Below are 115,343 nucleotides of genomic sequence, written 5' to 3' on the forward strand. Positions count from 1 at the left end.
ATGCTGGCATCAACGACAAGCTTAAACCCAAGTATATTTCAACCGGTACCGATCTGCTGAAGGAAATATACGATACCGGAATTTTAAAACTGAACCCGCAATACCAGGTAAATTCAGAAAACTATCCCATTACCGTTTTAGACAAAAACGTGGCTACGGCCAAAAATACCAACGAACTGTTTACCAAAGAAAAGGCCCTGGCTTATTGCGACAAGATCCTGGGCAAACATACCGATCTGGATAAGGCTTTTTTGCTGGATATGCTGCAAAACCGGCTGCAAACCAATTTAAGCTATGATAATAACCTTACTTCGCGGCTCATTAATGAGGCTATTGAGGGCTTGTCTATCACCCGTGGAATGGTGCAGAAAGGGGAGGTGATTGTTTATAAAGGTTCGGTTATTAATGATGATGTTTACCAAAAGCTGGAATCATACAAACAAGCCTTTGAAGATAATGCCCGTACCAATGGTAATCGTAAGCTGGTGCTGCTGGGGCAGTTTTTCCTGGTGGGTATAGCCATATCCTTACTGATGATATTCCTGCACCTTTTCCGTAAGGATATTTATGCCGATAACCGCCTGGTAAGTTTGATATTACTGGTTATGACGGCCATGCTGGCCACTTTATCGCTGGCTATTAAACTACAGTTCCCTACCAACCTGTATTATATACCGTATTGTATTGTGCCCATCATTATCCGTATTTTGTTTGATACGCGTTTGGCGCTTAACATACATTTGCTGGTTGTATTGATTGCCGGCTTTTTTGTACCCAACAGCTTTGAGTTTACTTATTATGAGATCACGGCGGGGATGGTATCTATATATAGCATCAAAAACCTCATCAGGCGCGAGCAATTCCTGATCTCGGCGGTCATCATCATCTTCACTTATTTTGTGGCCTTTTTGGGGATCACCTTTATCCGCGAAGGTACTTTCCTGGATATCGACTGGATGGATTTTCTACCATTTGTAGTGAGCGTGCTGCTTACGCTGCTGGCTTATCCGCTCATTTATATTTTTGAAAAGATATTTGCCATCACCTCGGATATTACGCTCATTGAGCTCACCAATACCAACGCGCCTTTACTGCGCGAACTGGCCTTTAACGCTCCGGGTACATTCCAGCATTCATTGCAAGTGGCAAACCTTGCTGAGAACGCTATATACACCATTGGCGGCAATGCCTTGCTGGTAAGGGCAGGGGCGCTGTACCATGATATTGGTAAAATGGAAAATCCGCTGTTTTTTATCGAGAACCAAAGCTCGGGCTTTAACCCGCATGATAAGCTGCCTTATGAAGAGAGTGCCCAGATCATCATCAGGCACGTAAGCAAGGGGATTGAAATGGCGCGTAAGGCCAACCTGCCCGAGGTGATCATTGATTTTATACGTACCCACCATGGTAATACCCGGGTCGACTATTTTTACCAGTCGTCACTGAAGAATTTCCCAGAAAAATTCATCAATGAGAACATTTTCAGGTACCCGGGACCCATCCCTTTCACCAAAGAGGCGGGTGTTTTAATGCTGGCCGACTCCGTAGAGGCCGCTTCGAGGTCACTGAAAGAGCCGGATGAAGAGTCGATCAGTATTTTGGTAGACAGGATAGTGAAATACAAGCTCGATCAGAACCAGCTGAAAGACAGTAATATAACTTTAAAAGATATTGAAACCATCAAAACTATTTTTAAGCGGATGCTGATGAGTATTTATCATGTGCGAATAGATTATTAAAAATCGAACTTTTTTTTTGACGGGAAACTTGAATTACTATATTTGCAATCCCGAAAAACGGGGAACATATTGAAAAGAACACGGTGAGGTGCCTGAGAGGCCGAAAGGATCAGTTTGCTAAACTGACGTACGGGAAACTGTACCGAGGGTTCGAATCCCTCCCTCACCGCTGATTATAAAAAGTCCCGACAATTAATTGTCGGGACTTTTTTCGTTTGGATGGCAATGACTGCATGGGCTGAAGGGCAGTGTTTTTGTAGAGAATGACTGATTTAATTTATAGGAGATGGAATTCTATGTCATCAAAAGCCTATATTTAGTATTTTAACCTATCACAACAATGCCCAATCAAACACCTAACGACCTGGCTCTATTCGTTTTTCACGAGATACAACGATCGAATGTTTTACATAAGCCTTCCGAAACTGTTTTCCGAGAGTTGTTCAATACTTTGTTTTACACAAGTCTCCAAACGGGGAAGCGCAATTTATCAGAGTGACGATCACGCTCATTGATCCAAAATCTATTCCTAAAGATCCACATGGTTTTAACCGATTGGATGCGTGGATGCTTTTTCCGTTTGAAGAAGTGGTAGAGTTTTCTACAAAGAAGCTAGCAAAGCTGGCTAAAGCCGCGGATCCGTGGAGTTCAAGTCTCGCGGTTTATTACGACCAAGATGAAAAACTCTATGTTCATGGTATGATCGATCAGGCCATTCACTACCAAAGTTACCTCAACTACGAGCGGGAAGATAAACCACCACGCCCAGGTGTTATCCAGGTAATGATCACAGGAATCGGCATATTAAGTGTCATGCTTGATTATCACCAGATTGCTGTTTTGAATCAGGATAATTTAGTGACATCTTATGCCAGTGTGTTAACTACAGGGCCGGTAGCCGAATTTTTAAAAAAAGGGGCATCAGTTAGCCTATTCAGCGGATATGATACATTGTTAAAAGAGCTCACAGAAGAAGAAGTTACGTCATTGCATAAAATCAATTATAGATATTATGCACAGTCACTATGTCGCATACTTTTGAAAATAAAAAACTATGCACATGGGGGAGCACTTCTAATCACCAACGATTTTGAAATACGGAAGAACAGTAAACATAAGTTGTTTTACGATCGCATCCCGGTTGCAATTGAACATCTGGTTCTTGCGCAAGCGGATAACAGCGCATTGTTTGATGATGTTATAAAGTCGAAAAGAAATACAAAAGCGATACCTGGAAAGTTATTTGATGACCTGGATTACAATTATCAGGATATTGAAGATGCTTCACAAGAATTAAATGGGGCAGTAAGGTTTGTATCATCACTCACCTGTATAGACGGTCTAGTACTATTATCACCCCGTTTGGAGGTGAAGGGTTTCGGCACTCTGATTAGGGACATAGCACCACCAAAAGAAATACTGGTTTACAAGGATGTCGCTAACCCCAGCCCAAAAAGCCGTGTCAGTGTACAAAGTGCCGGGCATTATGGAACAAGGCACCAATCAATGATAGCGTATTGTAATAGCTACCCGGACAGTGTCGGATTTGTAGTCTCGCAGGATGGCGATATCCGGGCAATCAAATCGGTTAACGGAAAGATATATGTTTGGGAAAATATTAAGGTACATCACTTTTTAAAGACCAGTAAACTGCCTAAGTTGTTAAAAACGAGAACCCGCTGATGTTTCCCCCGCTACCGCAAGCGTCCCGCTTGTGGTAAATGTGCATGGCTTTCAGTTACTCAGCATGAAGACCACAAGCGGGACGCTTGCGGTAGCGGGGGGATAATTTTCGTCCTTCTGCTGACGCACGCGTGTCACGTGTGATCCTCATGCGGAATGAATAGCTAATTGATGAAAGCACACGCGGACGCGGCACGCGTGCGCCAGCAGCCATGGGCTGTATGATTATATTTGATTGGTCTTTTTGTTATACTTGTAACAGATACTTATCACTATTTTCATGACAAAAGATATCTACAATAGATCGATAGAAACTTGTGAAGTACAATTAGAGGGTTTTTGGGTCAAATCGGCACACTTTGGAATTGTTGGCTACCTGATTTTTATGCCATCTGTGATGTTGTTTCTTCATTTAATATATTTCTTTCAAAATAAACCTGATTCCTTTCGAGATGGAGAAATATGGATTATTGTTATCCCACTATTTTTATCAGTTATAGCCTACTGGATCCAAAAAAGACGATTAAAATTTCGTGTTATCAAAACAAAATTAAATCATAGTCAACTAAAAGCGTTACTCATAGAGGTGGCTAAAAAACTCAAATGGGAACCTGTTTCAACCACTAAGGACATTTATGTAGCTAGGACAAATCCCGGGTTTTTCTCTGGAAGCTGGGGAGAACAAATTACTGTTTTATTTTATCAGGATAGTGTTTTTGTAAATAGCATTTGCGATCCAAATAAAAGGCCGTCTGTTGTCTCCTGGGGAAGAAACAGAGAAAATGAGAATACATTAATTGATAAAATTAATGAAGTGGAAAGCAATCTGTAACTCAGGGACCCGCGTGCGCTAGCAGAGGCAAAATGAAATTTAAACAAAAACAGGACGCCCGTTTCATGCAGGCGCCCTGTAACCATATATAGGTATAAAGCCTGGTTTAACCGCAATGACAAGCACCGTCAATACAGGTGCCCGGTTGGTTTACTTCTGCACAATAATGTACACAGGAAGATGGCAAACAGGTAAGCGCCTGGCCGCCTTTTATTTTTTTCATTTCATTTTTTGTCAGGCTTGTGCCGAGATTTTTCAATTTTTTCATCGTTTTTAGTTTTTAAAGGTTAAGAATGACACACAAATTTACCTTAGAGCCTGCTGCGAAAGTTCACAGACTTATAGCAGTTCAGATGCAATAAGGTGGTTAACTAATATACGATAACATTAACCAATAATTACAATGAAGGTTTAACTAAAATTATGCTTTTAACCTTAATTTAGGTCCCCTCAGCGGGGGCAGCTATTATCGGGCAAATGGAAGATGCAGATCATTACATTCCTGCTGCGGAACGGTAAGACCCTCTATATGGGTTTGCAGAGAGAGTATGTGGCATTTCTTCAAGGGTTTTGTCAAAGGAATTGCAGGAACTGGAATAGCGTGAAATTATTTCCCGTATGGTTATGGATCCAAAACTCACTTCAGTCGAATATGAATTGACAGCATATGGTAAAACTTTAGAAAGTGTTTTATTCTCCATAGCAAATTGGGTCGCCGTGCACTGTAAAGATTTATTTCAAAATAAATAAAGGAGGAGATCAATCACCGGAAAAAAGTTACCAGCTGATTTTGGTTTGTCAGCAACCGGTATTGCATTGGGATATCGGTTTGATATAAATTGAAATGGGGAAGCCGGTTCAAAACTCGCTTCCCCATTAAATAGGATACTACTTAGCCCGGTAATTTATCAGCTACTCAAAAGCAATTAAAAGCAACGAATAGGCCTATTACTTCATGGAATTGTTTACTGATTGGCTATCAACAAATTGCTCAAAGCTGGTAATTTTCCCTTCTTTCAATTTCCAGACATGTGCTACCCTTGCCTCAAAATATTTACCTGTGGCTTTGTTGGTACCCGTGTAAGTGCCGTAGGCAACTACCTTATCATCGCCGGCAACATAGTCTTCAGGTGTAAATTTATAATCTATCCATTCGCTGCCTAAGCGGTAAAATACATTTTTGGTAACTTCTTCTAAACCAGTATAAGTGCCTGCATATGGAAAGCCTTTAGCTTCGGTCCAACTAAAGTTCTCTGCAACATATTTAGCTAGGTTTTTGCCGTTTTCTTCAGAAGTTTTACCCTCGTAGGTGCTCCTTACGATTTCTAAATTTGTCATTTTGTTTTTATTTAAAGAACAACCTGACGACAGCGCAATAAACATGGCCAGGCTGAACAGGATGGATAATTTTACCATTTCATTTCACCCGTGTTTACTTTGGCTCCTATTTGCAAGGCGATGTCAAAAGTAAGCGCAGGGTATTTTGCTTTTAACGCGGCGATCAGGGTTTCCGAAGTTTTATTGGTTTTCAAAGTTTCTTCGTAGAACTGGATATAATCTTTTGTATGCTTCACAGCGCTCAGATCGAATTCGCTTTCTGACTTGGCGTGAGCCGGAACTACAATTGTTGGCTGCAACGCCTTAATTTTGTCTAAAACGCTGATCCATTCTTTACGGGCTTCCGTTGTTTGTGCATCAGCCATCCAAAGATGGAAAGTGGTTCCAAATACATTAATACCACCGATCACAGCCTTGATAGACGGTATCCATACAAAAGTTTTAGCCGGAAATTCCTCTAAACCGATGATCTCTAATTTCTGTCCTTCCAGGTCAATGCTGTTTCCTTTTAGAACCTGTGGTAAAACAACGTTTGAAGTGACTTTATTACCCAATTGCCCGCCCCAAACGTCTAATTTCTTCTGAGCTGTCGCTTTAATATGCTCTACGGTTGCCGGTGAAGCATAAGCGGTTACTTCCGGGAAATATTTTTTGAATACTTCCAACCCGAAGTAAAAATCAGGGTCGCCATAAGAAACATAAATAGCGGTTAATTTTTTACCTGAATTTTTGATTTCCTGGGCTACCTTTTCGGCATCTGCCAGGGTAAACTGTGCGTCGATCAAAACCGCATCTGTTTTTCCGGATACGATGACCGAAGCTACACCAAAACTATTTTCTGATGCGTTGTAAACCTGTAGTTTTAGATTGTTTGCTTCAATAGTTTTGAAACTTTGTGCCTGTACGTCCATTTTGAATAAGATTAAGATGATTAAAAATGCTGCTGAAATAGTTGGTTTCATTTTTGTTGTTTTTAATGACGATACAAAGATGCGGTCATCAAAAGCCTGAAAAGGTTGAACAAGTTCAATAAATGAAGTTCAGCCTATTTTTTATGGGCGATCTTATTTCTTATTTTGCTCAAAAACTCGTGACTGATACCAAGGTAAGCAGCTATCTGAAGATTAGAAAGCCGCCTGAAGAGCTGGGGATATCTTTCTATAAACTCCGCATAGCGTTGATCGGCAGTTTTACCTAAATTATCGATCATTCTTCTTTGGAGGGCGACATGGGTCTTTTGCGTCATTACCCGGAACAACTTCTCTATTTTAGGTAAATTAGCATAAGCAAACTCCTTGTTTTTTTTTGAAATTAAAAGCACCTCACTATCTTCAATAGCTTCAATAAAAAGCTGTGACGGTCTTTCATTAGTAAAGCTGTCAATATCCGTGATCCACCAGTTTTCTATAGCAAAATAGAGTATTTGCTCTGCTGCGTTTTTGTCAATATGATAAACCCGGAACATTCCCTTGGTAACAAAGCCTTCAAACCTGCAAACTTCGCCCGCTTTTAGAAGTATTTGTTTTTTACTAACGTTTTTCAATTCAAACAATGTCGTAAAGCCGGAAAGCTCCGCCTCAGTAAGATGGACATGTTGTTCAATATGATCGCATAACAATTGGTACATAGTAATGGTAAATTATTAATTCAATTTTGAAGATTTTCGTATAAATAAGCGCTGTTTTGGGCAATGAGCCGGTTTGCTCCGGCAAGTTACTGATTTGTGCTGATTGAGCAGGTTACCATCTGCTTACCCAAAGGTAACTGCTTACTTTTGTATGGCATAAAGACCTAATTTTGACCAGCGGTTAAATGCTCTAAAACAGATCAAATGAATAGTAAAAAAACAAGAATTGCTTATTGTAATGTTGTTAAAACAGGGAACGGTTTAAAATGAATTTACCCAACAGATAAGAAACTACACTTAATATATTGATCGATGCTGTCATTTATTCCTTTGGTCATATTTTATATACCTTAAAAATGAAAACGATAGAAATAGTTTATGTAGCCATGACATGTGCTCCGGAAAACAGCGAAAAGTTTGGAGATCATCTTCAGTATACAGCAGGGGACGTAAGAAAAATGGAAGGGTGTATTAAATTTGACTGCCTGAATAGTCCGGAAGACACCAATCGCTTTGTAGCTTATTTAGAATTCGGTTGCAGGGTAGGTCTCCAGAGATATAAACGTTCGGATGCTGCCGATAATATCAATAAATGGTTGTTCCCCATGCTTACCAGATCTCCAGTGTACAGGCGTTACCAGGCCGTAGTTATTCAAAGTAGCGATAACCTGTAAAGGTTGCTTAAGCTATGAATATGGAATGGTTTGTTCTTTGTTAATTGTATTTTTCTGCTCAATAGGCCGATCTTATGAACAGAGAAGAGCCGTATTCCAGCCTCATTGTATCCCACGATGATAGCCATTAAGTTTCTCATTTTTTCTATCGTCGTCGGGAGATGTATCCGTTTTCAATTTCAAAACCATCATTTCAGTTCCCGTTATAACATATTCAGTATCCGATTCTGTCAACTCGGTCAGTTAAAATAAAATAGACCTTTAAACTGGTACATTTTTGCATCAAAAGTTTGCAAGATGTACCAGAATTCCATAAAAAAATACTACAAACCAATGCTCTTCATAGGGGTTTCAGCCCTGGTGGTTGTGGGCGTCATGGCTAAGCTAAGCAGCAATCAGGAAGTTATTAAAAATGAAATTAAACAGGAGCTAAAAACAGTTGATTATGCCGCCCGGGCAACATTAGTAAAAGAGATGAATTTCTCAGATGCTTACACCTACCGGGGAACTATTGAAGCAGGAAAAACCATTACCTTAACTGCAGAAACGGACGGTAAAGTTGTTTATTCCGCCATTGAAAAAGGGAATGCCGTGGCTAAAGGAGCAACATTGGTTAAGGTAGACAGATCAACACGTTTTTCTTCTTATCAGATCAGTGAGGATACCTATAACAAAGCTAAAAGTGATTATGCCAAGCTTAAAGAACTTCAGGATTCAGGTAATGCATCCGGAGTAGAAGTAGAGAACGCAAAGCTACAGATGCAGAATGCCGCTTCTCAATTAAACATTAATAAAAAACAGATTGATCAAACCTTAGTATTGGCTCCTGAAAGCGGAACGGTAATCGATAAGAAGATAAACCAGGGTGAGTATGTTACTCCCGGTACAACACTGGGCTCCATCGCCTGTTTAAATGAGGTATTGGTTAATGTATTTGTTCAGGAAAATGAAGTTTCCCGGCTTAAAAAGGGAGCCGCGGTAACTGTGAGGGCTGATGCATATCCTGGAGTAACATTTACCGGCAAGGTATCAGCCATTATACCTGTTGCATCGGCGGCCAAAACATTCCCGGTGGAGATAAAAATTATCAACGACAAGCCGCAGAAACTGTTGGCGGGAATGAATGTGTCTGTATTTTTTGGAGATGAAAAACGATCAACAGTATTAGTAATACCCCGCAGCGCCTTAACCGGTAATAAAAAGCAGGCTGCCGTCTATCTCATCCACCTGTCCCGCCACCCGGTACTTACACCCATCGTTCTTGGAAAAGAATATGATACTTACCTGGGCGTATCCAGCGGACTAAAAGCCGGAGATACCGTGATGACATCAGGCCTGCTGAATGTAGAACCCGGCAAAAAGATCCAATGGTTTACGATCCAAAAGTAAGCCGGTTAAATAATTTTTAAATCATTCCAAATCTATTTTTATGAGCATCACCGGACTGGCTATTAAAAGGCCGATCTTATTCATCGTATTCTTTCTGATCCTGGGTGGTTTGAGTGTCATCAGCTACCAGAATTTAAAATATGAATTGTTGCCCAACCTGGCTACACCAACTATTACTGTGATCACAGCGTACCCCGGCGCTTCACCCGAAGACGTGGAAAACAGCGTCACCAAAAAAATTGAAGATGCGGTTGCAGGCGTAAGTAAAAGCAAAAAGGTCAATTCTTTATCGGCCGATAATCTTTCTGTCGTATCCATTGAATTTATGGCTGATGCCAACCCTGATCAGGCTATGCAGGAAGTACAGCGTACTGTAAATGGTACTTTATCGGATTTTCCGGAGGGTGTTAAAGCACCCGTATTGGAGAAATTCAATGTGAATGACCTGCCGGTGTTAAAGCTTGCAGTAACTGCAGCCATCACACCAACCGAATTATATGATCTTGTTAATAATCGGCTTAAGCCCCGGCTGGCACAGGTAAAAGGTGTTGGCAAAGTGAAGATCCTTGGAGGAACACCCAAAGAGATCAAAGTACTGGCTAAACAGGATAAACTGATCAGCAACGGATTATCCATAACCGATCTTTATGAAACGATCAGGAAGGCGAATGCTGATTACCCCGTAGGAACGATCAAGGATAAGGATGCGCAGTTTGGTGTTAAACTGGGTGGTAAGTTGACAGATACCAACCAGGTAAAAAATTTAAAGATCAAAAACTATCCGGATGGCAGCAGCTTGAGCGTGAAGGATGTCGCGACGGTAAAGATCAGCCATAAGGACGAAGAGATCAGTAGCCGCCTTAACGGCCAGTCATCAATAGCCTTATTTATAAATAAACAATCCGGTGCCAACGCCGCGGAAGTAACAAAAGTTGTAAGGGAAGAATTGCAAAAGATCGAACAGGAATATGCCGGTAAAAAGATCAGATTCAATGTGGCCCAGGACAGCTCTGAATTTACACTAGAGGCAGCTCATCAGGTATATGACGATTTGGGTATCGCCATACTGTTGGTGGCGCTGGTTATGCTGGTGTTTTTGCACAGTATCCGCAACTCGCTGATCATTATGGTATCCATCCCGGCCTCCTTGTTCAGTGCATTTATCATGATGTATGCGTTGGACTATTCGCTTAACCTGATGACCTTACTGGCGATGAGCCTGGTGATCGGTGTACTGGTAGATGACTCCATCGTGGTGCTGGAGAACATTTACCATCATCTGGAAAAGGGAAAAGATAAGTGGGATGCCGCGCTGGACGGCCGTAACGAAATTGGCTTTGCGGCATTATCTATTACACTGGTGGATGTCGTAGTATTCCTGCCTATGACGCTGGTGCCGGGATTGGTGGGTAGTTTGATCAAGGAGTTTTCACTGGTTATTGTTGTGTCAACGTTGTCGAGCCTGATCGTGTCCTTTACCTTGACACCTATGATCGCTTCCCGATTTGCCAAACTGGAGCATTTAAGTACAAAAACAATCTTTGGCAGGGCGGGCCTCTGGTTTGAAGCCAGGATGCATGATCTTACAGATGGATATGGCAGGTTGCTAACCTGGGGGCTTAACCACAGAATCGTGATCGGTTTGATAGCAATCACCATTCTCGGTGGTTCTTTAACGCTCCTTACTTCCAATACGGTTGGAACAGAGTTTCTGCCGACAGCAGACAAAGGTGAACTATCGTTGTTCGTTGACCTGCAGCCAGGCACTAAACTGGCCGAAACTGACTCAACGGTCCGGATCATTGAAAATAAACTAAAAACCGTTCCGGAGATTACCAAAGTGTTTTCTAATACGGGGTATCAAAACGATGGTTTTAATGAAAAATACAGTTCGAACCTGGCAACCATCAATGTGTCGCTAATCCCGTCAACCGAACGGAAGAAAAGCTTGTCGCAACTATCCAGGGATCTGAAGGCATTGTCCATGGAAGTTACGGGTGTTAAAAGCCGGGTTTCACCCATCGGTTTGTTTGGTGCCAATGAAGCGCCGGTACAGCTGCTGATTACCGGAACGAATCGGGATAGCGTAAATACCGCTGCATCGATTATCCTTGACCACATTCGTAGTGTCAATGGATTGGTTAGTCCAAGATTATCTTCTGAATCGGGTAAACCTGAAATGAAGCTGGTAGCGGATCGTGACCAGATGGCCAGACTGGGATTAAACACGGAAGCAGTAGGGGACGCGATGCGGATGGCCGTTTATGGTAATGACCAGCTTAAATTCCGCGATCAGGATAAAGAAACCGATACCAGGATACAATTGGATGTCAGCGACCGCAATAAAACGGATCAGTTAATGAAACTCACGTTCATTAATGCGAATAACCAGTTAGTGTATTTAAGCCAGTTTGCCAAAGTTGTTCAGCAATCCGGTCCTTCAGGTCTTGAGCGAAGGAATAAGCAACCCAGTATCACTTTGCTGGCGCAGGTTTCCGGCAGACCGGTAGGCGATGTGGGCGAAGACCTTAAACAGGAAATAGCAAAGCTGAACCTTAGTAAAGATGTCAAAGTTCTATATGAAGGTGATCTGGAGCTTCAGGATGATTCTTTTACTAACCTGGGCATGGCTTTATTGGTATCCTTTGCTTTGATCTACCTGATCATGGTTACGCTTTATAATAACTGGCTATTCCCCCTTGTGATCTTGTTTTCTATACCGCTGGCAATTTCTGGGGCCTTGCTGGCACTGGCATTGACCGCCAAATCCATGAATGTATTTTCTATTTTCGGTTTGATCATGATGATGGGCTTGGTGGTTAAAAACGGAATCTTGCTGGTAGATAAAACCAACGATCTCTTAAATGATGATACAGGTATTGATCAGGTCAACGAGGCATTGGTAGAAGCAGGTAAAGCCAGGTTCAGACCGATACTAATGACTACACTGGCCATGGTGATCGGTATGTTACCACTGGCATTAGCAAGCGGAGCATCCTCTGCGTTCAGCAGCGGCCTTGCCTGGGTGCTGATCGGCGGATTGAGCAGCAGCATGTTCCTAACACTGGTGGTTGTACCGGTAGTGTACAATACCATGATGAGGCTAAAAACAAGCCTGAGCAATTTGTGGCAAAGGCTGGCCATAAAAAAATCGGCAGGAACAGTGGCATTGGTTTTTATAGGCTTCATGCTCGGGCTGAATAGTGTAAACACAGCACATGCCCAGGCGAAAATATCGCTTTCTTTAAAACAGGCCGTATCTACAGGCTTGAACGCCAATCAACAAATCAAACTGGCGGAGATCGATGCGCAGAAGGCCAAATATGGTTTGAAGGAGGCCCAGTCTTATCAATATCCACAGGTTGGCATCACGGTAGAATACGTTCGGAATTTAAAACCGGCTGTTTTCTTTCTCCCTACATTCGGAATCAACTCGGCTTCACAGATCACTTATGATGACAAAAATCTGCAACCGATAAATGCCTCTGCCAAAAACGCCTATAACGGGAATATCAACGTTAGTATGCCACTTTTTAATGAGGAGGTCGCCGGAAATGTGAAGACAGCGCATTTAAATGAAGGACTCAATAATGCCAATGTGGAGTTGAGTCGCTGGGAACTGGCAGATGAGATCCGGAAGGCCTATTTCAATATTTTAATTGCCCGGCAGAACCTGGTGCTGACCAATGCAGCCCTAAATCGCTCACAGCGTAATTTAAAGGACAGCCGCCTGTTATGTGGTAAAGGTTATGCCAATAAAAGCGATACACTGAATGCCTGGAGTAATGTAGAACTGATGAAGATTAACTGTGGTAAAGCAGGAATAGCCGTAAAACAATCCGGTAATTATCTGAAGTCGCTTTTAAATCTGTCACTGGACAAAGAGCTGGAGCTGACAGATAGCGTTGGTGTAGCATTATTAGGCGAACAGCGGAGTGCCATGAATGATAGTGTGCAACTCGACCATGGCAAACGCCCTGATCTGAAGGTTAATGACTGGAAAAACCAAATTGCCCGGCAGCAGGTTAAAAATGAGCAATCAAAATATTTGCCATCACTGGCCTTTGTAAGCCAGTATTCTTTGCAGGCGCAGTCAGATAATTTCAATTTCAGCCGCTACAATGTACCCAACAGTTTTTACGTGGGTATTCAACTCACTATTCCCATCTTCACGGGTTTTCGTACCGATGCCAGGGTCAAACAAAGTAAGCTCGCTTTAGAGCAGGTGATCACCGAACGCGGCCTAATGGAGAACCGGGCGAATCTGCAAGTTCGTAATAACCGCCTGACCATCATAGAAAACACCAACAAAATAAAAGGTCAGCAGAATATCAGATCTGCGAGAGAACAGGCATTAGTCTTTATACAGACCCGATGGCAAAGGGGCTTTGCTAAATATACCGATGTGGCAGACGCGGAATTGCAGTTAGTTCAGGCAGATAATGACTATACCCAAAGTGTTTTCGAATACCTCACCGCAGTTGCCGGATATTATAAAGCAACAGGCACCATCCTTTAAATCTTTTATAGCAGTTTGAATTTTCATCAATCACCGCTAATACTACCGTATCAATTAATCCCCCTTATGAAAACTAAATTTTGTATTACGCTGATATTTATCGGCGCATTAGCATCCACCGCCCGTGCACAAAGCAACGATGACCCTACTGCCCGGAAACTTTATCTGGACTTTGGCGGTTCAGTCGGCCTTTTTATTCCTTATGATCAGGCAAAAGGCCAAAAAACGCTGACCGGCTCCAATGCCATGACGACTCTTCAGCTCAATTATCATCAGAATTACTTTGCCAAATTGCAATTTGGCCAAACCACGGTCAACTTCAAATCGCAAAGCAACTTTGGAGCTGTAAACTCGCTGATTGATGCCAAGGCCAACAGTACAAATCTGGGTTTAAACATCGGTTACCAGCATAGTTTTGGCCGCTGGCAGCCATTTATCCTGGCAGGAGCTGGAGCATCCTTTATTGATGTTCCGGCTACGTCCTTTAGCCAGTCAACGAATACGGTCAATTACACCACTTTCTCGGGTACTTATTTGTATATCAACGCAGGCGGGGGCGTCAATTACAAAATATCCAAATCGTTTATATTATTCCTGGAAGGCCAGGGATCTACTATTCCTAATCTTCCTAATAAGTCAAGTACTCATTTGAGCGGGATCAGCGCTATGATTGGGATCAAAGCTCCTTTATAATTCACCATTTAAATTTTATAGCCATGTACAAACAAGTAATGATGACTACCCTATTCTCTGTATTTTTTGGCTTAATCTCCCATGCGCAGCGGGCTGCCATCATCGGTAAATGGGAAACCCCGGATAAAGATATTATTGAATTTTATTCTGAAGGGCCCGTATTTACAGCAAGACAGATAAGCGCTGAAATAGAAAAGGACAAAGGCAATAATAATAAGATCATTGCTAAAGAGCTTAAATCAACAACCGCGAAGGTTTTTGAAGGGATCGTGATCGACCCGAAAGACAATAAAACTTATCACGGCCGTTTTACCATCAATGATTCGGGCACACAGTTGAATCTTAAAGTAAAATGGGGTTTTCTCAGCTTTAATGAAACCTGGAAACGGGTAAATTGATCGTTTACCATATTTATAGGTTTATCTCTATTTTAGCATATGCATAAACACAGCTATCGGTTATACCGGATATATGGTTATCCGGGCTTCGGCTTGGTTTTATACCTGATCATGGTGCTGATCAATCCTGCCGACCGGATCTTTAACAGTTGGCGGTATTATGCGTTCGGCGACTTTATCCTGGAATTTGTATTTGCTGTAGCTTATGCAACCACCCTGTTTGAGACTGGTATCCAGTTGACAGCCTGGCTTAATAAATGGTACGCCTGGGAAAACCGGATCAAAAGCAGGTTCGGCATTCAGCTTTCCTTGCATATTATAATCATCTATATTATATTAAGCTCATTTTTTAAATTCAAGTTCCCCAATTATTTTGGTTATGACGAGTTAATGTTTAGACAAACTGTCATTGTTGGTGTAATCTTTTCTTTGTTGATCACCGCTGTTTTTGCAGCTGAGTATTTCTTTTACCGCTGGAATGATGCCAAATTGAAATCGCTGGAAATGGAACAGCTAACTACACAGGCGCAGCTCGATGCATTGAAATTACAGCTTGATCCGCACTTTCTGTTTAACAACCTGAGTATTGTAACCGCGTTAATAGAAGATCAGCCGTCGACTGCAGTTTCCTACATCGCCAAATTGTCGTCCATTTATCGGTATATGCTAACTAACAGGACGCAGAATGTAATAGCTTTAACAGAAGAACTGGAATTTATAAAGGCCTATTTGTTTTTGTATCAGATCAGGTATGGAAGCGGAATTAACGTCAGGATTGATGAAGCCGGGAAAGCTATCCTCTCTGGCCTGCCTCCTTTGACCTTGCAATTGCTGATAGAAAATGCCATCAAGCATAATGTGTTCAGTACGGAATCGCCGCTTAATATTCATATTTACTTTCAGGACAAGCATTTTATGATTGTAGAGAATAATAAAATGCCCAAAAACATTCCTGAACCAGGTACAAATGTGGGGCTTAAAAATATCAGGGAAAGATACCGCCTGATAAACAGACAAGTGCCTGTTATTACCGATGATGATCGTTTTTTCAGGGTGAAAGTTCCTTTAATTGATTTAAATAATTAAACAATATAAACTATGCCCAGTGTTTTAATCATCGAAGATGAGCTTCCGAACATACAAAGGCTTGAAAAAATGCTTCATGTTTTAGACAGGAACATTACAGTATTAGGAAGTCTTCAAACGGTACAGGCCAGCATACAATGGCTGAAAATGCATGAGCAGCCGGATATTATCTTTATGGATATCCGGCTTACAGACGGTTTAAGCTTTGAGATCTTTAACCAGGTGCAAATTACCGCTCCAGTGGTATTCATTACAGCTTATGACGAATATGCGCTAAAAGCCTTTGAAGTCAACGGTGTAGATTATCTGCTGAAACCACTGGAGGCTGATAAACTGGAAAAAAGTATGGCTAAAGCAAAGTCAATTGCCGGATTGGGGAGTAATGAAAATATGTTGAGCCTGATCAGAAGTATGCAGACAAAACAACCGATCTATCGTTCCCGGTTTTTAGTTGCCTATCGGGACAAGTATATACTGGTGATGGCAGATGAGATAGCTTATTTTACTTCAGAAAACAAAGCGACATTCCTGGTTACCCATCAGTCGCAACGGTATATGATAGACCAGACTTTGGAGTTATTGGAAAAAGAAATGGACCCGGAAACCTTTTTCCGGATCAGCCGTCAGTTTATTGTTTCACTCAAATCCATTTATAAGATTCATCAGTCCTTTAACGGGCAGCTAAAACTTGAACTGTCGCCTGCTTTGGATGAGGGTATCCTCATGAGCAGGGAAAAGTCAGGTCAATTGAAAAAATGGCTCGATCAATCATCGTCGTAAGTGAGTATAAATTGCTTTATAGTTCCACGTTTGGTTCGCTCTTTTGTATGTTCAGTTCCCAATTTTGGCACTTCGGTCAGCTAAAAAAAAATCTGACGGTTACCAGTTACATTTTTGTATTTCAACAAATGCAAAATGCACCCGCAAATGATCCGGATTAAACCCATAACCCGCAAAGATGGCTTGACTGCCTTTATCGATTTTCCATGCGATCTATATAAAGATGATCCGAAGTATGTGCCGGAACTTTTTATCGCCCAAAAGGAGCTGTTTACCAAGCACCCTTTCTATGAACACTCATCGGTACAGTGCTTTTTGGCCTATGATGGGGATAAAGTGGTTGGCCGTATCGCTGCTATTCTTAATAACAGGCATAATCATTATAATCATGCAGCCGATGGCTTTTTCGGTTTCTTTGATTGCATTAATGATCAAATAGTTGCTAATCTTCTTTTTGATGCTGTGACCGAATGGCTGGAGTACAGGAATGTAAAGAATATTATCGGGCCGGCTAACTTTTCCTTTAATGAAACATGTGGGCTGCTCGTAGAAGGCTTTGAATTTCCGCCGGTGGTTATGATGCCCTATAATGCCCCGTATTACCAGCGACTGATTGAAAATATCGGTTTTTCCAAAAAACTGGATCTCCTGGCCTTTCGTTTCGGAGAGGATGGCTATGATGACAAGTCGGTCAGGCTGCTTGATCAGTTACAGGAGCGCCAGAAACGTAACCGGATTTCTCTGCGCAGGATCAATATGAAAAATTTTAAGCAGGAAGCTGTCAGTATCCGGGAGGTTTATAACAAAGCATGGGATAAAAATACCGGTTTTGTACCCATGACCGACCACGAGTTTGACCACATAGGTAAGGAAATGAAAATGATCCTTGACCCGGATTTTTGTCAGTTGGCTGAGCAGGACGGTAAAATTGTAGGATTTGCATTGGCAATACCTGATTTTAACCAGGTGCTGAAAAAAGTAAAACGAGGCCGGCTGTTGCCGACCGGCCTGTTCAAGATATTGCTCAATAGAAAGAAAGTTTCCGGTATCAGGATCATTTTGCTGGGTGTCATTGACGGTTATCGTAAAATGGGAATTGAAGCCTGTTTATATGGAACGATCATCAAAGAATACCGACGAAAGAAACTGAAGTATGCAGAAGCCTCGTGGACATTGGAAGATAACCATTTGATCAATAATGCGATTTTAGCCATTAAAGGCGAGCCTTACAAAAAATACAGAATCTACACGAAGAGCATATTGCCCTAATATTCACGAGATTAGATGTTGATGTGTTAATATTATTTGATCTTATCTATCAAACCCTCAAGTGTTTAGACGCCTGCATCCTTGTCACTGCTTTCCATTTTGTAAGTACTGCCTGTAAATGTTTTCTAATACCACGATGGAATTATCCACCAGAATACCGACCACTAAGAACATTGCTATCAACCTCATCAGGTTGAGTGAAAAGCCCAGCAATAACATCGCCATAAACGTAGGGATGATGGAGCATGGTAAAACCAGCATAACAATACCGACTATAATTACGGCTAAAACCAGGTCAGTCATAACCGCCTCGACCGATTTAAGGGTGTAGGTAGATTGATCGGCAGAGACGGTAAAACGGATGCCCTGGCTTTTGTGCCGGCTCTCCATCTCTTTAACCATTCTTTACAAATTGATAGATATCTATATTGTATTGAACGTTATTTGATATAGCTTAAATCCTTGTACTTGAGGATATTCCCACCATAAATAAAAAATGACAATAAATAATTAATTGTATATTTTACAATTAATTAAACTAAATTGGCATCAGAAATTAGTACATTCTTTCGACGAACCAATAATATAAACAACGCCTCTAATTAAGCGACTAACACTAATGAAAGGGTATCCTGAACTTTCAGATGAAGAACTTACGGGTTTAATCCAAAGTGATGAACTCGTAGCTTTTAAAGAAATATATAACCGATATTGGTATAAACTCTATGTTTTTACTAATAAAAGGCTCAGATGCAGGGAGGCTTCAGAAGAAATAGTACAGAACTTTTTTGCTAAATTTTGGCAAAACAGAAGTACTATCAGGATTAACGAATCCTTAAAAGCTTATCTGTTTTCATCCATAAGTTATCTGATCATCAATCACCTCAAGAAGGAAGCCCATAAAAATCAGTATTTGCAATTGTCCTATACTGCTGTTGCAGAGCAACTTGATACTTCAATGGAGGATATGGTGCATTTAAATGATCTGCAAGGCATTATTAATAAAGAGCTGGAAAAGCTTCCGACACGTTGCCGTTCGGTATTTGAGCTTAGTCGTATCGGGAATAAGTCCAATAAGGAAATTGCCCGTCTCTTAAATATATCAGAAAAAACCGTGGAGAACCATATTACCAATGCTATCCGTTGCCTCCGTATTAATTTGAAGAGCTCGCTGTTGCTGGCCATTTTGGTACTCAGAAATCATATATAAGAGCTGTTCGCCGCTCACTTGTTGTCGGTTACCAAGCTATGTTGTATGGGCTCATTTTTGCCTGGGTAATTTTTTTAAAATTTATTTAGGGGGTACGGCTATTTTAATTGACTTCACTTTATATAAACCAAGAGTGAACCATTTTTAATAACCCTTTTTCATGGAAAAAAATATTTCAGTTGAAGTGATTGAAAGATACCTGTCTGGAAATTGCACGCCTGATGAGATCAGGGAGGTATATCAATGGTTCAGGTCATTTGATAATACACCTGAAAGCCTTGTTGCACTTCGCGATGATGAGAAAAATCTTGTTAAGGAGAAACTATTTGCGCAAATTTTAAGCGAAATCAACAATAGCAATGATACAGTACTGTTGGATACTGATGCTGTAAACAGACAGAAGCCCGTCCTAAATATTGACGGGACGCAACAAAGCGGTGATGATAAAACTTGGCGGTTGTGGCCTAAAATTGCTGTGGCAGCCTCCGTTGCTCTGATCATATGCTTTTCGCTTTATTCCTTGTTCTCCATCCGTCATAAAGTTGTATCTGAAATAGCCAAGGTAAAACTACATGATATTCCTCCCGGTGGTAATAATGCCGTACTGACGCTAGCTGATGGCTCTAAAATTATTTTGAATAACGCGAAAAAAGGTTTGTTGACCAGGCAAGGCAATGTGAAGGTGTCTAAAACTACAGAAGGATTGCTTGTTTATAAGGTTAATAGAGAGGGTGCTGTTTCCGGTAATGACAAATTAAATATCATCAACACCCCCAAGGGTGGACAGTATCAGGTGATTTTACCTGATGGAACCAAAGTGTGGTTGAATGCATTATCTTATTTGAAATTCCCAGCCAGTTTTAGCGGCAAAACAAGACAGGTAGAGATTAGTGGGGAGGCCTATTTTGAGGTTGCCAGGAACCCTGCAAAGCCATTTATTGTGAAATCAACCAGGGCTGAAATTACCGTTCTAGGTACGCATTTTAATGTAAATGATTATCCGGATGAAGCGTTCTCCAAAACAACCCTGTTGGAGGGTTCGGTAAAAATAAAAGGTAAACAAGCAGTTGGCACTTTAAAACCTGGCGACCAGGCCTTGTTAAATGAAAGCGATGAAATGAAAATTGCCAAAGATGTGAATATAGAAGAAGCCGTGGCCTGGAAAAACGGAATATTTGAATTTAATAGTGCCGATATCACATCAATCATGCGGCAGGCTGCCAGGTGGTATGATATTAACATTATTTACGCCGGCCCACCCACCCATATCTTATATAGAGGGAGGATATCCCGAAATGTAAACCTTTCTGAAATGCTTACTATGATCAAGTATATGGGGGTAAATTATACGCTTGATGGGAAAAACCTGATTATAAAAGATTAAGATGTAATTACATGTAAGATAAGCAGGCTGAACCAATTAAAACCAATGTAATAAAATTATAACTAACTAATTTTTAACCTAAAATGATGAGCTTATGAAAGAAGAAATACAAATTTAATTCTGCCCTTAAAAGGTACCCCACTTTATAATAGTCAGATTCATTGATCTTAGATTTTATAAAAAAGCCGAAAAGTGTTCGAACCACTTCCCGGCAGTATTTGGGTGCCTAAAACCAATTGACGAATTGACATTATTACTTACCCAAACATTGTAAAAATATGAAATTAAATCATAAGGTAATGCCCACGGCATGGCCTGATTGTACCTCAATAATATTAACCATGAAACTCACTGCTATTTTCCTGATCGCAGCATTTATACAAGTGAGTGCCAAGAGCTTTAGTCAGCAGGTGACCATACGTCAAAAAAATATTTCGATCGAAAAGGTTCTGCAGCTCATTGAAGATCAAAGCAGTTACCATTTTCTTTTCAAAATAAATGATCTGTCATCTTCACGCAATGTAAGCCTGGAACTAACTAATGCTTCTGTTGAACAGGTACTTGATCAATGTTTTAAAAACACACCGTTTACTTATAAAATCATTAACCGTACTATTTTGGTGAAAAAGGCGATGGACCTAACTGGCCTGGGGATCAACAATAGCCTGGTGTTACAAAAGATACAGGGTATCGTCACCGATGAAAAAGGGATCCCGCTCCCCGGGGTAACAATCAAAGTTAAAGGCACCACAACCGGTACTGTTACAGATGTTAACGGTAAATTCCTACTGGAGATTCCCGATGCAAACAGTACGCTGATCATCAGTTTTGTAGGCTTTACTTCGCAGGAGGTTTCCACTCGTGGCCAGGATATATTAACTATTCATTTGAGGGAGGCACCAAAGGATCTGAGCGAAGTAGTAGTGGTGGGGTATGGCACAGAAAAAAAGGTAAATCTTACCGGGGCTGTTAATACAGTTAATATGGAGGATCTTGGGTCAAGACCTTTAACCAGTTCAAGCGCGGCACTACAAGGGCAGGTCCCCGGCGTTTATGCATTGCAGGCATCCGGTAAAGCCGGTGGGGATGGTGCCACTATTAATATAAGAGGTGTCGGAACACTAAACAACAGCGACCCTTTAGTACTTATTGACGGATTGCCCGGAAGTATGGATGATGTCAATCCGGCCGATATACAATCGTTTTCCGTGCTGAAAGATGCGGCTTCTTCAGCTATATATGGCAGCAGGGCGGCAAATGGGGTTATTATTGTTACTACCAAACGGGGGAGTAATAAAAAAGTGAAATTATCATACGATACTTATTGGGGTGTTCAAGATCCTACGGCACTGCCTAAAACCATGAACTCGGTACAATATGCTACATTGTATAATGAAGCAGCCATTAACACCGGCCAACAGGCAAAATACTCTGCTTCAGATATAGCGAAATATGCTAATGGTTCAGATATTTTATATCCCAACACCAACTATTTAAAGGTTTTTTATAATAAAGCCAATATGCAGAACCACCATTTGAATCTTTCCGGGGGAACTGACAACCTTAATTACGCCTTTATGCTCGGATACCTTGATCAGGATGGGATTTTGGTGGGCAATACGTATAACCGTTATACTTTCCGGTCAAATTTAGATGCCTATTTTTTAAAGGATAACAGGCTTAAGCTATCTGCCAATATATTTGGTAGCAGAGGAACCACACAAACATCCAGTAATGAATGGCAAGCTAAATGGTATGCCAACAACGCACCAATATGGCCGTTAAAAAATGCTGCCGGTGAATATGTAGCCGTAAATGGTGAAAATAATTATTACGGGGAAATCATGGCGGGGAGTTTGAGTACTAACCTTAAATCGCAGATCAACACCATATTTGGTGCTAACTATAGAATACTAAATGGTTTGACGGCCGAGCTTTCATACGGGTATAGCTGGACACAGAATCATGGTAAATCTTTTAACCCCAATTTTACTACAGCTAAATTGGGTGGTGGCTACAACGTAAACGTAGCTAATCTTACAGATCAGAATGCACAGGATTCGCAAACCCAGCTTACCGCCCTGCTTCGCTATGTGAAAAATTTTAAAAAACATAATATAAACCTTTTAGCAGGTTACTCGCAGGAGGAGTTTGACTCTAATTGGGTAAGTGCTTACCGGAGTGGCTTTGTTAACAACACACAGCAGGAAATTGCTTTAGGAGATGCTTCAACCCAAACTAATAACAGCAGTGCCAGCGCACTGGGTTTGGAATCATATTTCGGCAGATTAGGGTATTCCTACGCCGACAAATATTTATTTGAGGCTAATGTTCGCCGTGATGGCTCATCACGTTTTGCCAAAGGTAAGCAGTGGGGGGCATTTCCGTCGTTCTCGGCTGGCTGGCGGCTAGGGCAGGAGGATTTTATGAAAGGTGTTTCATGGATCAGTAATCTTAAGATCAGAGGTTCATGGGGTAAACTGGGTAACCAGAACATCAATTCCCGGTATGCTGCCAGTCAGGTACTCTCATCCGGACAAAACTATTCCTTAGGAGGAACATTGGCCCCAGGCGTAGCGGTGACTTCCCTGGCCAATGCAAACACTACCTGGGAAACCACTACACAAACCAACATTGGTATTGATGCATCGCTTTTTAATAATTTCACAATAACAGCTGATTATTTCTGGAAATACACCGATAATATATTATTGCAGGTTCCTATACCGATAACCATGGGAGCCTATGCGCCGCCTTACCAAAACGTTGGAAAAGTAAAGAATCAGGGTATAGAGTTTATGGCTTCATATAAAAAGGTTTTTGATAACCAGATGAAGCTGAATGTTACCATGAACATATCGCACATTACTAATAAAGTGACTGATTTATACGGTACAAGTCCAATCATCAACGGAGTAAAAGCACTGGTTGAAGGAAGCGCAGTTAATGCCTTTTATGGTTACAAAGTAGCGGGTTTGTACCAGATATCTGATTTTACATGGCAAAATAATAGTGATCCGGGTATAACTCCCGCAGGCAGGCAATATGTTTTAAAACCAGGTGTTGTGTCGGTTGATAATTATTCGGCATTGCCCGGAGATTTGAAATTTGCCGACCTTAATGGCGATGGTAAAGTAACGATGGATAAAGATCGTACAGTTATTGGTAAGCAATTTCCGGATATAGCGTATTCGGCACAAGTGAACCTGGCCTGGAAAGGTTTTGATTTTACATTATTCCTTCAGGGTGTCCAGGGTATTAACGGATATCAAAGTCTCGAAATTTTTGAAGAATTCTCAGGGTTTAGCAATACCGGAATTTGGTGGCTGAACAGGTGGACGCCAGATCATACAAACACAAACATCCCACGGCTAACGTTGGATGATGCCAGAAGAACCATAGCATCGTCCTATTATATGGAAAACGCGTCTTATCTGCGGGTTAAAAGCATTGAATTAGGTTATACGCTGCCTGCAAAACTATTGCAACGAATGAAAATAGGCAATTTCAGGATCTATGGAAATGTGCAGAATGCATTTACGTTCACCAAGTTTAAAGGTTATGATCCGGAGCAACCGGTAGGTGAAACCAGGGCCGAAGCTTACCCTCAAACCCGTATTTTCACTATAGGTGCCAACGTGAATTTCTAAACTGATTGTGTTAAAATGGATAATTCAACAGGATTATCATCCATAAAAAAAGATTATGAAAATTAAAAATATCATAGGCGCAGTCCTCCTCTTGATGATGATGTCGGCGTGTAAAAAAAATATATTAGACAAAACGCCATTAGATCAGTTTGATACTCAAACCTTCTTTACCGGGCCTACACAGGCAAAATTGGCTTTAATGGGTATTTATTCTGCCTACAACGATAATTGGTATCAGTACGATTTCATGTCTGACAATAATTATTGTCAGGATAGCTGGCAGGGTTCTCTTGACTTTAGCGCCTGGCAACAAAACTCCAGTAGTTGGCGGGCAACCAATAAATGGACAATAGCTTACCAAACCATTGCACGCGCCAATACTTTTCTGGAAAACATTGGCACAGTAACCATGGATGCGTCATTGAAAAACGCGATGAGGGGGGAGGCTCGTATGCTGCGGGGGGTGATGTATGCCGATCTGGTTCACTTTTATGGCGATGTGCCTTTAGTGCTTAAAACACTTCCTTTATCAGAAGCTGCGGTATCGCGAACAGCTAAGCAAACTGTATTGGATTCGGCCCTGGCTGATTTTGATTACGCAGCCTCGGTTCTTCCAAACAGTTACTCCTCAACGGATGTAGGCCGGGCTACCAAAGGGGCTGCACTATCTTTTAAAACCCGTGCACTGTTATACAATAAAAACTGGGCCGAGGCTGCTGCTGCCGCCAAACAGGTGATTGATTTAGGAGTGTATTCCCTCTTTCCTGATTACGGAGGATTATTTACGGAAGCTAATGAAAACAACAGCGAGGTGATATTTGATATACAATACCTGGAAAACAGCCGTGCACAACCCTGGCCAAGCTTTACCCTTTCATTTGTTGTGTGGCCAACACCTGGAGTTACTGCCGATATTATTGACACTTATTATACACAATCGGGGCTTCCCATAAGTTCTGCCGCATCGGGCTATAACAGTCAACAACCATTTGTAAGCAGAGATCCGCGACTGGCTGCTACATTTGTTTTGCCAGGCTCACAGTTCGGGTCGGTTATTTATATTCCGGCAAGTGATGGACAATTGACCGGTGCGCGACCAAGAAAATATGCCAACATAGGCAGCGACCCTTATAATGCTGGTCTTAATTTTATATTGATGCGCTATGCTGATATTTTGTTGATGCGTGCAGAGGCCTTGATTGAAAGTGGCAGCACTTCTCAGGAAGTTTATGACCTGATAGATCAGGTAAGGCAACGGACTTCGGTAAACATGCCTAAAGTTGAAACTATTGAAGGAACTGGTTTATCGCAGGCTCAATTAAGAGCTGTAGTAAGACATGAGCGTAGGGTTGAGTTTGCCATGGAAGCCACACGGTATTCTGACATGCGGCGTTGGGAAGATGTAAGCACTGTGCATGATGTTTACGGATATGTCATTGCAAAACTGTCAAATCCTGCTTCTGCTGCCACCTGGCAGTTTGAGCGCGAAAAGAAAACCACACGTGTTTTTGATGCCTCAAAAGGATGGCTATGGCCAATACCCCAGGTTGAATTACAGAATAATAAAAATCTGACACAAAACCCGGGCTACTAATCAGTAATAACATATAACTAATAATTGATTGCCGATTCTTTTGGTTGTGAGGGCTTTCTTACAACCAAAAAGATTGGTACAGGAAGAGAACACTCCAAACTTAAATCAAATACAATAAACCTTAAACTTAAAACCAATGAAAAGAAACTTAATTCTTCAGGCAGTATGCTGCTTGATAGCCATTTTAGCGGGCTGTTCAAAAGATGCTTTAAAAAAATCTACCACGGCAGCAGGCGCAGCTTCGAAAAGTCATCTTGCTGTGACAGCAACCGGAACAGATAATACGAACTCTTTTCGGGGTATCAACTGGGCCGATCCTAATGGTAATGAGGGGGATGGAAGAGTTGTTCTGCCCAGTGGTATGACCATATCGCTGACTACAACACAAGCCGCCGCGGTAGGTACCCGTATTTCCAGTGCTGTTAAAGTAAGCGGTGGAACTACTATCAGAATGCCTATAAATCCATGGACTGCCTCAAGCTCTACTTATTGGCCCGTATACCAGGCTGCCATAAATGCTATCGTATCGAATGGATGTAAGGTGATACTTTGTTATTGGCCTGTAGGCGTGCATCATGTACCAGATGTTACGCAATGGACTACCATGTGGCAAACGGTGGACAATGTATATAAAAATAATACTTCGGTGTTATATGAGCCCATTAACGAGCCGGTTGATTATTCCAGTACCGATTTGAATAATTTATATGGTGGTTTTCTGACCACATTTAGCCCCGCTAACGGGAAATGTATCCTGGATGGTACGGGCTACGCCTCTGACGTCACTACCGTTGGAGCCGATACAAGATTGACCAATCAATATCTGGGGCTACACTGTTATTGGTGGTTCTGGGGTTCCTATGATGTTTGGTCAAGTTACTATAGTATCATGTCGGCCAGAACGGGTTCTTACGCAGCCCGTACCGTGGTTACAGAAATTGGTATCGAGACATTCAGGAACATGAGTTTCTGGTGGCAGTGGGATACCGGGGTGTATGTTGATCAGGCATTTTTAACCGGAGCGCTTTCCTATGCCAGGGATAATTCTATGGGCACAATAGCATGGTCGGGTGTTAATGATATTGATACCTACCGTTGGTATAAGGCAAATGACACGTTAGTAGAGGTTAGTCCGGGTACTGCAAATATGTACAGATGGTCATGGAAATTGACCGCATCACCAGTTTGGCTGGGGCCAATTGCTGATGGCCGGTACAAGCTTCAAAACCGAGCATCCGGTCTTAATCTCGATAATTTGGGTAGTACAACTGATGGTGCAACTATAGCGCAATGGGCCGACGGTACAAGCCCTAACCAGAAATGGAACGTCAGCTATACTAATGGGTACTATACGCTAAGCTGTGTAACGGGAAAAGAATGTGTGGACACCGGCGGAAACACGGCCGATGGATCATCGGTAAAACAAAATACAGTAAATACCAATAGTACGCAGCGCTGGTCAATAGTTTCCGCAGGAGGCGGTTATTATAAGATCATTAACCTTGCAACAGGAAAGTGTCTTGATACGGGAGGTTTAACGGCTAATGGATCTGTTATGCAGCAATGGGTGAGCGGTTCGAGCTATAATCAACAATGGAAACTCATCGCACAATAAAATCTTCAGGCATGCAACTGTAGCATGAACCTGGTGACCCTGAAATGTCCGGGGAAACAGAATCTCAGATAAGCATAAGGACCATGGTCCTTATGCTTATCTCTATACCATCATTAAAATGAGAAACGAAAGTCACCAATCGTCCGAATATTCGTTAGTCAGAACGTTGTTTGTAGATAAACCCCTTAACGATAGAGCCTTTTTACACCTGTAGTATCCTTGTATTGCTTAACTAAAAATAAAAATACTATCGGTACTTTACGAATGAATAATGTGAAAAAATTACCGGTGCAATGCTTTCTGCTATTCTTCTTATTATCCAGTGTGCTACAGGCGTTATCACAGCAAAACCATGTAGTAATGGATCAGCTTGCGGGGCGATTAAACGCTTATACAGATAATATGCCTCAGGCTTCTGTTTATTTGAGCACAAGTAAAGATATTTACGAGTCAGTGGAAAATCTTTGGTTTAAGGCCTATCTGCTTAAAGTCAGCCAGCCGAAAAAAAAGCAAGACTCTCTGTAACCGTGCGGTTGCCACACCGCATTTTCATATAGGGTTACTATTCATTTCCATGAAGTGAATAGGCTAAAACAAAACCTGATCAATACTGAAAGGCGGTCGTTTATCCATCCAGATCACCTGAAACATCTTTTGAACAATCAAACAGCAAGCGTTCAAGGCCGGTTTATTTCCAGATAGAACGCAGCCCGGACATACTGAGGTTATCAATAGTTAGTTTGCCAGATGTCGAGAGGGCAAGGTTATTAAGGTCACCACTCGGGAAATAAACGGCCGTCATGGCAGTTAAACCACCGTCGGCAAATAGCTCAACCGATGTTTTATCAACTACGATGGTGATATTTGAGTTTTTAGCAGTAGTTAAACGTGGAGCTGTAAAACGGCCGGCAAAATCCTTTTGAAAGTCAGTTTTCCCTGCTTTTGTACGGTCAATAAAATATTGATCTTTTCCTTCATCATAGCCTATCAGCAATTCTTCTCCATTTTTATTTGACAGCTTAATGCTATAATCCTGTAGCTGCTTTAAACGCAACTTTAAAACATACTGACTTTTAAAACTACTGATCCTTGAAGAAAGGTCAATGGTTTTATCTATCTGTAATTGCTTTAAAGCAATTGTTTTGGTGTAGCTGTTTTTCAGTTCTGCTACCGGTTTGGATGCCAGTAAAACTTTACCCTTGCTTTGTTGCAGTTCAAGCTCACGAGGTATAGTCATGGCATTGCGCCAGGTCTGGGTGGGTACCTGGTTAGCATATTGCCAGTTACTCATCCACCCTAAGAATATTTTGCGGCTACCCGTATTGCTCCAGGTTATGCCGGCGTACTCATCGGGACCGTAATCAAGCCACCTGGTGTTGGAATCAATGGGTATGAATTTATTTCCATCAAAGCTACCTGCAAAATATTGCGTGGCCGAGCCGCCGTTGGGTCCTCCGGGGTTAAGGTTTACCACCAATATCCAGTATGTTTTACCGTTCAGTTTTAAAGGAAACAGGTCCGGGCACTCCCATACGCCGCCATGTGCCCCCACTCTTAAACCAAATTCACTTTCCTTTTTCCAGTTTTTTAAATCAGGAGCCGAGTAAAAAGTGATGTGATCTTTAGTAGCTAAAGTCATTACCCATTTTTTCTGTTTGGCATACCACATTACTTTAGGGTCACGAAAATCCCGGATGCCCGGATTTTTCAGTACCGGGTTGCCGCTGTATTTGGTCCAGGTAGTACCATTATCTAAACTGTAGGCAATGCTTTGGTTCTGAAAAACTTCAGTCCCTGCTTTTTCTCCTTTCGGATCATGGTGGGTAAATATGGCAACCATCGGGATCTTCCCCTTTTTACCAAAGCCCGATGTATTGTTGGAATCGACAACAGCACTGCCCGAAAATATGTAACCCAGGCTATCCGGGTATAAAGCTATCGGCAACTCTGTCCAATGCATCAGGTCCTTACTTATAGCGTGCCCCCAGTGCATAGGTCCCCAAATGATATCCTTGGGATAATACTGAAAAAACAAGTGGTAGGTATGGTTAAAGTAAACCATGCCATTGGGGTCATTTATCCAATGCGCTTTTGGCGAGAAATGTACCTGCGGGCGGTATTGCTCTGTGTACGTTTTTTTTTGTAAATCCTGAGCTCTGCAAACACCAATTATGGTGATAAAGGCTGTCAGCATCAACATGCCGCATTTTGTTTTCATAATTTAAGTTTTTAATAAAATATATTATTATGCAAGGATATTTAAAAACAGTAAATAAATATTTCATAAATAAGGGAACCCCGGTTTACTTTACCAAACCAGGGCCCTTTATTTTTGTTGACAAATTAATACCCTGGGTTTTGTTTATATAAACCATTGGTAAATGTTATTTCAGATTGTGGAATGGGCAGATATTCGTCTCTTCCGGCCGTAAATTTGGCTGTAGCTAAAAATGTTCTTCTCACCTTTTCAACATTGATATAGTCGTTTAAGGTTTTTTCGGCAATTCCCCATCGTACTAAATCAAAAAAACGTGCACCTTCTGTTGCAAACTCCAATCGCCTTTCCCATTGCAAGGCTTTACGGGCATACTCTTGTGTCCAGTTGGCTAAAGTATAGGGTTTAACATTGTAGTTAGACGGAAAGGTGCCATCTATCTTTTTCAATCGGCCGGTACTTGCTGCTGCACGGCTTCTTATCTGATTAATTAGGGGTAAAGCGTTTGCCTGCTGGCCAAGCTCAATATAGGCTTCGGCCTGCATGAGCAACACATCATCGTACCTGATGATGTCATAATTTTTTGCCGAGCCCATGAACGGACCAAGCTTAAAATAGGATGAGCTTGTAGCCAATTGCTGATTACGCATGGTATGGAAATTTCCGTAAACACCCGGATCACGTACCCAGCTGTTGCTAAATAGCTTTGTGTTGTCGTATTTATATGGATGCCCGTCTATTCCAACGGTATGGTCTAACCTGGGGTCAACCGTTACTTTTGTTAAATCGGCAATGCTGCTGTTAAATGAATCAAAGTTGGGCAATCCATTTGCATCGGTGGTGTGTGCGTTCACCAAGTTTTGGCTTGCGGCATGAAAACCGCAGCAGCCATATTGCGGCGCGCCGTGGGGGTAATTTAACCCATCTTCAAAATTCAGACGCCCGGCGGTAGTGCCGTCATTAATAGTAAACTGTATCGCGAATACAGATTCCGGCCCGTTCTCAGTTTCTGGTAAAAAGTCGTCGGCAATATCTGTACTTAATGAATATTTTCCAGAGGAAATAACCGCCTGGGTAAGCGTAACCACTTCTTGTAACCTTGTTTTGTTGATATTGATTACATGGTGTTTTTCGTCCTGTTCGTAAGCCTGGTAAAGCCTTAATTTAGCCAAATAAGCCTGGGCATTTAATTTATTGGCTCTGGCTAACTCTGGTTGGCTAGCTGGCAAGTTATCAATGGCGTATTGAAAGTCGGTCGCAATTTTATTCCAGGAATCCTCATTTGATAAGGTGTTTGAAACTTTCAGGATATCATCTGGAGTTGCGTTTTCGTCAAAAATAGGTACGTTTTTATATAGTAGTTTCATGGTGAAATAACTATGGGCGCGCAAAAATTTCAATTCGGCCAAACGTATTTTCTTATTTGGGTAATCGGCCTCGGAGAGTGAGTTTACAGCCTTTAGTGCCACATTTGCCCTGGAAATAGACTTGAACAGGTTTTTCCAGGTACGTGAAACAAATGAGTCCATTGATGGGGTCACCAGGTTGTAATGCTCCAAAGCGTCAACCTCGCCCACATCGCTGGTACCACCGCCGCCTTTGTAGGCATCATCTGAACGAACGCTACCGTAAGCCCAGTCGCTGTAGATTGGCCCTATCATATCGCCGTTACCAATAGCAGCGTAGGCTGCTGTTACCAAACCCTCAATTGCGGCGGGTGTTTTTAAATCTGATGAAGACAATACGCCTTTGGGTGTATAGTCTAACGCTTTTTTACAGGAGCTGAGGATGATCAGCCCGGATAAAACAGCTGTAAATAATATTTTTGCTTTCATACTGAATAGTTTTTGTCGTTAAAATGATGCGTTGATACCAAAACTGAAAACTTTAGGAATTGGAACCGGGCCGAGGTCAATCCTTTCAGGATCGGGGCTTAAATAGTTTTTACTTTTCAACGTAAATACGTTTTCGGCCATCGCGAATACCCGCAGCTTTGTAAATACCGCCTTAGGTACAATAGTGTATCCAACTTGGACGTTGCGCAATTTGAAGTAAGAGGTATTCACAATAAAGTAGTCAGAAGTACGACCTTCATTATTGTTATCTTTTAGCGTTAGTGCCGGCACCTTTGTATTGGTATGCTGCGGTGTCCAGCCGTCAAACACACCCGGACCTACGTTTTCGCGGCTATGCATCAAATTGTTATACAGGGTATATACATCAAATCCTTTCCTGCCGGCAACACCCGACCCGAATATTGACAGGTCGAATTTTTTGTAGGTCAGATCAATTCTTACGCCATACTCTAAAGCCGGCAATGTAGTCCCTATCCAGGTTTGATCGTTGGCGTCAATTTTCCCGTCATGATTGATATCAACATAACGGATCCTGCCCGGCCCTGCGCCGATTTGCGTTGGGGCAGCATCTACTTCGGCCTGCGATTGGAAAAGACCGTTTGTTTTATAGCCGAATATGTCAAACTGGGAATGCCCTATTATAGTATTATCTATATTCCCTGGATAAGCCGGCCTAACGTTCTCCGGTAAATCTGTGATCTTGTCTCTAAAGTGAGAAAAGTTTAAAGTTACATTGTAATTGAAATCGCCTGATTGCTGGCCGTGGTAGGTTACTAAAAACTCCCAGCCTTTATTGCTTTTTGAGGCACCGTTAACGGTCTTTGATTGGCCCTCGCCCAATGCCGATGCAACAGGAGGCGTAATCAGGATACCGGTGGTTCTCCGGGTAAAATAGTCAAATGATCCTGAGATCTTGTCGTGCAGGATGGTAAAATCGAGTCCCGCGTTTATCTCTTCGGTAGATTCCCATTTAAGGCCTGGGTTTGCAGCCTGGGTTTGTACAAAGCCCGAGGGTAATGAACCCGTATTGGCTCCGGAAAGCGAGTAGGCTGTACCAACATTCATATATTGCTCCCAGAAACCTGGTGTCAATTGATTTTGGGTAGTACCATACCGGGTATCATAAAGCGTGAAGCGCGATTGGTCGCCAATTTCCTGGTTACCAACCCGGCCTACACCAACCCTTAGTTTTAGTTCAGAAAAAATGGTATTGTTTTTCATGAAGCCTTCCTGGTCAATTTTCCAACCAAAAGAAGCAGCCGGGAAAATACCATATTGATTATTTGAACCAAACCTTGAAGAGCCGTCACGGCGTACGGTTACCGAGGCTAAATATTTGCTGGCGTAATTATAATCTAACCGTGCAAACTGCGAAAACAAACTGTTCCCGGTTGACCGACCGGTTACAATGGTATTGCCTGTGCCGGCATCCAGAGTGAAATAATCTTCAGTTTGTATGGCGTAGCCTTGTTTAAGGGTAGTTTGAAAATCGGTAAAGGTTTTAATATACTCGGTACCTGCTAATAGCTTGAAATGATTATTGTTATTTAAATCATAATTATACCTCAAAGTGTTGGAAAAAGTAGTGCTCAGGTAATGGTTTTGATCAAAAAACAAGCTGTTTGTTGTACGGGCAAGGGCGCCTTCCTGAAAGGTTGGTGTTATTACTTTACTCAGGTAGTCTGCATTATCGGCTCCAAAATTCGATTTAAAATACAGGTTTTTAACCGGCTGAATTTCTAAAAAAACGTTCCCAAATGTGTTTACCCGGTTGGCATTATTCCATTTGGCCAGATCCTGCATGTGCAATGGATTGTTCCTGTCAGAATAACCTGCGCCTGACTCGCCGGCATAAGTAACACCATCTTTTTGATATACGGGTATAGTCGGCGCTAACGTGACTGCCAAAAATGTGGTTGCAGCACCACCCAGATCCGTGGTAGTAAGCGTTTCGTTGGAGTTGGTTATTTTTAAATTTACGCCAAATGTGGCTTTGTTATCAAAAGCGCGCACCACACCGTTAATGCTACCTGTAGTACGGTTATATTTGGTAAACCTAACCAGGCCTGTATTTTTGATGTTGCCAAAATTTATTTCGAGCGATGCGTTCTTATTACCAATCGATGCTGTGAAATCATTATTATAAACCATGGCTGTTTTATACAGCACACTTTGCCAGTCGGTATCACCGGCGGGGGTATTAGGATCGCCGCCTACAAATTGTTTGGGTACCACGCTGTTTAAAACCGGGTTGTTATAATTGCCATTCCAGTTAAATGTGTATATATCGCCGTATCCGGCAGCCGGGTCCTGACCATCATTTACCGAAGCCTGCCATAACGCCTTTCCCCTGTCTGCTGAATTCAGCATTTTAAAACGCAATGATTTTTCGGACTGAACAGATGTGCTGTTATTAAACTGGAACTGAACTTTACCCTGCGTATTGCCGCCATTTTTTGTGGTAACAATGATAACGCCATTTGAAGCCCTCGATCCGTAGATCGACTCGGCAGAGGCATCTTTTAGTACCTGTACCGATGCGATGTTTGAGGGTGACAGATTTTGAAACACTTCGGGCCTGGTGGTGGGTATACCATCAATAACATATAAAGGATTGTTATTGCCCAAAGTGTTGGCTCCCCTGATCAGGATTCTACTGGTTGACCCATTAGCCGATCCATCTTTTTCGATATACAAACCGGCAACCCTGCCCTGCAAAGCCTGCATAGTATTACCCGAGCTGTTGTTTTTTACCGGGGCTAAATCAACAACTGCTACCGCGCCCGTCAGGTCTTTCTTTCTTTCGGATGTGTAACCGGTTACAACTACCTCATTGAGTGCATTTGCAGCATCTTTAAATACGATGTTAAGTACTTTAGTATCGGCTGCAATAGTTATCACAATAGGCTGAGTGCCTACGTATGAGAACCTGATTGACTGTCCGGTGGCAACGGAGATACTGAATTTTCCGTTAGCATCTGATAGTACTGATTTTTGGGTTTCAACAACCCCTATGGTAACACCATCCATTGGTCTAGATGAGTTATCCAATACAGTCCCGGTGATAATACGGGATTGCGCGTATCCTTCACTTATTAGCAGTATAAGCAAGGAACAAATAAGTAATAGTTTTCTCATTGATTTTAATTTAAGTTTATGGGTTGGTTAAAATATTTTGTTGATAAAGTCCTGGTATTCTTTGATTTTATAATCCGGGCAACCTCCTTTCTTTGTCGCAATAAATGCTCCCATCGCTATTGCATTTTTCAATAAGGTTTGTGGCTGTTCGCCATGATAATGGTTGGCTATAAAGGCGGCTAAAAACGAATCGCCGCTGCCAATCGTATCTATAACTTTTACTTCGCGGCCGGCTACATGATAGGCCTTATCGCCCTTGTAATACGATGCGCCAAACTCCCCCTTGGTAACAATAATCTCGGGGATGGTAAAATGATCCTGGATAAATTTGATCTGTTCCGATTCCTTCCAGAATGATCCTCGGAATAAGCCCTGCACCATTTCCAGTTCGGCTTGGTTAAATTTTACAATGTCAGCTTTATGAAGCAATTCATCCAACAGATCGCGGCTGATGAACGGCGGCCTCAGATTAATATCAAACACTTTAATAGCATCGCTTTCCAACAGTTCAAACAAAGTATTACGCGATACACTATTCCTTGATGCAAGGCTGCCATACACCAGGTAGGTTGACGGCTTCAATTGCGTAATGATGTGTTTACTATTGTTAATAAAATCCCATGCTACAGGGAAAACGATCTCGTACGATACTTCGTTGCCGTTATTCATTTTGGCAATTACCTGGCTGGTGGGGTGTTCGGTATCTGTTTGCAACAAATGTTTAGGTATTCCCCAGCCATCAAGCAGGTTTTCCAGCTTTTGGCCGCTGGCATCGTTACCTATTTTGCTTACCAGGCTAGCCGGTACGCCTAATTTATTCAGGTGATACGAAACGTTGAGCAAAGCGCCGCCAGGCTGCGGGCCATCGGGCAATACGTCCCAAAGGATCTCGCCGTAGCAAATGGCCGGGGTTGATATGTTTGTTTGCGGGTTTATCATTATTATATGATTAATGCATTACCATATTAGTTTCTATCTGCTCTAAGGAACGGCCTTTGGTTTCGGGCATAAAACGCCAAACAAAAATGAGCTGGCATACCATCATTACACCAAAAAATGAGAACGTAACCGCGCCGCCTAATGACTCGGCCAGGTAGGGGAAGCAAAAAGCGATGATGGCCGCCATTACCCAATGGGTTGAGCTACCCAGTGTTTGACCTTTAGCACGCACCTGGTTGGGGAAAATTTCGGATATAAACACCCAGATGACCGCCCCCTGCGAAAAGGCGAAGAAGGCGATGAACATCATCATATAAACAGGGATTGCAAATCCGCTTAAGTGCCCGGAGTAAAAGGTGAAAGCCACCAGGAATAACGATGCTATTAACCCGAATGAACCAACCAGCATTAATGTGCGCCGGCCTACCTTATCAATAATATTGATGCCCAGCAGGGTGAATATAAAATTGATTAACCCGATGCCAACCGTAGATAACAGCGAAGAGTGCGCGCCAAGCCCTGCCATTTCAAATATGCGGGGCGCGTAGTAGATAATGGCGTTAATACCCGATACCTGGTTAAAAAAGGCGAAGAGCACGGCCAATATTACCGGTGTTTTATACTGACCGGAGAAAAGACTACTGCTTGAAGCGGTATCATGAAGGGTAGAGTCTTTGATAGCCGCCAGCTCCTGCTCGCAGTTAAGCGGGTTTATTACGCGCAAGATCTCCAATGCCCTGTCGGTTTCGCCTTTTTTAAGGATGAGCCAGCGCGGGCTTTCCGGTATAAAGTAAATCAGTACTAAAAACAGTGCGGATGGGAAGGCCTGGACACCCAGCATCCAGCGCCATGACGCTTCGCCGCCCTGGCTAATAAGATAATTAGATAAGTACGAGATAAGAATACCCAATACCACATTGAACTGGAACAAACCTACTAAACGCCCTCTTCTATCGGCGGGCGATACTTCTGAAATATAAATCGGCGCTGTTACTGAGGATATACCTACACCAAGGCCGCCTAATAGTCTGAATACTAAAAACAGGTACCAGTTATCGGCAAGCGCGGTACCTATTGATGATAACAAATAGGCGGCAGCCACAAAATATAAAGTGTTTTTTCGTCCGAAGATATCTGATGGCCTTGCACCGAACAACGAACCAATTACGGTACCAATAAGCGCGATAGATATAGTAAGCCCATGCTCCATTACAGACAGGTGCCAGAATTGCTGGATAGATTTTTCGGCGCCCGATATCACAGCGGTATCAAACCCGAAAAGGAAGCCACCAAGGGCCACGACCATGGACCAGGCCAGGACGGAATGTTTTCTCATAATAATTATAAAAGGTGTTAATTGGATTTACAGTTGCAAAGTAGGACGATATGCAAAGCGGCAGTTATTGATTTTATACCAAAAGAGTATAAAAATTTAGATAATTATAGATTGTTGATTATCAGCTATATAAAACAAATTTCCTGTACTGTTTCACCCGGATGTTTGATTTTGATACACCGTATTTCCAGTTTTGATACATGATGACACAGTGGAAGCCGTCGGATGGAGTCTGTTATTTGCATTATAAAAACTTTTATCGATACTTTTGTATACGTCCTCCCCCAAAAAGGATTGTATTAACCAATAAAACCATACTTAAACGGATACTTAATATTTTATAATGGCTTTGCTTTATCACCTGCGCAACCTGTTATTGCTAACCATATTTATTATACTAATGGTATTTACCGGCTGTAAAAAAGCCGACAAAACATCACAGTATACCATAGGCTTTTCGCAATGTGTAGGCTCAGACTTGTGGCGGCGCAATATGCTGGATGAAATGAAAATGGAACTTTCATTACATCCCGATGCCCGTTTTATCTATGCAGATGCCGATAACAGTAGTAAAAAACAAATTGAACAGGTAAAGCGAATGCTGGATGAAGGCATCGATCTGCTCATCATATCGCCAAACGAGGCGCAACCTTTAACAGGCATCGTAGAGCAGGCGTATAATAAAGGGATCCCGGTTATTGTCATTGATCGTAAAACTTCATCAGACCTTTACACCGCTTATGTGGGCGCCGACAATTACCAGATAGGCAAAATGGCCGGCGAATATATTGGCAGTAATTTAAAGGGCAACAATAATATTGTAGAGGTGATGGGTCTGCCCGGCTCTTCGCCGGCAATTGAAAGACACAGGGGCTTTAGCGATGCCTTAGCCAAATTTAATAATATACACATTAAAACCCAGGTATATGGCGACTGGCTGAAAGGTCATGCCCAAAAACAACTTTATCAGGTACAGTCCGATTTAAACACAGCCGATGCGCTGTTTGCCCATAATGATGTCATGGCAAGCGCATCAAGAGAGGTTTTGAACAACCTGCATTTAAACCACCATGTTAAAGTGCTGGGTGTTGACGCGATGCCCGGAACCGGCGGAGGCCTGCAAATGGTAGCATCAAAAACTATTGATGCCAGTTTGGTATACCCCACCGGTGGTAAAGAGGCTATTACCATCGCATTCAGGATCTTGAATAAGGAGGCTTTTGCCAAAGAAAACATCCTGCAATCGCTGGTTATCGATTCAACCAATGTGCAGCTGATGAAAATGCAATGGAACAAGATCAGCAGCCAGCAAAAGGATATTGAACGGCAGCAGTCATTACTGGAAGAACAGCGGCAGGTTTACAACAGCCAGCAGCTCATTTTAAATATCATTATAATAACACTGGTGCTGGCCATTGTTTTTGGTGGGCTTGCCTTTTACTGGCTGATGGAAAACCGCAAGATTAACAAAAGCCTGGAAGTAAAAAATAACGAAATTTTGTTACAGCGTAACCAATTAATGGAAATGTCGGCCCGGGCTGAGGTTGCCACCGAAGCAAAGCTGAATTTTTTTACCAATATCTCGCACGAGTTCCGTACACCATTAACGCTCATCCTATCACCGGTTGATGATATGATGAAAAACGAGAAGCTGAATATTATAGCTGGCAAAAATTTAAAACTTATCCATAAAAATACATTCAGGCTGTTAAGATTGGTTAACCAGCTGATTGACTACCGCAAAATTGAGTACGATAAACAGCAAATTAACGCGGCACCAAACAACCTGATTGATTTTGTTATAGATATCATGGATAGCTTTCGGCATAATGCCCGGAAACAGAACATTAGCCTGAACTTGATATCGGCGGAAAAAAACATCAGTGTATGGTTTGATGCGAATATGCTGGACAAAGTTTTCTTTAACCTGCTATCCAACTCATTTAAGTTTATTAAAGACAATGGCCGCATCCAGGTAACCTGCTCTCAAAATACCGAAAACGTTGAAATAGTTGTCCAGGACAACGGCATAGGCATGGAGCCGGAAGAAGCTGAACATATTTTCGACCAATTTTACCAGGCCGATAATGGTGATGCAAAGGGTTCGGGCCTGGGACTTTCCTTATCTAAAGAGATCATTTCCCTGCACCATGGCAGCATCAGAGTAAGCAGCAAAAAATGGGAGGGAACCATTTTTACCATTACACTGCCGCTTGGCAATCCGTACAACTACAGTACCGGCCAGGTCGGCAAGCCTGTTAACATTGTAGCTATTGATGAACGCTCCCGTATTTATACGGCTGATCTTGAGCAATATGAAATAAATACCGACACAACTGCCCTTGCCAACCCTAAAGAGCAATCGATCCTTATCATTGAAGATAATACCGATTTGCTTGGTTACCTTGCCGATAAAATGGGTGCTGATTACGAAGTCTTTACAGCGGATAACGGTGTACTGGGTTTGGCGGAAGCATTTGAAAAAGTACCCGACCTTATTATATCAGACGTAATGCTGCCTGGCATGTCGGGCAAGGTCATTACCGAAAACCTTAAAACGGATATCCGTACATCGCACATCCCGGTGATATTGCTTACGGCGCAGGCCAGCGTTGAGCAGCAAATTGATGGTATTGACAGCATGGCCGATGTGTATATGGTTAAACCTTTTAATTATGATCAACTACTGGCAACGGTAAAAAACCTCATCAAAAACAGGGTGATACTTAAAGAACACTTTACCAGCGATGTAAGCCACGGCAAAATACCGGTATCAAAATCGCTTGATAAAAAATTCCTTAATGATTTTGCAGGTATAGTAGAACAAAACCTGGCCAATGAAAACTTTAATGTAGATGATATCTGCAAGAATATCGGCGTTTCGCGGGTGCAATTATACCGTAAAGTAAAAGCGTTATTGGGCTGCAGCATTACCGATTATATTTTGAACCGCCGGTTAAAAAAGGCCCGATACCTATTGACCCATGAAGGATATTCCATCTCCGAAATAACTTACATGGTAGGCTTCGCCAGCCCCAATTACTTTTCAACGGTATTTAAGGCGCAGTACCATTGTACCCCAAGTGAATATAAACGCAAGCAACAACATTCATAAGGGAGTAATTGATTTATTATCTGGCTATTAAGCTGGATACTCCAGAACACTTTACCAGTAAAAGCTTTGGCGGCAACTACATCTGTACACTCCATGAGCCGCCTCCGGATGTAAAATATGCCCTCAGTATCCATAATAAAATAAATAAGGATTATAAGTCATCCCTATCCAGATGGATATATTTTTACCAGGAAAGGAATGAAAAGCCACTGCCCAGCTCTAACATGAAATAAGCATAGTAAATACCTGCAATCGATTGCATTTTTAAAATAAATTTTTAGATTTGTTTAACTGATTGTAACGCGAATTTTACAGGTGTTGTTTTAACACTTAAATTTTAAATCATTCCTAAATTGCCAAATTACACTTACATATCTAATGAAAGCGTACTTCTATTATGGAGTGAGTTCAGGTTGGGCAATGAAGTTTCATATGCCAGCCTGATGCGTATTTTCAGTAACCCGATGTACAGGTACGGGATTAGGTTTCTCGACGATCCAGATTTTGTAAAGGATTGTATCCAGGACGTGTTTTTTGAGCTATGGAACCGCAGAGATAAAATAAGGCAGGCAGAATGTGTTAAATCCTATTTATATAAGGCGCTGAGATTGCGGATATTCAGGGAAAGGTCAAAATGGAAACCATCGGAATTCATTGAGGATAATTATGAATTTATGGTAGAATTTGACGTGGAGTCAAGCATCATCAACGAGGAGGTATCTCAGGAAATTTATCATAGGCTCGAAAAAATTCTGGATAATCTTCCTAAACGTCAAAAAGAAATTTTATACCTGCGGTTTTATGAAGGCATGAGCCCTGAAAAAATCGCCGAAGTGATGGATCTTAACAGACAGTCGGTGTATAACCTGATGCATGAATCAATCATTAGCTTACGAAAGTATTGGGCAAAAAGCCCGGTTTATTACTGCCTTTGATCTCCTTTTTATCAATCCGGAAATTATTTTAAGATTTTTCCAGTAGATTTTTCCTTTTGCTGCATATAGTTAGTGTAAACCAATATTGTAACCTGTTTTATGCCTGAAAATAAATACCATAAAATCGAAGATTTTTTAATGGATAATTCTTTTGTAGAATGGGCTCTGGGTAATTCGGGAGAGGAGGAGGAGTATTGGAAAAACTTTCTTTTACAGCACCCCAATTGTGAAGATATTTTTAAACAGGCTTGTGCTATTATACAGTCATTCCATATCAAATCCGTAAATGATCTTTCTGAAAAGGATATCGATCTAATCGTGGCTCACGTAAATAACCGGATTGCGGGAGGGGGAACAACCCCTTATGTTCAACCGATTAAATCCGGAAGAAATAACCTGTTACGTTTTGCGGCCATTTTAATTATAGCTCTTGCAATTGGCCTTATGGCTGTCAATGTCAGCAAAAAACGGCAAGCCGATAATCAAGTAAATTTGCAAACCAGCAGCCATGTGATTAATAAAAGCGGGGTGCCGATGCTGGTAAAGCTGCCGGATAACAGCTCTGTGATACTTCAACCCGGTGCTCAAATAAATTATCCGAATATTTTCAGCAACAACAAACGTGAGGTAAACCTCAAGGGCGACGCGCTTTTTGAGGTCAGTAAAAATCCGGCAAAACCATTCTATGTGTATTCAGGTGAACTGACTATACGGGTTGTGGGTACCTGTTTTAAGGTTAAGGCCAATGATAGTGATGGGCAATATAGCGTTTTAGTCAGTACGGGCAGGGTAGAGGTATCGGCCCATAACCTTAAAAGCACTGGATCAAAAAACAAGCCTTCGATAGTTTTAACCGCTAACCAACAAGCGGTTTTATATCGTAAAGGTCTAAAGCTGGAGAAAATGGTTTTAAAAAAGCCCATGCTGTTATCAAAAGAATCCGCCAATATTCACTTCAATTTTTCCGCAACCCCATTTTCAAAAGTGGTAACAACTATGGAGGAGGCTTATGGGGTACATATCACCTATGATGAAAAAGTAATGGGCAATTGCCAGCTTACAGCATCCCTAACGGATCAATCTTTAGATGAGCGGTTAAAACTGATCTGCAAGGCTGTTGAAGCTGAGTACAAGATAATTGACGGACAAATTATAATAACCGGTCATGGCTGTGATAATCAACTGATTTTAAACAATTAATCCCCCCTGAAGATATGTGAGAATAAATATAAAAAGTATTTGAAAAAAATCACCGGCAGTGCTGACACACCGCCGATGAGGTCGGTCTCTTCCTGTCATCTGCGACTAACAAATTGAACAGGAAGGTTTTCGTCGAATTTTTATAAAATCCAATTAACCAAACCAAATTTATGAAAAAAAAACGTTCATTAACTGCTATTATGCGTGTAACGGTTATCAACATTGCTTTATGCCTAACCTTAGTCAGCGGGGCTATTGCGAGTAGTAGTAAGGCCCAGGTCCTTGATAAAAAAATAAGCCTTGAAGCAAAGGATGAGGAAATGCGCAAAGTGTTAGTTTCAATTGAAAAAGAAGCCAACATTACGTTTATATACAGTCCGGTGCTGGTACAAACCAACAATAAAGTAACAGTGAAATTCAAAAACGAATCCCTGTTAAACATCCTTTCGATGCTGCTAAAGCCACAAAATATCAAATATGAAGTGTCGGGTAATGTAATCGTGCTTAACAGGATGCTGGCGGCTGGTGACGAGCCGGAAAATCAAACGATGAGGACACCACAGGAAATTCCTGTCACGGGTATTGTCACCGACGAAACCGGGGCACCCATACTGGGCGTAAGTGTAACTGTTAAGGGGAGCAGTGTTGCGGTAAGTACCGATATCAAAGGAGGCTTTAAAATCAAGGTCCCTGATGGAAGTGCTGTATTGGTATTCAGATCCGTTGGTTATTTAACACAGGAAGTAGTGGTCGGCAATAATACGGTTATTGATGTACAACTTAAAACGGATTCAAAATCACTTAACGAAGTTGTCGTAGTCGGTTACGGATCGCAAAAGAAAAGCACGCTTACCGGGGCTATCACCTCATTGAACGCACGCACCATTAACGCCTTACCTGTTGCCAGTGTTGAACAGGCCCTGCAAGGGCGTGTTGCAGGCTTAAATGTAACCAATAACGGCGCACCAGGTACACAGCCTATTGTAACTATCAGGGGTATCAGCTCAATCAATTTTGCATCTGATCCACTGTATGTGATTGATGGTTTCCCTACCGGAAACCTTTCATCTTTCGACTCAAAGGATATTGAATCTGTTGAAGTATTGAAGGATGCAAGTGCTGCTGCTATTTACGGGTCAAGGGCTACCAATGGGGTTATACTGATTACTACAAAGAAAGGTGTCCGCAATGGGAAAGTGCAGGTGAGTCTTGACTCGTACGCGGGTATTCAAAGTCCGTCAAAAACATTAGATCTGCTGAACACAGAACAATACGTTCAGTATGCCACCATGCTTTTAGGGGCCGATAAATTACCGCCGCGTTTATCGCAGGATAATTTTAACAAGCCTATTTACGCAGGAGCAAGCCAAACCTACGCGCAAACGAATACCGACTGGCAGGATGCTTATTTTAAACGCAATGCTTTAATAACATCAAACAATGTGTCCTTAGCTGGTGGTAATGATGTATCACGTTTTTATACTTCTGCAGGATATTTTAAACAGGATGGTATAGCACAAGCCTTGAGTTATGATCGCTATAATTACCGTATCAATTCTGATCATAAAATAAGCAAGGTATTTACTTTTGGTCAAAACCTTTATTCGGCAGTTAGTAATCAACATTATGACGCAACCCAAGGCAACAGGACACAGTTGACCAATGTAGTCAGGATGCTGCCATACATCCCGCTGCATGACCCAACCACAAATGGAGGTTTCCAGGGACCTATCAGCAGCTTTGATGGATCAGACCCTACAAACCCTGTGGAATCAGCCCTGATCGGGTCAAATACCATCAAAACAATTAAAATTCTGGGAACCGCGTTTTTGGATGTCAACTTTACCCCGTGGTTAAAGTTCCGGTCTACTTTTGGTATTGATTACACCAATGGTTATACCCAAAACTATACACCTATTTATAATGATGGGGGCACTTTGAGCGCTACCTCGGCGTCAATTGCCAATCAGCGGGTATCATCAACAACCAAACTCTATACCCAACAGCTTTCTTTTGATAAAAGCTTTGGGGCCCATCACATAGCTGCAACCGCGGTATACGAGCAACAAGGACTTACTTTCACTACCGAAACATCATCCGGTAATCAGGCAACCAACCTGGTTAAAACGCTTAATGGCGCATCAAACATAACAGCCAATAACATTAATGAAAGTAATTTGTTACAATCATTTGTAGGCAGAGTTAATTATGACTTTGCCGGTAAATACCTTTTGAGCGGATCTATTCGTCGTGATGGTTTATCTATCTGGGCACCAGGTCATAAGTATGCCAATTTCCCCTCAGCTTCAATCGGCTGGAAGATTGATCAGGAAGATTTCCTGAAAAATAACCCATCTGTATCCGAATTGAAATTGCGGGCAGGTTATGGTTTAACCGGTATTCCTCCAGGCGGACTTGGTAACTATCCATATCTGTCACCGGTAAACTCAAACCAGGCTTTCTACCCGATAGGAAATATTGCGCCGGGAAGTGCTAACGCTTCGTTTACCAATGGCTTATCAAATCCTAATCTGAGCTGGGAAAAAACCAAGCAACTCAACATTGGTGTAGATCTGGGCTTGTATAACAATACCATAACGGTAGTGGCAGAGTTTTTTAAACGTAAAACCGATAACCTGATCCTTACAGTACCCACTGCACCCAGCCAGGGATTTCAAGGTGTTGGTACGTTAGCTAATATTGGCGCAATGCAAAATACCGGTGGCGAAATACAGTTGGGTTATCATAAAAGGGATGGCGAGTTTAAATGGGATATTACCGGCTTGTTAAGTATTATTCGTAATAAAGTACTCAAGCTTAATACCGCAAATGCATCGATCCCATCTGGCAGCGATGCAGATTTTGGAGGTGGAGATGTGTTTACCAATACCATTGCCGGTAGGCCAGTACAGTCATTTTATGGTTGGATAGCCGATGGGATTTTCAAAAATGCTGCGGAGATTGCCAATAGTCCTACACAGGCTAATGCCGCTCCCGGTGATATCAAATTCAAGGACATCAGCGGCCCGCAAGGTAAACCGGATGGGGTGATCGATTCCTATGATCGTACCTATATCGGCAGTTTCCTGCCTAAGTTCACCTACTCTTTAAACTATACGGCCAATTATAAAAACTTTGACCTGGCTATATTCTTTCAGGGCGTACAGGGCAACAAGATCCTGGATGCCGAGCGCATTATACTGGAAGGCATGCCAAGATTATTCAATGCGGGCACCCAGGTCTTAAATGCCTGGACACCACAAAACCCCAGTAGTACAATGCCCCGTGCCATTGCCGGTGACCCTAACCGTAACGGAAGACTCTCTACCCGGTGGATTGAGGATGGCTCATACCTGAGGCTTAAAAACGTAATGATTGGTTACAGCCTGCCACAATCTGTGCTTAGGTCCTTTGCCAATAATGCCATTAGCCGCCTTAAATTCTATGTGTCTGGCCAGAACCTGCTGACTTTCACAAAGTACAAAGGTTTTGACCCGGAAGTGGGCAATAAAAATCAAAATACCTCAGGTGGTAATTTGACCAACGGTGTCGATTTTGGTCAGTACCCGGTAGCCCGTTCATTTCAATTTGGCATACAGGCCGGTTTTTAACAATTAAGATTTTTAAAGGAAAATATTATGAAAAGCAATAAGACTTTTAAATACCTCATTACTTTAGGGCTTATAATAACAAGCATTTTTTCATGTAAAAAGGATCTGGATATTAGTAATCCAAACGTCGTGACTACAGATAATTACTTCAAGAATTCAAGTGAATTAACAGCAGGCACTTATGCTATTTATTCAACATGGCATGCCATCGGCCTCGTAGCCCGGGAATGGTTTTTTCTGCATGATTTGCGGAGCGATGACGTAGTAAGCGGTGGCAGCCAGTTAGAGGCTCCCCGCAACCAGATACTGATTGGTGTGGTTGATCCCGCTAACCCGGTAATGAATACAGTTTGGAATACCCTTTACACGGTTATTCACCGGGCTAATACGGTTACAGATAATGCGCCAAATGTAACCGACAATACTGCTGTAAGGGATAACCTGGTGGGCGAAGCCAAATTTTTAAGGGGTTGGGCCTATTATGAACTGGCAAGCATGTGGGGTAGTGTGCCTATTTATACAACTACTGCTAAAACCCCAACCGATTATCAGCCTAAATCAAAAGTTGAGGATGTTTTTGCCCAGGCGGTAAAGGATCTGACAGAGGCAGCAGCCGTATTACCGGGTAAATCGGCTACAGACAAGGGCCGTGCAACCGCTTCCGCGGCAAATGCTATGCTGGGCCGTGTTTTAATGCAAACCGGCGATTATGCAGGCGCCAAAGCGGCCTTACTAAAAATACCAACTTCAGGTGCCGATGGTTATTCACTTACCCCAAGGTTTCTTGATAATTTTGAAGAGGAAACAGAATTTAACAATGAATCGATCTTCGAAATGATCTATTCGGATAAAGGCGATAATGGTTTTAACTGGGGGAGTGCTGTTGGAGACGGCGCTTCTGCTGCCCAGACCACCGTACGGAATCAGGAATATAACCCAATAGGCTGGCGTAACCTCATTCCATCAAACAAAATACTTAACGAATTTGAAAACACGGCAACGGGCGCTGCTAAAACAGATCCTCGATATGCCTACAGTTTTTACCAAACAGGTGATACGTTTAACAACGGTGCCTCCACATTAGTTGATGCCGATCAAAATGGGAACTCATCTGTTGTGAATGGCAAAACTATTAAGGTTGGCTTCAGAAAGTTTCAGCTCATTTATAAAGAAGACAAGGCTACCGCGTCCTATCACCCGGGCAGCAACAACCAAAGGATTATAAGGTATGCAGAAGTACTTTTGAATCTTGCTGAGTGCGAAAATGAACTGGGTAACACCAGTGCTGCGGTTGCGTATTTGAACCAGGTACGGGCAAGGCCAAGTGTCGCTATGCCACCTTATCCAACATCACAATTCCCGGTAGGATCAAAGGCCGATGTCGTTAAAGCCATTATGCACGAAAAAACAGCGGAAATGACGAATGAAGAAGTGAGGAACATTGATATTTTAAGATGGAGAAGGAAAAGCTATTTTACTACCGAACCCTTATCATATTACACTCCTGCAAAAGAATTTTTACCTATACCGCAATCTGAAATTGATAACAACCCTAAACTTTAATACGATAACGATACCGATAAAAGATGAGATGTCCTTTGTCGGTATCGTTTTTACGACGGGCGGAAAGCCTGTCCTGGTATTTTTACGGTTTGATCGGGTATATGATAGGCAGCGGAAAGGGCCTTAAAGTAGTTTTGCTTATTATTTAATGGTCAGTATCCGGCAGCTGTTTGATTTCTATATTCCTGAAATCGACAGGTTGCCCCTCGCTTTGCAGGGCGATAAATCCGTTGCTTAATGATTTTCCGTCTTGTTTGTATTTCGGGTCATAACCATGTGCTACGCCGCCGCCAATAGTGGGCCTGGAATATTGCAGCACAGTATCGCCGTTGATGATATGTGTAATTAGTTTATTGCCCTGAACGATCAGTTCCCCCTTTACCCACTGCTCACCGTCATAGGTTTTTGAAGTGGAATTGATACAGTGGTCAGGTGAAACTTTTCCTTTATAGACGACGTCGGTGCCGGGTGAGCACATATTCCCTGTTGGCCTTGATTTCCCGTCACCAAGACCGCCTAATAATTGCATTTCTATCGATATGGGCCAGTCCTGATCCTTGAGCATTGTCCTGGGATCCTGTGAATGAAACATAACGCCACTGTTAAGGAGCGTATAATCCGGCGCACCTTTTTGCTGTTTACCAACAAAGCGATACTCAAAGCGCAGGTGATAATAAGAAAACGGCGTTTTGTAATACAGGTGACCAAACTGATCGTTGAAATCGCCGTACTGGTCATAGCTGATCCTGATCATGCCGTTTTCCACCCGAAAGGTATTTCCGAAATTTTCGCCGACAAGGTGGTGATTGATCTTGACAAACCAATCGGTTATGTCTTTGCCGTTAAACAGTTTCTTCCAGCCTTTGTCGGCATTGGCCAGTTTTTTTGCACCGGTACAGCCCAATAGGAGGAAGCAGAAAAACATAAAAAGATAGGATGTTTTTTTCATAAGTGATAAAGTGTTGTGCATTGGTTTCTATAATCAAAAATAGTATAATTCAGTCCGGAGATTTAGTTATTTGCTTTTAACCATAAAATGGTATTTACCTGATGCCAGTTTATATACCAATTGGTTATTTTCTGATCTGGAAAATTTAACCCCTGCAGATTTTGATACAGGCCTGTTATGCTCAAAGATCTGTTTGGGATTCGACGCCGGAAGATAGAGCAAAGCATGGGTATTTTCAGGGACAACTACATTTAGTTCTAGGTGACCGGCAATCCTCCTCCAGGCTATGTTGATATCTCCGCTTATGGAAGCAAAACTGCCTTTAACCCAGGTTAAATCATTCAGGAAGTCAGGCCTGATGACAAACTTACAGAAACCGGGACCGTCTTCTGCCGGACTGATCCCTACCAGGTTGTTGAATAACCATTCATTGATCTGGCCCGACATAAAATGATTTTGTGAGCCGAAATTACCCACGCCCGCATCCCATTTTTCGGTAAGACTGGTAGCACCCATTTTAATCTGGTAACCGTATCCCGGTCTGTCGTCCTGATTGTTCATGGCATAAACAATATCTGAGCGACCGTTATCAGCCAATGCCCTAAGCAGGAAACGGTAAGCAACTTCGCCTGTTGTAAAACTATTCTGATGGTCGTGAATATCAGCAACCAGCTTATTTAACAGGGTGGGGCGATTCTTTTCTTCAACAAAATTAAAGAAAAGAGCCATGGCGCTGGTGGCTTGTGAACCGGTAGAATAAGTGCCGGTTGCTGGTTTATAGAATTCCTTATTAAAAGCTGTGCGGATCTGTTCTGATGAATTTTTAAACATTTCAGCATCAGTAGCTTTATGCAATTTTTTAGCGATCTGATACATGATCCAGTTGTCGTAGTAATATATGGCCGTCCCGGTATAGGATACGGGTGTGAGTTGCGAACCCCAGGGTTCTTTCGGGCCAATATCATACCAGTCACCTAAGCCCGTATGTATGATATTATTGACTGATTCTTTGGATAAAAACTCAACATATTTCTTCATCCGGTCATAATAACGCTCCAAAAGAGAAACATCACCCGAAAACAGGTATTGTTGCCAGGGTACAATAATAAAGGAGCTTCCCCATTCCGGTGAGTTTCGCATGCCGTTACTTAAATCGGGAGAACCGGCTATAAAATACTCAGGAGCAATATTGGGGACAAACCCATTAGCCAACTGCGCATCGGCCATATCATTCATTGTTTTTCTGAATAATAGGGCCATATCAAAATTATATCTTAATGACGGGCCATTGAGATGATTCTGTTCCAGCCAGCCCATTTTCTCGCGCTGCGGGCAATCGGTCATTAAACTCATCATATTGCTGCGCTGTGCCCAGCGTACCAGTCTGTAAATTTTATTGAACAACGGGTTGGCGCATTCAAAATTACCAACCGGTGCCGAAGATGAGTGTACGATTACATCAGATAACTGAATAACTTTTGGCAAAGGTTCACCTTTTTCCGTTGTGTATAACTCCACCTGTAGGTAACGGGCTCCCTGATAAAAATATTTCGGAAAATAATGTTCATTTCCGGTTCCGGCCAGTGTATATTCCCACCAGGCGGGCCTCACGCCGTCCTGTGTCGCGGAGCGCCTGTCAACCAGCCCATCTACCCCCAATAACTCAGATGGTATCATGCGGACCCGGGATCCTTTTGGCCCGGTAACCCGGAGCCCCGGCATCATGGAGGCATTCTGTCCGAAATCATAGATCCAGACATGATCGTTGATCTTGTTTATTTTAACCGGGGCAATGGTATCAATAGCTTTTACAGGAGGGGCGGCTGCCGAAAGATTTTTTAAAATACCGCCAGGGCCTGAAGTTTCCAAAGCTGGCACCCAGTGTTTACCTGCAATAAAGCCCGCTTTATTCCATCCGGCAGGTTCAAGATTCGCATTAAAGTCTTCACCACCGTATAAATTGGAGTAAGTTATAGGCCCGGGCGATGCTTTCCAGCTTTTATCTGTTATTACCGTTTGCTCAGAACCATCGGCATATTCCAGTTGTAGCTGTGCAATGGCTTTGGCGGGGCCAAAAGTTGTCAGGAACTTTACATACCTTGTTGTATCGGGTTGTATATTATAAACGCTGTTACCTAATAGGATCCCAATGGCGTTAACTCCATTTTTTAATTGCGGGGTAACATCATACGTATCATACAAAACTGTTTTACGGTAATCTGTCCATCCGGGTGTAAGCAGGTAATCGCCAATTTTATGCCCGTTAATGGTAAGCTCATATGCTGAAAGGCCACTGATATGGATGGTTGCCCGGACAAGAGCGGGTTTCACCCGGAAATCTTTCCGCAAAAGCATGGAGGAGTAATTCGGGAAATTCTGATAATCGCTTACCCGGTCTGTAAGGTTTATTTTAGAAAATCCATTACTATCATCATTATCTGAGGCATCAACGGGTTTACCGGCAGCCATGTTTTTTCCGCCTGAAATTACTTCGATCTGCCGTAACGCAAAGGAATAGCCGGTGTCCTTTTTTGCAAGCCGGGTTGCGGTAACGCGGACATATCTGCCTACGGATCCATTTGCAGGCAGGTGAACGGCTGAAAAGCGGGGATTTTTAAAATCCTCCTTTGTAAAATCAACAATAGTGGTTGCTGTTTTAAAAGACGGATCGTCAGAAGCTGATACCTTATACCTTACCGGGAAGGCATAACCTGCCTGATCTGCGTAGAACATGGGATACAGCGTTATTTCAGAAAAAGATGAGGACTTACCCAGATCAACCTGAACCCATTTGGCTGCATCTGCTGATTGGGTATCGGCGGATTTAAAACCCACCGGACTCAATGCATATTTTTCTGCTCCGGGGGCACTTATCCAACTGGCTTTCCAATCCTTCATATTCAGGATACCCATAGTCCAACTAGCAGTTGGGCTCCAGGACGATTGATGGCCAGCCTGATCCCAGATCCTTACCTTCCACCAGCATTTCTGCCCGGATATTAAACTTTCCCCTTTATAGGTAATGTAAGCCATTTGATCGCTCATCACCTTTTTTGAATCCCACAGATCTCCTCCATTTTTGAAATCCGGCGTGCTGGATACCCATATTTGATAGGCCGATTGCGTGACATCTCTGGCACCGGAGCTTTTGGCATGCAAGGTATAACTCAAACCGGGTTGCGGCACATCAACCCCGACCGGGTTTTTCAAAAGTTCGCATCTCGGGTTTTCGGGTGTAACCGGGGTTGGTTGCAATGCATGTAAGTCGTTGTTAACAAAGAGCAAAAGACAAAAAATGATCAAAAACTTATTCATGTCAGAGATTACAGGATTTTCAATGATTCTTGTAAGCGTAACCATAGTCTGCTTGTCATTGAAATATTTCCCCTGACATTTTTGTTACAAGGGAGTAATTTATGCAGCTTCTGGAATTTTCGCGTATAGACGGTTTCCAAACTTAAATCAATCTGATGAAATTACTGTCCTCCTCTGTCTATCTGTTTGCTTTAAATGATAATAAAAAGCTTTTTACGAGACTCATTTTATAGCTGATTGGTGCCGGTTTTAATATTCAAATAAATACGGGCGTATTATTGTGTATTTATTGCCCGAACTCCTGAACCCAAAGCGTATTATACCGCGCGACTCCCAAGTCTGTATATAAACTATCCATCATAGCTTTACAATGGTCCGCGCTTTTTTTCCAGGCGTCCATTACCTGCTGAACAGTATTATAACCGCTGCCAATATTTTCACCAATATACATGCCTATATAACCGGCCTCCTGGGCTCTTTGTATCGGCGATGAGCCATTGGGGGCTATATGATCAAAGTAGTGATTAACCGCCATATCCTTTGCATGCTCCGCAGCGGCGACCTCTAGCTTGTCGTTCCATTTAACAACCGGCACTGGGGGCATATAGGTAGTGCCGCAGGTGCAGCCGGTGGTCCTTAAGCTATTAACAGCGGAAAGCATTTCCTGGTGTACATTCTCCACGGGAACCTGATCTTTTCTGCAGCTGTAAAATAAAAAACACAGCAGCACGCTAAACGTGATGATCTTTTTCATAAAAATTGATAATTAGGTTGCTCCGTATTGCTATTAAACCGGATTGAAAAAGTAAAAATTATTTTTCAATATAATTGTATTTAATACACATAAAAATATATTTATATTTATAAAAAGCATGGGCGTCCTGCCCGGTAAACCTAACTATGAGTGATCAAATTAATGTAAATATCCCCTTATGGGATAATCCTTTATTGGAAATACCTTGTAGAGCACCAAAACCGTTATTGCATATTATTGAGGATAACTATGATATGCGGATGGTTATAAAAAATGAATTTAAAGATGATTACCGAATCATAGACTCGGAAGATGGCTTGACGGGATTTGAGAAGACCGTTACAACTATACCCGATATTATTATAAGCGACATACAAATGCCGGGGATTAACGGCATAAAGTTATGTAAGCTATTAAAAGAAGACGAGCGTACCGCCCTTATACCGGTAGTACTGATCACGGGCTATGATGATGAACAGGATTTGCTGAGTAGCTTAAAAAGTGGTGCCGATGATTATGTAACCAAACCGCTTAGCTTTACTATTTTAAAAGCACGGATAGATAACTTGATTAAAACAAGACAGCTTTGGTTGAATAAATTTTTAAGTGAATCATACCACACACCGGTCAAACCCATATCTGCCAGCAGTGGAGACATGCTTCTAAAAAAGGTTTACGAGATTATCAATCTCAATATAGGCAACCCCGCTTTTGAAGCCACTGACTTTGCCCAGGCCATTGGTATGAGCAGAGCCCAAACTTACCGTAAAATAAAAGCGATAACAGGTTTTTCGGTTAAGGAGTTTATTCAGATTACCCGGCTAAAAAAAGCGGCAGAACTATTGATGAACAGTGAGTACAATGTTTCGGAGGTCGCCTATGAGGTAGGTTTTAGTTCAGGGGCTTATTTCTCATCTTCCTTTAGCCGTTACTTTAAAACCACACCAACCAAGTATATCCTTTTAAATAAAGGAAAATAAACGATCATTCATTATACCGGGAAAGGCGTAAATATGCAATTTATCTCATTTCAGAAAACTGGGATAATGGAATTACTTCATTACCATTGCAGCAAATATCAAAACAAAGCCACGAAGTGTTCGCCGCCGGGACCCCGCTAAACTTCTATCATTGCTTTTATCACGCCATTTGCCGGATCGAGCCAGCTTTCAAACTCATCCGTAACTTTATCAAATGGTACACGATGTGTAATGTAATTAGCCGGTTGCACCAAGCCTTTTTTCATGGAGGAAATAACATGCTCAAAATCTGCCCGCGTAGCGTTGCGGCTGCTCATTAAAGTAGCCTCGCGTTTATGCAACTCGGGGTGACTAACAGAAATATCTCCTTTCTGCAAACCAACCAACACATATCTGGCTCCATGTGCCATATACTGAAATCCGGCATTAATTGCTTTTAAACTGCCTGTGGCATCTATCACCACAGTAGGCATATCACCTTTTGTTAGGCTGGCCAATCGCTCCAGTACATCTTCGGTCGATACGTTAATGATATGATCTACCTTCAGCCTGTCTCTGCAAAATTCAAGTCTTTTGGTGTTGAGGTCCATCGCAATTACTTTAGCCCCTGCAATACGGGCAAATTCCATTATTCCGAGGCCTATGGGGCCGGCTCCTATGACCAATACATATTCACCGGGTTTTACATCCGCCCGCCTGATTCCATGCGCACCGATGGCTAAGGGCTCCACCAGCGCCAGTTCATCATAGCTTAAACCTTCGCCATGTACCAGTGAATAGGTTGGGACGTTCAGATATTCCGCCATGCCACCGTCCACATGAACGCCACAAACATTGATTTGAGCACAACAATTAGGCTTTCCTGATCTGCAGGCAATACAAATACCGCAGTTAAAGTAGGGAATGAATGTAACGGTCTCGCCCTTTTTAAAACCGGGCGCACCATTGGGCTCAACCAACTCACCGGAAAGCTCATGTCCCAGGATGCGGGGATAAGTAAAATAAGGCTGTGTACCTTCAAAGGCATGCAGGTCCGTACCGCAGACACCTATTCTCCTGATCCTGATCTGTGCATAACCCTCTTTTATTTCAGGTCTTTCCTTTTCTTTAAAAACCAATTTGCCTGGTTTTTCACAAACTATGAATTGCATATGATTATAGTTAAAGCTGAAAGATCTGTTCCATAAGCACCCATTTTTCCCCATCTTTTGCCCAGGGCAGGCGTTGTTGAAATTTCGACATCAACTGCTCCCATTCCTGTACTATGGAATTAAGCGCGTCCATTTGTTCTTTTTTTTTAGCTTCATAACGATCGCTTGTTTCCATGATCATAAACAAGCGGTTGCCTGTACGGTAGATCTGCATATCCCGAATTTCGGCATCCAATATGCTTTTGCGTATTTCAGGCCAGCTGTTTTCTGCCTTATGCCAATGTTCATATTCTGCTATCAGCTGCGGGTCATCCTTTAAATCGAGGGCTAAACAGTATCTTTTCATAGTATATTAAATGTTTACAAATAAGCGGCAATATAAGATGCTTCAATTAAGCCGTATTTTTTCATGTCTTTCCAGAACTCAGTGGGGATTCTTAAAGAGGTCAACGCCATATTTTGTGCCACTCTTTCGGCATTGGTAGTACTTAAGGCAATGCTTTTAACGCCCGGGGCGTTTAGCCCGAACGCAACACAGGCATCCGCGGGTTGTATTTTATGTTGGGTACACAGCTGATAAAATAATTCCCGCCAATGATATAAGCTTTTGTCTTTTATAGGATCAGTCAACCGATAATTATAATAAGCTGATCCCGTTAAAAAGCCACCGTTAAAAACAGCGGAGTTGATGATCAGGGTTCCCTGTTTTTCAAGCTCCTGCATAAATTTCACTAATTCCTGTGGATGGCTGTGAATCGTCAGGCTATTGGCTATCATTACCCAATCCAGCATTACATCATCAGTTATTTTTTTGATAGTCCGCCAATCCTTTGATCCCACACCGATGCCTTTCACTTTACCATGCCGCTTTAATTCATTCAGTGCGCAGTAAGCATCCAATATATCCCGGTAACGTTGCGCCCGGTCCGGCTCGTCCTTTGCTGCTGCAAGATACTCGTCGGGGTCATGCACGGATACCAGTTCTGCCCGGTAAGCACCCAGCAACTCATTCCCCTGTTCATAACATTCCAGGATACCTTCATAACTTATCCGCTGAACAGCATCATATTTCAGATCGCGCCACACACCAGGTTCAAAAGTAGGTTCGGGGGTTTTTAAAGCAGTGCGCAGCCAGCCCAGTTTATTACTGATCAGCACATCTGAAGGCTTTACGTTCAGTTGCGTTAAGTACCTTCCCAGCGATTCCAGGGCGAGTCCAGCACCATATTTGCCGGCTGAATCAAATACAGCTGGTTTAGGAGAACACCGGATGCTTTCAGCAACGATAGCCCGCTTAGCCTCATCAGGGAGCGCCACGTATAAATTTCCTAAACCACTGGTTCCAAAAATTATTGGGGGTAAACTGATTTCTCTCATTTGAATGAATTATTGTTAAAGGATAGCGGAAACCGGTAAACTTTCCGGCCTTACTTTTACACGGTAACCTTTTAATCCAAAAAATGCCACCACAGCAAAACAGAGCAAGGGTACTGCATAGCCATATTGAATATTACCCGTCGCATCGCTAATGTAACCAAACACCCTCGGCAAAACGGCACCACCAACAATAGACATAATGATCAGACTACTGCCGAATTCCGTATCTCCCTTTAATTCTTTTATACCCAGCGCGAAAATTGTTGGGAACATGATGGACATAAAAAAGCAGATGCCAATGATGGTATAAATGGTTATCATACCATGTCCCCAAATGGCGACGGTACAAAGTAAGATATTGATACCTGCGTAAATGGCCAGCAAATTGGTAGAACTGTAATAACGCATCAGGAAAGTGCCGATGAATCTGCCGATCAGGAATGCCAGGCCGCATAAACCTACATAGTCGGCTGCCTTTACCTCCGACAGACCGGCTGCCTTTGTCGCATACAGAATAAACAGGCTGAAAACACAAACTTGCGCCCCTACATAAAAAAACTGCGCAGCAACCCCCCAGGCCAAATGACGGTGCTTCAGGGCATGAAAAATATTTTTACTGGCCGCATGCCCTTCATGCTGTTGGATCCTGGGCAGGCGGGTAAAGGCAAACAGGATGGCGATGATGACCAGTACGCTACCCAGTATAAAGTAGGGTACTTTTACGGAAGAGGCCTCGGCGGCAAGGGCTAGTTTGCGGCCTTGCTCCGTCATGACGCTTAATTGTGATGTGGTATAACCTTTGGTTAATATAATACGCCCCCCGATTACGGGCGCCAAGGTTGTGGCCAGCCCGTTAAACGATTGCGCAAAGTTAAGCCTTTGAGTAGAGGTTGCAGGATCGCCCAATGAAGATGCATATGGATTTGCGGCTGTTTCTAAAATAGTTAACCCGCAGGCAATAATAAACAAGGCTACCAGGAAGAACGCGTACTGCTGGGTATTGGCTGCCGGTATAAATAAATAGGAACCAAACGCAAAAATAAGCAGGCCAGTTATAATGCCTGTTTTATAACCATATTTTTTCATAATAAAGCCCGCCGGTAAAGCCATCAGAAAATACGCTATAAATACAGCAGAATCTACCAGTGTCGCCTCAACAGTGGTAAGCGTAAATGATTTCTTGAGGTGCGGTATCAATATGGGGTCAAGGTTATGAGCAAAACCCCATAGAAAGAATAAACTGGTAATCAATATAAAGGGGAAAAGGCTTGTATTCTTTGTCATGTCGGATAATTTATTTCTTTTACTGATGAAGGGCTATATTTAATTAGCGGCAGTAATTTTTGCGACCCATCCACCCGCCGTATCCAAATGGATATTGATAACTGAACTTGCCGAAACCGGCCGTTTAGACCGGGTTAAACTTTGAGGTGCGGACATCACATCAGCCCAGGACGATAGGGTATATTTACCCGGCGGTAAAAAATCCATTTTCAATGGCAATGTCCTTTCGGAATCGTTGGTCATCGCGCCGATATACCAGTCCTTCCCGCTTCTTTTGGCCATAATGATATATTCGCCCGGGTACCCACCCAGCACTCTGGTATCGTCCCAAACGGTAGGCATATTACTTAGAAAATCAGCCCCGGGCTTCCCTAAAATATGCTCCGGTGCATCGCAGTAAACTGTAAAGGGGCTTTCGTAAATCACAAATTTTGCCAGTTCAGCACAGCGGCTGTTCATTACCTGGGTAGGGCTGCCTTTTCTGAACTCAGACTTCTTCACATTTAAAAATCCACCAGGAGTATAATCCATTTGTCCGGCCAGCATACGGGTGAATGGCAGGGTGGTATTGTGCCCTGCAGTTATCTGAGTTGAAAACTTGGAATATTCTTCGCCTAAAACCCCTTCCCGTGTAATCATGTTAGGATAGGTACGGATAATGCCATCCGGTTTAAAAGCACCATGAAAATCAACCATCAAATGGTATTTTGCGGCTGTTTTGATAATACGACGGTACCAGTTTACCATTTGCTGATCGTCGCGGTCCATAAAATCAATTTTAATCCCCGCAATACCCCATTGCTCATAAATTGGAAAAGCCTTTTCAAAATTATCATTCCGGTTAACATCAGTACTGTACAACCAAAGCCAGCATTTAACCTTTTTGGCTTTAGCGTATGCTAAGATCTCCGGCATATTCAATTGTGGAGCAGGTTTGGTAATATCAGCTTCGGGTTTGTTAAATGGCCCGTACCATTGCCAGTCTATAAGCATATAAGGCCAGTGCTGTGCCGATGCCAGGTCTATGTATTTTTTGATAGTTGGCATGTCCATCTTTACGTCACCGCTCCACCAGTTATCCCAGGCACTCATACCAGGTTTAACCCAGCTGGCATCTTTTATGGCACAGGGAGGATTCAGATTCTGTATCAGCTCCGATTCAATTAATTTGCCCGGCGAATCGGCGAGCATGACCACCCGCCAGGGTGTAAGGAGATCGTTGGTGAACCGGGCCTTAACACCGCTCTCATTTTCACCGGGCAATGGGGATAACTTGGTGATTAGGTCAATTTTACCAATGGCATTGGTATCTGTTTTTAACGATCCTATATAAAACCCTGGATAATTATCAATGTTTGCTTCCGTAATAGCTGCGTAATGACGCTTGTCTAATTCTACCAGGAAGGGTAAGCCGGCAATCGTTTTTGCCGTAATGTGGTTAAGGGTTCGCGGCCAAAACTCGGTTTCCTGTGAGGAAGTATAGCTGCCATAATCTGCCACCCAGGCCTTTGCATCTGCCGGTAAATTAAAACTGGTGAGTTCCCTTGTAATCTGGCGGTCACCGATTTTATCCGCCCCGAATAACTCATAACGAAAAGCTACGCCTTCATCATAAGCCCTGAAATAGACATTCATCCGGCGCATCTGCCCGGATTTCTCAACCAGTGACAACACCAGTTCATTGTAACGATCAGCTATGATGCCGTGCTTTGTTTTTACTACCGGTATCCAGCTTTGGTTAACGGAATGCTCCACATGACCGGTCACACTCATATCCGTGCCAATAGCCGGTTCATCTTTAAACTCGAAACCAAGAGATGAAGGATGGATGATTGTTAAACCGTTACTGGAAACCGTATACTGTAACCGGTTTTTGTTGTTTATCTCTACAACAGTTTTTTTATCCGGCGATACCAGCTTAAAAGTTTGTGCAAAAGAAGGAACTGTCAAGGAAACGACAGTAATCAGGGCATAATAAAATTTCAGGTTCATCATATGATTAAATAGCCCCTTCAATTTTTAAAACGAATGCATCTTTACCCGGAGCCTGTTCCGGCAACTTCACTTTCAGGCCCTCGGCTGTTTGCTGAAAACCCAGTTTATCATTGCCAAGCAGGCTTACGCTGGTCACATTACCAGTTTCATTGCCTTTGGCTAATTTTTTAACAAGGGCTTCATTGCCGGTGGGCCAACCCAGCATAGTGGCATAAAGGGTTTTACCTTTTACAGTAAATCGGATATCCTGGGCTCCAAATGGCTTGCCCTTGCCTTCGTTAAAGCCCTGCGCGTTGATAGGGGCGGCCGATTCTATGGCCGGACCTTCACCAAAAACCTTCCAGGGACGGGTGCCGTAAATTGCCTCGCCGTTCACCTGCATCCAGGCTCCGATGTTTTCAACTACGGCGCGTTCTTCGCTGTCAATTGTACCATCACCACGTACCGGGATGTTCAACAGCAGGTTGCCATTTTTACTTACGATATCAACCAGGCTATGCACGACTGTTCTGGCGCTTTTGTAGCCTTTACCATCAAATATACGGCGATTATAATGCCAGTCGCCAATACAGGTATCCGTTTGCCACGGTAAAGGTTCAATCTGGTTGCTTTGCCCGCGTTCTATATCCCATATCATGCATTTGCGCTGCTGCTCATTCAATACTTTACCAAACAGTGCTGCTTGTAGCTTACCATGTTTCTTAACACTGGTATTGTACATATGCGCCGCTATTTTTAAGCCGGCATCGCTTACAGGCCAAAGAGGTAGCACATTGTCATCAAAATAAATGAGTTCGGGGCCATACTTATCTATCAGTTCAATGGTTCGGTTTAAAAATTTATCGCAATACGCTTTGCTGGGTACGCTGGCACCATTACCCCAGGCCCAGTGGCGGCCCATGCTGTCGTCATCAAGGCTATCCTGACTTAAGGGATGGTTTTGTGCATACAGTTCTTGAGGATCATAGCCATTCCACCATTTGCCGGCGCCATCCGCTTTGGTAAGCTTACCATCGTAGGGGATGCCTGCATAGGGGCCGGTTTTATCCGCGCGTTGGGCTACCTCCATCCAGGTCCATGGGTGAGATGCATGTACCGTTACGCCAAAAGGCAAACCGTGTTGTTTGGCGGCTTTTGCCCAGCCACCAACCAGGTCTTTTTTTGGGCCCAGTTTAGTAGAGTTCCAGCTTTGATAGCTGCTGTTGTAGAGATCGAAGTTATCATGATGATTGGCCAGGGCCATAAAATATTTAGCACCGGCACGTTTATATAAGCCCAACAATTCATTGGGATCCCAGTTCTCGGCTTTCCATTCATTAATCACGTCCTTGAATCCGAATTTTGAAGGATGTCCATACTTTTGAACGTGGTATTTATAGTGGTCGCTGCCTTCCTGGTACATACCGCGGGCATACCAGTCACCGTGTTCTGGCTGACACTGTGGTCCCCAGTGTGCCCACATACCAAATTTGGCATCACGGAACCATTCCGGAACCTGATACTGACTCAATGAATCCCATGTCGGCTGAAACGGGCCGGAAGCAATACCTGTGTTTGAATGAGGGTGTAACAGGCTGCTGCTATAAAGTTTCGACAGATATAAGGAGGACAATCCTGTAGCCAAACCTTTGATGAGTGTTCTTCTTTTCATGAATTAGATTTTGATGTTTTTATACATTGGTTAGGTAAGACCCATTGAACGGCTTTGTAACCCGGGGGGCACCAAGCAAAAATTCTTTTAGGTCACAATCCATAATTGGTTTTCGCAATGATTACAATTGCTTTCTATAATCGATCAACCAAATTTCATGGAAATAATAGCTAAATAATTGACCTAATAGGACTTTTATTTATACAAATCCGACTTTTTATTTAATATTGTTCTGCCGTCCGGAAGATATTCTTCCGGACGGCACCATGAGAAGTGCATAGAAAGATATTCCTGTACATAAAACAATAAGCTCATAATAGCTTAATCCTGCACATTATGATCAAAAGAGCACTAAAGCATACATTTACGTTATTGAATGTAGACCATGTAAATCTTGGCCCTAAATGGAATTATAAAAATGTGATCAGCCCTTACTTCAGATTGTACTACATTGATGCGGGTGAAGGGGAAATATCGGATATTTCAACTATCCTCAAACTGGAGCCTGGGTTTTTATATATCATACCAAGTTTCACCTTATGCAACCTTACTTGTCAGGATCATCTCAGTCAATATTTCATCCAGTTTTTTGAGGAATCATCTGATGGTATCTCCCTGTTTGCCTATAACCGGTCGATTTTTAAAGTAAAAGCAACAGCAATGGATGTCATGAGTTTTGCCCGTTTACTGGAAATAAACCCCGGCAGGGGTATCAACCGTTCCGACAATCCGAGGATCTATGAAAAAAGCATCTTTTATAAGGAATACCAGGAGCTCAATAACCGGCAGAGCATGGGGACATTTATAGAAACACATGGCATTTTGCTGCAATTGGTCTCGCGCTTTTTGACACCGGAGATATTTCAACACAGGGAAATGGGCCAGATTCCGGTTAAAATCCTGAATGCGATCAGTTACATCCAACTAAATCTACATCAGGACTTATCGGTATCTTACCTGGCAGAAAGGGCAAACCAGCATACCGATTATTTTTCGCGATTGTTTCAACAATACACGGGCGAAAGGCCCATCAAATACATTCATGAAAAAAGGATCGAACGCGCCCAATACCTGATGGTGACAACAGGGATGACTTACGCGGAAATCGCGACACAAACCGGCTTTGAGAATATATTCTACTTTTCTAAAATCTTTAAAAAGATCACTGGTATGTCTCCAGGTCACTATAAAAAGCAGCTTGATCTGGTTGATTTTTAAGTTAACTCCGATAAAAATGGCAAAATCAGCTTAATCAATTCGTCGGGAGTTTATAAGAACCGGCCCCAGAGATAAACTCTATGATGGAAAATATCTTACTCAACCGTTATTTGTTTTTCAGCCTCACTATTGTAAACGAATAAGGTTCAACCGCTAGCTTCAGGGTATTGCCTGAAATAGCAACAGTACCTTCAACAGGGCTAACTGTCATTGGCGCTGTTAATAAATTCTCCGCATCCTTATTTTCCGCTTTCAGCGTAGTAAGGAAGGCCTGTTTTTGGTAGCCTTTTGAACCGGTAATTTTGAAGCTTACATTTTGCGCCGACGTGCTTGTGTTCACAAATTTGATCACCAGTTCGTTGGTGTTCTTATCTAAACAGGCGGTTGCATAGCTATCATTTTGTCCGGCTACAGCTTCGTTATTTAAAGTAAGCGGGACTACATCTGTGCCTTTATTGAGGGAGAATAATTGCTGTACATAATAGTTTGGCGTGGCATAGCTTTTCAGGTTATCAAACCAGATAAGGTTCGGGGTCCATTGCCAGCCCTCTACGTGGGCAAACAGGGGAGCGTAGGACGCCATGTTCACTACATCTGCATTCCGTTCCAAACCGGTCATGAAGGCCGCTTCAGAAAGCGCGCATTCCCAATTGTTCTTGTTTTGTGGACTTACGGTAGCAACGCTTTGTGCGGCATATTCGCCTGCGAAGATCTTAGGTCCCTTACGATCATAGTTATCATAACGGCGGGCATTATCTCTGAACCATTTTGGAGGCGCGTAATAATGCTCGTCTAAAATATCGGCGCCTAAACTGCGGAATGTTGTATTTAACAGATCAAACTCCTTGCCTGCAGGTGCAGGCCCTAAAGCAGATATGATCTTTATATCAGGGTATTTGCTCTTGATGGCTTTAGTGAAAATCTTCCATCGGTCGATATATTGCGGTCCCCATTGCTCATTACCTACACCTATCATTTTTAAATTGAACGGAGCCGGGTGACCAAGGTCGGTACGCAGCTTGCCCCATTTGGTACCGACATCGCCATTGGCAAACTCGATCAGGTCAAGCGCATCCTGCACATAAGGATCAAGTTTATCCAAGGGCACCAGTTCACCTGTATTAAACTCACAGGCCATGCCGCAATTCAGGATGGGTAAAGGCGACGCACCAATATCTTCAGCGGTCATGAAGTACTCCATAAAGCCCAGACCAAAAGTTTGATAATAATCAGGCGCCGGGCGGTGCTTAAATTCAGTATTCCAGCGGTTAATGATATTCTCGCGTTTATCAACCGCGCCTATGGTTTTTTTCCATTGATAACGGTTATTGAGGTCACGGCCTTCCACAATACAACCGCCGGGGAAACGTAAAAAGCCGGGTTTAAGATCGGCTAGCTTTTGCACCAGGTCGGCCCGTAAACCACCCGGGCGGTTTTTCCAGGTATGCTCGGGGAATAGGGAAATCATGTCTAAGTCAATGACGCCCTTACCGCTCATCCAAACATATAATTGCGCTTTTTGCGTCGTAGTGTTCGATTTAAATTTTACGCTGTAACGGTTCCATTCCTTATCAGTTGGAGTAAGTTTGGCTTTACCTATAATCGCGTCGTTATCACCATGTAGTTCAATATTCAGTTTTACGTTGGCATCACCTTCTTGTTTAGCTATTACCGAAAAGTTGTATTCTTCACCTTCTTTAACGCCCATTCCACGGAAGCCGTCGTTCGAGAAACCGTAGAAGCCGGCATCGGTTGTGATATAGTTTTTTATGAAATGCGCATTCTCCGGCCGTTCAACAGCACGGTTGATTACCTCCGTGCGCCCATCGCCGCCATCCTTTTTCTGCTCTTTCCAGGCCGTCAGGGGCATGTTGAACTCGAACGAGCGGTTTTTTATCAGTTCGGCGTATACACCGCCATCGGCAGCCAAATTAATATCCTCAAAAAATATCCCATACATGGTAGGCTGAATATGAGCCTTCACCTGATCTACAGCGATGATATAAGGTGTTTGCGCATATGCCACGGTAAACGCACCGGCTGCACACAGCATTAAAAAAGCTCTTTTTAGCATGGCTTGTTTATTTGGAGAATTTATAAATGGTAATCGTATGATAAGTTTGACCGGGTTTTAACACGGTTGAAGCAAATGCAGGCTGATTTGGCGCGTCAGGAAAATGCTGGGTTTCTAGGCAAAACGCTGAACGGTACGGATAAGCTTTGCCGCCTTTACCATCTTTGCTTTCGCCGGTTAAGAAATTACCCGAATAAAATTGCAAGCCGGGTTCTTCGGTATAAACTTCCATGGTGATACCGGTTTGGGTGCTTTTAACGGTTGCAACCGGTGTGGTAAGGTTATGCTTGTTCAGCACAAAGTTATGGTCATAACCTTTGCCGTTTTTCAATTGTTCGTCGGCAGTACCTATATCTTTACCAATAGTTTTTGATGTGGTAAAATCAAACGGGGTACCTTTAACCGGCTGTAACTTACCAGTTGGTATAAGTGTGGTATCTACTGGCAAAAACGCGTCGGCATTTATTTGCACGACGTTGTTGGTAATAGTTGGACTACCCGCACCATTCAGGTTAAAGTATGCGTGATTAGTTAAATTAACGATGGTAGTTTTATCGGTGGTGGCTTTATATTCAATTTTAAGCGAGTTATCATCGCCCAAAGTATAAGATACTGTTGCTGTTAAATTACCTGGATAACCGCCTTCACCATCTTTTGATACATAAGTCAATTCCAGTTGCGAAGCGCTCTGTTGCTTAGCCGAAAATACCTTGCCATAAAAGCCGTTAAAGCCACCGTGCAGGGTATTTACACCATCGTTAATATCCAGCTGGTAAGCTTTACCATCAAGCGTGAATTTACCTTTGGCTATGCGGTTGCCGTAACGGCCAATGATAGCACCGAAATAAGGCTCTTTAGGTTTTTGATAGCTTTTCAGCGAATCGTAACCTAAAATAACATCGGTGGCTTTACCGTCTTTATCGGGCACCAGTAAGCTTACCAGCCTGCCGCCGTAATTGGTAATGGCCACGGTTGTACCGCTGTTGTTTTTCAGGCTGAAGAGTTTTACTTTTTGCCCCTGAATATCGGCTGCAAAACTGGCCGAATCAGGTATTTGCTGTGTATTTGCTGATACCGAATCTTTCGCGGTTGAATTAGTGGCTTTGGGGTTACCGCTACATGCTGCAAAAAGGGCTGTCGAACAGCTTAATATCAATAATAAATTTTTGTTATTCTTCATAATTTCAGGTTGTTAACTTAGCTTTTTACAGCATTGCGTCTTTGAATTGATACTTTTCAGGAAGTAAATAATTTGGTTTAACTGACGGTTTGGTATCAGCGTTGCTAAAGTATAAAATATATTTATAATTGTTAAAAAAACACTTAAAATATTAATTAATAAAAAAGGGCCGCTTCGTGCAAGACTTTCTTATTATAGTGTCGTGTCATTTGTGAATTGACGTTTAGCCAATAATATTTATACAAAAAACATGGTTTACACTTTTATTTGGAAATAAAATTCAAATAATTGATTATCAATAATTTATATGCATGTTAACCATGAAAAGTGTAAACCATGTAAACCCATCTTTTTGTCAAAAATAAAACGGCCAGAATAGCCTGTTTGGAAAGAAAGCGACAGCGGCTAAAAAATCCCATACGGTCGGGCTGTATGAGAGACAGCGCGGTTTTTTGACAATTTCAACATTTGACGCCCTATTTATTCACTTTTGTACCCCTTCATCCAGCTTCCCGCTTTATATTTTTGGCCACCCGATTAATAAACCTGACGGCGTTTAAAAATACAGATCATCGTTTGTTGTTTCCCTATAGGAAACGGGAGCACTGTTATGGAACAATGATCTTTTGATCAGCTGTCATTTTTATTAGTCGGGAACAAAACATTAATAAATTACCAATAAACCTATATTCATGCTGAACAAAAAACAAGGTTTGAAGCATCTTCGCTTCAGGCTAATGATGCTCTTATTTTTATTTTGTATAAGCCAGCCTATTAAGGCATCTGTTCTATCGTACAAAAAAGATGCAAACGGATTGACATTTAAGTTGGATAAAGGCTTAATGTACATAGCCGTTTGCAAGGATGATATTATTGAAGTAAAATACACCATATTTAATGCGTTTGAAACAAAGCCATCATTGGTGGTTGACAACAACTGGCAGGTACGCCCGGCTTACCAGGTAGCCGAAAGCAAGACCGAGGTTATCATCACAACGGCCAGATTAAAGGTGAGGGTAAACAAGGCCACCAATGCTATCACCTATACCGACCTGAAAGGCAATATCATTACCGCCGAAGATAGTGATAACAAAAGAATAAGCCCTGCTACTATTGCGGGGATCAATACATACAATATAAGTACGCAATTTGTATCACCCAAAAATGAGGCTTTGTACGGATTGGGCTGCCACCCGCTTGATTCCCTGTCCATCAATTACAAAGGCCGTAACCAGGAATTGCTGATCAAATATCTTACCGGCGCTATTCCCGTACTGTTATCAACCAAAGGTTACGGTTTGCTTTGGGATAATTACTCGGCATCAAATTTTTACGGTGCCGAAAACGATAACACCAAATTCAAATACGTATCAGAAAGCGGCAGGCAGGTTGATTACTATTTTTTTTACGGTCCCGACTTTGATCATATTATCAATCTGTATCGTACAGCCACTGGTCGTGCGCCTATGTTTGGCAAATGGGCCTTTGGTCTGTTTCAATCGCAGGACAGGTATATGAGTGAAGAGGAGATCATCGGCGTAAAAGATAATTATCGCAATAATCATATTCCGGTTGACGCGATAGTGCAGGATTGGTATTACTGGGATCCATTGCCTATCGGATCGCATGTGATGAAACCGGAGCGTTACCCGCATCCGAAGCAAATGGTAGACGAATTGCATAAAGCAAACATCCATGCCATGATATCGATATGGCCGGTATTTGGCAAAGGTACACCGAACTATGATGCGCTGGAAAAAATGGGCGGCCTGACCGATATTAGCTGGGATAATATCGTTACCCATACTTTTGATATCTATTACGATGCCCACAATCCCAAAGCCCGTGAGCTTTACTGGGATCAGGCCCGCGACAGTTTGATCCGGCGCTATGGATGGGATGCCTGGTGGATAGATCAGTGCGAACCCGATAACGGCGCTTTGCAGGATGCCCGCCGCCAAAGCAATTTTAACATTGGTAAAGGGATTGATTATTTCAACACCTACTCCTTACAGCATACCAAGGGGGTTTATGAAGGCTGGCGCAGGGATATTCCCGGCAAGCGGGCTTTCTTCCTGGTAAGACAGTCATTTGCCGGGGAACAGCGCAATGCATCAACCTTATGGTCCGGTGACATCGAGTGTACTTTTAAAGACTTTAAAAACCAGGTGCCGCAGGGCATAAACGCCTGCGCATCGGGCCTGCCCTACTGGACCTCGGATATCGGCGGTTATCATTTCCATTGGACAGTGCCCGATTGGTCGCAGCCCGATAAGCGGGAGCTGTTTACCCGTTGGTTTCAGTTTGGCGCATTTAGCCCCATCTTCCGCATACATGGTAAAGGCGAACGTGCCCTCTTCAGCAAAAACTGGGATGATAACACTAAAGCTATCCTGCTGAATTTTGATCAGCTGCGCTACCGTTTACTGCCCTACATCTACTCATTGGCGGGTCGTGTAACGACCGATAATTATACCATGATGCGCGCCCTCACTTTCGATTTCAGGAACGATGCCAAAGTTTACGGTATACCTGACCAGTACATGTTCGGTCCGGCCTTTATGGTTAATCCGGTTACGGAGCAATTATATACATCTGCTGGTGCCGATAAAAAAACGAAAACCCGCCATGTGTACCTGCCTGCCACCAGTAAATGGTATGATTTCTGGACCGGCGAGGTATTGGAGGGCGGACAAACCATCAACGCGGCTGCGTCTATAGAGATATTGCCTTTATATGTAAAGGCCGGTTCTATTATACCCATGGGACCTCACGTGGAGTATGCTACCGAGCAACCGAACAGCAATATAGAGCTGCGTATTTATCCCGGTGCTGATGGGGCGTTTAAATTTTATGAGGACGAGAACGATAATTACAATTACGAAAAAGGGCGGTACGCCACTTTTACACTCGTATGGAATGATAAACGGAAAGAATTGAGCATTTCAGCTACCAAAGGAAAATTTCCTGGAATGTTAAAGCGCCGTATTTTCAATATTGTTGTGGTTGATAGTAAACATGGATTGGGTCCATCGGAAGCTGTCAGGTTTGATAAAAGAGTGGTGTACAATGGTAGTCCTGTGGTGGCGAGATTATAGCATGATTATGATGGGTAATGTGAGTATACCTGGCTGGCTTTGATGATGAGGCAGGTAGAGCATCTGTACATTCGGTTACCGGCACGTCCTTGTTTTTTAGTGCCTTTTTACAAGAAACCAATTTTATTTACAATATGAGAACCGTAAACTATTTTTATTGCATCGCAATCATGCTGGTGGTATCGGGATGCCACAAACAGCAAATGGCCAATCCACCCGTTAATCCGCTTGTTAAAACGGGCACCAAAACGTTGACCGCAACCAGTTACCCGAGTTACAACACATCTCCTCTTCCGCCTGATCAGACAGGTATGAGCAGTACGGCGGTTCAGATCGCTTCAAGAATCCAGTTAGGATTTAACATTGGCAATACCATGGAAGCCGTCAATAATGAAAACGGATGGGGAGCCCCTAATATTACCCAGGCATTCATCGACAAGGTAAAACAAAGCGGCTTTACCGCAATACGGATTCCTTGTAATTGGAATTGGTCACATGTACCGGATTCTACAACTTCAAAAATAGACCCCGCCTGGCTTAGCCGTGTGCAGCAGGTGGTGCAATATTGTGTTAACGACGGTTTGTATGTGATATTAAACATACATTGGGACGGCGGATGGTTGGATAACAATATTACAACTGCGGCGCAGGCTGCAGTTAACGCCAAACAAAAGGCGCTTTGGGAGCAAATTGCAACGCAAATGCGTGGTTTTGATGAACACCTACTTTTTGCCAGCGCGAACGAGCCTCCGGCCGCAGATGCCACAGGGATGAGCATTTTGCTTTCTTATCATCAAACTTTTATCAATGCGGTGAGATCAACCGGGGGCCATAACAGTTACAGAACTCTGGTAATACAGGGGCCAAGTACGGACATTGTAAAAACAAACAGTTTGATGAACACCCTTCCTTCAGATCCGGCCTCCAATCGCATGATGGTTGAAGTTCATTACTACACCCCTTATAATTTTTGTTTGATGGACGGCGACGCATCATGGGGCAATATGTTTTATTATTGGGGATCAGGATATCACTCTACCACCGATCCTTCCCGCAATGCAACTTATGGCGAGGAGTCGGACCTCAATGGATATTTCCAATCAATGAAGACGAAGTTTGTTAACCAAGGCATCCCGGTGGTCTTAGGGGAATTTGCCGCGGGGCGCCGATCGTCCCTTACAGGAGATGCTTATAATCTCCATATTGCTTCCAGGGCATATTGGTATAATTATGTTATACACCAAGCATTGTTGAACGGTATGCTGCCGTTTCTTTGGGACACCGGGTCGATCATTGACAGATCGACGTACGCCGTAAAAGATCAACAACAACTGGCTGCAATGGTGCAGGGGGCGCAAAGCAGTACATCTCCGGGAATTCAGGCTGGAAGTGTATATCAGATTGTTAACAGATACAGTTTTAAGGCTCTGGATATTGCCGGCTGGGGAACCGCTAATCAAACATTGGCAGATCAATGGGATTATTCAGCCGGATCAAATCAGCAATTTAAAGTGCAGCCTGCCGGCAGTGGCTACCTGTTAACGCCGATGCATACCTCCGGTAAGTGCCTGGAAATAAATGGCTGGTCTAATGCTAACGGCGGTTTCGCGGATTTATGGGCTTACACCGGTACGGGCGGAAATAACCAAAATTGGTTAATTCAGCCAACTGACAACGGCTACTATAAAATTATCAATGTGAATAGCGGGAAAGCCCTGGAAGTCGCACAATCTTCGCTCGCAAATGGCGGCGCGCTTGATCAATGGGATTACAATGGCGGCAAAAACCAGCAATGGGCGTTTTTGAAATTATAACTTTTAGAACTGCTGCAAAGCAACTTAAATATCTGTTAAAAACCTGATGTCGGCTGGTTTAAAAGACAGGTAAGAGAATAAAACATTTAGTTGAAAAGACAGGTCAATGCGGTCCGGGGTGCGATACGGACGCATTTTTTTAAAAGATCATAATCATAATTGTGATTGAATTCGAAAAAGACAGGTCAATGCGTCCCGAGTGAGATCCGGGGCGCATTTTTTATGATCTATTGCGATCAATAACAGTAATGGATAAGTAGCTTTATTGTTATATATTCATAATCTTATTGTGTCACATTTATATTACCTTAGTGTACTGGTTATATTTTAATTCTGTTGATTCCCGGTTCGTCCAATGTTGAACTCCATGCGCGTAAAATTCTATTATTACCTTCTTGTGCTTACATTGATTGGGGGATGTTTCCCCGCTTTTGGACAAAGCGGCCAGTATCGTTTCTCGCACCTCGATATAAGTGACGGACTATCGCATAACCAGGTCAACAGCATATTAAAAGATTCGGATGGCTTCATGTGGTTTGGTACGGCCTCCGGCCTTAACCGGTTTGACGGCTACACCTTTAAAGTATTTAAGCATGATAGCAATGATAAAAATTCTGTCAGTTATGATGTTATCACAAAGATTTTTGAAGGTCCTGATAAAAAGTTATGGATATCAACGCGCAATGGGTTCTGTTTTTATGATCCTGATAAAGAGCAATTTAATAGCGATATGTCATTGTTGCTGCGACCTTTAAAACTCCCTCTTTATTCGAATGTTACCAAGATTGTGCGGACAGGCGCTGCGGACTTCTGGTTCTTGTATCCGGATTCAGGTATTTACCGGTATAATACGGTAAGCAAGCAGACGAAACGTTATAGTCATGGTATTAATTCCATCCCTTCGTTATATTCAAACGCCATTATAGATATCTCCCTTGATAGTAAACGCAATATATGGATAGTATACAGTGACGGTACAGTGGAGATGGTGGATGTTAAGCTTAATAAAATCAGCTATCAAACCGATATTTTTAAAAAGGCAACCAATAAAAAAGACGGTTATTATTTCTTAACCGTCGACCGGGATAATGATCTGTGGTTTTATGCGCCTTATGGTGATTTGGGTGTGTTTTATTATAAGCCAACAACAGGGATTCTCCGGCATATTGATAAGGAATCAGAAGGGGTGAAATTAAAGGCGAGTATCATCACCAATATCGTCGAGGCCGATGATGGCCGTATATGGATTGCAACCGATCACGGAGGGATCAATGTGCTGGATAAAAAGAAATTTGAAATAACCTACCTGCTGAACCGTGAAGATGATGCCAAATCATTAAGGCAGAATACCGCTACGCTCTATAAGGATAATTTGGGTGTTATTTGGGCTGGCACCTTTAAAAAGGGAATAAGTTATTACCATAAAAACATTATCAGGTTCCCGCTTTACAGGCATTTTGCGTCAGATCCCGCCAGTTTAAGTTTCAATGATGTCAACAAATTTGTCGAAGATAAACTGGGTAATTTATGGATTGGCACCAACGGGGGCGGCCTGATTTATTTTAACCGCAAAACCGGCAAATATACACAGTATAAACATGATCCTGGAAACCCCAATAGCTTGACTAATGACATTATTGTCACTTTATGTATTGATCATGACCAAAAGTTATGGATCGGCACGTATTTTGGCGGGCTGGATTGCTTCAACGGGAAAATATTCACACATTATAAACACGATGATAAATTAACCACCAGTATTGCTGATGACAGGGTATGGAGTATTCTGGAAGATTCCTCACACCGCTTATGGATAGGAACGTTTGAAGGCGGGCTGGAGATTTTCGACCGTTCAAAAAAAATATTTTACCATCCATTTAAGCAATCCGATATCAGGTCCCGGATGGTGTCCTCGATCTTTGAGGATAAGCAAGGCAATATATGGACAGGGGGATACCTGGGCATAGATGTTATATTGAAAAATACCGGACGGGTAATCCATTATATCGCCAATGGAAACAGCGTAAATGGCTTAATCGACAATACCGTAAACAGTATCAACCAGGATAGCCGAGGTTTGATATGGATCGCGACGGCGGGCGGCGTGAATATTCTGAACCCTAAAACAAACACGTTCACCTCACTGACGAAGAAAAACGGGCTCCCCGCTAATGCCGTATCGAATACAGAAGAGGATGACAGGGGAGCGATGTGGTTGAGTACCTCAAACGGGTTAAGCCGCGTCACCTTAGTACCAACAGCAAATACTTTTACCTTTCACTTCGAAGACTTTGACGAAACGGATGGTCTGCAAGGCCGGGAATTTAATATAAATTCCGCTTTGAAAACACATCGTGGGGAGCTGATATTTGGTGGTGGCGATGGCTTTAATATATTTGATCCCGCAAGTATACAACCTGTTACCAATAAATCCAGGTTAGTTTTTACCGATTTTCAATTGTTTAACAAGAGTATATCTGCCAATGAGCTTATCAATGGCCATAGAGTACTGTCAAAAGCGATAGCCGTAACCCGCGATATAACGCTCAATCACAGCGAAAATGTCTTTTCCATAGAATTTGCCGCTCTTGATTTTTTTAACCCGGGCAAAGTTAGGCATCAGTATATGCTGGAGGGTTTTGATAAAGGATGGGTAAATGCAGATAACAGAACGCGGAAAGCCAGCTATACCAACCTGGATCAGGGCGATTATGTTTTTAAGGTGCGGGCCTCTAATGCAGAGGGCGTGTGGAACCCGGATTATATTTCATTAAGAATCAAAATACTGCCGCCATTCTGGGAATCGACCTTCGCCTATGTCATTTACATGGCACTGTTTCTGGGTACGCTTTTGTTTATCCGGCAGAGGGGGATACAAAAAATAAGAAGACAATTCATCGCGGAAAAAGAAAAACGGGAAGCCAGATTAATCATTGAACAGGAGCGCCAAGAGATTAAGCGTATGCAGGAACTCGACCAATTGAAGACTAAATTTTTGACGAATGTTAGTCACGAGTTCAGAACACCGTTGTCATTGATCATAGCGCCTGTTGATAAGATGCTTACGCGCGCTGACCGGGAGCAGGAACAACAGCTGAACATGATCAGAAAAAATGCCAGGCGATTGTTAAACCTGGTCAATCAGCTGCTTGATTTTAGGAAGATGGAAGTTCAGGAGTTGAAACTGCATAGGAAGCCCGGAGATATTGTGAAGTTCATCAGTGAGACAAGCCTGTCATTTACAGATATCGCGGAAGAAAAAGAAATCGGGTTTGTATTTGACACTACGGTTGATTCTATGTTTACCACTTTCGATCATGATAAGATAGAAAGAATATTGTTTAACCTGATATCAAATGCGTTTAAATTTACGCCCACTGGTGGCAAGGTAAGTGTTCTGCTTAATGCGAATGAGGAGGCTGATTGCAAAATTGTTCTTGAAATTAAAGTGATCGACACAGGCATAGGCATTCCCCAGGAAAAGCATAGTAAAATTTTCGAGCGTTTTTTTCAGCATGATATTCCCGATTCGATGATCAACCAGGGCAGTGGCATAGGTCTGGCGATAACCCGGGAGTTTGTGAAGATGCACGAAGGAGAAATTACAGTTGAAAGCGAGCCGGATCACGGCAGTTGCTTTATCATCAGGCTGCCGCTCGTCATTTGTACCCCCCCGGAAACGGACATGTCAGCCGGCGATGAGGCCGATAGTGAAAACCTGAATGATGCCAGCCAAAATGAAATTAAAACGGTAGCCAAACAGCAGCGGGCAAATAAAAAGCCAGTTGTCCTTTTAGTGGAGGATAACGATGACTTTCGTTTTTATTTGAAGGATAATTTAAAGGATATATTTTTTTTAATCGAAGCTTCAAACGGACGGGAAGGATGGCAAAAGGCGCTTTCACTACACCCGGATATTATCGTAAGTGATATCAGTATGCCGGAGATGACCGGAATTGAACTGTGCAAAAAACTAAAGAATGATAAGCGTACCTCACACATCCCTGTTGTGCTGCTAACCGCATTAACGGGTGAGGAAGAGCAGATCAAAGGCCTGGAAATCGGAGCGAATGAATATGTGACCAAACCTTTTAATTTTGAAATACTGCTTTCAAAGATCAAAAACATCCTTATACTCCGGGAAACCTACAAACGGACCTACAAAAAGCAAATCGATGTCCAATTACAGGAAATACTTATAGAAAATGAAGACGAGAAATTGTTAAGGAACATCGTTGAATATATAGAAATGAATATCTCTAATGACAGCCTTTCGGTAGAGGAGTTAAGCCGCAAGATGAATATGAGCCGCGGATCGCTTTACAATAAAATACTGATGCTTACCGGCAAATCACCTTTGGAGTTCATCCGTTCAATACGGTTAAAAAAAGCGGTGTATTTATTGGAAAATAGCCAAATGACCATTAGCCAGATCTGCTATGAGGTGGGTTTCAATACCCCTAAATATTTTACGAAACTGTTCAAGGATGAATACAACATGCTGCCCTCTGCCTACATCACTTCCGTTCGGCAAAACGGATTGTCCGAAGCTGAAAGCGGCAAATAATTTATTGGTCTGCGACCGATTTACCAGTATGTTCCGATTGAAGAAATCTTAATTGGGACCTTATTTATGGCTAACCTAAAGACTCCCTTTTGGTTAAGACATCAAAAAAATACTTAAGTAAGACAGAGGACAATTAACCGATTTCAGATCGACGGCCTTTTCATTTAAATTCCAATGTAAAGAAAACAAGAATAACCAACACTCATTCTGGTTTTTACAAATAGCTGCTCCTTCTTCCGAATCCTGCAGTCGCTAAATCTAATTTAAGCCTGAGTTTTCGTGAATTCTGGAAGTTATAGGTGTTTATTGTATATGTAAATATCTTGTTTTCAGTTGTTTATAATTAATTGAACATTTAGTCTATATTTTTAGTCAACTCTGCCATGTCCTGTAGTTTGAGTTAGTATAGTTTCACTCCTCGGAATAAAGCCTCAAGGCGATGAGTTAACTCACAACACCTTTGAACGATGTTCCACCAATTATCAATAAGCCAATAGTTAATTTTTCGTGACCGAGTAAACAGGCTGATGGCTTGCTTAGCTTTTATGCTGGTAGTTCGAGCGGACTGATGCGCAGAAACTTATCCATGAAGTCGATTCAAACGGTCGTTATTGAGTACTGGTGTGCCTTGGAATTATATAAACCCAAACCCTATTGATATAGATAAGAATTAAAACTATTCATTACTAACCAAAACAACAATGAACCAATTATCAAACCTTAAAATCCCTTTGCAAAATGGATAAAAATTTACAAAAGAGAATGAGATATCACATTTCGTTATTTATTGCAGGCATGTTACTCTGTCTTTCAGGCTACGCCCAAACCGTCAATATCTCCGGAAAGGTAACAAAGGCCGACAATTCCGAACCGATGGTGGGAGTAAACATTAAAGTTAAAGGAACAGAAACCAAAGCTTCGACTGCTATTGATGGTAGTTATGTAGTAATAGCAAAACCGGGCGATATACTTGTCTTTAGCTATTTAGGTTATACATCTCAGGAAATAACCGTTAAACAAAGCAACAAAATTAACGTCAAGCTGAATTCAACATCCAGTAACTTAGAGGAAGTAGTGGTTATTGGTTATGGTAAACCGATCGCAAGAAAAGATGGTACGGGCTCCATAAGTTCCATATCGGGGAACGAATTACGTAAAACCCAACCGACTACTTTTGACCAGGCCCTGCAGGGAAAAGTAGCAGGTGTAGTGGTGCAACAGATATCAGGTCAGCCTGGTGGTGGTGTGTCTATTCAAATACGTGGCGTGTCGTCAATAACCGGCTCTAATTCGCCCCTATATGTAATAGATGGTGTTATTATTCCTCCGGTAAACGATCCTGGCTCAGGTTCCAATCCATTAAGTGGTATCAACCCTACCGACATCGAATCACTCGATGTATTAAAAGATGCATCTGCAACGGCCATATATGGTTCGCAGGCTACCAATGGCGTTATTGTTATTACTACAAAAAGAGGTAAAGTAGGGCCACCGACAGTAAGTTACGATTTTTATACCGGTTATCAGGAAATTCGTTCGAGGCTTCCTACAATGGACTTACAACAGTATGCAACCTTTATGAATGCTCGTGCCCAAGCCTGGGGCTTCGGTGCAAGACCCGAATTAGCCAATCCGCAATATTTAGGTAAGGGGACCGACTGGCAAAATGAATTATTCCGGAAAGCGCCGACGACAAGTCATACACTTTCTGTAAGCGGCGGTGATCCCAGAACCCAGTATTTTTTGTCCGGGTCTTATTTCGACCAGGAAGGTATAGCACTTGGATCTGATTTTAAGAGATACTCAGTACGTTTAAACCTGGACAATAAAACCACTAACTGGTTAAAAATTGGAACCAGCCTTCAGTTTTTTCGTGTTCGTGAGAACACAGCTTCCAGTGATGGCGGTGTAATTGCTTCAGCACTAAGCCTTACACCCGATATTCCGGTAACTAATGCGGATGGTTCGTGGGGTGGTGTTACCACCACAGATGGTTGGGTACCTGGTGTTGCAAACCCTGTAGCGATAGCTTTGATTACAAAAAGCCAATCTGCAAGATATGAAGCGTATACCAACGCTTATGCGGAAATACAGTTTACCAAGGACCTGTCATTCCGGACAGAAGTATCGGGTAACTTCAGGTTTGGTACCCACGATAATTTTAATCCGGTTTATAATTTTGGTAAAACTACCAACGCTATCAACAGTGCCAGCTCCTCTGTGGATCAAGACGTCTACACCGTATGGCGTCAATACGTAACTTATAACCATAGTTTCAAAAAATATAACCTCAATATTTTGGGCGGGCACGAAGCAAATACAAGCTCTTTCGAAAATGTAGGTGCCGGGCGAAAAAATTTCGTTTCCAATAATGTGCAGGCTATTAATGCTGGTGACCCTACTGTTCAAACAAATAGTGGGGATAATGGTCTCGGCAGTGCATCCGAGTCCTATTTTGGCCGTGTTAATTTTTCCTGGAATGATAAATATCTGATCACTGGTAACCTGCGCAACGATGGTTCTTCAAATTTTCCGATTGACCATAATTGGGCTGTTACCTATTCAGGAGCATTTGCATGGAAAATTAATAACGAGGCATTTTTGAAAAATGTAAAGGCTATAGATGAATTGAAACTGAGATTGGGTTATGGGCTTACCAACAATCAGGGTATACCGGGCAACACTTATGCAACTCAACTTAAAACCGTTGCTACAGGGTTATCAGGAACTTCGCAGTATCAAAGCAATTTGGCAAATCCAGACGTAACCTGGGAAAAAACAAATTATTATAATGCTGGACTTGATGCATCTTTTTTTAACGGCCGCATAAACTTTTCATTAGATGTTTATGACCGCGAAACAAACGGACTTTTATTGAAAATTCCACTTCCTCAATATAGCGGTACTACCGCGGGCTACTCGCCTGGGGCCATGACCGCACCTTATGTAAACGTTGGTTCTGTTCGCAATAGGGGGTTTGATTTCCATATCGGCACTACTAATATTACCCGCAAAAACTTTATATGGAAAAGTGATTTTACCTTATCGCGGAATGTGAACAAAGTGCTTAGTTTAGGTGCCGGCGGTGATGACGCCAGCTTAACAGCGAGTGCTCTTGGAGGTGTAGCTGAAAAAACCGTAGTAGGTAAACCTATCGGCGAATTTTACGGCTATATATTCGATGGCATATTTTCAAAACCAAGTGATTTTCAAACCCATGCCCGATCTGCTGATCAAGCCGGAAACCCGTATCCGATTTCTCCCAGTGGCGGTGGTATTTGGTACGGCGACCGTATGTATAAAGACTTGAACGGTGATGGTATTATCGACTCCAAAGACCAGACTTTCCTGGGTTCGCCGATCCCTAAATTCCAATATGGGATCAATAACTCATTTACCTACAAAAATTTTGATCTGAATATCTTCTTCAGTGGCAGTTATGGCAACAAAGTTTTCAATCAATTGCGTGTATCACAAACCAGTTCACAAAATAACACTGCCTATTTTACCGATGTATTAAATTACGCAAAATTGGCTTTGATAAATCCGCAAGGTTCGTCATCCGATGTTAACAATGTGTATGTTACTAACCCTAATACAACCGTTGTCGGTTTAAGAAACGATCAAACCAATTATAATGATCGGCCTTCTAATTTGTGGATCGAAGACGCTTCATTCCTGCGTTGTAAAAATATCACATTAGGTTACCGTTTGCCAGAAAGTGTTTTATCGAAAATATTTGTGCATTCACTCCGAGTATATGCTAATGTATCCAACGTATTTGTAATCACAAAATATAAAGGGATGGATCCTGAAATAGGTGGGTGGAATCCCCTTCAGGTAGGTTGGGATGGGGGGAATTATCCTCTGCCACGCGTATTTACTATTGGTGCAAACCTAACCTTTAGCAAATAAAACAATCACCAATTCTTAAAAGAAAAATCATGAAACCAATTAATAAAATCATAATTATTTTGCTATTTGGAGCGGCGATTGCCGGATGCAAAAAGAGTTTTTTGGATCGTCCGTCCACCTCACAAATTAGTTCGACAAACTTTTACAAAACCCCCGCCGATCTGAGGCTGGCTACGGCAAGCTTGTACGGCGGCGCGTCATGGTGGCAATGGCATAATGGTGCTGTTATACCGTTAGGCGATATATTGAGCGGAACTGCTTATAAAAACTATAACGGCGATTTTGTGCAGCTTTTTACTCGTACAATCACAGCACAAAATGGCGTTTTGCAAAGTGGCTGGGCCGGTTTGTATATTGAGATCGGTCAATGCAATAATGTTATTAATGCCATACAGCAAACAGCATCGGCATCTGTACCTCAGGCAAGCAAAAATGCTGCTCTTGCCGAAGCAAGGTTTTTGCGCGCGGTAGCTTATTACCACCTCGCTGTTTACTGGGGTGCCGTACCTATTATTGAGGATAACACCAAGTTAATAAAGAACCCCCTGCTTTATCGTAACACTATTGCGGATGTATTTAAATTTATTACTATCGATTTAACCTATGCCGCGCAAAATCTTCCTTCAAAAGACGATAAAGGCAGGGTAACCACTTGGTCAGCGCAAGGAATGCTGGCCAAAGCGTATTTAACAATGTCGGGGGTGGGCAGCAAGGCGGAAGGAATACGCAACCAGGCCTTACTGGACAGTGCAAAAAAATATGCAGCCAATGTATGTAAAAACAGTGGATTAGCATTGTTTTCCAGCTATTATGATCTTTTCAAAACGCAAAACAACGATAGTCCCGAATCATTATTTGCCTATCAATGGGCCCCAGGTGTGGGTTACGGAAATGGTAATACCTATTTAACCTATTCACCAAGTAACGATATAAATCCTACAAAAAATGGTGCATGGAATGCTTTATCACCAACCTGGGATTTGTATAAGATGTACTCTGCTAAAGATACCGTACGGCGCAAAGCTACCATTATGCTCACCGGAGATTATTATCCCGAATTGAATGCTGCAGGTGGTGGTTATAAAGCAGGCGGGATATGTATGAAAAAACACATTATTGGCAACGAAATAGATAATAGTTCACCAACAATGGATTATTGGTCATCCATCGAACATGACCCGGTACTTAGATTGGCCGATGTGTATCTGGTATATGCCGAAGCCATTTTGGGTAACAATGGTACTACAAGCGATGGTGACGCGCTATTGTATTTTAACAAAGTGAGAACACGGGCAGGTGTGGATCCTGTAACGGTGTTGGACGGTGCTACACTACGCACTGAAAGAAGAGTTGAATTTGCTTTTGAAGGACAATATTGGGTAGATCTTGTTAGGTATTCTTTTTATAGTCCGATTGCAGCAGTGAAGTTGCTTAATGATCAGGATGCCACTCACAGCCGACAGACGTTTAGTTATGATCCTAAAACGCGCATAGCTACAAGAGATACTACTGCGGCGCCATCTGCGCTACCGGCCACTATCAGTGCATTTACATTACAAATTCCGGCGTCCGAGTTGGGAGCTAACCCCAAATTGGCAGCACCTCCGGTACCTTATTATTAATTAAAAACATTAAAAATATTATTATGAAAAAAAAATCATACTTAAGCTTGTGCGTTTTGCCGCTTTTCTTTGCAATAGTGGCTTTACTCCCTGCTTGTAAGAAGAACAACGACAGCGGCGGCGCCGCCGCTCCTGTTGTTACCAGCGTAAGACTTTATGTTCCGTCACCCAACGATATCGTATTGAGTAATGGGGATCCTAAAAGTAGTGCCTCCATATATGGAAATGGTGGAATATATGTGGCTATAGTTGGGCATAATTTGCAAAATGCAACAGAAATCGATTTTAATGGGGTCCCTGCAAAATTTAACGTTGCCTTATTTGCACCGAACAACGCGGTGGTACAGGTACCAACTATCAATTATGCGAAAATTGATACCACGAAACTCTATACTTTGGTTTATAAAACAGCTGGAGGTTCAACAACGTTTTCGTTTAAATTGGGGCCTATGCTCCCAACCCTTACCGGTATATCCGATGTATTTACCCAACCGGGCGATTCGGTTTATGTTACTGGTACAGATTTGGTATTGATTAAAAGCGTTTCGTATGGGGGAAGTGTAATTTCCTCGTTTAAAACAGACACTAATGGAAGATTCATTGGTTTTCTTATGCCGGCGGTCAAAACCACCGATCAGGTATTAGTAACTACAAAGAGTGGTTCAGCGGCGTTCAAGATAGTTGCCACACCAACCATTACCGGTATTTCTAACGAAAATGCCCTAAGTGGTGATTCTGTTTATGTATATGGTACCAATCTTAGAAGTATTCAAAAGGTTGTTTTTGCCGGCACTACAATTACTTCTTATAAAGCATTAAGTAATGGAAAAGCTATTGGTTTTGTTTTACCTGCATTATCGAGCAGTGGGCCAGTATCTGTTACTACAGAGTTTGGCACTGCTACTACCGTGTACAATGTAAACGATGTAGCAACAGGTTCAATATCAAATTGGGATAGTAATTTTAATTGGCAATACTGGGGTGCTGGCAAACAAACTAACGGCGATCCAAATTTCTCTGGCAATTCAAGTACCTATTTTGTATTGGATATTAGTGGGTTGGCCAAAGGCGACGGGTGGCCGTGGAGTACTAACATACCCATGAATGGAGCACAATGGGTGCCTAAGGCCAATATTGCTGACTCGGCTAGTCATTGGGCATTTAAATTTGAAGTAAGTATCCCAAAAGCTTGGAATGGTACCACAGTTGATATTGTAAGTGGAGTGGGGGGCTATATAGCCCGATGGGAACCATGGCAAAAAAACGCTACTACCACGGCACCGTACATTACAAAAGGGTGGGTAACAGTAACTATTCCTTTAACATCCTTCCGTGCATCAGATCCAACGCTTGGCGAGGGTATGGGAGCTTCCATATCCAAAATTTCCGATTTAACGGGTACATCCGGAAATACCTCTTGCACATTGTATATACATAACTATGGTACTTCGGCAGCCGGATTTTATGGCGCTGTTGATAATTTGAGAGTTGTAAAAATTAAATAAGCTAAGCGCCACAGCGACATATTGCTGTGGCGCTTTTAAACGAATTAGAAGATTACTTTTTTTCGATAAAACGAAACTAATATGAAAAAAATAAAAATAAAGGCGGCCTATAGGATTTTGGGGATAGCTATTGTAATTATAGCCGCCGTTTCTTGCAAAAAAACAGGGACAGCTTCCCCGGAGCTTACGCTATCTAATATAACGCAGGCTATACCGGAAGACGGTGGAACCGCAGCTTTGGCATTTACCACTAATGCGGCATGGAGTGTTGATACTACGGGCATCGGATGGTTGCATTTAGACAAAATATCGGGTAATAGCGGCGATGCGGCCATTAAAGTTACGGCGGCGGCAAATTCATCAGGCAGTACCCGGTCGGTGCTCTTAAATGTGAGCTCGTCTAATGGTCAAAGCAGGCGAATTACCGTAATGCAAAATGCTCGGATTTTTCCATCCTATAATATATCACCTAAAGCACCTGATGTAACTGGCATGGGTAGCACTGCTTCGCAAATAGCTGCAAATATTACCTACGGTTGGAATTTCTATAATACCATGGAAGCCCCGGGTAGCGAAACCGGATGGGGAAACCCGCCAATTACCCAGCAAATGTTTGATTTAATAAAATCAACTGGTGTAAATGCGGTAAGGATACCTATTCGATACGATGGACATTTTATTGACACGAAAACGATGCAAATTGACCCGACCTGGCTTGCGCGTATAAAACAAGTAATTCAATATGGTATTAACGACAATATGTATGTGACAATCAATATCCATTATGATCCCGGTAGTGAAACCGGTGCTCAACAGGATACCGCTAATGCTAAGCACAAAGCAATTTGGGAACAAGTAGCAACTTATATGCGCGATTTTGACGAACATTTGATGTTTGCCAGTGCCAATGAACCTAATGCGAGTGATGTGCCAACAACGGTTACGTTAATGCGTTATCACCAATCATTTATTAATGCGGTGCGTGGAACAGGTGGAAAAAACACTTATCGTACTATAGTTATTCAGTCGCCTTCTACATCAATAGATTTGCTTAACGCTTATCTTGATCCGACTAATGTATATAAAATACCAACATTACCTACCGATCCTACGCCTCATAAAATGATGCTTGAGTTCCACTATTATAGTCCGTCGCAGTTTTGCATATTAGGAGGTCCAGGTACTATACCTGGCGACGCAAGCTGGGGTAAAGAGCTGTATTTTTGGGGAAAAGACTTTCATACAACAAATCCGAATTTTTTGGACCGCAATTGCACATCTGCGAATGAAGAAGCTTATGTAGACTCTATAATGCACACCATGAAAGCAAGATTTGCTGATAAGGGCATTCCATTGTTCATGGGCGAATATGCGTCGAATTATCACGCTGGTAAATTAACAGGTTATCCAGCCGATTCGCTATTGGCATTAAAGTCTGCGACGCATTTCACTGCTTATATTGCACAACAAGCCAAAGCAAATGGCGTAATACCGTTTTTATGGGCAGGTATATTTGACCGTCGAGGTAAGGACGGGGTTCCGCAAGGGCCCACAATTGTAGGAGACACGGCAACATTGAATGCTGTAAAACTTGGCGTAAACGCAGGCGTAGATAAATTTGGCTCAGGCGCAAAGTTTCATTAAGCACGCTGAATTACACGGTAAAGCCACGTTCGATGTTTGCACACATCGGGCGTGGCTATTACTGGATTATCATCCGAACGATATTTAAAACAAAAACTTTACCTATAGAAGATCATAAGCCGAATGAAAGCTAAGCATTCTTTTAAAACATTATTTTTTCTAATTACCGTCATATCTTTTTTTTCAGTCAAAAGGGCTGATAATAACAATACCGCCATCTATCCTTCTTATAATACCTCGCCAAAGGATCCTGACTCAACCGGAATGAGTAGTAATGCTGTTCAGCTCGCCGCTAAAATCAGGTTAGGGTGGAACATCGGCAATACTTTTGAAGCCCCGGGCGACGAAACAGCCTGGGGTAGCCCTGTTATTACGGAAGATTATATAAAATTCGTAAAACAGCAGGGATTTAATGCCATCCGCATCCCATGCGCCTGGAACTGGAAGCACTTAAGTAACCAGGCGACTGAACAAATAGACCCCAACTGGCTCAAAAGGGTAAAAGAAGTGGTTGGGTATTGCGTGAAAAATGATATGTACGTCCTGCTCAACATTCACTGGGATGGCGGCTGGTTAGATGGCAACATTAATACAGCTATGCAAGATTCTGTCAATGCCCGGCAAAAGGCATTGTGGGAGCAAATCGCCACAACGATGCGCGATTTTGATGAACACCTGATGTTTGCCGGTGCTAACGAACCACCCGCGGACAATGCGGAAAAAATGGCCATACTTAATACCTATCATCAGACCTTTATCAATGCGGTGCGGTCCACCGGCGGCAGGAACGGCTACAGAGTGCTGGTCGTTCAGGGCCCTTCAACAGATATCGATAAGACCAATGACCTGATGACTACTCTTCCCAGGGACCAGGTGGCGGCACGGATGATGGTGGAGGTACATTTTTACACGCCCTATCAATTTTGCCTGATGGAAGGCGACGCTAACTGGGGCAAAATATTCTATTACTGGGGGACTGGTCATCATTCTGCAAGAGAACCTGACCGCAATGCCACCTGGGGTGAAGAGCGTGATGTAGATGCCGCGTTCGGTAAGATGAAGACGAAATTCGCCGATAAGGGAATTCCTGTCCTGCTGGGCGAGTATGGTGCTTACCGGCGCGACAACGGCAAACATACGCCTTTGGATCCGGCAACGCATAATGACGCGGTGGACTATTGGCTAACTTATATTACCAAACACGCGAAAGCCAATGGGATATTGCCTTTTTTCTGGGACACAGGCGGCGCTTTGGACAGGCGAAATTATACAATAAAAGATAAGCGTACGATCAGATCCCTCAACGCGGGTGCCAACTAAAATATGAACAGAGGATTTGCAAATTATTTTCAATACCTATGACACACAACGCTGCCGCTATCATGGATTAAAACATGATAGCGGCAGCATTACGGATAGCAGAATTGCGAAATCTTCCGAGTTTATAGGGATGACATTATTGATCATGCTGAATGAAAAATGAATATGAAACGAGCTACAACTACTATAGAAAAAACGAACAGCCTCAGATGAGAAAATTTATAATCCTATTTATAGTAAGTCTTTTAATTCCTTCCGCTGCGTTAAGAGCGCAGGAAGTCAAACGGTTTTTCCCGGAAAAGGATCTGGTAACTACCGGTATCTATTATTATCCGGAACATTGGAGTGAAAACCAATGGGAACGTGACATCAAAAAGGTATCAGAGATGGGTTTTGAGTTTGTCCACCTGGCCGAATTTGCCTGGTTTAAAATGGAGCCCGAGGAAGGACGGTTTGACTTTACCTGGCTGGACAGGGTGCTGAACCTTTGCAGCAAGTATCATCTCAAGGTATTGCTGTGTACACCTTCTGCGACCACCCCAACCTGGATGCGGTTAAACTATCCGGAGACCTTTGTTATGGACGGTCATTATATCCGCGCTGAGAATGGTACGCGGGGACTGGAGTCCATTATTAATCCAAAATTTCGCGGCTATGTCAAAAAAATCGTAGCGGAAATGGCCAAACGATACGGTCAGAACAGCAATGTGATCGGCTGGCAAATTGATAATGAACCCGGTGCTGTCCCTGATTATAGTCCCTCGTCGCAGGACGCATTCAGAACCTGGCTGAAGAATAAATACAAAACCATTGATAGCTTAAATACGGCCTGGGGAGCAGCTTTCTGGAGCCAGTGGTTTAATAGTTTTGACCAGGTAATCATACCGAATACGAACCTCGTTGGCTGGTGGGGTAATAATCCTCATGCCTTGCTGGATTTTAAAAGATATTCAGCGGACGCACAAGCCGGATTCCTGGATTTTCAGGCCGGCATTTTACGCAATTACATTTCAAAGGCGCAATTTGTTACAACCAACTATACGGCTGTTTGTACGGGTTCAGATCCTAATCGTACCAGGAAACTGGATTTTGCAGCCTACACGGCGTATCCAAACGGCGGTAGCGATAATATTGGTGAGTCAGGCTTCCGTTTAGGTAACAGCGATGTTGTTCTTTTTGCAGCGGAATATTACAAATCTGTGGGTGGTGTATCAGGGGTTATGGAGATTCAGCCGGGGCCCGTTAATTGGGGAAGCTATAACCCGCTGCTTTTACCGGGCACGGTTCGCCTATGGTTGTATCATAGTTTTGCGGCTGGGGGAAAGATCGCCTGTTCTTACCGCTTTCGTCAAATCCTATATGGTGCAGAACAATATCATGCAGGTGTGATACAAACTGATGGCGTGACGCCTTCACAGGGCGGTAAAGACTACATGCAGTTCATGAAAGAGATAACAGAACTACGGAGACAATTTACATCCGGTAAAAAGATGCCGGAAAAGCTGGCCGCGAGGTCGACCGCGTTGCTCTGGAATGTAGAAAATTACTGGAGCATTGACAGGCAAAAACAGACAGAACAATGGAATACCTGGGATTATCCGGTAAAATTCCTTAAAACGGCAAAGTCATTGGGAGCGCCCGTCGATGTCATTCAGGAAACAGCAGATTTGTCAAAGTATAAGCTCGTCATCGTTCCTGCCTATGAAATGGTTGACTCTGCACTGGTGAAAAAATGGCAGGACTATGTCGCAAGGGGCGGCCATCTGATCATTACCTGCCGGACCGCTACCAAAGATCGCAGGGGCCATTTTTGGGAAGGAGAGACCGCTATGCCCATTTCAAACCTGATTGGTGCCCATATAAGCCAGACAGATATGCTTTCGTCGTATGGTAAAGGCGATATACTGATGAATGCGAAGCATTATACCTGGCATAGCTGGGGGGATTTACTGGTGCCGGATAATACTACAGAAGTGTTGGGCACTTATGATAATCAGTTCTATAAAGGAAAGGCAGCCGTTGTAAAGCACCGGATCGGCAAAGGCGATATCACCTACATCGGTGTAGATACCGATGACTCAAAATTAGAAAAGGATGTATTGAGGCAGATTTATCAGGATGCCGGTGCCACAATGGAGGACTACCCTCCCGGGGTCTTTGTGTATTGGCGCGATGGTTTCTATACGGCATTAAACTATTCATCAGATAATTACACGGTAAAGCTGCCAGATAATGCGAAAGTTTTAATAGGGGAGAAGATACTTAAACCATCGGGTGTGCTCGTGTGGACAGAATAATTTTACTAAGAATAAATAAACAAATGAAAAAAATAATTGGGGCATTGGTGCTTTTGCAATTCGTTTTTTTGGCAAATGTCAATGGCCAAAGGGCGATCAATGTGGATTTTAACAAAAGCTCGGGTAAGCTTAATACCATGTTTAACGCCTGTGTAGGTGCGGGCAGGGCAAATGAAGGGTTGCGTGCCGATTGGCAGCAGCAACTGGAATATGTAAGAAAGCAATGCGGTTTTAAATATATCCGGATGCATGGATTGCTCACTGACGATATGGCGGTGTATACCGAGGACGCAAAAGGAAATCCTCAATATAATTATATGTATGTAGACGCGCTGTTTGATTTTCTGCATAAAATTGGTATGAAACCTTTTGTGGAGCTGGGTTTTATGCCCAATGCCCTGGCAAGTGGAAGCCAGACAATCTTCTGGTGGCGGGGTAATGTTACCCCGCCCAAAGATTATAATAAATGGGAGGCGCTTATCAGCAACCTTGTTCAGCATTTTACAGAACGGTATGGTGCAGAGGAGGTAAAGACCTGGTATTTTGAGGTATGGAATGAGCCTAATTTATCCCCCGGTTTCTGGACTGGAACGCAGGCGGATTATTTCAAACTCTACGATTATTCTGTCAAGGCGGTTAAAGGGGTAAATCCTCAATACAAGGTAGGCGGGCCGGGCACTGCGGGTGCGGCATGGGTTCCCGAGATGATCAGCCATTGCAGCAAGAATAACGTTCCCATCGACTTCATCAGCACACATTCTTATGGCGTAAAACAAGGCTTTCTGGATGAGTATGGTAATTCGGGCACGGTACTAAGTAAAGATTCATTGGCCGTAAGTGGCGATGTATTAAATTCCCGTAAACAAATTGCGCAATCCGCGATACCCGGTCTGGAACTGCATTATACGGAATGGAGCTCATCCTACACCCCCGCAGATCCTGTGCATGACAGTTACCACGAGGCAGCCTATATTTTGGAAAAACTAAAACAAGTTGGCAATACGGCCAACTCCATGTCGTATTGGGTTTTTACCGATGTCTTTGAAGAACCCGGCCCGCGGTTTACACCTTTTCATGGAGGTTTTGGTTTACTCAACATTCAAGGCATCAACAAGCCTGCTTTTTATGCTTATCAACTTATGAATAAGCTTGGAAGCACTGAATTGGCCAGTACCGACACCCGTTCATGGGTTTGCAAAAATGATAAAGGGGATATCCAGGCATTATTGTGGGACTATACCTATACGTTACCTGATTCTGTCAATAATCAATCCTATTATATCAGGGATTTGCCCGCCAAACCAAAAGGGAAAGTGAAACTAAACCTTTCGCACGTACCTGCCGGAAAATATACCCTGGAAATTTATAAAGTAGGTTATCGGGTAAACGATGCCTATACCAGCTATCTGGATATGGGCAGGCCGGGCCAGTTAAACAGGCAGCAAGTCGAAAAGTTAAAAGGAGAAAATGGCTCGCCTGTCGCCAAACAGGACATTGAAATAAAACCCAATACTGTGTACTCCCGCGAATTTAATATCCGGGAGAATGATGTTGTCCTGATAAACCTGATTAAAAAAAGCTAACCCATGAATATATTAATACCAAAGTTGAAAATACTAAAGATAACATGCAGCTGTGTACTGTTTTTATCACTGCTGATGGCAGGGGTGGCAAACGCACAGCACAGTCTGAATAATGGCAACCAGGAAGAAAAAATCCGCTCCCTGATCAGCCAGATGACTTTGCAGGAAAAAGTAAGCCTTTTGCATGCAAATTCTAAGTTTTATGTTTCCGGGATAAAGCGACTAGGTATTCCCGAATGGGCGCTGAGCGACGGACCACATGGGGTGCGCGCTGAAATTAACAGGGACGACTGGGCATATTCTGGCTGGACAACCGATTCTGCCACCTGTTTTCCTCCGGGAACAGCCCTTGCCGCCACCTGGAATCCTGAACTGGCCTTTAAACAAGGACTGGTGTTGGGTGAGGAGGCCCGGTCTCGAAAAAAAGATGTTTTACTGGGACCTGGTATCAACATTATCCGTTCGCCGCTTTGTGGCCGAAATTTCGAATACCTGAGTGAAGATCCTTTACTGATTTCAAGGATGGCCGTTGCTTATATCAAGGCCCTGCAGTCCAAAGATGTGGCGGTGAGCGTCAAACATTGGCTAGCTAACAACCAGGAAACACACCGTGATTCTATCAATGTGTATATGAGCGAAAGGGCTTTACGGGAAATTTATTTGCCAGGGTTCAAAGCTGCTGTCACTGAGGGCGGGGCTTATACGGTAATGGCTGCTTACAATAAATTCAGGGGCGACTGGTGCTCGGAAAACGAATACCTCGACAGGCAAATTCTTCGGAAGGAGTTTGGATTTAAAGGTGTCTTAATGACCGACTGGGCTGCGGCGCATACGACCGTGAAGGCTGCATTAAGCGGACTTGATCTGGAAATGGGCACCGATAAAAAAGATTACAACGAATGGTATTTCGCCGATCCCCTAATAAAAGCAGTAGAAGAAGGAAAGGTGCCGCTATCGGTAGTTGATGAAAAAGTAGCGAATGTGCTGCGTGTCATGTTCAAGACAAAGATGTTTGATGAAGGCAGCCGGGAAAAAGGAAAAATGAATACACCGGAGCATCGAAAGGCAGCCTATAATTCAGCGGTCGAAGCCGCGGTATTGCTTCAAAACAAAGGCAACTTACTACCGATCGATTTCAGTAAAATAAAATCAGTCGCTGTCATTGGTGATAATGCTACCCGTAAACATTGCTCAGGGGGGCTTAGTTCGGAAATAAAAGCATTATATGAAATAACGCCCCTGCAGGCCATTGAACAAAAGTTCGGCACTCAGGTCAAAATAAATTTTGCTCAGGGATATGAAAAACAATCTACTTTCAAAGAAGGCAGTAACGGGGGCCAGGCAAATTCAGACCATGTGGATTGGAAATTGATTCAGGAGGCTGTGAAGGTTGCCCGGGAATCAGAGGTGGTGATTATTTTTGGTGGTTTAAACCATGATTTTGATACGGAATCTTTTGACCGCCAAAATATGGACCTGCCTTATGGACAGGAGGTTTTGATCCAGGAGGTGGCCAAAGCAAACCCGAATACTGTTGTCGTCATGGTAGCCGGTTCTCCTGTAAAATTAGCGGGCATTGTTAACAGGGTGCCTGCTATTCTATGGTCGTGGTATGGCGGTATGGAAGCCGGCAACGCGGTGGCTGATGTATTAAGTGGAAAAGTAAATCCATCCGGTAAATTACCTTTTACCATACCGGTCACGCTGGACCAGTCGCCTGCTCATGCCTTGGGTAATTATCCTGGAAAAGATCTGAAAGTAAATTATGAGGAAGATGTTTTGGTGGGTTACCGCTGGTTTGATACAAAAAAGATACAGCCCCAGTTTCCTTTTGGATACGGACTTTCTTATACCGGTTTTACACTTGACAGTTTTTCGACGGACAAGAAAAGCTATGGGCAAGGCGACACCATTCATGCAAAATTCGTGATTAAAAATACGGGTGGCCGTTATGGTGCCGAGGTCGTGCAATTGTATGCAAGCGATCCCGGTAGTTCGGTTTTGCGCCCTGAAAAAGAATTAAAAGCTTTTCAAAAAGTTTTTCTGCAGCCAGGCGAAACGAAAATAGTTGAAATGCAGGTAAAGGTCAGAGATCTGGCTTTTTATGATGAAACGAAAAAGTCATGGAAAGTGGAAGCCGGCGAATTCGTTATGCAGTTAGGTAATTCATCCCGCAATATTTCAAAAACAGTAAAAATTTCAGTTAGATAAATAGGATAAGCTGCCACATTCAAGACAGTTCGGACGGGCAATTTAGCCTGGGACAGTTATGAACATTCGGAAGGTAAGGTTGATTTTCAATGGTTTGATTTTGGGATAAACATGATCTACTTTTAATAATTTAAATGTATGCCTTAACGCACTTTTAATTCATAAGTATCCTTTTAATTCGTTGTTGCAATAATAAACAAATGTCGGTTTTGTATAAAATAAAGTCCCTTTAAATTAAATATTGGGGGCATCCTTTAAGCTAAATTTGATTTACCAATTCCCTATAATGAATTAATTGGAGAACCAATTATTGACCGCTATGCTTCTTCCTGTCTGCAGTTAGGTAATTCATCACGTAATATTTCAAAAACAGTAAAAATATCAGTTAAATAAATGAAAATACGAATCAAACAGCTTTTGATAATTTCAACGCTGTTGCTTGCTACCTTGTCGGTTAAAGCTCAGGAATTATACGTGGGAACCAATTATCATCCTCACGATGATAAAGACCAGGAAAAAATAAAAAAAGACATCGGGTTGATGAAGGCTGCCGGATTCAAAGTAGTTCGGATGGGCCACCTGGCCTGGGACAGTTATGAACCTGCTGAAGGTCGGTTCGATTTTCAATGGTTTGATTTTGTGATGGACATGATGAATAAAGCAGGTATCAAGGTCATTTTGGATATTGCTATTCGTCCGGCACCCATTTGGTTGCACCATAAATATCCTTCCATTGATGTTACCAGCCCAGGGGGCAATGCGCAATATCCGAACCACCGCTACATGGATGATGTAGGTGATCCGATGTATCAGAAATATGCCATCCGCTATGCGGATACGCTTACAAAACATTATGCCAAACATCCCGCTCTGCTGGCTTTTGGTATTGATAATGAATCAGGCGATGGCCCTATTTCGTACTCAGAAACGGTAAGGAAGAGGTTCGTCGTTTGGTTGACGAAGAAGTATTCGAACCTGGACAATTTTAACAAAGCTTGGGCTACACAACGGTGGTCCAGACGAATTAACCAATTTGATGAAGTTGGACTGCCGGTGACAGGTGAAAAGAACGGAGCCCCCGAGAAAATATTGGATTTCAGGCGTTTTATTTCTGACGAAGTTAACCATTTACTCTTTAAAGTGATTGGAGTGGTTAATACTAACGCACCCAATGCCCTAACTAATACCAATGCCTGGTACTACAGCTCGTTGAAATATTTTGACTATTCAGAGATGGCTTATTCAGGCAAAATGTCCCGGGAAGGCGCCGGCTTTTATCCTGGTAATTCTTTAACTACCAATTGGGGGGTGATGAATGCCTTGTTCGGAATTGCCCGTATTCAGTTTGAAAGTACAACCCCGTTCTGGTGCAGTGAGTTTACTACGATGACGGCTGTTCCCAATTCGATTAGAAAATCGGCCTATGCCACGCTGATGTACGGTAATCAAGCGGTTTGCGGATGGACCTGGCAAAGTATGTGGTCGGGCGAAGAGCAATATCTCGAAGGGATGCTTGATTGGGACGGAGTTACCAACCGTAAATATGAAGAATACAAAAAGATAGCAACAGAGTTTAAAAAGATCGAAAAATACTTTCCATACAAGCTCAGCCCGGAAGTTGGCTTAGCATTCTCGTTTCCAAGTCAGATAGCTAGTAGTTCTTTCCCTGAGGCGCAGGACCAACAGTTACAGAGCTGCTGGAATCTGTTTTATACCCGTAATATGGATGCAAGTGTTGTTGAGATCAGTAAAAGCCCATTAAAGTATAAATTGCTTTTTGTACCCGGTGTAACTGTAATGGATGAAGCCACTGCCAATAAAATCCGGGATTTTGTAAAAAATGGCGGAACTGTTATTATGACGAGTAACTCCGCTGTGGTTGACGAAACCGGGAAGGTATTTGCGTCCACCCATCCGGGGCGTTTAAGCGATGTATTCGGAATACGGGTAGCCGGTTATGAAGAAACAGAGCAGATGAACGAAGTATCCCGTACGTCGTTGAGAGGCAAAAAAATTCAATTAATTTATCAAGGGAAAACTATTGGAACTGAATCAAGCCGATATGATGTTATCCAATCTAAAGGCGCTGAAATTCTTGGAAGTATAACCAGCCTTGATAAAGATTACCCGATTATTACCGCTAACAAATACGGTAAAGGTAGGGCAATTTATGTCGGCTTGCCGGCAAGCGCCGACGTATTGAGCCCATTGCTCGATAAACTGATTGATGAACTGGATATGAAAAAAGGGCCACAGGTACCGGTGGGCGTTATGGCCAGACAAATCGACAGGAACCACTTTTTATACCTGAACCTAACGGGTGACCCCAAAGAAATAGCAATGAATGGGAAATCCCAGAGTATTCTTTTTGATAAAAGTTATACCGGCAATTTTACGATAGCACCCTACGAGCCGGAGTTCATAGAAGTAAAATAGATTGAGTTTTATTCATTAAGTAATTGAAAGAGATCATTTTTAAACAGCGTTAAATGCAGAACATTAAGAACTTAATCATAATATCGGTATTATTTGCTGCTTTCCTCTGGCCCGTCAGCAGCAGTGCACAAACTAATTTATATGTTTCTGTCAGTGGTAATGATAATAATCCTGGTACGGAAAGTAAGCCATTTGCTTCCATAAATGGTGCATTGAGCGTGGCGCGGAAAATTTCGGGAGCGGTTTTCATCAAGCTCTACGGAGGCACCTATTATTTGAGTAAGCCTGTCGTGTTTACCTATGCCGATTCCAGGAAGGATAATGAACCACTGACTTTGACGAGTGTTAACCATCAGAAGGTGATCATAAGCGGTGGCGCCATATTGGGCCGTTTGAACTGGACGGTATATAAAAGCGGTATCCGTCAGGCTAAAGTTGTTCATGATCTTGTTTTTGATGAACTCTTTGTGAACGGGAAATTGCAACGAATGGCCCGTTACCCGAATTATGACCCGTCGGCCCAGTTTCTCAGTGGTACAGCAGCAGATGCCATCAGCAAAGAACGGGCTGCAAGATGGAAGTCGCCAGCAGGGGGGTATGTGCATGCCCTTCACAGTGCCAAATGGGGTGATTTTCATTATCTCATTACCGGGAAAGACACGAGTGGTCAACCCACACTGGAAGGAGGCTGGCAGAATAACCGGCGTTCGGGCATGCATGAAAAATATCGGTATACAGAGAATGTTTTTGAAGAATTAGATACGGTCAACGAATGGTATTATAACAAGAAAACGAAAATCTTATATTATTTACCCCCTAAAGGCCTTGATTTAAAAACTGCAAAGTTTGAAACACCACAGATAGCCCATTTATTTGAATTCAGGGGCACGGAGAAAAAGCCCGTTAAAAACATTACGATCTCCGGGCTTACATTAACAGAGACAGTGCGCACCTTTATGCAAAACAAGGAGCCCTTGCTACGCAGCGACTGGACAATTTACCGGGGCGGGGCAGTATTGTTCGAGGGCGCGGTACGTTGCCGCCTCCAAAATTGTGTATTGCATGATTTGGGCAACAACGCTGTTTTTTTTAGCAAATTCAACCGTGGTTGTGAAATATCCGGGTGCCGGATTTCCGAAATTGGCGCAAGCGGTATTTGTTTTGTCGGGGACCCGGGTGCCGTACGTTCGCCCAGCTTTGAATATAACGAGTTCGTACCACCGTCAGAAATTGACCGTACACCTGGGCCAAAAAACAACAATTATCCAAAAGATTGTAAGGTTTATGATAACCTGATGTTTGACCTTGGCTATGTAGAAAAACAATCAGCCGGGGTAGAGCTATCTATGTGCCAGGATATCACGGTAAGCCATAATACCATTTACGATGTGCCCCGTGCAGGCATCAACGTAAGTGAAGGAACCTGGGGAGGACATATCATCGAGTATAACGATGTGTTCAATACCGTAAAGGAAACCGGGGACCATGGTTCTTTTAATTCCTGGGGCCGTGACCGTTACTGGCAGGCGGATAAAAAAAAGCTTGATTCCATTGTTGCCGAAAACCCCGGCATAGCACTCCTTGATGTTGTGAAGCCGATCATCCTTCGTAACAACCGGTTCCGCTGTGACCACGGCTGGGATATTGACCTGGATGATGGATCCAGTAATTATATTATTACCAACAATCTGTGCTTAAACGGGGGAATCAAGCTTCGGGAAGGGGTAAAGCGTGTTGTTGAAAACAATATTATGATTAATAATACTTTCCATCCCCATGTATGGTTCAAAAACAGCCAGGATATATTTCGCTATAATATCGTTGGAGCGGGATACTTACCTATCGGTATTTCCGCCTGGGGAAAGGAAATCGATTATAACGCTTTTCCTGATTCCGGTTCACTGGCTGAGGCCCGGTCCTGCGGTACGGATGGACATTCCGTATACGGCCCTCTATCCTTTGAGGATCCCGAAAACGGAGATTTTCGGGTAAAAGAGGGTGCCGCCGCCTTGTCCGTAGGTTTCCGGAATTTCTCCATGGATAGTTTCGGCGTTGTTTCTGTGCAGCTGAAAGCCATGGCTAAAAAAATAGCCTTCCCGTCGGTCGCGGCCGTTAATAAGCTGAGTAAAGATGACATCATCGAATTTATGGGTGCCAGACTGAAAAACCTGAACACAGCTGGTGAGCAATCTGCGACCGGTATGGATCAGATCAGAGGTGTGCTGGTTCTCTCCGTTGCCCAAGGATCGGCCGCATCGGGATTTCTTCAGGCCAATGATGTCATACTCGCTTTTAATCGCAGGCAGGTCGCCAATCTTAAAGATCTACTTGAAGCCCGGGGCGCCACCACCGGGAAAAATACCGAAATAGGGGTCTTTCGCAACCAACACCAATTGAAACAAAATATTGAAATGAAAAAGTAATAAATATGAACTTATGAATAGAATTTTTTTTTGGGGAATCATTTTTTCTTTATGCCCAGTAGTGTTTTGCAATGCTCAAATCAACACTCCAAAACCAGTTGGTCCGGTCCCAACCAGTAATCAACTCCGTTTGCAACAAATGGAATCCTATGCATTTGTGCACTTTTCATTGAATACCTATACCGATCAATCCTGGGGGTATGGTAACGAAGATGTGAATCTGTTTAATCCAAAGGATTTGGACTGCCGTCAGTGGGCACGGATCTGCAAACAAGCCGGTATGAAAGGAATCATCATTACCGCAAAGCATCACTGCGGATTTTGCCTTTGGCCATCAAAATACACAGTGTATTCGGTTAAAAATTCACCATGGAAGAATGGCAAAGGGGATGTGGTGAGGGAAATGGCCGACGCCTGTAAAGAATATGGTTTGAAATTGGGCATTTATTTATCACCCTGGGACAGAAACGACCCGGATTATGGCAAGCCGGAATACATTACCTATTTCAGGAACCAGCTCACGGAACTGCTGACTAATTATGGCCCCATTTTCGAAGTATGGTTTGATGGTGCTAACGGAGGGTCGGGTTATTACGGCGGGGCTAATGAAACCCGTACTATTGAACGGACGACCTATTATGACTGGAAGAATACTTATACTCTTATTCATAAACTTCAGCCAAATTGTATAATCTGGAATGATGGTGGCGACAGAGGCGACCTTCGTTGGGTAGGAACGGAAGCTGGTTATGTGGGTGAGACCAATTGGAGCCTGCTCAATGCTACAGGCGAAGTAACCTGGAACATGTTACATTACGGTTTGGAAAGCGGTAACGCATGGGTGCCTGCTGAAGTAAATACCTCCATCAGGCCGGAGTGGTTTTATCATCCGGGCGAAGACACCAAGGTAAAAACGTTACCTCAGCTCATGGACACTTATTATCATTCCATCGGTCGTAATGCCACTTTCCTACTTAACTTCCCCATTATGCCTAATGGTTTGATCAATGAAAAGGATGAAAAAGCAGCTTTGGAATTTGGGAAAGCGGTTAAGGAAGCGTTTGCCGTAGACCTGGCTAAAATAAAGAAAGCAACTGCTTCTAATGTTCGTGGCGGCAGTAAGGCTTTTGGCGCCGACAAAGCTGTTGATCATAATAAAAACACTTACTGGGCAACAGACGACAATATAAAAAGTGCTTCGTTGACCATCGATTTGGGCAAGCCAACTACATTCAATCGTTTCCTGGTGCAGGAATATATCCCGTTGGGTCAACGGGTGAAGGCATTCAAAGTAGAAGCACTGGTTGATGGCAGTTGGAAAGAGGTAGCCAACGCGACTACGATTGGGTACAAACGTATTCTTACTTTCCCGAGTGTGAGGGCAACAAAGGTTCGACTAAATATTACGGACTCAAAAAGTTGTATTCTTATTTCCAATATTGGTGTTTATGATGCGCCGCAGATCCTGACGGCTCCGACAATTATCAGGGATCAATCCGGTAAAATAATTATAACCCCGGCAGACAAAGAATCCGTAGTTTATTACACATTGGATGGAAGTACGCCGACCCTGAATTCGAAAAAATATAGCGGTCCATTTCAAACTGACGGAAAATTGGACATAAAGGCAATCGCCAGCGATGCTACTACAGGCAAAAGTAGTCCTGAAGTCGAGGAGAAATTTGACCTGCCTCGTGCAGATTGGAGAATTTTAGGAGTAGACGAGGAAAAAGCTAAAGCGATTTTAGATGGCGATCCTTCTACAGTATGGCATCAAAATAAGGATAAAAAAATGCCGGTTGATTTGGTGATCGACCTGGGAAAAGAAGAAAGTTTGTCTGGATTCAAGTATTTACCCGATCCTGGTTTATGGGGGCCTGGCATTATCACCAATTATCAATTTTATGTTTCGCCCGACAATAAAGAATGGAAACTGGTTAACGAAGGAGAGTTCTCCAATATCAAAAACAACCCATTGATGCAAATAAAAAAATTTACGCTTGAAAAGGCACGCTATATCAAATTGAGGGCTTTGAAGAATACAGAGGGGAATGATAATACAGGGTATGCCGAAGTAAATGTGATCACCAACGAGCGCTAAAATTATGAATACAAATAAAAACTTTAAAAATCGGGTGCCTGGAGTATTGCGTTTGGAGATTGCGCTCTTCTTGTTTTTAGCTTTATTTTCTATGAATGTAACAGCGCAAAACAACTCAAATCCACGGTCTGCAAGGACAAAGGAGAATTTTGATTTCAGCTGGCAGTTCCACAAAGGCGATATCGCTATCAAACGGGCAGTAAAAGCTGCCGGTTATGGTGGTTTAACAGATATCAATGTCAAAGTTGAAACGAATAAAGAAGCCATTATTGCTTATACCGATGTCGGTAAAGCAGCAGCTTTCAAACCCGAAGACTGGAAGGAAGTAAATCTTCCGCATGATTGGTGTGTAGAGGGGACTTTTGTAAATGATAAATCCATCGGGAGCTCGCCGGCTGTCAGCGGATATTTGCCCGGCGGGACTGGCTTTTATAGAAAAGAATTTGAAATACCCGGAACCGATAAGGGTAAAAAGATATCCATAGAGTTTGATGGGATTTTTAGAAATAGTACTGTTTGGGTCAATGGTCAGCTCATCGGCAACCACCAAAGCGGCTACACTTCTTCAAATTATGATTTGACAGATGTTTTGCGTTACGGTAACGAAGGCAAAAATGTTATTTTGGTAAAGGTTGACGCCACTGAATATGAAGGTTGGTGGTACGAAGGGTGTGGGATTTACCGGCATGTTTGGCTCAATAAAACCGACAGACTCCATGTTGACCGGTTTGGCACCTATGTTACTACTTCTTTAGTTTCGCCTGATGAAGCCGTGGTAACCGTAAAAACCAATATTAAAAACGAATACGGCGTAGTTAAAAACATTACACTCATTTCTAAGATTATCGATAATAAAGGAGTTGTACTTGACACAAAAACTTCATCTCAGGTAATTGAGCCATTTGGCACAACTGAGCTTTCACAAAAAGGAGTTATTCAAAAGCCCTTGCTTTGGACACCTGAAACCCCGGACCTTTATAGGGTACTGAGTGAAGTTTCTGAAAACGGGATTGTTATTGATAATTACGAAACCCCTTTTGGGGTAAGGACAATCGAAATAAACCGAAATGGGGTATTTCTAAACGGAAAACTTTATCCGGTGAAGGGTACTTGTAACCACCAGGATTTTGCCGGGATTGGAGTAGCCCTTCCGGATAAAATAAATGAATACAAATTAAAATTGCTCAAAGAAATGGGTAGCAACGCTTATCGTTGTTCGCATCATCCTCCCACTCCCGAACTGTTGGATATGTGTGATAGGATGGGTTTACTTGTATTGGACGAAAACCGTATGTTGTCGAGTTCTGAAGAAGGGATAATGGATTTGAAAGCCATGCTATACCGGGATCGTAACCATCCATGCGTATTTATGTGGAGTATGGAAAATGAAGAATGGATACAAGGCACGGTAACGGGAGCGAGGATACTGAAAACACTGGTTGACATTACTCATAAAATCGATCCAACCCGACCTGTGACTGCTGCCATGAATCATGGACGGAACGAAGGCGGGTATAGCGATGTGCTAGATGTTGTGGGATATAATTACGGAGACAAGGGTTTGGCATATGTGAAAGATCATGAAAAATATCCCAACCGGGTAGAGTTTTGTACAGAAGCCACAAGTTTCATTTCAACTCGTGGAGAGTATCAGAACGATTGGGGAAAAGGTTATGTTTCAAACCTTGGGTTATGGCAACCCGACTGGGGGCCACTGCCCGGCGAAGACTGGGCAGACATTGTTAAATATCCCTATCTTGGAGGGTTGTTTGTCTGGACAGGTTTTGATTACCGCGGTGAACCTACTCCATACCAATGGCCATGCGTTACATCTCATTTCGGGTTTATGGATATATGCGGTTTCCCCAAAGACGGATACTACGCGTACAAAGCAGCCTGGACGAACGAGCCGGTAGTTCATATTTTCCCCCATTGGAACTGGTCAGGCAAAGAAGGTGACAGCATAAAGGTGAATTGTTACACCAACTGCAATGAAGTGGAATTATTCCTCAACGGGAAAAGAATAGGCAGGCAAAAGGCAATTCCCTATACTAAACTGATATGGAACCTGGTATACAAGCCCGGTAAATTGGAAGCTAGGGGGTATAAAAACGGAAAATTGGAGACCAAAGACATTGTTGAAACAACAACCGCTGCTGCACAGGTGGCGTTGAACAGCGATTGCAATAAACTTAAAGCTGACGGCACCGATGTGGCCGTTATTCGGGTGGCAATTAAAGATACTAAAGGAAGGGTAGTCCCTACAGCGGGGAATCTGGTAAAGTTTTCAATTGAAGGACCTGGAAGAATTATTGGTACTGGTAATGGTGACCCCAGCAGCCATGAACCGGATAAAGCCAGCCAGCGTACCGCTTTCAACGGATATTGTTTGGTGCTGATTCAATCAAATAAACAAGCCGGGGAAGTCCGGTTAAAGGCCTTTTCCGAAACCCTTAAAGGAAGTGAAGTTATTATTAAAGTCAAATAAAGATCATTATGAAATTGCATAAAACTAACAGCATGACATATTATGTTAAAGCAATAGTTACAGCCCTGCTGTTTTTGACTGGCCAAATTGCGTGCCAGGCGCAAAACCCCGGTAAAACGGAGCGAAAACAATTATTTGATTATAACTGGAAATTTTTTCTGGGAGATCAGGAATTGGCAAAATCAAAAGATTTTAACGATGTTGGATGGCGGAACCTTGATCTGCCTCATGACTGGAGCATTGAAGGAAACATAAGTCCTAAAAACCCCACTGGCGGTGCGGGCGGATATTTCCCTGCAGGTATCGGCTGGTACAGGAAAACCTTCAAAGCCCCCGGTGAATGGAAAGGCAAAAAAATCTCCATTTACTTTGAAGGGGTTTATATGAATTCGGAAGTTTTTATTAATGGAAAATCACTTGGAACTTACCCTTATGGCTATTCATCGTTTAGTTATGACCTTTCGCCTTATTTAGATCTTAATCATGAAAATGTGATCGCAGTGCGGGTGGACAATTCCCAGCAGGTGAACAGCAGGTGGTTCAGTGGCTCCGGCATTTATCGCCATGTTTGGATGAATATTACCGATGCTGTGCACATTGCTGATTGGGGCGTTTCAATTACAACTCCCTTTGTATCTGCAAAAAAAGCGACTGTTCAAATTAAAACGGTGTTAAAAAACGAAACCGGATTGCCGCAAAGTATTGTATTTAGCACCCGCTTACAGGATGCAAATTCTAAAAATGCAGGAAATAATCAAATAAAGGTTAAACTGGCCGCCAATAGTGAACGGGAAATAGCTCAGACCATAATCGTAGCAAATCCGCTGCAATGGACATCGGAAACGCCCCATTTATACAATGCTCAAATACAGATCATCCGAAGTAAAAATGTGGTTGACAAAACCGAAACGCCTTTTGGCATACGTTCCATAAAATATACAGTTGAAAATGGATTTCAGCTTAATGGTAAAACAATAAAGATCAATGGTGGATGTGTGCACCATGATAATGGTTGTCTGGGTGCTGCCGCTTTTGACCGTGCAGAGGAGCGTAAGGTTGAATTGCTTAAGGAAGCTGGATTTAATGCGGTAAGAACCTCCCACAATCCACCCTCCGAGGCTTTTTTAAATGCTTGCGATAGGTTAGGTCTGTTGGTTGTTGATGAATCATTTGATTGTTGGAAAGTCGGAAAAAACAAACACGATTATGCCCGGTATTTTAACGAATGGTGGAGACGCGACCTGGATGCCATGGTTTTGCGAGATCGTAATCACCCTTCAATCATCATGTGGAGTATTGGCAATGAAATAGTAGAGCGAGGTACCCCCGAGGCTGTAGAAACAGCTAAAATGCTTGCAGGCGCTATAAAAAAGATTGACACCACCAGGCCTGTTACATCCGCAGTTGTGGATAATGGCAAGAATTGGACAACGCTTGATTCCCTTTTCGCTGCGCATGACATTGCCGGTTATAATTACCACCTGGGGAGTGCGCCGTCGGATCATAAGCGGGTGCCTTCCCGAATCATCTTTCAAACAGAGTCGTATCCTAAAGATGCTTTTGCCAATTGGAAGTTGGTAAACAGCAACAATCATGTTATTGGGGATTTTGTTTGGACGGCTATAGATTATCTTGGGGAATCAGGGATAGGCCGTTGGTATTATTCAGGTGATATGCCCGGTGAACACTGGGAGCATGACTTTTTTCCATGGCATGGCGCTTACTGTGGCGATATTGATCTGATTGGGTGGAGAAAGCCGATCTCGCACTATCGGAGCCTGTTATACAATAATACCGAAAAGTTGTATATGGCTGTTCGTGAACCAGAACCCTTAGAGATCAAAACAACGTGGTGGTCGGTATGGCCCACATGGGACAGCTGGACCTGGCCGAAATATACAGGAAAAGCCATTAACGTTGAAGTTTATTCCAGGTATCCCAGGGTGCGCCTTTACTTGAACGGCAAACTCATAGGCGAAAAGCCAACAACGGATGAACAGGAATATAAAGCTGAATTTGCAGTACCCTATGCGCCCGGTCAACTTAAGGCAGTTGGTGTGGTTAATGATAAGGAGATAGAGTCAGCCGTTTTGCAAACTTCCGGAGATGGTGCTCGAATTCAATTAAGTGCTGATAGGAAGGAGATCGTAGCTAATGGACAGGACTTGTCTTATATTACTGTAGAGCTTATCGACAAGAACGGTGTACTTCAGCCAAATGCGGTGAACCTCCTGCTTTTTAAAATTGAAGGACCAGGAGTAATTGCCGGAGTAGCCAATGCGGATATGAAAGATACAGACTCCTACGTTGGAAATACGCACAAAGCCTGGCACGGACGTGCTTTGGTTGTCATTCGAAGTGCCCATAGTGCCGGTGATATTAAATTGATGGTTAGCTCAGCTGGTTTATCAGGGGCTGCTTTAAATATCAAAGCAATTTCCGGAAAAAACAGGTAAACAAGACGTACATTGGGCGCACAAGCAGCAAGGAATCAAAAATGTTAAAAGGTTAAGTGCCTGCAGGGCCTTAGAGGAATTTATCATAATTGCCTGAGAATAGCGTCAATGGTTAACAAATATTATAAATTCGCTAAGGGTTATGAAAAAATATCAAAAATATAGGGTGTTAATGTTATGGACTTTGTTTTCTATATCATTATCATCAGCAGAAGCACAGCAAACACAATATCAATATTTATCAGGTACAGATAAAGATCATACTGTCGACTGGGATTTTTATATCAATACAGGTCAGAAAAGTGGTTCATGGAGTAAGATAGCTGTCCCTTCCAATTGGGAACAGCAAGGCTTTGGTACTTATAATTATTATAAAGACACGCAGAACCCCGAAGAGCAGGGGAAGTACAAATATCATTTTAAAGTACCTGCATCGGCATCGGCCAAAAATGTTTTTATAGTTTTTGAAGCTTCCATGACCGAAACAGAAGTTAAAATAAATGGAAAACTTGCCGGGCCTGTACATCAGGGTGGTTTTTACCGGTTTAAATATGATGTTACCCAATTGCTAAATTATAACGGTGATAATTTATTGGAAGTAACGGTTAGCAAACGGTCAACAAATGAATCTATTAACCAGGCAGAGCGCAAAGCTGATTTTTGGTTGTTTGGCGGTATTTTTCGGCCCGTTTACCTGGAAATAATCCCCAAAACATTTATTGACAGGTTAGCCATTGATGCCAAAGCAAACGGCTCGTTAAGGCTTGATGTATTTACTGCTAATGCGAATAATAGCCACACGATAAAAGCGCAAGTACAGAAACTTAACGGGCAACCGGTAGGTGTACCTTTCAGTATAAAAGTAACTACAGGTGAGCAAAAAACAAGTTTGCAACAACAATTAAAAGATATTTTACCCTGGAACCCGGAGGCGCCTAATTTATATAATCTTGTGGTCTCAGTTAATGGTTCGCAAGGTGTAATTCATACAATAAAACAACGTTTTGGCTTTCGTACCGCGGAGTTAAGGTTGCAGGATGGCTTTTATGTAAACGGCAAAAAAGTTGTTTTTAAAGGTGTATGCAGGCATAGCGAATGGCCCGAATCTGGTCGTACATTGAGTAAAGATATTAGCCTGATGGATGTTAAGCTGATGAAAGAAATGAATATGAATGCGGTAAGGATGTCGCATTATCCTCCTGATCAGCATTTTCTGGATGTTTGTGATTCACTTGGCCTTTTTGTATTGGACGAATTAACCGGTTGGCAAGCCAAATATGATACCGAAGTTGGGAAAAAGTTGGTAAAAGAACTGGTGGTAAGAGATGTAAACCATCCATCTATCGTGATATGGGATAATGGAAACGAAGGAGGCTGGAATACGGATCTCGATACGGAATTTGCTAAATATGATCCTCAGCGTCGCCTCATAATTCATCCCTGGGAAAAATTCAACGGAACAGATACCAAACACTATCCCGACTATAATTATGTAAGCAATTCGGTTTTATATGGTAAGGAGGTGTTTTTCCCAACTGAATTTATGCACGGTTTATATGATGGGGGCCAGGGTGCAGGATTAGATGATTTCTGGAACCTGATGCGTAGGCATCCGTATTTCGGCGGTGGGTTTTTATGGTCATTTCATGACGAGGGCGTGGCCCGAACAGACAGGAACGGACAGATAGATATACAGGGCAATGCTGCGCCTGATGGCATATTGGGTCCTCATCGTGAAAAAGAAGGCAGTTTTTATACCATTAAAGAAATTTGGTCACCGGTGGTGATAGAAAAGCCTTTTATACCGGAAATATTTGACGGCAAATTGGAGGTGGAGAACCGGTATATTTATACCAACCTCAATAAATGTTCTTTTAAATGGAAACTGGTATCCTTGCCATTACCTGGTAATAATAATTTACAAGGCAAAATTAATGCGTCAGGAAGTGTGGCGCGGATAGATCTTGAACCGGGTGGAAAAGGGTTTTTACAACTCAATTTACCGGCAAATAGGGCTAACAGTGATGTATTGTACTTAACAGCCACTGGCCCTGATAACAAAGAGATCTTTACCTGGAGCTGGCCATTAAGATCGCCGGCAAACGGAACCAATAAATTTATTGCACATACTACCACCAAACCAGTAACTGTGGAGCAAGGTGGAAGCCTGGTGGTTAAAGCCAATAGCATCAGTTATTATTTTGATACGCAAACAGGCTATCTCCAAAAAGTAATTACCCCAAAATCAACCATTGATTTAAAAGATGGGCCTGCGCTGACAGGTGCAAAGCATACCCTTAAACAACTAAAACATTATACCTCGGGCGATGATGAAATAGTAGAACCAGTATATGAAGGAAGCCCCCGCTTTAGCGTTAAATGGACATTTAGCTCCGGCAAACCGGCAAAGCTTGATTATCAATTTGATGAAAGGGGTGAATTTGATTTTTCAGGTATTACCTTTAATTATCCGGAAGAACAGATAACCGGGATGGAGTGGGAGGGGCGTGGGCCATACCATGTTTGGAAAAACAGACTTAAGGGCCAGCAGTTTGGCGTTTGGCACAAAGCTTATAATAATACCATAACCGGTGAAAGCTGGAACTATCCCGAATTTAAAGGTTATCATGCCGAAGTCTATTGGGTAACGATTGAAAACAAGCAGGCTCCATTTACTGTGTACACCAATCAAAAAGGTATGTATTTACAGATGCTGAAACCTGCTAAAGCTGCAGGTTCAGGTAATGATAATACTGATCCACCTTTTCCGGAGGGTAACCTGGGGTTTCTGAATACCATCAACCCAATCGGAACAAAATTTCAGTCGGCCAATAAATTAGGTCCGCAAAGTCAGAAAAACGTATCCCTCAATTATACACCAGTAAGCGGTAGCTTATGGTTTGATTTTCGATAGAGAAAGCGGTAGCTGTCAGCATCTAAAAGATATAATGAACAATCTTACTTCAGCCGGCTGCGCTTCATGGTTAGGTAATTACCGGGTATTGGATTTTGGACGATATTAATAATGATGTATTAAAATGTATTGTTATTGAGATATCAGTATAAATAATTGAGAAACCAGTGCAAACTCTCATGGTTTTCAGTCATATATCTTTGTTATTAATTAACCAATTAATAAACACCTGAAATTTACCTTATGAAAAAAGCTCTTTGTGTGCTGTTAGTAGCAGCATTATTTACTGCGTGTAAAAAAAATAACGCAGAACCAGCACCTGCCAGCGGCAAGGTTGAAGCAAACTGGTCATCCTCAGCTCAGTATGCTTCCTGGCAAAACGGTGGGTACACGGTTTATAACAATATTTGGGGCAGCGGGGCCGGTTCGCAAAGTATCTGGGCCAATTCCTATAGTAACTGGGGGATCTGGGCCAATCATCCAAACACCGGTGGTATCAAATCGTATCCGAATTCAACAAAGTATGTCGGGGTAGCATTAAGCAATCTTAACAATTGCAGCAGCAGTTTCAATGTAACGACGCCGTCAGGTGGAGCCTGGGAAGTTGCATACGATATTTGGGATAACAATAATCATTATGAAACTATGCTATGGATGAATTCTACAGGTAATACCGACGGCAGCGGAAATGTTAAACCGATATCATACAACTGGAATGCAGCGGGTAACCCGGTACCTGTATATACCAATCAATCCATCGGAGGCCACACCTGGAATGTTTTCAGGGGTAACAATGGAAGCAACGATGTGTTTTCGTTTTTAAGAACAAGCAAAACAAATTCAGGAACTGTGGATGTTAAAGCTATTCAAAATTGGATAAAGAACCAGGGCTGGTTTGGTAATATCACTTTAGGTAATGTACAACTTGGTTTTGAAATCACATCATCCTATGGGAATAACGGATCTGGCTTGAATTTTACAACAAACAGCTATTCGGTGAGCTATAACTAACCTGGTAAGCGTAAGCTATTGATTTTATCTAAACTTTAAACGCAGTTAATGATCATGACCAGCAATGGCATGATCATTTTTTATGGATTCAGCTGTATTAGTTTAAGTAATTGAGTAAAATCTAAGTGCTTTATTTATAATTTATTGCAAAGCTTTGAACATTTGGTCTATATTTTTGTCCATCCTTGTCCCTTCCTTTTTTTAAAGTTATCATAGTTTCAACCCAAGGAATATTATTTCAGCACGGCGTGTCTAAACGATGGTTTTGAAGAGTGTTCCACCAATTATCAATTGAACCAATATTTGTTTTTTTCCTAACAAGCAGCTGAGATTCTGTTGAAGTTTTAGCGTGTTTGAAAATTCACTAATGAACTGTGATATGCTTTTTAATACGGGAGTTTCGCAATCGATTGCAAACGTAAAACCATTAAATAGTCCTGATATCAAAAGAATGGAGATATCACCGAGGAGATGGGAGGAGAGCATCAGGATAGACCCTAATTTCACCTATAAATATAATTACGTTTTGATGCGAGTTTCTTACAGTCAGTTATTCTCATCCTTCAATAATCAGCCAATTATTTCACTTAAATTTTAAATCCATGAAAAGAAAACTACTAACAAAATTCCTAGTTTTTATCGGGATGACTTTATCAGCTCTAATGATAAGTCTACCCGGTTTTTCCCAAACAGGAAAAATTACCGGCAAAGTGTCGGGTAAGGACGATGGGCTGCCTTTGCCCGGTGTAACGGTTAAAGTCAAAGGTAGCTCTGAGGTCACCAATACAAGTTCGGACGGGTCCTATACCATAAACGCCGTTCAGGGAAACACATTGATTTTCTCTTTTGTCGGTTATGATCAAAAAGAGCTTGTCGTTCCGGCATCAGGTACACTCAATGTAGTCTTATCGACTACTACCAATAACCTGAACGAAGTAGTCGTAATCGGATATGGTACGGCCCGCAGAAAAGACCTGGTAAGCGCTGTTAATGTGGTGGCGGCGAAAGATGCGGGCGCCAATACATCAACAAGTCCTGCACAATTATTAATAGGTAAGGCGCCAGGTGTTCAGGTAGTAACTGCGAATGGCTCGCCAGGTTCAGATGCGCAAATTATTATACGTGGTACCGGTTCTTTCACTAATGTTAGCCCGTTATACGTTATTGATGGCATACAAGCTGATGCCGGCTTGTTCAATACGATTAGCCCACAGGACATTGAGAATATTACCATATTGAAAGACGCCGCTTCAACAGCAATATATGGCGCTTCGGGGGCTAACGGCGTTGTGATAATTACAACAAAAAAAGGTAAAGCCGGCCCCACTCAAATATCATTTACATCACAGGTAGGTTTTTCAACTATACCAAAAAAACTCGATCTGTTAAAAGCAGCTGATTATGTAGACCTCATTAAAGATGTTGCCGTTACCAACAATGTTCCAATACCAGCAAAACTTAACACGCCGTTCGTTTTGGTTGACAGAAACGACTGGCAAAACGAAATTTTTAAAACCGCTTTATCAACTCAAAATGATGTAAGTATAAGCGGCGGAGGTGATAAGGTTACCTATAATATGTCGGCAGGATATGTAACGCAGCAAGCCACGATTAAGGATTATACTTTTAAGCGGTTTAATAACAGGTTCTCGCTTGACGAAAAATTAGGCCGTTTTCATTTCGGGCAAACCTTAAATTTGAGGTACACCAAGACGCGGGGCCAGACAGCGGGCATAGGCAACGCCCTTACTTATGCACCTTATCAACCCATTTATGATTCCTCAATTACGGGCGGTTACTCCATCTTGACCAATAATGATGATAACAGCAATGCTATAAATCCATTGGCGGATCTGGGCCTAAAAACCCAAAGCAGCCAGGACATGGTATTATATCCACAAGTATTTGCCGAAGTGAAAATTATTGATGGTTTAACTTTCCGTTCGCAAGCATCAGCAACATATGACAGTAATGGAAGTGATTCTTATCAGGTACCTTTCGTAACTGCCAATAAACTGGCTTTCGACCGCCAAGCGGGCCATGCCTACGGCAGCTCCTCCTATTACATCATTGAGAACTATTTGTCCTATAACCATACCTTTGGTAAACACAATATTTCGCTAACAGCAGGTAACAGTTACATTGATGCAGGAACCAGTAGCTCTGCTAGTTTAACGGGTACAGGCATGCTGACCGATGCGGTAAAGGACATTGGTGTAGCCCCAACTGTTACTGTAACAGGTAGGTCATCGGGTTATGCCACTCAATTTGGCGTCCAACAATCTTATTACGGACGTTTGATTTATTCTTATGACGATAAGTATATCCTTTCAGCCAGCGTAAGGCGTGACGGGTCTTCCAACTTTCTCCCTGCAGTCCGTTACGGCAATTTCCCGAGCGCGGGCTTTGCATGGCGATTCAGTCAGGAAGATTTCGTAAAAGCGGCTCTTCCATTTGTCAGTGATGGTAAACTGCGTGTAGGATGGGGACGTACAGGTAATAACCGGATCGATCTAGGCAGAACCGATGTATTAACATTTAACGGATCGCCTGTAGGAAACCTGGTATATTCTTTTGGTCAAACTGAGAAATTCGTTAACGGAACAACAGCTATTACAATTGCCAACCCGAAATTGCATTGGGAAGCAACCGACCAAACCGATGCCGGCATCGATCTGGCATTTCTCAACAACAGGATAACTTTTACCGCCGATTACTACAATAGAAAAAGCAGTGGATTATTAGTAAATATACCTGTACCGCCAAGTTTAGGGGTAGGCTTAAATACAAGCAACAGTTATGAGACGGTTAACGCGGCCAAGGTGCAAAACAAAGGGTTTGAATTTCAGTTAGGTTACCGGTCTGAAGTACAAAAGGGTTTTAGCTATAACATAAGCGTTAACGGCGCTTTTAACAATAATAAAACATTAGCGTTAGACCCTCAATCGCCAACTCCAATAATTGGAGGAACCACTAGCGTACAGACAATGACTATGCCGGGTATTGCTATCGGGTCATATTATGGTTATAGGGAGGATCATGTAGCCAGAGACCAGGCTGAAATTGATGCATTAAATCAAAAGGCACAGCAGAAGACCGGCGATCCGACTAAAGTTTACCAGTCTGGATTGCTTCCCGGCGACTTTATATTTAAGGACCTGAACGGAGACGGCGTTGTTGACTCAAAAGACCAGCAGGTTTTAGGGAGCGCAATTCCAAAGTTTACGTATGGCATCAACGTGGGTGCCACTTATCATAATTTCGACCTTAACGTAGTATTATCAGGCGTGCAGGGCGTGCAGATTGGAAATGATCTGAGGGCTTCCACTTTGGATTTCGCAGCGACAGGGCATAATGCCTCAACCGACATATTAGACAGGTGGAAAAAAACGGGTGACAATGCCAAGCTGCCAAGAGCGGGGCAGAATGCAACAGGAACGGGAAATGTAAGGCCGTCAGATTTCTTTATCGACAACGGCGCTTATTTACGTGCCCGCAATGTAACCCTAGGCTACACTTTAACAAAAAACGCTTTAAAATCGTTTTCGGGTAATGTGTTGAGTAAACTGCGCATATATATTGCTGCGCAAAATTTATTTACCATAACCGGATATAAAGGCTATGATCCCGAATTAAGCACAGTAAATGGAGATAACAACGCGAACGATACTATTTTTAGCCGCGGTATTGATACAGGCCAGATCCCGCAGGCCCGCACATTTTTATTCGGGATACAGGCAGGATTTTAAGCAATATTTATAAAAAATACAATTATGAAAAAATATATAAAATTTCTTATGGTGGGAGGGCTTTTAATTCTCTCGATAGGATGTAAAAAGAATTTGGATCTGGTTAATAAGAACGCTTATACTTATGACACTTATTTTACCACCGATGCTGCCGTAAACCAGGCCGTTGTGGCCACTTACGCTGGTTTGCTGCATACGGGTTTGTGGGCACGCGAGTGGTATTATACTTTTGATTTGTTGGGCTATGATGCCAAAAACAATCAGCCTCTGGTAGGCGACCTCCTGCAGTTGGCCCAGTATAATTTTGGCACCGATCAGAACCAGATGGGCCAAATATGGGCAGCGTTATACCAGATAATAGCGCGTGCTAACGTTGTTATTGATCGTGCGCAGACGTCATGGAAGCCGGCTAACGCCGCAGAGACAACTGACCAGGCTCAATATATCGCCGAAGCCAAATTACTGCGTGCTTATGCCTATTTTCAACTCGTTAATTTGTACGGGCGGGTGCCTTTGCGTACCAAGTTTATCCAGCAGCCAACCCCTGCCGAGATTAATTTGGCCAGATCGCCTGTAGCCGATGTATGGGCATTCATTGAACAGGATTTAAAGGATGCCGAGAAAGGTCTTCCGCTTTCATACTCTTCTGACAATTATGGCCGAGCAACGCAAGGTGTTGCAGTTGCGCTTTTGGGGAAATCTTACTTATATGAAAAAAAATGGGCTCTGGCACAAACAGAACTTGCTAAGTTAACCAAGGCGCCTTACAGCTATTCGCTTGCGCCGGTTTATAATGATCTTTTTGATGACCCGAACCAGGATGACCCTGCTTTGAATCCCGAAACCATTTTTCAGGTGATGAACCAGAAATGGACAGATTGGGGTATAGGTAATCAATACTACCTTTTTGGCGGTCAGGAAACCTGGGGTGGAAAAGCCACCCATTCTGGCCGTGCGCAGGAATATGGTTTTAATGATTGGAACAATGTACTTGTAACCACAACTGCTGTTAAAGCTTTCACCTATCCTAACCCACAAAACCCCTCTGTGAATTACGTAGACCCCCGTGCAGCCTTCACCTTTTATGGCGATGCCGCAAGTGGCGGGCAAACGGAATATTGCCAGCAATGTGCCCCTCCTAAACCTGGAGTGTCGCCTACTATAGCTTACCCTTACGCCTCAAAAGGATATGCGTGGCTTAAATATGAATATTATAATAAGATGGCCAGTTTTGGCGGACCGCAAAGTGGTATAAACGGGCAGGTAATACGCTATGCTGATGTATTGCTTATGCTGGCCGAAGCTTACATACAACAGGGTAATACAGGGTCACAGCCAATGGCATTGATTAACCAGGTACGCAGCAGACCAAGTGTTAATGCGCCTCTTTATACTTCGTTGGGTAGCCAGACAGAAGCTATGAACATTTTAATGCGTGAAAGGCAGTTGGAATTAACCGGCGAACAAAGCCGCTATTTTGACTTGATACGCTGGGGTATCGCAAAACAAACCATAAATTCTGAAAGACAAGTTGAAGACGGTACACGGCCCTTTCAAGATAAAAATTTACTGTTCCCAATACCTTTAGCTGAGAAAAATGCCAATTCTTCAGTAGCAAGGGATGTTTCCGGTGACTGGAATTAAGGCCTCCTGATTTAGATAAAAAAGAGCCTGCAGCATTCCATGTTTCAGGCTCTTTTTTACATGATTAGATGCCAAATGTCAGGGATAAAAGGGCCACGCCGAAATAGCCTATTGGTATTACGAATAAAGGGGCGGTTACCAATTAATAAGCTAATTCAAAATAAATGAATAATGGAGGAATCACAATTTGAAAAGCTAAAATCTGGAATCGATTTAATTCAGACTAACACATCATGGACAGGGAATAACAATGACGAACTGGAGAAACTAAATGAAAAGATCGAAGTCATCCTCAGCATTTTAGATGAAAACACCGGGTTATTGCGGGAATTAATTAGTGTTATCAAAGATCAAAAAAGCTAATGAACTGATAGATTTTGTTCTGTAGTTGAAAATTACAACAAAAAAGTTGCCCGAAATGTTTCAAAGGTTATAGACCAGTATCATAAAACGAATCCTTGTATGATCGATATTGTTAAATAAAATGAAAATAAATCATTCAATAACCCTTAACTTATGACTTTGCTCTGGAGGTTTTTAGCCTTTTTTTGCGCTGTTTTATCGCCTTTAACAGCGCCTGTTTTTCCGTATTCTTGCCATTCAGATGATAACCGTAGTTAAAGTACGTTCTGAAAATTTTCCCCTTAGCGTTCTGCAAAAAATATGCTTCATGGGATGTGGCATTGAGTACTGCACTGCAAGATATGAAAGCGTAGATGATGAAGTATCTGGGTAATTCCGATACGACGAATTATAAACAGGAGGTGTTGCAGAAAACGTTGAAAGCGATCGCTGCCTTACAGATAAATATGGTACAGTTGTCGTTATTTTAAATGTATGGTTTAAGATGCTTTAAGTTTCTTCCGCATTCTATTTAATTGATAATCTAATAATTGATTAAATCAGACCTTCTTATCATCAATTCACTATGCCGCCCAAACCTACGCCTCAGCCTTCTGGAAATCTTCCAGGTATTCTCGCCTTTACCGTGAATCGGTCAAGAATTTGCCTCTGCTATATTACTCATAGGTGCTAATCGCGACGATCTGTATATTGGCGCTCGCCACTTACTTCAAATTAAAAAACTCCGATGTTTTTTATTGTGCACTTGCCGTTTTGGGCATTTCTTTATTGAGCTTCCTGTTTTCAATGTTATTAACAACCTAAGACAAGTTTATTAAAATATTGGTCTACATACTATTGGTTTGTATCGTAGCTGTGATGTCCAGCGCAGTACTGGGTTTCGACTACTTTATCTTTAAAACTAAACCGGTATTTTTTCAAAAAAAAAGAAAATGTTGTAAATGATTGATTTGTAGTGCTAAATGTATGTGGGTTTCATGCCCTCCCTAACCGCTGAACATGAAAAAAACCTGCTGATCATTGATCAATAGGCTTTTTTTTAAAGAAAAGTTTTAAGTACCCACCTTTTGACTGGGGTCCGAACTCAGCCTCTGAACCAAAAGTGACCTTTGTAATAATGTTAAGGTCCCTTTTGTTTTTCAGCTGTTTTTATAGGGCTGATATAAGAGCCACGTATATAGTTTATAAGGGATACCAAGGAAGCAAGGTGAATTGATTTGGTTGTTATAATGTGGCGCTCTTTTCAACAATAACGTTTCTTGCCGACATAGAACTAGTTCCTGTTGGGCCTGGTGTGCCCGATGAGCCCTCCATTTGATAGTCAATAATAATATTCAAGCCCTTACCTACAAAGTTGGCTCCGGTTTGCGTACTTTTTAATGAACCATCAATCCAGTATTCTATCGAAACATCAGTTGCATTGGTTTTTGTCATATACACTGAGTAAGTATGCCAGTTGGCCGGGCTGGAGATTGTTGTACCTACACTTGACCAGCCACCGCTGGCATTTTTGTAGGTATTTGTCCAACATGTTGTACTTCCTTTAAACTCCATAAAATCGCTTTCGGGTGGCCAACTGGTAGCTCCAGTCACCCAAAACGCTGGCCAGGTACCCGTTTGTGAAGGGCATTGGAACTCTCCCTTAAAATGCCATTTAGGCCATGAATCGTCAACAACAGGTACTGTTTTTGCATAAATAGTGCCCGAATAATAATGAATGGCAAGGTAAGGGGATGATGAACTGTTACCAACACTGCCGCTGGGGCCACTGGTTAAAGTAAGTACGTCTCCTGATACCGAGATGTTTTCGGCACGCATGCGGGCTGATCCATTATGATCTGATCCCCAGGGATACAAATTGTTCCAATAGGTACTAAAGGAGTTAAATGAATTAGCCGGAATAACATTTACCCACGAAACGGCATTCGTCTTTAAAAGGGATGAAGATTGATCAGCATTTGCAATCTGATGTGTAGCTTCTTTTTTGCATGCCAAAAACATGGCAAACAAGAACAGAGCTGTGAGCATGTGAGTTAATTTTTTCATAATAAGATTTCTTGTAAGGTAATTGGTTTGCTTCCCTGGTATTCCTTATTAATTGGTAAGACAAATGAAAGGTAAATAAAACAGCGTGATAGGGGGCAAATCAGCCTTTTATAGGGGGCTGTTTATGGAGGTTTTGATTTTTCGAAACCAGAGAGCAAATTTTGATAGGGGTAATATATGGTAATGTAGTCCACCAAACATTTGATAAATTTGATAGACTAATTATTTACTAAGGTGAAATGTTTTATTGGGCAAAATTTATATTGAAGAGCAGAACATTCATTTGTGCCTGTTTTATTTTGTTATGCTATTCGGCCCAGGCGGTATTGATTAATCCACCCATTAGGTATTTAGGTATTGAGAATGGCTTATCGAATAATGCTGTTACCTGTATTTACCAGGATCAATATGGGTTTATGTGGATGGGTACTTATGACGGATTGAACCGGTATGACGGTGATCAATTTAAGATTTTCAGAAATATATGGGGAAACTCAAGGTCATTAGCCAATAATCACATTACAGCTATAGGAGGTACTGGTAATAAAATATTGGTTGGGACACAGAAGGGCCTGGTATATTATAATTATGCCGATGCTTACTTCTATCCAGAATATTATCAGCCAGAGCAGCGTATTAAAAAAATAAGAATAACAGCTAATATAAATGCAGTTATTGCCGATAATGCTGGTAATGTTTATGTTGCCGCTGACGAAATGGGGCTGCTGGTTTATAATAGAAATCTAAATTTATACAAGCAGGTTGCTTTAAATAAAAAGTATAATTATAATATACAAGCTCTCGCAATAGCCAATAAAGG

General features: G+C 42.5%; 70 protein-coding genes and 1 tRNA gene (2 of these 71 only partly in view). 49 read left to right on the forward strand and 22 right to left on the reverse strand.

Going from position 1 to position 115,343, the window contains the following annotated elements:
• The 4 genes from BLR84_RS04615 to BLR84_RS04630 form a co-directional block, all read left to right on the forward strand.
• Nucleotides 1-1,739, forward strand: the 3' portion of a protein-coding gene (locus BLR84_RS04615; RefSeq protein WP_090464982.1) for an HD family phosphohydrolase. 331 nt of this gene lie to the left of the window's left edge; 1,739 of the gene's 2,070 nt are visible here — the last part of the coding sequence; its start codon lies beyond the left edge, outside the window; the stop codon is at nucleotides 1,737-1,739.
• 82 nt (nucleotides 1,740-1,821) lie between these two features.
• Nucleotides 1,822-1,908: transfer RNA gene (locus BLR84_RS04620), tRNA-Ser, on the forward strand.
• 320 nt (nucleotides 1,909-2,228) lie between these two features.
• Entirely contained in the window at nucleotides 2,229-3,422 is a 1,194-nt protein-coding gene (locus BLR84_RS04625; protein WP_369829173.1) for a putative sensor domain DACNV-containing protein, read from the forward strand.
• A 280-nt stretch (nucleotides 3,423-3,702) separates the two neighbouring features.
• Nucleotides 3,703-4,254 (forward strand): hypothetical protein, encoded by a 552-nt coding sequence (locus tag BLR84_RS04630; protein WP_090464989.1) that lies wholly within the window; start codon nucleotides 3,703-3,705, stop codon nucleotides 4,252-4,254.
• Between the two features lie 106 nt (nucleotides 4,255-4,360).
• Here the strand turns inward: BLR84_RS04630 and BLR84_RS29925 are convergent, their stop codons facing one another.
• Nucleotides 4,361-4,522: a hypothetical protein gene (locus BLR84_RS29925; protein ID WP_176851946.1), complete on the reverse strand. Its 162-nt coding sequence runs from the start codon at nucleotides 4,520-4,522 to the stop codon at nucleotides 4,361-4,363.
• Between the two features lie 356 nt (nucleotides 4,523-4,878).
• On the opposite strand from BLR84_RS29925, the gene BLR84_RS30540 reads away from it, so the two are divergent.
• Entirely contained in the window at nucleotides 4,879-5,004 is a 126-nt protein-coding gene (locus BLR84_RS30540) for a winged helix-turn-helix transcriptional regulator (protein WP_218128204.1), read from the forward strand.
• A 198-nt stretch (nucleotides 5,005-5,202) separates the two neighbouring features.
• On the opposite strand, the gene BLR84_RS04640 is transcribed toward BLR84_RS30540, so the two are convergent.
• The 3 genes from BLR84_RS04640 to BLR84_RS04650 form a co-directional block, all read right to left on the reverse strand.
• On the reverse strand, nucleotides 5,203-5,592 hold the full coding sequence (locus tag BLR84_RS04640) for a nuclear transport factor 2 family protein (RefSeq protein WP_090465820.1): 390 nt from the start codon (nucleotides 5,590-5,592) through the stop codon (nucleotides 5,203-5,205).
• A 71-nt stretch (nucleotides 5,593-5,663) separates the two neighbouring features.
• Nucleotides 5,664-6,554 carry an MBL fold metallo-hydrolase gene (locus BLR84_RS04645; RefSeq protein WP_090464992.1) on the reverse strand — a complete coding sequence of 297 codons (891 nt, stop codon included), beginning with the start codon at nucleotides 6,552-6,554 and terminating at the stop codon, nucleotides 5,664-5,666.
• Nucleotides 6,555-6,637: 83 nt separating this feature from the next.
• Nucleotides 6,638-7,219, reverse strand: coding sequence for a Crp/Fnr family transcriptional regulator (locus BLR84_RS04650; RefSeq protein ID WP_090464997.1), 582 nt, complete (start codon nucleotides 7,217-7,219; stop codon nucleotides 6,638-6,640).
• A gap of 356 nt (nucleotides 7,220-7,575) precedes the next feature.
• Here BLR84_RS04650 and BLR84_RS04655 point away from each other — a divergent pair, with 356 nt between their 5' ends.
• The 8 genes from BLR84_RS04655 to BLR84_RS04690 all read left to right on the forward strand — a co-directional run bounded on the left by BLR84_RS04655 (nucleotide 7,576) and on the right by BLR84_RS04690 (nucleotide 18,027).
• Complete coding sequence (locus tag BLR84_RS04655; protein WP_090465000.1) at nucleotides 7,576-7,893, forward strand: putative quinol monooxygenase; 318 nt, start codon at nucleotides 7,576-7,578, stop codon at nucleotides 7,891-7,893.
• Between the two features lie 333 nt (nucleotides 7,894-8,226).
• Nucleotides 8,227-9,282 carry an efflux RND transporter periplasmic adaptor subunit gene (locus tag BLR84_RS04660; RefSeq protein WP_176851947.1) on the forward strand — a complete coding sequence of 352 codons (1,056 nt, stop codon included), beginning with the start codon at nucleotides 8,227-8,229 and terminating at the stop codon, nucleotides 9,280-9,282.
• A gap of 40 nt (nucleotides 9,283-9,322) precedes the next feature.
• Entirely contained in the window at nucleotides 9,323-13,801 is a 4,479-nt protein-coding gene (locus BLR84_RS04665) for an efflux RND transporter permease subunit (RefSeq protein ID WP_090465006.1), read from the forward strand.
• Between the two features lie 66 nt (nucleotides 13,802-13,867).
• Nucleotides 13,868-14,494, forward strand: a complete 627-nt coding sequence (locus tag BLR84_RS04670) for a hypothetical protein (protein ID WP_090465009.1) — start codon at nucleotides 13,868-13,870, stop codon at nucleotides 14,492-14,494.
• 23 nt (nucleotides 14,495-14,517) lie between these two features.
• Nucleotides 14,518-14,892, forward strand: coding sequence for a DUF2147 domain-containing protein (locus BLR84_RS04675; protein WP_090465011.1), 375 nt, complete (start codon nucleotides 14,518-14,520; stop codon nucleotides 14,890-14,892).
• A 39-nt stretch (nucleotides 14,893-14,931) separates the two neighbouring features.
• Complete coding sequence (locus BLR84_RS04680; protein WP_090465014.1) at nucleotides 14,932-15,978, forward strand: sensor histidine kinase; 1,047 nt, start codon at nucleotides 14,932-14,934, stop codon at nucleotides 15,976-15,978.
• 12 nt (nucleotides 15,979-15,990) lie between these two features.
• Nucleotides 15,991-16,758, forward strand: coding sequence for a LytR/AlgR family response regulator transcription factor (locus tag BLR84_RS04685; RefSeq protein WP_090465017.1), 768 nt, complete (start codon nucleotides 15,991-15,993; stop codon nucleotides 16,756-16,758).
• 147 nt (nucleotides 16,759-16,905) lie between these two features.
• Nucleotides 16,906-18,027 (forward strand): hypothetical protein, encoded by a 1,122-nt coding sequence (locus tag BLR84_RS04690; protein WP_090465020.1) that lies wholly within the window; start codon nucleotides 16,906-16,908, stop codon nucleotides 18,025-18,027.
• 84 nt (nucleotides 18,028-18,111) lie between these two features.
• On the opposite strand, the gene BLR84_RS04695 is transcribed toward BLR84_RS04690, so the two are convergent.
• Nucleotides 18,112-18,417, reverse strand: a complete 306-nt coding sequence (locus tag BLR84_RS04695; RefSeq protein WP_255366853.1) for an efflux RND transporter permease subunit — start codon at nucleotides 18,415-18,417, stop codon at nucleotides 18,112-18,114.
• A 229-nt stretch (nucleotides 18,418-18,646) separates the two neighbouring features.
• On the opposite strand from BLR84_RS04695, the gene BLR84_RS04700 reads away from it, so the two are divergent.
• From BLR84_RS04700 to BLR84_RS04725, 6 genes are all read left to right on the forward strand, one after another.
• A complete protein-coding gene (locus BLR84_RS04700; RefSeq protein WP_090465023.1) occupies nucleotides 18,647-19,237 on the forward strand; it encodes an RNA polymerase sigma-70 factor in 591 nt (196 codons plus the stop codon).
• A 160-nt stretch (nucleotides 19,238-19,397) separates the two neighbouring features.
• Nucleotides 19,398-20,621, forward strand: coding sequence for a FecR family protein (locus BLR84_RS04705; protein ID WP_090465028.1), 1,224 nt, complete (start codon nucleotides 19,398-19,400; stop codon nucleotides 20,619-20,621).
• A 341-nt stretch (nucleotides 20,622-20,962) separates the two neighbouring features.
• Entirely contained in the window at nucleotides 20,963-24,271 is a 3,309-nt protein-coding gene (locus BLR84_RS04710) for a TonB-dependent receptor (RefSeq protein WP_176851948.1), read from the forward strand.
• A gap of 55 nt (nucleotides 24,272-24,326) precedes the next feature.
• Complete coding sequence (locus BLR84_RS04715; protein WP_090465034.1) at nucleotides 24,327-25,865, forward strand: RagB/SusD family nutrient uptake outer membrane protein; 1,539 nt, start codon at nucleotides 24,327-24,329, stop codon at nucleotides 25,863-25,865.
• Between the two features lie 136 nt (nucleotides 25,866-26,001).
• The gene (locus tag BLR84_RS04720) at nucleotides 26,002-27,480 is read left to right on the forward strand and encodes an RICIN domain-containing protein (RefSeq protein ID WP_090465036.1); all 1,479 of its coding nucleotides are present in this window, start codon (nucleotides 26,002-26,004) and stop codon (nucleotides 27,478-27,480) included.
• A gap of 264 nt (nucleotides 27,481-27,744) precedes the next feature.
• The gene (locus BLR84_RS04725) at nucleotides 27,745-28,005 is read left to right on the forward strand and encodes a hypothetical protein (protein WP_090465039.1); all 261 of its coding nucleotides are present in this window, start codon (nucleotides 27,745-27,747) and stop codon (nucleotides 28,003-28,005) included.
• Nucleotides 28,006-28,168: 163 nt separating this feature from the next.
• Here BLR84_RS04725 and BLR84_RS04730 read toward each other — a convergent pair whose 3' ends face one another.
• The 5 genes from BLR84_RS04730 to BLR84_RS04750 all read right to left on the reverse strand — a co-directional run bounded on the left by BLR84_RS04730 (nucleotide 28,169) and on the right by BLR84_RS04750 (nucleotide 36,964).
• Nucleotides 28,169-29,698 carry a glycoside hydrolase family 32 protein gene (locus BLR84_RS04730; protein ID WP_218128205.1) on the reverse strand — a complete coding sequence of 510 codons (1,530 nt, stop codon included), beginning with the start codon at nucleotides 29,696-29,698 and terminating at the stop codon, nucleotides 28,169-28,171.
• Nucleotides 29,699-29,823: 125 nt separating this feature from the next.
• A complete protein-coding gene (locus BLR84_RS04735; RefSeq protein WP_090465042.1) occupies nucleotides 29,824-31,530 on the reverse strand; it encodes a RagB/SusD family nutrient uptake outer membrane protein in 1,707 nt (568 codons plus the stop codon).
• Nucleotides 31,531-31,548: 18 nt separating this feature from the next.
• Nucleotides 31,549-34,689, reverse strand: a complete 3,141-nt coding sequence (locus BLR84_RS04740; RefSeq protein ID WP_090465044.1) for a SusC/RagA family TonB-linked outer membrane protein — start codon at nucleotides 34,687-34,689, stop codon at nucleotides 31,549-31,551.
• A 27-nt stretch (nucleotides 34,690-34,716) separates the two neighbouring features.
• On the reverse strand, nucleotides 34,717-35,628 hold the full coding sequence (locus BLR84_RS04745) for a carbohydrate kinase family protein (protein ID WP_090465047.1): 912 nt from the start codon (nucleotides 35,626-35,628) through the stop codon (nucleotides 34,717-34,719).
• Nucleotides 35,629-35,638: 10 nt separating this feature from the next.
• Nucleotides 35,639-36,964, reverse strand: coding sequence for a sugar porter family MFS transporter (locus BLR84_RS04750; protein WP_090465050.1), 1,326 nt, complete (start codon nucleotides 36,962-36,964; stop codon nucleotides 35,639-35,641).
• A gap of 343 nt (nucleotides 36,965-37,307) precedes the next feature.
• On the opposite strand from BLR84_RS04750, the gene BLR84_RS04755 reads away from it, so the two are divergent.
• The 6 genes from BLR84_RS04755 to BLR84_RS04780 all read left to right on the forward strand — a co-directional run bounded on the left by BLR84_RS04755 (nucleotide 37,308) and on the right by BLR84_RS04780 (nucleotide 47,388).
• Nucleotides 37,308-40,079 carry a substrate-binding domain-containing protein gene (locus BLR84_RS04755; protein WP_255366854.1) on the forward strand — a complete coding sequence of 924 codons (2,772 nt, stop codon included), beginning with the start codon at nucleotides 37,308-37,310 and terminating at the stop codon, nucleotides 40,077-40,079.
• 8 nt (nucleotides 40,080-40,087) lie between these two features.
• On the forward strand, nucleotides 40,088-40,312 hold the full coding sequence (locus tag BLR84_RS04760) for a hypothetical protein (RefSeq protein WP_090465053.1): 225 nt from the start codon (nucleotides 40,088-40,090) through the stop codon (nucleotides 40,310-40,312).
• A 120-nt stretch (nucleotides 40,313-40,432) separates the two neighbouring features.
• On the forward strand, nucleotides 40,433-41,014 hold the full coding sequence (locus tag BLR84_RS04765) for an RNA polymerase sigma factor (protein WP_143013827.1): 582 nt from the start codon (nucleotides 40,433-40,435) through the stop codon (nucleotides 41,012-41,014).
• Nucleotides 41,015-41,113: 99 nt separating this feature from the next.
• Nucleotides 41,114-42,214, forward strand: coding sequence for a FecR family protein (locus BLR84_RS04770; RefSeq protein ID WP_090465059.1), 1,101 nt, complete (start codon nucleotides 41,114-41,116; stop codon nucleotides 42,212-42,214).
• 170 nt (nucleotides 42,215-42,384) lie between these two features.
• Entirely contained in the window at nucleotides 42,385-45,825 is a 3,441-nt protein-coding gene (locus BLR84_RS04775) for a TonB-dependent receptor (protein WP_255366855.1), read from the forward strand.
• A 27-nt stretch (nucleotides 45,826-45,852) separates the two neighbouring features.
• Nucleotides 45,853-47,388 (forward strand): RagB/SusD family nutrient uptake outer membrane protein, encoded by a 1,536-nt coding sequence (locus BLR84_RS04780; protein WP_090465061.1) that lies wholly within the window; start codon nucleotides 45,853-45,855, stop codon nucleotides 47,386-47,388.
• Between the two features lie 145 nt (nucleotides 47,389-47,533).
• On the opposite strand, the gene BLR84_RS04785 is transcribed toward BLR84_RS04780, so the two are convergent.
• The 3 genes from BLR84_RS04785 to BLR84_RS04795 all read right to left on the reverse strand — a co-directional run bounded on the left by BLR84_RS04785 (nucleotide 47,534) and on the right by BLR84_RS04795 (nucleotide 52,406).
• Entirely contained in the window at nucleotides 47,534-48,337 is an 804-nt protein-coding gene (locus tag BLR84_RS04785) for a 3-keto-disaccharide hydrolase (protein ID WP_090465064.1), read from the reverse strand.
• A 66-nt stretch (nucleotides 48,338-48,403) separates the two neighbouring features.
• Nucleotides 48,404-51,652 (reverse strand): family 78 glycoside hydrolase catalytic domain, encoded by a 3,249-nt coding sequence (locus BLR84_RS04790; RefSeq protein ID WP_176851949.1) that lies wholly within the window; start codon nucleotides 51,650-51,652, stop codon nucleotides 48,404-48,406.
• A 286-nt stretch (nucleotides 51,653-51,938) separates the two neighbouring features.
• The gene (locus tag BLR84_RS04795; RefSeq protein ID WP_090465069.1) at nucleotides 51,939-52,406 is read right to left on the reverse strand and encodes a CAP domain-containing protein; all 468 of its coding nucleotides are present in this window, start codon (nucleotides 52,404-52,406) and stop codon (nucleotides 51,939-51,941) included.
• Between the two features lie 146 nt (nucleotides 52,407-52,552).
• On the opposite strand from BLR84_RS04795, the gene BLR84_RS04800 reads away from it, so the two are divergent.
• A complete protein-coding gene (locus BLR84_RS04800; RefSeq protein WP_090465072.1) occupies nucleotides 52,553-53,386 on the forward strand; it encodes a response regulator transcription factor in 834 nt (277 codons plus the stop codon).
• Nucleotides 53,387-53,523: 137 nt separating this feature from the next.
• Here the strand turns inward: BLR84_RS04800 and BLR84_RS04805 are convergent, their stop codons facing one another.
• The 6 genes from BLR84_RS04805 to BLR84_RS04830 are packed head-to-tail and all read right to left on the reverse strand — an operon-like array spanning nucleotide 53,524 to nucleotide 60,844.
• The gene (locus BLR84_RS04805) at nucleotides 53,524-54,537 is read right to left on the reverse strand and encodes a zinc-binding alcohol dehydrogenase family protein (protein WP_090465075.1); all 1,014 of its coding nucleotides are present in this window, start codon (nucleotides 54,535-54,537) and stop codon (nucleotides 53,524-53,526) included.
• A gap of 10 nt (nucleotides 54,538-54,547) precedes the next feature.
• Nucleotides 54,548-54,883, reverse strand: coding sequence for an L-rhamnose mutarotase (locus tag BLR84_RS04810; RefSeq protein WP_090465078.1), 336 nt, complete (start codon nucleotides 54,881-54,883; stop codon nucleotides 54,548-54,550).
• Nucleotides 54,884-54,897: 14 nt separating this feature from the next.
• Entirely contained in the window at nucleotides 54,898-55,914 is a 1,017-nt protein-coding gene (locus BLR84_RS04815) for an aldo/keto reductase (RefSeq protein WP_090465081.1), read from the reverse strand.
• A 15-nt stretch (nucleotides 55,915-55,929) separates the two neighbouring features.
• Nucleotides 55,930-57,198 carry an L-fucose:H+ symporter permease gene (gene fucP, locus BLR84_RS04820; protein ID WP_090465083.1) on the reverse strand — a complete coding sequence of 423 codons (1,269 nt, stop codon included), beginning with the start codon at nucleotides 57,196-57,198 and terminating at the stop codon, nucleotides 55,930-55,932.
• A 39-nt stretch (nucleotides 57,199-57,237) separates the two neighbouring features.
• Nucleotides 57,238-59,193 (reverse strand): glycoside hydrolase family 97 protein, encoded by a 1,956-nt coding sequence (locus BLR84_RS30215; RefSeq protein WP_218128206.1) that lies wholly within the window; start codon nucleotides 59,191-59,193, stop codon nucleotides 57,238-57,240.
• A gap of 4 nt (nucleotides 59,194-59,197) precedes the next feature.
• The gene (locus BLR84_RS04830; protein WP_090465086.1) at nucleotides 59,198-60,844 is read right to left on the reverse strand and encodes an alpha-L-fucosidase; all 1,647 of its coding nucleotides are present in this window, start codon (nucleotides 60,842-60,844) and stop codon (nucleotides 59,198-59,200) included.
• A gap of 336 nt (nucleotides 60,845-61,180) precedes the next feature.
• Here BLR84_RS04830 and BLR84_RS04835 point away from each other — a divergent pair, with 336 nt between their 5' ends.
• The gene (locus BLR84_RS04835; RefSeq protein ID WP_090465089.1) at nucleotides 61,181-62,062 is read left to right on the forward strand and encodes a helix-turn-helix domain-containing protein; all 882 of its coding nucleotides are present in this window, start codon (nucleotides 61,181-61,183) and stop codon (nucleotides 62,060-62,062) included.
• A 106-nt stretch (nucleotides 62,063-62,168) separates the two neighbouring features.
• Here the strand turns inward: BLR84_RS04835 and BLR84_RS04840 are convergent, their stop codons facing one another.
• The gene (locus BLR84_RS04840) at nucleotides 62,169-64,136 is read right to left on the reverse strand and encodes an alpha-L-arabinofuranosidase C-terminal domain-containing protein (protein ID WP_090465091.1); all 1,968 of its coding nucleotides are present in this window, start codon (nucleotides 64,134-64,136) and stop codon (nucleotides 62,169-62,171) included.
• A 7-nt stretch (nucleotides 64,137-64,143) separates the two neighbouring features.
• Nucleotides 64,144-65,316, reverse strand: a complete 1,173-nt coding sequence (locus tag BLR84_RS04845) for an aldose epimerase family protein (RefSeq protein WP_090465093.1) — start codon at nucleotides 65,314-65,316, stop codon at nucleotides 64,144-64,146.
• Nucleotides 65,317-66,008: 692 nt separating this feature from the next.
• Between BLR84_RS04845 and BLR84_RS04850 the strand changes: the two genes are divergently transcribed.
• The 21 genes from BLR84_RS04850 to BLR84_RS04955 all read left to right on the forward strand — a co-directional run bounded on the left by BLR84_RS04850 (nucleotide 66,009) and on the right by BLR84_RS04955 (nucleotide 112,477).
• Nucleotides 66,009-68,414, forward strand: coding sequence for a glycoside hydrolase family 31 protein (locus tag BLR84_RS04850; protein WP_090465096.1), 2,406 nt, complete (start codon nucleotides 66,009-66,011; stop codon nucleotides 68,412-68,414).
• Between the two features lie 134 nt (nucleotides 68,415-68,548).
• Nucleotides 68,549-70,228 (forward strand): cellulase family glycosylhydrolase, encoded by a 1,680-nt coding sequence (locus BLR84_RS04855; protein ID WP_176851950.1) that lies wholly within the window; start codon nucleotides 68,549-68,551, stop codon nucleotides 70,226-70,228.
• Nucleotides 70,229-70,595: 367 nt separating this feature from the next.
• Nucleotides 70,596-74,795: a hybrid sensor histidine kinase/response regulator transcription factor gene (locus BLR84_RS04860; protein WP_090465836.1), complete on the forward strand. Its 4,200-nt coding sequence runs from the start codon at nucleotides 70,596-70,598 to the stop codon at nucleotides 74,793-74,795.
• A gap of 762 nt (nucleotides 74,796-75,557) precedes the next feature.
• Nucleotides 75,558-78,710 carry a SusC/RagA family TonB-linked outer membrane protein gene (locus BLR84_RS04865; RefSeq protein WP_255366856.1) on the forward strand — a complete coding sequence of 1,051 codons (3,153 nt, stop codon included), beginning with the start codon at nucleotides 75,558-75,560 and terminating at the stop codon, nucleotides 78,708-78,710.
• A gap of 29 nt (nucleotides 78,711-78,739) precedes the next feature.
• On the forward strand, nucleotides 78,740-80,332 hold the full coding sequence (locus BLR84_RS04870; RefSeq protein ID WP_090465102.1) for a RagB/SusD family nutrient uptake outer membrane protein: 1,593 nt from the start codon (nucleotides 78,740-78,742) through the stop codon (nucleotides 80,330-80,332).
• Between the two features lie 23 nt (nucleotides 80,333-80,355).
• Nucleotides 80,356-81,837: a glycan-binding surface protein gene (locus BLR84_RS04875; RefSeq protein ID WP_090465104.1), complete on the forward strand. Its 1,482-nt coding sequence runs from the start codon at nucleotides 80,356-80,358 to the stop codon at nucleotides 81,835-81,837.
• Nucleotides 81,838-81,918: 81 nt separating this feature from the next.
• Nucleotides 81,919-83,481: a cellulase family glycosylhydrolase gene (locus BLR84_RS04880; protein WP_090465107.1), complete on the forward strand. Its 1,563-nt coding sequence runs from the start codon at nucleotides 81,919-81,921 to the stop codon at nucleotides 83,479-83,481.
• Nucleotides 83,482-83,604: 123 nt separating this feature from the next.
• Nucleotides 83,605-84,801 carry a glycoside hydrolase family 5 protein gene (locus BLR84_RS04885; protein WP_090465111.1) on the forward strand — a complete coding sequence of 399 codons (1,197 nt, stop codon included), beginning with the start codon at nucleotides 83,605-83,607 and terminating at the stop codon, nucleotides 84,799-84,801.
• A 209-nt stretch (nucleotides 84,802-85,010) separates the two neighbouring features.
• The gene (locus tag BLR84_RS04890) at nucleotides 85,011-87,098 is read left to right on the forward strand and encodes a beta-galactosidase (protein WP_090465839.1); all 2,088 of its coding nucleotides are present in this window, start codon (nucleotides 85,011-85,013) and stop codon (nucleotides 87,096-87,098) included.
• A gap of 23 nt (nucleotides 87,099-87,121) precedes the next feature.
• Entirely contained in the window at nucleotides 87,122-88,681 is a 1,560-nt protein-coding gene (locus BLR84_RS04895; protein WP_090465114.1) for a GH39 family glycosyl hydrolase, read from the forward strand.
• A gap of 3 nt (nucleotides 88,682-88,684) precedes the next feature.
• Entirely contained in the window at nucleotides 88,685-90,892 is a 2,208-nt protein-coding gene (locus tag BLR84_RS04900) for a glycoside hydrolase family 3 C-terminal domain-containing protein (RefSeq protein WP_090465117.1), read from the forward strand.
• A gap of 393 nt (nucleotides 90,893-91,285) precedes the next feature.
• The gene (locus BLR84_RS04905) at nucleotides 91,286-93,328 is read left to right on the forward strand and encodes a beta-galactosidase (RefSeq protein ID WP_090465120.1); all 2,043 of its coding nucleotides are present in this window, start codon (nucleotides 91,286-91,288) and stop codon (nucleotides 93,326-93,328) included.
• 53 nt (nucleotides 93,329-93,381) lie between these two features.
• Nucleotides 93,382-95,751 carry a PDZ domain-containing protein gene (locus tag BLR84_RS04910; RefSeq protein WP_090465124.1) on the forward strand — a complete coding sequence of 790 codons (2,370 nt, stop codon included), beginning with the start codon at nucleotides 93,382-93,384 and terminating at the stop codon, nucleotides 95,749-95,751.
• A gap of 139 nt (nucleotides 95,752-95,890) precedes the next feature.
• Nucleotides 95,891-97,852, forward strand: coding sequence for a discoidin domain-containing protein (locus tag BLR84_RS04915; protein WP_255366857.1), 1,962 nt, complete (start codon nucleotides 95,891-95,893; stop codon nucleotides 97,850-97,852).
• A gap of 4 nt (nucleotides 97,853-97,856) precedes the next feature.
• Entirely contained in the window at nucleotides 97,857-100,340 is a 2,484-nt protein-coding gene (galA, locus tag BLR84_RS04920) for a beta-galactosidase GalA (protein WP_090465132.1), read from the forward strand.
• An 8-nt stretch (nucleotides 100,341-100,348) separates the two neighbouring features.
• Nucleotides 100,349-102,796, forward strand: a complete 2,448-nt coding sequence (locus BLR84_RS04925; protein WP_090465134.1) for a glycoside hydrolase family 2 TIM barrel-domain containing protein — start codon at nucleotides 100,349-100,351, stop codon at nucleotides 102,794-102,796.
• A gap of 142 nt (nucleotides 102,797-102,938) precedes the next feature.
• Complete coding sequence (locus BLR84_RS04930) at nucleotides 102,939-105,710, forward strand: glycoside hydrolase family 2 protein (protein ID WP_090465138.1); 2,772 nt, start codon at nucleotides 102,939-102,941, stop codon at nucleotides 105,708-105,710.
• A 243-nt stretch (nucleotides 105,711-105,953) separates the two neighbouring features.
• Entirely contained in the window at nucleotides 105,954-106,721 is a 768-nt protein-coding gene (locus BLR84_RS04935) for a GH12 family glycosyl hydrolase domain-containing protein (protein WP_090465144.1), read from the forward strand.
• 602 nt (nucleotides 106,722-107,323) lie between these two features.
• Complete coding sequence (locus BLR84_RS04945; RefSeq protein WP_090465150.1) at nucleotides 107,324-110,470, forward strand: SusC/RagA family TonB-linked outer membrane protein; 3,147 nt, start codon at nucleotides 107,324-107,326, stop codon at nucleotides 110,468-110,470.
• Nucleotides 110,471-110,494: 24 nt separating this feature from the next.
• Nucleotides 110,495-112,114, forward strand: a complete 1,620-nt coding sequence (locus BLR84_RS04950) for a RagB/SusD family nutrient uptake outer membrane protein (protein WP_090465153.1) — start codon at nucleotides 110,495-110,497, stop codon at nucleotides 112,112-112,114.
• Between the two features lie 171 nt (nucleotides 112,115-112,285).
• Complete coding sequence (locus BLR84_RS04955) at nucleotides 112,286-112,477, forward strand: hypothetical protein (protein ID WP_090465156.1); 192 nt, start codon at nucleotides 112,286-112,288, stop codon at nucleotides 112,475-112,477.
• Nucleotides 112,478-113,701: 1,224 nt separating this feature from the next.
• Here the strand turns inward: BLR84_RS04955 and BLR84_RS04960 are convergent.
• Nucleotides 113,702-114,523 carry a family 16 glycosylhydrolase gene (locus BLR84_RS04960; protein WP_090465159.1) on the reverse strand — a complete coding sequence of 274 codons (822 nt, stop codon included), beginning with the start codon at nucleotides 114,521-114,523 and terminating at the stop codon, nucleotides 113,702-113,704.
• Nucleotides 114,524-114,786: 263 nt separating this feature from the next.
• Between BLR84_RS04960 and BLR84_RS04965 the strand changes: the two genes are divergently transcribed.
• Nucleotides 114,787-115,343: the 5' portion of a hybrid sensor histidine kinase/response regulator transcription factor gene (locus BLR84_RS04965; RefSeq protein ID WP_176851951.1), read on the forward strand. 3,508 nt of this gene lie beyond the right edge of the window; 557 of the gene's 4,065 nt are visible here — the first part of the coding sequence; the start codon lies at nucleotides 114,787-114,789; its stop codon lies beyond the right edge, outside the window.

The sequence above is a fragment of the Mucilaginibacter sp. OK268 genome (assembly GCF_900103125.1).
GTDB lineage: Bacteria > Bacteroidota > Bacteroidia > Sphingobacteriales > Sphingobacteriaceae > Mucilaginibacter.

What these genes read in the sequence shown, in the direction of transcription:
- BLR84_RS04630 (WP_090464989.1), top strand. Translation starts at nt 3,703, where the DNA reads ATGACAAAAGATATCTACAATAGATCGATAGAAACTTGTGAAGTACAA.
- BLR84_RS29925 (WP_176851946.1), bottom strand. Translation starts at nt 4,522, where the DNA reads ATGAAAAAATTGAAAAATCTCGGCACAAGCCTGACAAAAAATGAAATG.
- BLR84_RS30540 (WP_218128204.1), top strand. Translation starts at nt 4,879, where the DNA reads ATGGATCCAAAACTCACTTCAGTCGAATATGAATTGACAGCATATGGT.
- BLR84_RS04640 (WP_090465820.1), bottom strand. Translation starts at nt 5,592, where the DNA reads ATGACAAATTTAGAAATCGTAAGGAGCACCTACGAGGGTAAAACTTCT.
- BLR84_RS04645 (WP_090464992.1), bottom strand. Translation starts at nt 6,554, where the DNA reads ATGAAACCAACTATTTCAGCAGCATTTTTAATCATCTTAATCTTATTC.
- BLR84_RS04650 (WP_090464997.1), bottom strand. Translation starts at nt 7,219, where the DNA reads ATGTACCAATTGTTATGCGATCATATTGAACAACATGTCCATCTTACT.
- BLR84_RS04655 (WP_090465000.1), top strand. Translation starts at nt 7,576, where the DNA reads ATGAAAACGATAGAAATAGTTTATGTAGCCATGACATGTGCTCCGGAA.
- BLR84_RS04660 (WP_176851947.1), top strand. Translation starts at nt 8,227, where the DNA reads ATGCTCTTCATAGGGGTTTCAGCCCTGGTGGTTGTGGGCGTCATGGCT.
- BLR84_RS04665 (WP_090465006.1), top strand. Translation starts at nt 9,323, where the DNA reads ATGAGCATCACCGGACTGGCTATTAAAAGGCCGATCTTATTCATCGTA.
- BLR84_RS04670 (WP_090465009.1), top strand. Translation starts at nt 13,868, where the DNA reads ATGAAAACTAAATTTTGTATTACGCTGATATTTATCGGCGCATTAGCA.
- BLR84_RS04675 (WP_090465011.1), top strand. Translation starts at nt 14,518, where the DNA reads ATGTACAAACAAGTAATGATGACTACCCTATTCTCTGTATTTTTTGGC.
- BLR84_RS04680 (WP_090465014.1), top strand. Translation starts at nt 14,932, where the DNA reads ATGCATAAACACAGCTATCGGTTATACCGGATATATGGTTATCCGGGC.
- BLR84_RS04685 (WP_090465017.1), top strand. Translation starts at nt 15,991, where the DNA reads ATGCCCAGTGTTTTAATCATCGAAGATGAGCTTCCGAACATACAAAGG.
- BLR84_RS04690 (WP_090465020.1), top strand. Translation starts at nt 16,906, where the DNA reads ATGATCCGGATTAAACCCATAACCCGCAAAGATGGCTTGACTGCCTTT.
- BLR84_RS04695 (WP_255366853.1), bottom strand. Translation starts at nt 18,417, where the DNA reads ATGGAGAGCCGGCACAAAAGCCAGGGCATCCGTTTTACCGTCTCTGCC.
- BLR84_RS04700 (WP_090465023.1), top strand. Translation starts at nt 18,647, where the DNA reads ATGAAAGGGTATCCTGAACTTTCAGATGAAGAACTTACGGGTTTAATC.
- BLR84_RS04705 (WP_090465028.1), top strand. Translation starts at nt 19,398, where the DNA reads ATGGAAAAAAATATTTCAGTTGAAGTGATTGAAAGATACCTGTCTGGA.
- BLR84_RS04710 (WP_176851948.1), top strand. Translation starts at nt 20,963, where the DNA reads ATGAAACTCACTGCTATTTTCCTGATCGCAGCATTTATACAAGTGAGT.
- BLR84_RS04715 (WP_090465034.1), top strand. Translation starts at nt 24,327, where the DNA reads ATGAAAATTAAAAATATCATAGGCGCAGTCCTCCTCTTGATGATGATG.
- BLR84_RS04720 (WP_090465036.1), top strand. Translation starts at nt 26,002, where the DNA reads ATGAAAAGAAACTTAATTCTTCAGGCAGTATGCTGCTTGATAGCCATT.
- BLR84_RS04725 (WP_090465039.1), top strand. Translation starts at nt 27,745, where the DNA reads ATGAATAATGTGAAAAAATTACCGGTGCAATGCTTTCTGCTATTCTTC.
- BLR84_RS04730 (WP_218128205.1), bottom strand. Translation starts at nt 29,698, where the DNA reads ATGAAAACAAAATGCGGCATGTTGATGCTGACAGCCTTTATCACCATA.
- BLR84_RS04735 (WP_090465042.1), bottom strand. Translation starts at nt 31,530, where the DNA reads ATGAAAGCAAAAATATTATTTACAGCTGTTTTATCCGGGCTGATCATC.
- BLR84_RS04740 (WP_090465044.1), bottom strand. Translation starts at nt 34,689, where the DNA reads ATGAGAAAACTATTACTTATTTGTTCCTTGCTTATACTGCTAATAAGT.
- BLR84_RS04745 (WP_090465047.1), bottom strand. Translation starts at nt 35,628, where the DNA reads ATGATAAACCCGCAAACAAACATATCAACCCCGGCCATTTGCTACGGC.
- BLR84_RS04750 (WP_090465050.1), bottom strand. Translation starts at nt 36,964, where the DNA reads ATGAGAAAACATTCCGTCCTGGCCTGGTCCATGGTCGTGGCCCTTGGT.
- BLR84_RS04755 (WP_255366854.1), top strand. Translation starts at nt 37,308, where the DNA reads ATGGCTTTGCTTTATCACCTGCGCAACCTGTTATTGCTAACCATATTT.
- BLR84_RS04770 (WP_090465059.1), top strand. Translation starts at nt 41,114, where the DNA reads ATGCCTGAAAATAAATACCATAAAATCGAAGATTTTTTAATGGATAAT.
- BLR84_RS04775 (WP_255366855.1), top strand. Translation starts at nt 42,385, where the DNA reads ATGAAAAAAAAACGTTCATTAACTGCTATTATGCGTGTAACGGTTATC.
- BLR84_RS04780 (WP_090465061.1), top strand. Translation starts at nt 45,853, where the DNA reads ATGAAAAGCAATAAGACTTTTAAATACCTCATTACTTTAGGGCTTATA.
- BLR84_RS04785 (WP_090465064.1), bottom strand. Translation starts at nt 48,337, where the DNA reads ATGAAAAAAACATCCTATCTTTTTATGTTTTTCTGCTTCCTCCTATTG.
- BLR84_RS04790 (WP_176851949.1), bottom strand. Translation starts at nt 51,652, where the DNA reads ATGAATAAGTTTTTGATCATTTTTTGTCTTTTGCTCTTTGTTAACAAC.
- BLR84_RS04795 (WP_090465069.1), bottom strand. Translation starts at nt 52,406, where the DNA reads ATGAAAAAGATCATCACGTTTAGCGTGCTGCTGTGTTTTTTATTTTAC.
- BLR84_RS04800 (WP_090465072.1), top strand. Translation starts at nt 52,553, where the DNA reads ATGAGTGATCAAATTAATGTAAATATCCCCTTATGGGATAATCCTTTA.
- BLR84_RS04805 (WP_090465075.1), bottom strand. Translation starts at nt 54,537, where the DNA reads ATGCAATTCATAGTTTGTGAAAAACCAGGCAAATTGGTTTTTAAAGAA.
- BLR84_RS04810 (WP_090465078.1), bottom strand. Translation starts at nt 54,883, where the DNA reads ATGAAAAGATACTGTTTAGCCCTCGATTTAAAGGATGACCCGCAGCTG.
- BLR84_RS04815 (WP_090465081.1), bottom strand. Translation starts at nt 55,914, where the DNA reads ATGAGAGAAATCAGTTTACCCCCAATAATTTTTGGAACCAGTGGTTTA.
- fucP (WP_090465083.1), bottom strand. Translation starts at nt 57,198, where the DNA reads ATGACAAAGAATACAAGCCTTTTCCCCTTTATATTGATTACCAGTTTA.
- BLR84_RS30215 (WP_218128206.1), bottom strand. Translation starts at nt 59,193, where the DNA reads ATGATGAACCTGAAATTTTATTATGCCCTGATTACTGTCGTTTCCTTG.
- BLR84_RS04830 (WP_090465086.1), bottom strand. Translation starts at nt 60,844, where the DNA reads ATGAAAAGAAGAACACTCATCAAAGGTTTGGCTACAGGATTGTCCTCC.
- BLR84_RS04835 (WP_090465089.1), top strand. Translation starts at nt 61,181, where the DNA reads ATGATCAAAAGAGCACTAAAGCATACATTTACGTTATTGAATGTAGAC.
- BLR84_RS04840 (WP_090465091.1), bottom strand. Translation starts at nt 64,136, where the DNA reads ATGCTAAAAAGAGCTTTTTTAATGCTGTGTGCAGCCGGTGCGTTTACC.
- BLR84_RS04845 (WP_090465093.1), bottom strand. Translation starts at nt 65,316, where the DNA reads ATGAAGAATAACAAAAATTTATTATTGATATTAAGCTGTTCGACAGCC.
- BLR84_RS04850 (WP_090465096.1), top strand. Translation starts at nt 66,009, where the DNA reads ATGCTGAACAAAAAACAAGGTTTGAAGCATCTTCGCTTCAGGCTAATG.
- BLR84_RS04855 (WP_176851950.1), top strand. Translation starts at nt 68,549, where the DNA reads ATGAGAACCGTAAACTATTTTTATTGCATCGCAATCATGCTGGTGGTA.
- BLR84_RS04860 (WP_090465836.1), top strand. Translation starts at nt 70,596, where the DNA reads ATGCGCGTAAAATTCTATTATTACCTTCTTGTGCTTACATTGATTGGG.
- BLR84_RS04865 (WP_255366856.1), top strand. Translation starts at nt 75,558, where the DNA reads ATGAGATATCACATTTCGTTATTTATTGCAGGCATGTTACTCTGTCTT.
- BLR84_RS04870 (WP_090465102.1), top strand. Translation starts at nt 78,740, where the DNA reads ATGAAACCAATTAATAAAATCATAATTATTTTGCTATTTGGAGCGGCG.
- BLR84_RS04875 (WP_090465104.1), top strand. Translation starts at nt 80,356, where the DNA reads ATGAAAAAAAAATCATACTTAAGCTTGTGCGTTTTGCCGCTTTTCTTT.
- BLR84_RS04880 (WP_090465107.1), top strand. Translation starts at nt 81,919, where the DNA reads ATGAAAAAAATAAAAATAAAGGCGGCCTATAGGATTTTGGGGATAGCT.
- BLR84_RS04885 (WP_090465111.1), top strand. Translation starts at nt 83,605, where the DNA reads ATGAAAGCTAAGCATTCTTTTAAAACATTATTTTTTCTAATTACCGTC.
- BLR84_RS04890 (WP_090465839.1), top strand. Translation starts at nt 85,011, where the DNA reads ATGAGAAAATTTATAATCCTATTTATAGTAAGTCTTTTAATTCCTTCC.
- BLR84_RS04895 (WP_090465114.1), top strand. Translation starts at nt 87,122, where the DNA reads ATGAAAAAAATAATTGGGGCATTGGTGCTTTTGCAATTCGTTTTTTTG.
- BLR84_RS04900 (WP_090465117.1), top strand. Translation starts at nt 88,685, where the DNA reads ATGAATATATTAATACCAAAGTTGAAAATACTAAAGATAACATGCAGC.
- BLR84_RS04905 (WP_090465120.1), top strand. Translation starts at nt 91,286, where the DNA reads ATGAAAATACGAATCAAACAGCTTTTGATAATTTCAACGCTGTTGCTT.
- BLR84_RS04910 (WP_090465124.1), top strand. Translation starts at nt 93,382, where the DNA reads ATGCAGAACATTAAGAACTTAATCATAATATCGGTATTATTTGCTGCT.
- BLR84_RS04915 (WP_255366857.1), top strand. Translation starts at nt 95,891, where the DNA reads ATGGAATCCTATGCATTTGTGCACTTTTCATTGAATACCTATACCGAT.
- galA (WP_090465132.1), top strand. Translation starts at nt 97,857, where the DNA reads ATGAATACAAATAAAAACTTTAAAAATCGGGTGCCTGGAGTATTGCGT.
- BLR84_RS04925 (WP_090465134.1), top strand. Translation starts at nt 100,349, where the DNA reads ATGAAATTGCATAAAACTAACAGCATGACATATTATGTTAAAGCAATA.
- BLR84_RS04930 (WP_090465138.1), top strand. Translation starts at nt 102,939, where the DNA reads ATGAAAAAATATCAAAAATATAGGGTGTTAATGTTATGGACTTTGTTT.
- BLR84_RS04935 (WP_090465144.1), top strand. Translation starts at nt 105,954, where the DNA reads ATGAAAAAAGCTCTTTGTGTGCTGTTAGTAGCAGCATTATTTACTGCG.
- BLR84_RS04945 (WP_090465150.1), top strand. Translation starts at nt 107,324, where the DNA reads ATGAAAAGAAAACTACTAACAAAATTCCTAGTTTTTATCGGGATGACT.
- BLR84_RS04950 (WP_090465153.1), top strand. Translation starts at nt 110,495, where the DNA reads ATGAAAAAATATATAAAATTTCTTATGGTGGGAGGGCTTTTAATTCTC.
- BLR84_RS04955 (WP_090465156.1), top strand. Translation starts at nt 112,286, where the DNA reads ATGGAGGAATCACAATTTGAAAAGCTAAAATCTGGAATCGATTTAATT.
- BLR84_RS04960 (WP_090465159.1), bottom strand. Translation starts at nt 114,523, where the DNA reads ATGAAAAAATTAACTCACATGCTCACAGCTCTGTTCTTGTTTGCCATG.